Annotated in this window: 84 protein-coding genes, 1 tRNA gene, 1 rRNA gene, 1 other RNA gene and 2 pseudogenes; 15 read left to right on the top strand and 74 right to left on the bottom strand. The window is 41.2% G+C overall.

The window, feature by feature from the left end; genetic code table 11:
- Positions 1-250: 250 nt before the first annotated feature.
- The 3 genes from hpf to QM830_RS10095 form a co-directional block, all read right to left on the bottom strand.
- Positions 251-793, bottom strand: coding sequence for a ribosome hibernation-promoting factor, HPF/YfiA family (hpf, locus tag QM830_RS10085; RefSeq protein WP_414326848.1), 543 nt, complete (start codon positions 791-793; stop codon positions 251-253).
- Positions 794-874: 81 nt separating this feature from the next.
- Complete coding sequence (locus QM830_RS10090; RefSeq protein ID WP_414326849.1) at positions 875-1,540, bottom strand: ComF family protein; 666 nt, start codon at positions 1,538-1,540, stop codon at positions 875-877.
- On the bottom strand, positions 1,537-2,835 hold the full coding sequence (locus QM830_RS10095; RefSeq protein ID WP_414326851.1) for a DEAD/DEAH box helicase: 1,299 nt from the start codon (positions 2,833-2,835) through the stop codon (positions 1,537-1,539). The genes QM830_RS10090 and QM830_RS10095 overlap by 4 nt, the downstream gene beginning before the upstream one ends.
- Before the next feature lie 55 nt (positions 2,836-2,890).
- Between QM830_RS10095 and QM830_RS10100 the strand changes: the two genes are divergently transcribed.
- A complete protein-coding gene (locus QM830_RS10100; RefSeq protein ID WP_414326853.1) occupies positions 2,891-3,535 on the top strand; it encodes a YigZ family protein in 645 nt (214 codons plus the stop codon).
- Positions 3,536-3,670: 135 nt separating this feature from the next.
- Entirely contained in the window at positions 3,671-4,594 is a 924-nt protein-coding gene (gene cysK, locus QM830_RS10105; RefSeq protein WP_009732346.1) for a cysteine synthase A, read from the top strand.
- A gap of 49 nt (positions 4,595-4,643) precedes the next feature.
- On the opposite strand, the gene QM830_RS10110 is transcribed toward cysK, so the two are convergent.
- The 14 genes from QM830_RS10110 to QM830_RS10175 form a co-directional block, all read right to left on the bottom strand.
- Positions 4,644-5,009, bottom strand: a complete 366-nt coding sequence (locus QM830_RS10110) for a S1 RNA-binding domain-containing protein (RefSeq protein ID WP_414326855.1) — start codon at positions 5,007-5,009, stop codon at positions 4,644-4,646.
- A gap of 1 nt (position 5,010) precedes the next feature.
- On the bottom strand, positions 5,011-6,411 hold the full coding sequence (locus QM830_RS10115; protein WP_414326857.1) for a bifunctional Cof-type HAD-IIB family hydrolase/peptidylprolyl isomerase: 1,401 nt from the start codon (positions 6,409-6,411) through the stop codon (positions 5,011-5,013).
- A gap of 44 nt (positions 6,412-6,455) precedes the next feature.
- Entirely contained in the window at positions 6,456-7,088 is a 633-nt protein-coding gene (locus QM830_RS10120; protein WP_009732343.1) for a response regulator transcription factor, read from the bottom strand.
- On the bottom strand, positions 7,085-8,101 hold the full coding sequence (locus tag QM830_RS10125) for a sensor histidine kinase (protein ID WP_414326859.1): 1,017 nt from the start codon (positions 8,099-8,101) through the stop codon (positions 7,085-7,087). Before QM830_RS10125 ends, QM830_RS10120 begins: the two co-directional genes overlap by 4 nt.
- Positions 8,098-8,793: a cell wall-active antibiotics response protein LiaF gene (gene liaF / locus QM830_RS10130; RefSeq protein WP_009732341.1), complete on the bottom strand. Its 696-nt coding sequence runs from the start codon at positions 8,791-8,793 to the stop codon at positions 8,098-8,100. The genes QM830_RS10125 and liaF overlap by 4 nt, the downstream gene beginning before the upstream one ends.
- A gap of 164 nt (positions 8,794-8,957) precedes the next feature.
- Positions 8,958-10,757 carry a CAP domain-containing protein gene (locus tag QM830_RS10135; protein ID WP_414326861.1) on the bottom strand — a complete coding sequence of 600 codons (1,800 nt, stop codon included), beginning with the start codon at positions 10,755-10,757 and terminating at the stop codon, positions 8,958-8,960.
- A gap of 492 nt (positions 10,758-11,249) precedes the next feature.
- A complete protein-coding gene (pknB, locus tag QM830_RS10140) occupies positions 11,250-13,121 on the bottom strand; it encodes a Stk1 family PASTA domain-containing Ser/Thr kinase (RefSeq protein ID WP_414326863.1) in 1,872 nt (623 codons plus the stop codon).
- The gene (locus QM830_RS10145; RefSeq protein WP_414326865.1) at positions 13,118-13,858 is read right to left on the bottom strand and encodes a Stp1/IreP family PP2C-type Ser/Thr phosphatase; all 741 of its coding nucleotides are present in this window, start codon (positions 13,856-13,858) and stop codon (positions 13,118-13,120) included. The genes pknB and QM830_RS10145 overlap by 4 nt, the downstream gene beginning before the upstream one ends.
- Before the next feature lie 21 nt (positions 13,859-13,879).
- Complete coding sequence (gene rsmB, locus QM830_RS10150; protein WP_414326867.1) at positions 13,880-15,193, bottom strand: 16S rRNA (cytosine(967)-C(5))-methyltransferase RsmB; 1,314 nt, start codon at positions 15,191-15,193, stop codon at positions 13,880-13,882.
- The gene (gene fmt, locus QM830_RS10155; RefSeq protein ID WP_414326868.1) at positions 15,183-16,118 is read right to left on the bottom strand and encodes a methionyl-tRNA formyltransferase; all 936 of its coding nucleotides are present in this window, start codon (positions 16,116-16,118) and stop codon (positions 15,183-15,185) included. Before fmt ends, rsmB begins: the two co-directional genes overlap by 11 nt.
- Before the next feature lie 11 nt (positions 16,119-16,129).
- Positions 16,130-18,514 carry a primosomal protein N' gene (locus QM830_RS10160; protein ID WP_414326870.1) on the bottom strand — a complete coding sequence of 795 codons (2,385 nt, stop codon included), beginning with the start codon at positions 18,512-18,514 and terminating at the stop codon, positions 16,130-16,132.
- Positions 18,515-18,602: 88 nt separating this feature from the next.
- Complete coding sequence (rpoZ, locus tag QM830_RS10165; RefSeq protein ID WP_003010339.1) at positions 18,603-18,917, bottom strand: DNA-directed RNA polymerase subunit omega; 315 nt, start codon at positions 18,915-18,917, stop codon at positions 18,603-18,605.
- Between the two features lie 25 nt (positions 18,918-18,942).
- Positions 18,943-19,575, bottom strand: coding sequence for a guanylate kinase (gmk, locus tag QM830_RS10170; protein WP_003003905.1), 633 nt, complete (start codon positions 19,573-19,575; stop codon positions 18,943-18,945).
- Between the two features lie 107 nt (positions 19,576-19,682).
- The gene (locus QM830_RS10175) at positions 19,683-21,290 is read right to left on the bottom strand and encodes a ribonuclease Y (RefSeq protein WP_414326873.1); all 1,608 of its coding nucleotides are present in this window, start codon (positions 21,288-21,290) and stop codon (positions 19,683-19,685) included.
- A gap of 235 nt (positions 21,291-21,525) precedes the next feature.
- On the opposite strand from QM830_RS10175, the gene QM830_RS10180 reads away from it, so the two are divergent.
- Positions 21,526-22,008, top strand: coding sequence for an S-ribosylhomocysteine lyase (locus QM830_RS10180; RefSeq protein ID WP_414326875.1), 483 nt, complete (start codon positions 21,526-21,528; stop codon positions 22,006-22,008).
- 69 nt (positions 22,009-22,077) lie between these two features.
- Here the strand turns inward: QM830_RS10180 and QM830_RS10185 are convergent, their stop codons facing one another.
- The 5 genes from QM830_RS10185 to QM830_RS10205 form a co-directional block, all read right to left on the bottom strand.
- Positions 22,078-23,508, bottom strand: a complete 1,431-nt coding sequence (locus tag QM830_RS10185; RefSeq protein ID WP_414326877.1) for a cell division site-positioning protein MapZ family protein — start codon at positions 23,506-23,508, stop codon at positions 22,078-22,080.
- 11 nt (positions 23,509-23,519) lie between these two features.
- Positions 23,520-24,677 (bottom strand): THUMP domain-containing class I SAM-dependent RNA methyltransferase, encoded by a 1,158-nt coding sequence (locus QM830_RS10190; RefSeq protein ID WP_414326878.1) that lies wholly within the window; start codon positions 24,675-24,677, stop codon positions 23,520-23,522.
- 66 nt (positions 24,678-24,743) lie between these two features.
- An RNA gene (gene rnpB / locus QM830_RS10195) (RNase P RNA component class B) lies at positions 24,744-25,109 on the bottom strand.
- A gap of 16 nt (positions 25,110-25,125) precedes the next feature.
- Positions 25,126-25,467 (bottom strand): cell division regulator GpsB, encoded by a 342-nt coding sequence (gene gpsB, locus QM830_RS10200; protein ID WP_414326880.1) that lies wholly within the window; start codon positions 25,465-25,467, stop codon positions 25,126-25,128.
- Positions 25,468-25,536: 69 nt separating this feature from the next.
- Positions 25,537-26,064, bottom strand: a complete 528-nt coding sequence (locus QM830_RS10205; protein ID WP_414326882.1) for a DUF1273 domain-containing protein — start codon at positions 26,062-26,064, stop codon at positions 25,537-25,539.
- Positions 26,065-26,128: 64 nt separating this feature from the next.
- Here QM830_RS10205 and recU point away from each other — a divergent pair, with 64 nt between their 5' ends.
- Positions 26,129-26,722 carry a Holliday junction resolvase RecU gene (recU, locus tag QM830_RS10210; protein WP_414326883.1) on the top strand — a complete coding sequence of 198 codons (594 nt, stop codon included), beginning with the start codon at positions 26,129-26,131 and terminating at the stop codon, positions 26,720-26,722.
- Positions 26,723-28,834, top strand: a complete 2,112-nt coding sequence (pbp1a, locus tag QM830_RS10215; RefSeq protein WP_414326885.1) for a penicillin-binding protein PBP1A — start codon at positions 26,723-26,725, stop codon at positions 28,832-28,834.
- 136 nt (positions 28,835-28,970) lie between these two features.
- Here the strand turns inward: pbp1a and pepC are convergent, their stop codons facing one another.
- The 33 genes and pseudogenes from pepC to QM830_RS10380 form a co-directional block, all read right to left on the bottom strand.
- Positions 28,971-30,305 (bottom strand): aminopeptidase C, encoded by a 1,335-nt coding sequence (gene pepC / locus QM830_RS10220; RefSeq protein WP_414326886.1) that lies wholly within the window; start codon positions 30,303-30,305, stop codon positions 28,971-28,973.
- Positions 30,306-30,373: 68 nt separating this feature from the next.
- Entirely contained in the window at positions 30,374-30,925 is a 552-nt protein-coding gene (locus tag QM830_RS10225; protein ID WP_414326888.1) for a GNAT family N-acetyltransferase, read from the bottom strand.
- 56 nt (positions 30,926-30,981) lie between these two features.
- Positions 30,982-31,806 carry an ammonia-dependent NAD(+) synthetase gene (gene nadE, locus QM830_RS10230; RefSeq protein ID WP_129270655.1) on the bottom strand — a complete coding sequence of 275 codons (825 nt, stop codon included), beginning with the start codon at positions 31,804-31,806 and terminating at the stop codon, positions 30,982-30,984.
- Positions 31,803-33,260 (bottom strand): nicotinate phosphoribosyltransferase, encoded by a 1,458-nt coding sequence (locus tag QM830_RS10235; protein WP_414326890.1) that lies wholly within the window; start codon positions 33,258-33,260, stop codon positions 31,803-31,805. Before QM830_RS10235 ends, nadE begins: the two co-directional genes overlap by 4 nt.
- A gap of 139 nt (positions 33,261-33,399) precedes the next feature.
- Positions 33,400-34,311, bottom strand: a complete 912-nt coding sequence (gene trxB, locus QM830_RS10240; protein ID WP_049473361.1) for a thioredoxin-disulfide reductase — start codon at positions 34,309-34,311, stop codon at positions 33,400-33,402.
- 58 nt (positions 34,312-34,369) lie between these two features.
- Positions 34,370-34,597, bottom strand: coding sequence for a DUF4059 family protein (locus QM830_RS10245; RefSeq protein ID WP_003003995.1), 228 nt, complete (start codon positions 34,595-34,597; stop codon positions 34,370-34,372).
- An 81-nt stretch (positions 34,598-34,678) separates the two neighbouring features.
- On the bottom strand, positions 34,679-35,422 hold the full coding sequence (locus QM830_RS10250) for an amino acid ABC transporter ATP-binding protein (RefSeq protein ID WP_003003991.1): 744 nt from the start codon (positions 35,420-35,422) through the stop codon (positions 34,679-34,681).
- Positions 35,422-36,222, bottom strand: a complete 801-nt coding sequence (locus QM830_RS10255) for an amino acid ABC transporter permease (protein ID WP_342984095.1) — start codon at positions 36,220-36,222, stop codon at positions 35,422-35,424. The genes QM830_RS10250 and QM830_RS10255 overlap by 1 nt, the downstream gene beginning before the upstream one ends.
- A gap of 195 nt (positions 36,223-36,417) precedes the next feature.
- Positions 36,418-37,761, bottom strand: coding sequence for a DEAD/DEAH box helicase (locus tag QM830_RS10260; RefSeq protein ID WP_414326893.1), 1,344 nt, complete (start codon positions 37,759-37,761; stop codon positions 36,418-36,420).
- Positions 37,762-37,896: 135 nt separating this feature from the next.
- Complete coding sequence (gene mraY / locus QM830_RS10265; RefSeq protein ID WP_414326895.1) at positions 37,897-38,889, bottom strand: phospho-N-acetylmuramoyl-pentapeptide-transferase; 993 nt, start codon at positions 38,887-38,889, stop codon at positions 37,897-37,899.
- Position 38,890: 1 nt separating this feature from the next.
- Entirely contained in the window at positions 38,891-41,173 is a 2,283-nt protein-coding gene (pbp2X, locus tag QM830_RS10270) for a penicillin-binding protein PBP2X (protein ID WP_414326897.1), read from the bottom strand.
- Complete coding sequence (gene ftsL, locus QM830_RS10275) at positions 41,166-41,501, bottom strand: cell division protein FtsL (RefSeq protein WP_003010374.1); 336 nt, start codon at positions 41,499-41,501, stop codon at positions 41,166-41,168. Before ftsL ends, pbp2X begins: the two co-directional genes overlap by 8 nt.
- Positions 41,502-41,512: 11 nt before the next feature.
- Positions 41,513-42,463 (bottom strand): 16S rRNA (cytosine(1402)-N(4))-methyltransferase RsmH, encoded by a 951-nt coding sequence (rsmH, locus tag QM830_RS10280; protein ID WP_414326899.1) that lies wholly within the window; start codon positions 42,461-42,463, stop codon positions 41,513-41,515.
- A gap of 441 nt (positions 42,464-42,904) precedes the next feature.
- Positions 42,905-44,287 carry an amino acid permease gene (locus QM830_RS10285; protein WP_414326900.1) on the bottom strand — a complete coding sequence of 461 codons (1,383 nt, stop codon included), beginning with the start codon at positions 44,285-44,287 and terminating at the stop codon, positions 42,905-42,907.
- A gap of 162 nt (positions 44,288-44,449) precedes the next feature.
- Positions 44,450-44,707, bottom strand: a complete 258-nt coding sequence (locus QM830_RS10290) for a DUF896 family protein (protein WP_009732316.1) — start codon at positions 44,705-44,707, stop codon at positions 44,450-44,452.
- Between the two features lie 33 nt (positions 44,708-44,740).
- Positions 44,741-46,777, bottom strand: a complete 2,037-nt coding sequence (gene glyS, locus QM830_RS10295) for a glycine--tRNA ligase subunit beta (protein ID WP_414326902.1) — start codon at positions 46,775-46,777, stop codon at positions 44,741-44,743.
- A 209-nt stretch (positions 46,778-46,986) separates the two neighbouring features.
- The gene (glyQ, locus tag QM830_RS10300; protein WP_414326904.1) at positions 46,987-47,904 is read right to left on the bottom strand and encodes a glycine--tRNA ligase subunit alpha; all 918 of its coding nucleotides are present in this window, start codon (positions 47,902-47,904) and stop codon (positions 46,987-46,989) included.
- A gap of 507 nt (positions 47,905-48,411) precedes the next feature.
- Complete coding sequence (locus tag QM830_RS10305) at positions 48,412-52,830, bottom strand: S8 family serine peptidase (RefSeq protein WP_414326906.1); 4,419 nt, start codon at positions 52,828-52,830, stop codon at positions 48,412-48,414.
- 264 nt (positions 52,831-53,094) lie between these two features.
- On the bottom strand, positions 53,095-53,937 hold the full coding sequence (locus QM830_RS10310) for an aldo/keto reductase (protein WP_414326908.1): 843 nt from the start codon (positions 53,935-53,937) through the stop codon (positions 53,095-53,097).
- Positions 53,934-54,152, bottom strand: a complete 219-nt coding sequence (locus tag QM830_RS10315) for a hypothetical protein (protein ID WP_049515157.1) — start codon at positions 54,150-54,152, stop codon at positions 53,934-53,936. The genes QM830_RS10310 and QM830_RS10315 overlap by 4 nt, the downstream gene beginning before the upstream one ends.
- 131 nt (positions 54,153-54,283) lie before the next feature.
- Complete coding sequence (nagA, locus tag QM830_RS10320) at positions 54,284-55,441, bottom strand: N-acetylglucosamine-6-phosphate deacetylase (protein ID WP_042760248.1); 1,158 nt, start codon at positions 55,439-55,441, stop codon at positions 54,284-54,286.
- A gap of 153 nt (positions 55,442-55,594) precedes the next feature.
- Positions 55,595-57,226 (bottom strand): Na/Pi cotransporter family protein, encoded by a 1,632-nt coding sequence (locus QM830_RS10325; protein ID WP_021154523.1) that lies wholly within the window; start codon positions 57,224-57,226, stop codon positions 55,595-55,597.
- Positions 57,227-57,674: 448 nt separating this feature from the next.
- Positions 57,675-58,025, bottom strand: coding sequence for a 30S ribosome-binding factor RbfA (gene rbfA / locus QM830_RS10330; protein ID WP_003003976.1), 351 nt, complete (start codon positions 58,023-58,025; stop codon positions 57,675-57,677).
- Between the two features lie 75 nt (positions 58,026-58,100).
- Positions 58,101-60,110, bottom strand: a pseudogene (gene infB / locus QM830_RS10335) (translation initiation factor IF-2); the annotation flags it as partial.
- Positions 60,111-60,209: 99 nt separating this feature from the next.
- Positions 60,210-60,833, bottom strand: a pseudogene (locus QM830_RS10340) (translation initiation factor IF-2 N-terminal domain-containing protein); the annotation flags it as partial.
- 16 nt (positions 60,834-60,849) lie between these two features.
- Entirely contained in the window at positions 60,850-61,149 is a 300-nt protein-coding gene (locus QM830_RS10345; RefSeq protein ID WP_414326911.1) for a YlxQ-related RNA-binding protein, read from the bottom strand.
- Entirely contained in the window at positions 61,142-61,438 is a 297-nt protein-coding gene (gene rnpM / locus QM830_RS10350) for an RNase P modulator RnpM (RefSeq protein ID WP_009732306.1), read from the bottom strand. The genes QM830_RS10345 and rnpM overlap by 8 nt, the downstream gene beginning before the upstream one ends.
- Positions 61,439-61,452: 14 nt before the next feature.
- On the bottom strand, positions 61,453-62,595 hold the full coding sequence (nusA, locus tag QM830_RS10355; RefSeq protein WP_009732305.1) for a transcription termination factor NusA: 1,143 nt from the start codon (positions 62,593-62,595) through the stop codon (positions 61,453-61,455).
- A 44-nt stretch (positions 62,596-62,639) separates the two neighbouring features.
- Positions 62,640-63,119 (bottom strand): ribosome maturation factor RimP, encoded by a 480-nt coding sequence (gene rimP / locus QM830_RS10360; protein ID WP_414326913.1) that lies wholly within the window; start codon positions 63,117-63,119, stop codon positions 62,640-62,642.
- Between the two features lie 97 nt (positions 63,120-63,216).
- Entirely contained in the window at positions 63,217-63,852 is a 636-nt protein-coding gene (gene trmB / locus QM830_RS10365) for a tRNA (guanosine(46)-N7)-methyltransferase TrmB (RefSeq protein WP_414326914.1), read from the bottom strand.
- The gene (gene ccrZ, locus QM830_RS10370) at positions 63,849-64,643 is read right to left on the bottom strand and encodes a cell cycle regulator CcrZ (protein ID WP_023920250.1); all 795 of its coding nucleotides are present in this window, start codon (positions 64,641-64,643) and stop codon (positions 63,849-63,851) included. Before ccrZ ends, trmB begins: the two co-directional genes overlap by 4 nt.
- A gap of 40 nt (positions 64,644-64,683) precedes the next feature.
- The gene (locus QM830_RS10375) at positions 64,684-65,739 is read right to left on the bottom strand and encodes an ABC transporter permease (protein WP_414326916.1); all 1,056 of its coding nucleotides are present in this window, start codon (positions 65,737-65,739) and stop codon (positions 64,684-64,686) included.
- A complete protein-coding gene (locus QM830_RS10380; protein WP_009732300.1) occupies positions 65,736-66,467 on the bottom strand; it encodes an ABC transporter ATP-binding protein in 732 nt (243 codons plus the stop codon). The genes QM830_RS10375 and QM830_RS10380 overlap by 4 nt, the downstream gene beginning before the upstream one ends.
- A gap of 67 nt (positions 66,468-66,534) precedes the next feature.
- Here QM830_RS10380 and QM830_RS10385 point away from each other — a divergent pair, with 67 nt between their 5' ends.
- Positions 66,535-66,948: an HIT family protein gene (locus tag QM830_RS10385; protein ID WP_009732299.1), complete on the top strand. Its 414-nt coding sequence runs from the start codon at positions 66,535-66,537 to the stop codon at positions 66,946-66,948.
- A gap of 13 nt (positions 66,949-66,961) precedes the next feature.
- A complete protein-coding gene (locus tag QM830_RS10390; RefSeq protein WP_414326919.1) occupies positions 66,962-67,252 on the top strand; it encodes a hypothetical protein in 291 nt (96 codons plus the stop codon).
- A 21-nt stretch (positions 67,253-67,273) separates the two neighbouring features.
- On the opposite strand, the gene brpA is transcribed toward QM830_RS10390, so the two are convergent.
- The 4 genes from brpA to QM830_RS10410 form a co-directional block, all read right to left on the bottom strand.
- Positions 67,274-68,467 carry a biofilm formation/cell division transcriptional regulator BrpA gene (gene brpA / locus QM830_RS10395; RefSeq protein WP_414326921.1) on the bottom strand — a complete coding sequence of 398 codons (1,194 nt, stop codon included), beginning with the start codon at positions 68,465-68,467 and terminating at the stop codon, positions 67,274-67,276.
- A 13-nt stretch (positions 68,468-68,480) separates the two neighbouring features.
- Entirely contained in the window at positions 68,481-69,011 is a 531-nt protein-coding gene (locus QM830_RS10400; protein WP_414326923.1) for an N-acetyltransferase family protein, read from the bottom strand.
- The gene (tsaE, locus tag QM830_RS10405; protein WP_414326925.1) at positions 69,004-69,459 is read right to left on the bottom strand and encodes a tRNA (adenosine(37)-N6)-threonylcarbamoyltransferase complex ATPase subunit type 1 TsaE; all 456 of its coding nucleotides are present in this window, start codon (positions 69,457-69,459) and stop codon (positions 69,004-69,006) included. The genes QM830_RS10400 and tsaE overlap by 8 nt, the downstream gene beginning before the upstream one ends.
- A 167-nt stretch (positions 69,460-69,626) precedes the next feature.
- Positions 69,627-71,048, bottom strand: coding sequence for an NCS2 family permease (locus QM830_RS10410; RefSeq protein WP_009732294.1), 1,422 nt, complete (start codon positions 71,046-71,048; stop codon positions 69,627-69,629).
- 175 nt (positions 71,049-71,223) lie between these two features.
- Here QM830_RS10410 and QM830_RS10415 point away from each other — a divergent pair, with 175 nt between their 5' ends.
- The 7 genes from QM830_RS10415 to serS all read left to right on the top strand — a co-directional run bounded on the left by QM830_RS10415 (position 71,224) and on the right by serS (position 78,299).
- Positions 71,224-72,036 (top strand): Cof-type HAD-IIB family hydrolase, encoded by an 813-nt coding sequence (locus tag QM830_RS10415; RefSeq protein ID WP_049471729.1) that lies wholly within the window; start codon positions 71,224-71,226, stop codon positions 72,034-72,036.
- A 190-nt stretch (positions 72,037-72,226) separates the two neighbouring features.
- On the top strand, positions 72,227-73,249 hold the full coding sequence (adhP, locus tag QM830_RS10420) for an alcohol dehydrogenase AdhP (RefSeq protein ID WP_003003874.1): 1,023 nt from the start codon (positions 72,227-72,229) through the stop codon (positions 73,247-73,249).
- Between the two features lie 355 nt (positions 73,250-73,604).
- Positions 73,605-74,594, top strand: a complete 990-nt coding sequence (locus QM830_RS10425) for a PTS sugar transporter subunit IIB (protein ID WP_414326927.1) — start codon at positions 73,605-73,607, stop codon at positions 74,592-74,594.
- A gap of 27 nt (positions 74,595-74,621) precedes the next feature.
- Entirely contained in the window at positions 74,622-75,425 is an 804-nt protein-coding gene (locus tag QM830_RS10430; protein ID WP_048789380.1) for a PTS mannose/fructose/sorbose transporter subunit IIC, read from the top strand.
- Between the two features lie 18 nt (positions 75,426-75,443).
- Positions 75,444-76,355, top strand: coding sequence for a PTS system mannose/fructose/sorbose family transporter subunit IID (locus QM830_RS10435; RefSeq protein WP_003010435.1), 912 nt, complete (start codon positions 75,444-75,446; stop codon positions 76,353-76,355).
- Between the two features lie 80 nt (positions 76,356-76,435).
- Positions 76,436-76,804 (top strand): DUF956 family protein, encoded by a 369-nt coding sequence (locus QM830_RS10440; protein ID WP_023920226.1) that lies wholly within the window; start codon positions 76,436-76,438, stop codon positions 76,802-76,804.
- Positions 76,805-77,021: 217 nt separating this feature from the next.
- A complete protein-coding gene (gene serS / locus QM830_RS10445; protein WP_414326929.1) occupies positions 77,022-78,299 on the top strand; it encodes a serine--tRNA ligase in 1,278 nt (425 codons plus the stop codon).
- Between the two features lie 43 nt (positions 78,300-78,342).
- On the opposite strand, the gene QM830_RS10450 is transcribed toward serS, so the two are convergent.
- The 13 genes from QM830_RS10450 to QM830_RS10510 all read right to left on the bottom strand — a co-directional run bounded on the left by QM830_RS10450 (position 78,343) and on the right by QM830_RS10510 (position 88,964).
- Positions 78,343-79,113 (bottom strand): acetyl-CoA carboxylase carboxyl transferase subunit alpha, encoded by a 771-nt coding sequence (locus QM830_RS10450; RefSeq protein ID WP_414326931.1) that lies wholly within the window; start codon positions 79,111-79,113, stop codon positions 78,343-78,345.
- On the bottom strand, positions 79,106-79,972 hold the full coding sequence (gene accD, locus QM830_RS10455) for an acetyl-CoA carboxylase, carboxyltransferase subunit beta (RefSeq protein WP_414326932.1): 867 nt from the start codon (positions 79,970-79,972) through the stop codon (positions 79,106-79,108). The genes QM830_RS10450 and accD overlap by 8 nt, the downstream gene beginning before the upstream one ends.
- A 103-nt stretch (positions 79,973-80,075) precedes the next feature.
- A complete protein-coding gene (locus QM830_RS10460; protein ID WP_414326934.1) occupies positions 80,076-81,440 on the bottom strand; it encodes an acetyl-CoA carboxylase biotin carboxylase subunit in 1,365 nt (454 codons plus the stop codon).
- A 13-nt stretch (positions 81,441-81,453) separates the two neighbouring features.
- Positions 81,454-81,879: a 3-hydroxyacyl-ACP dehydratase FabZ gene (fabZ, locus tag QM830_RS10465; RefSeq protein ID WP_414326935.1), complete on the bottom strand. Its 426-nt coding sequence runs from the start codon at positions 81,877-81,879 to the stop codon at positions 81,454-81,456.
- Entirely contained in the window at positions 81,876-82,367 is a 492-nt protein-coding gene (accB, locus tag QM830_RS10470; protein WP_414326937.1) for an acetyl-CoA carboxylase biotin carboxyl carrier protein, read from the bottom strand. The genes fabZ and accB overlap by 4 nt, the downstream gene beginning before the upstream one ends.
- A gap of 3 nt (positions 82,368-82,370) precedes the next feature.
- The gene (fabF, locus tag QM830_RS10475; RefSeq protein ID WP_414326938.1) at positions 82,371-83,603 is read right to left on the bottom strand and encodes a beta-ketoacyl-ACP synthase II; all 1,233 of its coding nucleotides are present in this window, start codon (positions 83,601-83,603) and stop codon (positions 82,371-82,373) included.
- Between the two features lie 18 nt (positions 83,604-83,621).
- The gene (gene fabG, locus QM830_RS10480) at positions 83,622-84,356 is read right to left on the bottom strand and encodes a 3-oxoacyl-[acyl-carrier-protein] reductase (RefSeq protein WP_414326940.1); all 735 of its coding nucleotides are present in this window, start codon (positions 84,354-84,356) and stop codon (positions 83,622-83,624) included.
- 12 nt (positions 84,357-84,368) lie between these two features.
- Positions 84,369-85,289 carry an ACP S-malonyltransferase gene (gene fabD / locus QM830_RS10485; RefSeq protein WP_414326942.1) on the bottom strand — a complete coding sequence of 307 codons (921 nt, stop codon included), beginning with the start codon at positions 85,287-85,289 and terminating at the stop codon, positions 84,369-84,371.
- Between the two features lie 24 nt (positions 85,290-85,313).
- The gene (fabK, locus tag QM830_RS10490) at positions 85,314-86,279 is read right to left on the bottom strand and encodes an enoyl-[acyl-carrier-protein] reductase FabK (RefSeq protein WP_006596907.1); all 966 of its coding nucleotides are present in this window, start codon (positions 86,277-86,279) and stop codon (positions 85,314-85,316) included.
- 110 nt (positions 86,280-86,389) lie between these two features.
- Positions 86,390-86,614, bottom strand: a complete 225-nt coding sequence (locus tag QM830_RS10495; RefSeq protein ID WP_003003892.1) for an acyl carrier protein — start codon at positions 86,612-86,614, stop codon at positions 86,390-86,392.
- A 56-nt stretch (positions 86,615-86,670) separates the two neighbouring features.
- A complete protein-coding gene (locus QM830_RS10500; protein WP_414326945.1) occupies positions 86,671-87,645 on the bottom strand; it encodes a beta-ketoacyl-ACP synthase III in 975 nt (324 codons plus the stop codon).
- Positions 87,645-88,079, bottom strand: coding sequence for a MarR family winged helix-turn-helix transcriptional regulator (locus tag QM830_RS10505; protein ID WP_009732277.1), 435 nt, complete (start codon positions 88,077-88,079; stop codon positions 87,645-87,647). Before QM830_RS10505 ends, QM830_RS10500 begins: the two co-directional genes overlap by 1 nt.
- Before the next feature lie 96 nt (positions 88,080-88,175).
- Positions 88,176-88,964, bottom strand: coding sequence for an enoyl-CoA hydratase (locus tag QM830_RS10510; protein WP_414326946.1), 789 nt, complete (start codon positions 88,962-88,964; stop codon positions 88,176-88,178).
- 243 nt (positions 88,965-89,207) lie between these two features.
- On the opposite strand from QM830_RS10510, the gene QM830_RS10515 reads away from it, so the two are divergent.
- Positions 89,208-90,563 carry an aspartate kinase gene (locus QM830_RS10515; protein WP_414326948.1) on the top strand — a complete coding sequence of 452 codons (1,356 nt, stop codon included), beginning with the start codon at positions 89,208-89,210 and terminating at the stop codon, positions 90,561-90,563.
- Between the two features lie 421 nt (positions 90,564-90,984).
- Here the strand turns inward: QM830_RS10515 and QM830_RS10520 are convergent.
- Positions 90,985-91,058: transfer RNA gene (locus QM830_RS10520), tRNA-Asn, on the bottom strand.
- A 5-nt stretch (positions 91,059-91,063) separates the two neighbouring features.
- Positions 91,064-91,179, bottom strand: a 5S ribosomal RNA gene (rrf, locus tag QM830_RS10525).
- Positions 91,180-91,190: the final 11 nt, after the last annotated feature.

The following is a 91,190-nucleotide window of genomic DNA, read 5'->3' on the forward strand; positions in this document are numbered from 1 at the left end:
ACTATAACTTCCGTTATAGCGCCCTGCACATTGGTTCGTCTTGTTCAGTTTTCAAAGGTCTTTGTCGCTCTCTCGCGACAACTATATTAGTATATCACGTACACTTTTAATTGTCAATAACTTTTTTGAAAAAATTTTATTTTTTTGAAAAAAGTTTTTCTTTCTACTTGCTAAAGCATTTGATAGAAAGAAAACCGGAGCTAATTAGCTCCGGTTTTCTTTCTATATTATAATCTATTTTTAGGATTAATTACTCTTTAACTTCCAATAAACCGATGTCTCCATCTTCTCTACGATAAATAACATTGGTTGTATTGTCTTCTGCATCTCGATAAATAAAGAAATCATGAGATAGCAGTTCCATTTGAAGGATCGCTTCTTCTATATCCATTGGTTCCAGATCAATTGTTTTTGAACGAACAACTTTTTCTGTTGTTGCCGCTTCTTCTACAACTGCATCTGTGAAGAGTTTCCCTGCACCAGATTTAACACGATTTTTCTTTTCAATTTTTGTTTTGTTCTTACGAATTTGACGTTCAATCTTATCTACAACGAGATCAATTGAACCATACATATCTTGAGACACATCTTCCGCACGGAGAGTAATTGATCCAAGTGGAATTGTTACTTCTACTTTTGCGGTCTTTTCACGGTAAACTTTTAAGTTTACTCGAGCGTCTAGCTCTTGGTCTGCCTGAAAATATTTTTCAATCTTTTCGAGTTTAGAAACGACATAGTCGCGGATGGCTTCTGTTACTTCTAGGTTTTCACCACGGATACTATATTTAATCATATAAGTACCTACTTTCTAAACATTATGTTTTTATTTATATGTATATTATAACGCTTTCATAAACATTTTGCAAATCTTTTTTTACCTTGCAATTGAAAATGTTTTTATTTCTTTCACTCCTTTTTCAAGCAATAGGCGTTTCATTAATTCGATAGTTTTGCCAGTAGTATAGATATCATCAAATATAAGATATCTTTCTTCTGTCGACACATCTTCTCTTAACTGAAAATGCTGTGAAGTTTGTAATCTTTCTACTCTTCTCTTTTTTGATTGAGCTAGGCTATCCTCTTTTTTGAATAGATTCTTGTACTTTATATCTGCATAGTCTAGTATAGTTGAAACTTGATTGAAGCCCCTCTCCTCTTTCTTTTCATGGCTAATAGGAGTTGTTAGGATGGTATAGCTTTTATACTTTTTCATAGCTTTTTTAATATCATTTGCAAATATGGTCCCTAACAAGCGATCTCCTTCAAACTTATATCGTTTAAAATATTCCTTCATCGCTTCGTTGTATCTATACAAAGCTTCATGTTGAACTTTATTTCCTTTTTTACTCCAGTATTTACAATCTTTACATTCCTTCTCTTCCTTATCTTTAAAACATTTAGGACAGTGGACGTCACTGATTGCTTCAAATTGTTCTTTGCATTCTTTACAAATCCATTCTTCCTTTGTTTTCAATAAGATAAGTTCTCTAAAATCTTCACTTCTTTTAAACTCTTTATCACAAAGTAAACATGATTTCAAAAGCCGGCCTCCTGATTCATCCCTTTTATCTCCTTTATTGCTTTCTTCATTTCTTTTGTTGTGCCATCTGATAGAAAAAGTAATTGTCCTGTTGGTCTTTCCTTGCTTCGACCAACCCTTCCTGAGATTTGTACAAGTGCACTTTTAGTAAACAAGCGATGATTACTTTCTAAAACGAAGACATCTACAAACGGAAAAGTAACCCCCCTTTCTAGAATAGTCGTCGAGACGAGAATGGTCACTTCTTTTTTTCTAAACTCTTCCACAATTTGCAAACGATCCCTTGTCTGAGAGGATACGAAACCTACTTTTTCTTCAGGGAAGTATTTTTTTACATTCTCTGTAAATTGCTGGCCTAATTCAATTTCAGATACAAAGATTAACAGAGGGTAATGTGTCTGTCTTTGTTTCTTGATTAGTTTCAATAATTCGTTAGGTATTCTTCCTTTTTCTATTTTTTCTCTAATTTTTGATACCCATTTTATTTCAGGTACCACTAAGGGGTTACCATGGAATCTTCTTGGAAGGCTATAACGAATAATTTCTTTTTTCTTGACTTTTTTATCCAATTCATCTGTAGAGGTTGCAGTTAAAAAAAGAGTATTTCCGTTTTTCTTTACTGCATTCTGTACTGCTTTATATAATATAGGATTGTCTACATAAGGAAATGCATCTACCTCATCTATGATAAGGAGATCGAAGGCCTGATAGAACTTTAACAATTGGTGGGTTGTCGAGATTACCAAGGGAGTTCTAAAATAGGGGTCTGATTCCCCGTGAAGCAACGATATCGGGCAGGAAAAATCTTCTTTCATCCTTCCGTATAATTCAATACAGACATCAATTCTTGGAGTTGCAATACAGACTGCTTGTCCTTTTTGGATTGCTCTTGCCACAACCTGGTACATCATTTCCGTTTTTCCAGCCCCTGTCACAGCATGTACCAAGGCATGTTTTCCTGCTTTAACTGCTTGGATAAGTCCTTCAGATACCTCTTGTTGATAGGAAGTCAAGGTTCCTTTCCAGTTTAGCACCTCTTGACCTTCAAAGTCTCGCTGTGCAATAGCATAAAGTTTTTGATCACTCCGGATCCTTCCCAATTGGATACAGGCTCTACAATACAGCACCTCCTCACTCAACTTCCAAAGTTTTTGATCAATCAAACTGCCACATCGAAAACATTGGTACCTTCCATTCTGTTTTTCTATAGCTGGAAGTTCTTGAGCAATTTCTTTTAGATCATTTGTCATTTGACTCTCCGTTAAGAGTCTTCCATAAGAATCTTCTATCTTCATACTTATTAATTCGCAAAAGTTGGAGAAAATCATTCTTTTTTTGTAAAATAAGAATATGGAATATGTTACATTTAAAGAGAACGGCACTGTTCAAGAAGAAATCAAAAAATCAAAATTCATTTGTCATGTCAAGCGAGTCTCCTCTGAAGAGGAAGCTAGAGATTTTATCAATGCCATCAAAAAGGAACACTATAAGGCTACACATAACTGCTCTGCTTTCATCATTGGGGAACAAAGTGACATCAAACGGACCAGTGACGATGGAGAGCCTAGCGGAACAGCTGGGGTACCGATGTTAGGAGTTTTGGAGAATCATCACATCACTAATAGTTGCGTCGTGGTTACCCGCTATTTCGGAGGTATTAAATTAGGTGCTGGCGGTCTGATTCGTGCTTATGCTGGAAGTGTGGCACAAGCAGTTCGAGAAATTGGACTGGTAGAAATCAAAGAGCAAGTGGTTCTTGGGATCACACTTTCTTATTCCCAATACCAAGAATTTGCTAATTTCTTAAAAGACCATCAATTGGCAGAACAAGATCCGATGTTCACAGATCAGGTGATGACAACTATTTTTGTAGACAAAGAAGACACACCTTCTATCACAGCAGCTTTAGTCGAATTTTATAATGGAAAAGTCATTATTGAGGATCAAGGAATTCGTGAGGTTGAAGTACCCCTTCTTTCCCTTGAAAATGAATAAATTATTTGGAATATACAAGACCTATTGGCAACGATAGGTTTTTTTTATCACACCCATAAAATTTCTATATTTTACATTCTTTCCACAAGGGACTATACTGGTTAGTATCAAGAAAACCTAGAACTGAGGTAAATTATGGCTATTTATGAAAACATTACAGAATTGATTGGACACACACCGATTGTCAAATTGAACCGACTTGTTCCTGAAGGAGCTGCAGATGTCTATGTCAAATTAGAAGCTTTCAATCCTGGATCATCTGTCAAGGACCGGATTGCTTTGAGCATGATTGAAAAAGCTGAAGCGGATGGCTTGATCAAACCAGGTGATACGATTGTCGAAGCAACTAGTGGGAATACAGGGATTGGTCTGTCATGGGTTGGTGCAGCTAAAGGCTATAATGTCGTGATTGTCATGCCTGAAACGATGAGTGTGGAACGTCGTAAAATTATCCAAGCCTACGGGGCTGAACTCGTTTTGACTCCTGGAAGTGAAGGAATGAAAGGTGCAATCGCTAAAGCTGAAGCAATCGCTGCAGAACGAAATGGCTTCCTTCCTCTTCAATTTGAAAACCCTGCTAACCCAGAAGTCCATGAAAGAACAACTGGACAAGAAATCGTTGATGCCTTTGGAAAAGATGGCCTCGATGCTTTTGTGGCAGGTGTAGGTACTGGTGGAACAGTTTCTGGTATTTCACATACCTTGAAAAAGAACAACCCAAATGTGAAAGTCTTTGCCGTTGAAGCCAATGAATCTGCAGTTCTTTCTGGTGAAAAACCTGGACCTCACAAAATCCAAGGTATTTCAGCTGGATTTGTTCCGAATACCTTAGATACCAACGCCTATGATGGGGTCCGTCGTGTTACCTCAGAAGAAGCTTTCGAACTTGCACGCGCTATCGGTGGAGCTGAAGGATTCTTAGTCGGTATTTCAAGTGCCGCAGCTATCTTTGCTGCTATTGAAGTAGCCAAAGAACTAGGCAGCGGTAAAAAAGTTCTTGCTCTTGCACCAGATAATGGGGAACGCTACCTTTCTACTACACTTTACGAATTTGAATAATATTCTGTACCAAAAAACTTCGCTAGGTTCTATTCACCTAGCGAAGTTTTTATTTTTTCTCTTGTTTGCTAAAGAATACTTTTCCTTCTTTGACCCAAGACGGCATCTGTTGGGCCAAGGGAGCAAAACCACTCTTGTGACGGTCATTAGAAAAGCGATGATGTCGAATGATTCGTTGCGGGGCCTCTTCAAGCGTTCTCAAAGAGAGGCTAGCTTTGTTGGTATATTCATCAACATCGATGACTTGAACAAAGACCTTCTCCCCAATCGACAGAATATCCTGAATATTACTTACATAACCACTTCTAATCTCTGAGATATGAATCAAGCCCGTCACACCCGACTCTAGTTCGACAAAGGCGCCGTAAGGTTGAATTCCTGTGATGGTTCCTTCTAACTTATCTCCAATTTTCATATTAGTCCTCAATTTCGATGGTTTGAATCACGACATCTTCTACCGGCTTATCCATCATACCTGTTTCAACAACCGCGATCTCATCTAATACAGCAAACGAAGCTTCATCCATCAATTGACCAAATACCGTATGGCGTTGATCTAGGTGAGGAGTCCCTCCTTCTGTCGTATAGATTTCGGCAATTTTTTCAGGCCAGCCACCGCGGACCAATTCCTTTTTCGAGTATGGGAGATGTTGATTTTGTACAATAAAGAATTGGCTGCCATTCGTGTTTGGTCCAGCATTGGCCATCGAAAGAGCTCCACGAATATTGTACAATTCTTTTGAAAATTCATCTTCGAAGCTGTCACCATAAATGGACTCACCACCCATACCAGTACCTGTTGGATCTCCCCCTTGGATCATGAAATCTTTAATAATCCGATGGAAAATGACACCATCATAATAGCCAGACTTAGCAAGAGCTACAAAGTTTGCAACTGTTTTTGGCGCTTGATCTGAAAACAATTGAATTTTCATCTCACCGTGATTGGTTTTGATCACAGCGACAGGACCTTCAACCGCACCAAGTTCCAACTGTGGTAACGTCAATTCTTTTTCAACCATATTTAATTCCTCTAAGGCATAGAAAATGCCATCTTCTTCCAAATTCTTAGTGATATAATCAGCTTTTTCTTGTAACTCTGGGGCAGATTTTCCCATTGCGATACTAATCCCAGCATACTCAAACAGTTCGAGATCATTTAATCCATCCCCAAATACTAAAACATTCTCTGGCTTCAAGCCCAATTGATTGACAAGCTGAGAAACTCCGGAAGCTTTTGAAGCTTCAAAGCGAACAACATCTGACGAATGGGGATGCCAGGATACTAGGCGTAAGTCCTCTTGCAAGAAATCCGGTAACTCTAACTCACTATCATGTTCATCAAAGGTCCACATTTGGAAAATGGGTTCTTTCAAATGCAGATCTGGATCTACTGGTAGGTTGGGATAAATAATGTCAATAGCATCACTGATCAAGGGTGTCCGATTGGACAGAGCCGCTTGATGACTAGCCACTAACCCATAATCAATCTCGGATTCTTTGGCCCAATCCACAAAAGAAGAAACGATTGCTTCATGAATTGGTGATTGGTAAATGACAGTTCCTTTTGCATCTTCTATATAGGCACCGTTTAAGGTTACTAGAAAATCAGGTTTTAAATCCATAATTTCAGGAACAACCCCAAAAACCCCTCTGCCGGTTGCAATCCCTGTTCGAATTCCTTTTTCTTTCAACTGATGAAAGACATCTTTGACAGATTCTGGGATCAATCCCGTTTCTTTTGCACGTAACGTATCATCAATATCAAAAAAGACGATTTTTACTTTTTTTGCTTTATAACGTAATTTTGCGTCCACTTGTCTCCCCCTATTTTCCTTGCTCTATTATAGCATGTTTCAACTTAAAAATCTTCCTGATTCACCAGATGGTGACGGAAAGCATAAACGACTGCTTGTGTCCGATCACTAACTTCTAGTTTCGATAAAATATTGGAAACGTGGGTTTTCACTGTTTTCAGAGAAATAAAGAGTTCATCTGCTATGCGTTGATTTTCATATCCTTTCGTCAATAAAGCCAGAATATCCCGTTCTCTAGCTGTTAGGTCATCATGCAATTCAGCATGGTTCTTGCGTGACTCAACTTTTTGACTGACTTCAGTCTCAATCGCAAATTCTCCTTTTGCAACCTTCCGGACAGCCTGTAAGATCTCCGTTGCTGACGAGGTCTTTAAAATATAACCTTTGGCACCGGCATCTAGTACAGGGTAAATTTTCTCATTATCCAAATAAGAGGTCAAAATAACAATCTTGGCTTTGGGCCATTCTTTTAAGATGGCTAGTGTTGCATCAATGCCGTTTAGTTCTGGCATCACAATGTCCATGATAATGACATCTGGTCGTTCTTGCAGGGCTAACTCAACTCCCTCTTGTCCATTTTGCGCCTCTAATACTTGGTCAATATCGGTCTGCATGGACAAAAAGCTCTTTAAACCAAGTCGAACCATTTCATGGTCATCTACTAATAATACTTTCATACAGTTTCCTTTTCATTTTTATCTTTTATAAGAAGGGGAACACGGATATCCACTGCCACTCCTTTTTGAGGACTCGTTCGGATTTTAATTGTTCCCGCCATATCTTCCACGCGCTCTTGAATATTTTTCAACCCATAACTCAATCGTTCCAATTTTTCCTGTTCAAAACCAATGCCATCATCTACCATCCGTAAATGAAGTTGTTTTCCTTCCTGGTACAAAAAGACATCCATTTGATGAGCTCTAGCGTGTTTCAGTGTATTACTAACAATTTCTTGCACAATCCGAAAGAGATGTTCTTCCATATCTTTTGGCAGAGCTAGTTCATTGTATTTGAAGTCAACTTTTAAATTACTCTTTTCTTTCAGTTCTCTAAAAATCATCTTCATTCCGTCTACCAGGCTTTTCCCTTCCAATTCTGTGGGACGAAGATGCAAAAGCAAGACACGCAAATCATTTTGGGCTGTTCCCAAAATATCCGATACCCCATTTAATTGCTGCTGAATCTGTTTTTTCTCTATCTCAAGGGCCTGTGCTGCCACTCCAGATAAAATCATATTGGCTGCAAATAGTTCCTGACTAACCGTATCATGGAGATCACGCGCTATCCGCTTGCGCTCTGTTTCTATGATTTCTTCTTCATTTCGCATGACACGATTTTCACTTCTCTGTAAATTTTCTTCTAGTCGATGCAATTTGCTATCCAACAAATCCAGCTGTTGGTTCAGTTCTTTAGGAGCAATTTCTTTTTGCTGGGAACCATTCATAATAGCTTCCACCTTTTGTTGTACCGCATGAACTGTCACAAATTGCGTGATCTTTATAATCAAGAGAACTAAAGCCGTTAATGCTAACGTCAAGCTAAAAACTAAAAATAGGAATGATTGAAGCAAGGATAGATTCGATACAAGTTTGCTCCACTGAAAACCAACAAAATGAAAAATGGTATGACAAATGACTGCGACTACCATTAGGGAATAGAAGTACAGTAGGATATAATCTAGCTTCTTCATGGGCGCACCACCTCTACATCCCCAACAATACCAACTATCACAATTTTTATAGAGCGATGGGACCTCCGATAATTTACTGTTTCAATATCTAACGTTTCATTCCTCATTTTTCGGACAGGTAAGTCTAAAAATTTTAGATCTCCATATAGGGTGTTAATTTGTAAATGCAACTCCAAATCAATCGGTAAGATGATTTTTGTATTTCCAAAACCTTTGCGAATAATGATAACATTGTCCCAATCGCAAATCGCAACCTCTTCCAAATGAAGGGTGTCATTTCCGAAAACACGGAGCATACTCAGATCTCGATAACCTCGACTTTGCTTTGAAAAATGATGCAAATCACCTATCCATCGTGTTTTTTCCTGACGAATTTCTATATCCTCTTCGACATCGAGCACAACTGCTTCATTTTCCTTATACATATAAGGGTAGGCGATCAATAAACCATAAATAACCGCAAATAAAATGGCCGCAATCACAAAAGGATTCAGCATCACGATAAAAAATAGGAGCACACTCAGTGAGATTAATAGAAAATTTGCTTTTTGTTTGCCAAAATAGTAATACAGAAGGAGCAAAAAGAGCACCATCAAAACAATGAATCTGGAGAAATCGACTGATAAAATGGTAATGGCTGCTAGCGTTAATAAAATGGCTTCAACGAAAATAAAAATTTGTATTTTCCACATAGTCTACCTCATCTTTTCCTATTTTATCAAATTTTTCCTTATTTGACTTCCGTCTGTGGTTGGATAATACGAAGAGCAAAAAAACACCCAAAAGATAAAATCCTTTGGGTGTCCTCTATATCGGAAATAGTATCTATTCATCCGATAGCGATTGTCTAGAGGCATTATTTATAATTGTAAGCCCAGTAATAGTAACCATCTCCATTTACAACTGCTGCCACCGCACCTTCAGTTACATTTGGATCTAGTAACAATTCACGCAAGCCACTGTTGAACCATTTCGTTGCCACAGTTGCTGGATCTTCTTCACGACGAGCTACGAAACCTGTGCTATCATATTGGCGTGAAATTTGGTTAGCTTTTGGCAAAGCGAGTGAGTTGTAGACATCATCAGACCAAGTCAATTCTTTCAAACCTTGAGCTTTTCTTAGTTCATTGATTTTAGCAAAAGCTTCTTTAGCTTTTTCTAAGTAGACATAGTTTGTGTCGTCTGTTGCTTCTACACGATAAACGAATTTCACATAACCGAATTCAACATCCTTGTATTCTTTTTCGTCAACACCACTCTTCAAGTTAGCAATTAAAACATAGTCTTTCGCCCATGGGTTTTCTTTTGATTGCTCAAAGAGTTCCGGATCTTCGATTTCCCATTCTACTTTAGCATCCCATCCAGCATTATCAATAAATTTAGGATTCATTTTCTTCATGACATAGTCCTTAAATTCATCCACGTTCTTGAATGGGAGAGCTTGGCCAGCTTTAGCAGTTTCTACAAGATTTGTAGAGTAGAGCTTGACGCTTGAGTCACGATCGCTATAAGCATACTCATCATCTTTAGCATCTTCATGGAATTTTGGATCAATGACAGGGTCATTAGGATCTGTCATCCCTTGAAGTTTCCATTTACCATCAATCCACTTCCAGTATGCGGAATATCCTGTAGCTTCAGTATCGGATGGAACATAGTAGTAATGAGTAGTCCCATCAAAGTAATAGTTCTTATCGCTACGCAAAGCGGCTGATCCTGGCTTACCAGGTGGGTAGACCAACTTAGGTACTCGTCCGTTTGGTGCCCAAGGGAGGTGTTCTAATCCTTCAGCTGGGATTTCAACATATGATGGAATTTGGTTTTCACTTGGCTGGTCAGTTGTTACCAAACCGTCATTGCCAGGTACTTCTGGTTGAACCGGCACTTCTGGTTTCGGCTCAGCTGGATTCTCTGGAGTTGGAGTGAATGGATCAAACTCACCATCTGCACCTACGAATGGCGGATTCTCAGGGAAGACCAAGTTACCTGTATCTTCAGGTGTAGCTGGTTCGGATGGTTCCACCGGTTGATCTGGTTTATCAGATGGGTTTGGCTCCTCTGGTGTTGGAGTTGGATTTGGGGTCGGTGTTGGAGTAGGTGTCGGAGTATCCGGCGTTACAGGATTTTCTGTTTCGCTAGAATTCTTCACAAAAACCCACTTACCATTTTGATAGTAATAGTAATCCCCATTCTCTAATAAATAGTAATGGTAACCATTCTCATAAAGGTAATGAGGATCGTTGGCTAGGTTATTTCTAGAGTTGTTACGATTGGTCAAAGGCTGCCACTGGCCATTACGGTAGATCCGGTAAGTGCCGTCACTCATTCGATAATAATGATTACCATTCCAGTAAATGTAGTTTTCATCATTTTCTAAAGAATAACTATTTGAGTACCCATAATAACTATTCCAGTTAGGATAACCATAGTTATAGCCATAATAATAGTTCCAATTCGGATACCCATAACTGTAGGTCCATGAATTATATCCGTTATAACCATTCCAGTTATTATAAGCATAGTTATAATAGTTTGCACCATAAGAGTAGCTATTCCATCCTCTGTTTTCTGCTGCTACTTTTGTTGCTATAAAAGCCGGGACAATCATTGCTGTTGCTAAAATTGCTCGACTAACCACTCTATATTTTCTGTCCATTTAAATAATCTCCATTTGGAAAGTATAGGTGAAAGATACATCAACTATGTGCACATATTTCAAAAGTCATTCCACCTATCCTCATCTTGGTTCACGACATTTATCTCCACTAGTTGTTAAGGCCTTTTCAAATAGTGGAAAAAAATCTCTTTGTTAGCCAGTTCCCTATCAAAATAGGTCTGAACGACATTTTTACTCTTTGATCACCTTTCAGGCAGATTATCGCATGAGCCTATAGCGAAAGCAAATAATTTGATAATCAATCTATTTCCAACCTCAAATTAACTTATGTTTAATTGACCATTTTATTTTTCCAAAGCTGAAACTCCTTGATTGTTAAGGGATTCACATGCCTTCTACAAAAACTCCAAAATATCGTTTCTTCCAGCACTCTTAAAGTTTTTCCCTCAATAGGGAAATTTAAAAATCACGACATAGAAACAAAAAAACAGAAAAAGACTCAGAAATATATCTGAGTCTGAAATTCATTTTTTAATCTGTATCTGTTGAACTACTACTGCTAGAGGTTTCTGTATCCGATCGTTCCGTAGAAGAAGAACTAGATGTTTCTGAACTTGATGAGGCTTTTGTACTCGAAGAAGCTGTCACTTTAGGCTCATATACCGTCAAGACAATTCGTGTCCGGTTAATATCCACCGTACTGGAAACTTCTGGAGTTTGACTGACAATTTGACCTGCAGAAACCAATACCCCGTCAGGGAGGTGTTCTGTTTTCCTTAATTCGATATTGGCTTCTTTAATACCATAGATTTCAACCAGATTGCTTCGGGCAAAGTCATATGTTGATCCAATATAACTTGGCATCTCAATAGAAGTCGTTTCCTTGGCTACTTTTAAAACAATCTTAGTCTTTGAATTAAGAGAATATTGTTCTCCGGCTGCTGGCGTTTGCTCTAAAACTGTCCCTGGAGCATATTCGAAGGTCTCAACTTCCTCAATCGTAATCATCTTGCTAGATACTTTATAAGTATTTTTTAGATCCTCTTCTGCTGTCGCCCGCGTTTCTCCCACGTAATTTGGCATTTCAAAGCTGCTCGGTCCTTTTGAAACAATCAAGTCAATGCGACTTTGTTCTTTCTTTTGAGCTCCTGCATTTGGATTGGTTCGAATGACATAGCCTTCCGCAACCGAATCACTGTACTCTTCTTTTTCTTCACCAACTTGAAGGTCTTGTCCCTCAATAACTGCTCTTGCTTCAGCAATAGTCTTGCCAGAAACATCCGGAACTGTTTTATTGGCTGGGCTCATATACAACAAGAAGGTAAAGGCTGCAAGGACTAGAGCAATGGCAACAAATAAAACCTTGTAGCGTGCTCGTAAGCGTCTTCTTGGTTTTTTACTTGGCGCTATTGGCTGCTGGTCAGATAATGGTCGATTCGGATCAACCGAACTAATTTCACTGCGCACTTCAGAGATTGGAACAGGAGCCGTCTTTGGAGTTGGAGTCACTTTCGGCAAGGTTTTTGTATCAGCTTTCGCTTGGTCTTCAAAAACCAGTTTTTTCTCATTTCTTCTCTCATAGGACAAGCAACTTGAAAGATCCACATACATCTCTGCCACTGACTTATAGCGATCCGTCAGTTTTTTAGCTGTCGCTTTGATCACTACATTTTCTAGAGCTTGTGGAACATTCTTATTTTCCTCACGAATAGAAGGGAGAGGCTTTTGAAAATGCTGCAGTGCAATCGTAACCGCACTATCTCCATCATAAGGAATGTGTCCCGTCAACATCTCATAGAAAATGATCCCCATCGCATAGATATCACTTTGCACCGTAGCTTTTGATCCACGCGCCTGCTCAGGAGACAAATAATGAACCGACCCTAACATCGAGTTGGTCTGGGTCAAACTTGTCTCTGCGAAGGCCACTGCAATCCCAAAGTCTGAAACTTTCGCTGTTCCATCTGGTGTCAAGAGGACATTCTGTGGTTTTAAATCTCTATGGATAATGCCACACGTATGGGCAAGACGCATAGCGAGAAGAATCTCCCCCATCAAACGAACAGCTTCTTCATTTGATAAAGGTGCATTTTCTTTGATATAGCGTTTCAAGTCTAAACCTGCAACATATTCCATTGCGAGGTATTGCTGCCCTTCTTCTTCGCCAATGTCTGTAATCCGAACGATATTTGGATGGTCCAGCTCTGCCATCGCTTTTGCTTCACGCTGGAAACGTGCAACTGCAATGGGATCCGTCTGGTAATTCGTACGCAGTACCTTGACTGCAACTTCTTCACCATCTAAAATCAAATCACGAGCAAGATAAACATCTGCCATCCCACCGCGTCCAATTTGTTGGATGATTTTATATCGTCCGGCAAAAATTTTGCCGATTTGAATCATGCTGCGTCCTCCTCAGTGAAGTGGAGCAGTACAACGGTGATATTATCCAAACCTCCAGCATTATTGGCAAAACGAATCAAGGTTTGAGCTTTTTCTTCTAGCGAAACATCACTCAAGACAATGTCTCTGATCTCATCAGGGCCGATCATATTGGTTAAACCATCACTATTGATCAAAATATAATCATCTGCTTCAACAGTTACCAAACCATAATCCGGCTCTAGCTCGTCTTTTTGACCAATAGATTGGGTGATGATGTTACGCTGAGGATGATGGGCTGCTTCTTCTTCTGTAATTTGACCAGCTCGTAAAAGGGCATTTACAAGAGAATGATCACTAGTCAACTGCTGGTATTCGCCCTGACGAATGAGACTAATCCGCGAATCTCCAACATGGGCAAAAATCACTTGTCCTTCTACAAAAGCCAAGGCTTCCAGTGTTGTTCCCATTCCTTTATGTTCATCATCTTGACCTGCTAAATGAATCCGACGGTTCACAACTTCTAAATGTTCTGCAAACCATTCCCGAACTTGATTCACTGTCTCGATTTCAGAAGAAACCCAGGCCGCACCTAGGTCTGTGACTGCCATTTCACTAGCAATATTTCCGGCACGGTGTCCCCCCATACCATCAGCAAGAAAAATCATGGATTTTCCTGCTTTGTTTCTATATTGATTTGCATAGTCTTGGTTATTTGTCCGTCTTTGACCTACATCGGTTAAGATCGTCATATCCATACTGTCAGTTTCCTCCTGATATTATGATATTCTCTTAAAACGACTGATAAAGAAGCCGTCGCTTCCATATAATTCAGGTGTAATAAGGATACAATCATTCTTGAGAATATCTTTTCTTTCGTGCTCCAATGGAACTTGTTTGAAATTTGGATGGTGTTTCAAAAATTGGTCCACCACTTCAAAATTTTCTTTTCCCATAATTGTACACGTACTGTACACTATTATACCACCTTTACGCACACTTTGACAAACACTATCCAGAATTGCCAATTGAATAGCTTGTAAAGATGCAAAATCTGCACTCTCTTTATTGTACTTGATATCGGGCTTCCTCCGTATCAAACCTATCCCTGAACAAGGGGCATCCACCAATATTTTATCGAATGCATCAGAGCCAAATGCTTCAAAGACTTTGGTCGCATCTAACTTCTTTGTCAAAATTTTGTCTGCAACATGGAGACGATTAGCATTTTCTTGAATCAATTTTAGTTTGTGATCATAGAGATCCAAGGCCGTGACTTTTCCAGTTGTGAGATAAGAAGCAAGGTGAGTCGTCTTCCCTCCCGGTGCTGCACAAGCATCTAGAACCCACTCATCTCCTTGTAAATCCAAAGCTGGAGCGACCAATTGGCTGGATTCATCCTGAATGGTGATGCGCCCTTCTCTAAATAAAGAGTGCCCTGCAAAATGCCCCTGATTTTTCACGAGCGCTGAAGTTGCTATGAGGGATTCATTTGCTTCCAGCATCTGGGCTAGTTGTTCTTTCTCACTCAAATCGATGACACGAATGCTGGATTTATTACGCTGGTATAAACTTTCAAAAATAGCCAGAGCTCGCTCTTCACCGTATTCTTCGATCAATGCTTTGACCAACCAGACGGGTAGGGAGTACTGCACCGAATAACACTTATTCTTTCGCTTAATGGTTTCAGTATCTGGTAGGCCCTCGCGGATCAGCTTTCTGAGAATTGCATTGACAAACTTTTCGCTACCCTCTTTACGACGTTTTGCGATCCGTACTGCTTCATTGACAACAGCATGGTCGGGAATACGGTCCAAATAGGCAAGTTGATAGAGACTCATCATCAAAAGATAATAAAGCCACTGATCCAACTTTGTTCGATCCTCGATCACGTGGGCAAGATACCATTCGAGCGTTATTTTCCTTGCTACGGTACCGTATACAACCTCCGTCACAAAGCTTTTATCCTTATCTGAAAACAGAGATTGTTCTAGCGCTTGATTCAGGGCAATGTTGGAATAAGCTCCGTGTTCAAAGATCTCTTCTAAAACACGAACAATCTGTTCACGCGCATTCATTTGTTTAATTTCCAAAGCGATCACCTACTTGTAATTGACGACCGGCACCGTTTAAAAAGTCTGTAATAGACATTTTAGGTTTTCCTGCGGGCTGCACGACTTTGAGGGATAGAGCATCTTCTCCTGTAGCGACTACCAACTCTTTTTTGCTCAAACCAATCACTTCTCCTGGATTTCCATTTCCTTCACATAACTCTACTTCATAGATTTTGAAGCGTTGAGCATTTAATAACGTATGAGCGACTGGCCAAGGATTCATCCCTCGAATCTGATTGAAGACTTGGCGATTTGTTTTGTTCCAATCTAACACTTCTTCTTCTGGCAAAATATTCGGTGAAAATGTGACCAAACTAGGATCTTGTGGGCTTGGCTGGATCTCCCCTACTAGGTAAGCTGGTAAAGTATCTAGGAGTAGATCCCGCCCAAGAACAGCTAATTTTTCAAACAAGGTTCCCACATTATCCTCATCTAAAATAGGGAGCGAACGAGCAGCAATCATATCTCCAGCATCCATCTCTTTTACCATTTCCATAATCGTAACACCAGCTTCTTCGTCACCATTGATAAGTGCATAATGAATAGGTGCTCCTCCTCGATATTTAGGCAACAAAGACGCGTGGACATTCACCGCAAATTGGAAGTTCTCCAACAATTTTGTTGGTAAGAATTGTCCAAAAGCGGCTGTCACAATACCATCCGCATTCAAGGACAGAAGAGTCTCCATTTCTGGACTTCCTGATAATTTCTCCGGCTGAAGAACCGGTAGTTGATGTTCCAAAGCTACCTGCTTCACCGGGGTCATTCGAATCTCTTTTTTGCGACCTACTTTGCGGTCTGGTTGGGTTACCACTGCTAGAATTTCATAGCGCGAATCTGCTAACAATCCCTTTAAAACCGTCGCTGAAAAATCAGGCGTTCCCATAAATATTAATTTTGTCATTTCTTTCTTCCTTACATAAAACTTTGAGGTTCATTATCAATACTGACACGGAGATCTTGGTTGCCTCTTTCTTGTGTAAATTCTAAGATTTGATTCAAGACCTGTGTCATGCCTTCTTCGAAACGATACTTCACAATAATTTGATAATGATACAAATTATGTGTACGTGCAATTGGTTTAGGTGTTGGTCCTAAGATTTGGACCTGATCAGATAAGCCAGATCGGAGAATTTCCATGACTTGATGTGACTTCTCCATCACAATTTCCTCACTCTTATGTGATAGGGTTAACCCAACTGTGAAGTAATAAGGCGTATAGCCCAGCTGCCGGCGAATCTGCATTTCATAGGCAAAAAAGCCTTCATAATCTTGGTCTTTGGCAAATCGAATCGCATAATGATTGGGGTTATAGCTCTGAATAATGACTTCTCCCTCTTTCTCCGCTCGCCCAGCCCTTCCAGCCACCTGAGTCAAGAGTTGAAAGGTTCTCTCTGAAGATCGATAATCCGGTAAATTTAAAGAAGTATCCGCATTCAAGACACCCACTAATGTCACATTGGGAAAATCCAGGCCCTTGGCAATCATTTGCGTTCCCAACAAAATATCTGCTTCTCCATTTCCAAATGCTTCCAATATGGAGGCATGACTCCCTTTTTTTCGGGTGGTGTCGACATCCATACGTAATATTTTAGCTTCAGGAAAAATCTCTTGCAACTCATCAAAAGCTTTTTGTGTACCTGTCCCATAATAACGAATGGAAGGACTTTGGCAATTTGGACAGTGCCGAGGAATTGACTTGCTATAGCCACAGTAATGACAGTTCATGGTTTTGGTATCCATGTGAAGAGTCAGAGAAATATCACAATTAGGACAAGTATCCACTGTCCCACACTCGCGACACATGACAAAGCTGGAATAGCCTCGACGGTTCAACATCAAGACCACTTGCTCTTTTTTTTGCAAGCGATCAGAAATAGCTTTCACTAAGACAGGAGTGAAGTTACCAGCTTCATTTTGACCAATATAATCACGGAAATCAACAACTTTAACTTCTGGAATTTTGGCTGCCGGATTGGCCCTCTGGGTTAGACGAAGTAATTCATAAACCCCTTTTGTGGCACGAGCCCGCGATTCCAAACTTGGGGTGGCCGATCCAAGAAGTAAGACCGCTTGATTGTACTCAGCTCTTAGAACTGCGACTTCCCTTGCGTGATAGCGTGGATTACTATCTTGTTTATAGGAAGCTTCATGCTCCTCATCAATGATGATGGCTCCTATGTTTTTTAAAGGGGCAAAGATTGCCGAGCGTGCTCCCACCACAACCTTGGCCTCCCCGCGCTCTACCTTTCGCCATTGGTCGTACTTTTCACCATTTGATAAGCCCGAGTGCAAAATCGCCACTTCTTGACCAAAACGCGAGATAAAACGATCCGTCATCTGCGGGGTGAGAGAAATCTCAGGAACCAACATTATAGCTGTCTTACCCTTATTTAGAACTTCCTGAATAATCTGTAGATAGACCTCTGTTTTCCCGCTTCCGGTCACTCCCTCTAATAAAAAGGGCTTCGATTTTTTCCCAATTTTAGAAACGACTGTCTCTACAGCCTTCGATTGCTCTGGATTTAAGACTAAGGCTTGGGTTTGTTCTTTTCCTTCATAGTAAGCAGCTGCCCGATTGACTTCTCGTTCTATAATATCTAAAACACCCTGATCAATAAAATAAGCCACCACTTCCCGTGTAAAGTCTTGATACAATCCTGCTAAAGGATACTCATCTTTCTCTAATAGTAAGCGTTCTTTCAATGCGAGCTTTTTTTTAGCTCTCGCAGTCGGTTGAACTTCTCTTAATCGTTCCTGGTTAACTCGATACCATTTTTCTGTTTTGATCTGTTTCTTATCTTTTGCCTGGTATTCCAGTACCAAATCTCCTTTTCTAACCAACCGCATCACTTGGGCTTGGTCAGCTGCATCGAGAGAAGAGAAAGCGACTTCTGTTCTACCACCAAAAAGTTTCGCTTTGAAAGTTGGATCCAAAGACGGTTGAGGATACAAAATCTTATCATAACTCGAATTGAGAAGAGAAGGAAGCATGGTTTTTAAAATGGTGATCTTATAGGAAAAAACACTTTTTCGTAATTGATCTGCCAACCAGAACTGCTCCTGGTTTAAGACAGGTGTGTAGTCCAAGACCTCCACAATCGCCTTCAATTCTTCACTTGTGTCTGTCTCTTCTGAAACTCCGACCACAATTCCTTGAATGAGGCGATTCCCTTTACCAAAGGGGACATGAACTCGCATACCCGCCTCTAGCATATCCTCAAATTCTGATGGAATCTGATAAGAGTAGGGTTTATCTGTCTGCATCAATGGGACATCTACGATGACTTTTGCTATCACTTTCTCACCTCCAGCCTCTATCCTATGTGCCTTACTTTATCACGGCACCCTTTAAATAGCAAAAAATAAGATTGAGAAGCTCCCAACCTTAAATTTTTTCACCATCTTCTTTTTCTTTGGCAATTTGTTCCTTAATTTTACGCTCTTCTTCTTCTTTGCGAATTCGCTCTGCTTCAATGCGTCGACGAAGCGCTTCGCGTTTTGCTTCTGGATCCGGATGAACAACCACGTTACCAGACTCGATTTCTTCGAGCGCTTGTAATGTTGACTTGACTGATTGGAACTCTTGGGTTGGAACCGCACCACTTTCCAATTCATGGGCGCGTTTGGCCTCAAGAATAACCAATGAATATTTGGATGGTACTTTGTCAAGCAACGTATCAATAGAAGGTTTTAACATCATATTTCTATACCTAATTTCTAATTTTTTATCTCTTCACAATAGTTTGTGTTTTGGGCAACATATCCAGATAATGACCAATGACACGGTCCACACGGAAATGCTCTGCTTCGATTACACGTTTAACTCGCTCAGCCGCAAGAGGAACTTCGTCATTGACAATAGCGTAATCATATTCACGCATCATGGCAATCTCTTCTTTTGCTTTCTCGATCCGTTGCGCAATGACTTCTGCACTATCCGTACCACGTCCCACCAATCGATCTTGCAATTCATCTAAATCAGGAGGTGTTAAGAAGATAAAAACTGCATCCGGTACTTTCTTCTTTACTTGGAGAGCCCCTTGAACTTCAATCTCAAGGAATACATCGATTCCCTTATCCAGAGTTTCATTGACATAGGTGAGCGGAGTCCCATAGTAATTCCCAACGTACTCGGCATACTCAAGCATTTGCCCTTGACGGATCAAATCTTCGAATTCTTCACGTGTACGGAAAAAATAGTCAACACCATCCACTTCACCTGGACGTTGCGCACGCGTTGTCATCGATACAGAGTATTGAAACTGATTATCCGAGTTTTCAAAAATCTCTCTTCTGACCGTCCCTTTTCCTACGCCTGATGGGCCAGAAAATACGATTAATAAACCACGATCCGCCATGATATCTCCTTCAATGTCTTTCTATCTAGTGTAACAAAAAATGGGCTAATTTTCAACTGATTTTTCCTTCAAAAAAAGCTCGAGATGCTAGATCTCAAGCTTTTCTTTTATTTTGCGTAATCAACTGCACGCAACTCTCGAATAACCGTAACTTTAATATTTCCAGGATATTCAAGATTGGATTCGATCTTCTCACGAATGTCATGAGCCAAGATGGTGACTTTATCATCCTTGATTGCCTCAGGGCTAACCATAATACGGATTTCACGACCTGCTTGAAGGGCGAAACTTGTCTTAACTCCTTCAAAACTATTTGCAATTTCTTCTAGATCTTGCAAACGTTTAATGTAGCTTTCAAGTGACTCACTTCGTGCACCTGGGCGAGCTGCACTCAAGGCATCCGCTGCGGCGACAATGACTGCGATGACACTTTCTGGTTCCACATCACCATGGTGACTGGCAATCGTATTGACAACCACCGGATGTTCCTTGTACTTACGTGCCAATTCTGTCCCAATTTCAACGTGACTTCCTTCCACCTCACGGTCAATCGCTTTTCCGATATCGTGCAAGAAACCAGCCCGTCGTGCCAAAGTAGCATTTTCGCCCAACTCGCTTGCAATAATACCAGAAAGCTTGGCAACTTCAATGGAGTGACGCAAGACGTTTTGACCATAAGACGTACGGAATTGCAAGCGTCCCATGATTTTCATCAAATCTGGATGAAGGTTTGGCGCACCGATTTCATAGGCAGCGGCCTCACCGTATTCACGAATACGATTGTCAATTTCCTGACGGTTCTTCTCAACCAGCTCTTCAATGCGGGCTGGATGGATGCGACCATCTTTTAGGAGGCTCTCCATTGTCATACGGGCAATTTCACGACGAATCGGATCAAACCCTGACAAGGTCACCACCTCTGGCGTATCATCGATAATCACATCGACACCTGTCAAGCTCTCAAAGGTACGAATATTGCGCCCTTCACGACCGATGATGCGCCCTTTCATACTATCATCTGGCAAATGAACCGTTGAGTTTGTTTGCTCAGCAACAAAATCACCAGCCATTCGCTGCATGGCTTGCACGAGAATGTCTTTTGCAATTTTATCAGAACGTTCTTTCACTTCCAATTCTGCTTCACGAATCCGCGATGCAATTTCTTTTGAAAGTTGCTCTTCCGTCTGATTCAAAATAATGTCACGCGCTTCTCCTTGACTTAGAGCAGCGACACGTTCCAGTTCTTCTACCTTCTTGTGTTCAAGCTCTTCCAGCTGTTGTTCACGCGTATCAATGTGTTTAGTTCTATCTGTAAGACTTTGCTCTTTTTGTTCAAGAGACTGTTCTTTGCTCGTTAAAATGTCATCTTTTCGATCAAGATTGCTAGCACGTTCTGCCAAACGGCTTTCTAGTTGCTTCAATTCTTGTCGTTCTGACTTAAACTCAGCATCGACTTCTTCACGATATTTTCTGGCTTCTTCCTTTGCCTCCAAAAGTGCTTCTTTTTTAAGTGAACTTGACTCATGCTTAGCTTCTTTTAATATTAACTCAGCTTCGCGTTCTGCTTGTCCACGTAAATTCGTTGCTTCTTGTTCAGCATTTAAAAGGGTGAGTTCCGCAGCTTCTCTTGAAGCTTTCATCTTTAGAGCAGTTCCCACATATCCAATGACTAAACCAATGACCGCGGCAAAAACACCTGTAATTACAAAATTCATGCTTTTACCCCAAATCTATTTAATTAGTTGAATTAAAAATTCCTTTACATTTTATCATAAATTACTCAAATTAACAATCTAAAAAAACAGGAAAAACCTAATATATTTTTGCCAACTCCTTCCTCGTTTGGCCCTCTCTTTCTTACAGAACTACTTCCAAAGATTCATCTATGTCCACTTTTGTTGATTCTGCTTTTTTATGCTATAATCAAGAAAAACAAAGAAGGATTGAAGTATGACAAAAGAAGTAATTGTTGAAAGTTTTGAATTGGATCACACAGCTGTGAAGGCCCCCTATGTGCGCTTGATTGGAGAGGAAACAGGCCCTAAAGGGGACGTCATCTCCAACTTTGATATTCGCTTGGTGCAGCCAAATGAAAATGCCATCCCAACTGGAGGACTCCACACCATCGAGCACCTTCTTGCTATGCTTATTCGCAAACGCATTGACGGGATGATCGATTGTTCCCCATTTGGATGTCGCACCGGTTTTCATATGATCATGTGGGGCCAGCATTCAAGTACGGAAATTGCTAAAGTGATTAAAGAATCTTTAGAAGAAATTGCATCTGTCAGCACTTGGGGGGATGTCCCAGGCACAACCATTGAGTCTTGTGGAAATTACAAGGATCACAGTCTCTTCTCAGCCAAAGAATGGTGTCGCCTGATTCTAGATCAAGGAATTTCGGACGATCCGTTTGAACGTCATCTTGTTTAATACTAAAAGGATGAACCGATTGGTTCATCCTTTATTTTTTATAAACTTCTTCAGAAAACAACTCTGTCATTAATAATCCAAAGCGTCTGAATGTCCTTTCCCGTTCCCAACGAAATAACCTGTCTTGGCATTAATACTAAAGAGATAAGTTCCGTCTGGTTTGAAGAGGTTGTAATAACCGTTTCCATTTATGATATTTACACGCTCTAGGATGTATTGATTTCCAGTAATGTGTCCACGTTGACGAGCAATGTTCAATACTTTTTCAAGAATACCATCACCAAATATCCAAGCCGGGTTATTCACATCATTGATAGCAGCTTGGTTGTATGGCACACGGCTCAGATTTCGCTGTAGTGGGACCCCATCACTAGATAGACCATATCCTGAATAGCCTGGACTTGCAACTCCTGCAACACCTGTAGAAGAGCCTGCTGCTGGGGTAGTCGGAGCAGTTGGAGCTACTGGTTGAGCAGGGGCTACAACTGTGTTAGTGGTATCTGTACCACCAGTTCCTGTCACAGGTGCCGGCGTCGCAACTTGTTGGGAACGCCCTTGGGCAACCGCATCATTCAGCAAGCTATCCAGTTTCTCATTGCCAGTCTTTGTTTCAGCAAAAGTAGCATCACTTTTTGCTTTGGCAGTTGCATCAAGAACCCCATCTTTAATCACTGGTGAACTAAATTGTGAATTGACCTTTTGAATGGCAGAAACTTGCTTCACTAGGTCTTCATATTTCGTTTTAGAGGCTTCGTAATCGCTACTTCCTTCTAGTTTGTCCAACAATTTCTTGAGATTTTCCAAGTCTCCAAATTTATCATTTTTCAGAGCACTTTTTGATTCGTCTACGAAAAAGGCATCGTAGGCTTTGGTGAACTCTTCTAATTTTTGGGCTTGTGTTTGCGTCTCACTGCTACTTGATTTTGAACTTGAGGAGGATTTACTAGAAGAAGATGATACGACCGTTGTACCACCAGATGTTCCACGACTATGCATCCAGTTATAGGTCACAAAAACAGCCGATCCTACAATCGCAAGACCTAAGGCAGAATAGAGAACTGTTTTGATTCGTTTACCAGCATTGGATGGAGTTTCCTCAGGAAGGTCCTCCGATTCTACGATCGATTCGGTTGGGGTTGGACCAAATTTAATCTTAGCTGGTAATTCCGTTGAGATGGCATCCTTTCCAGTATTCTGCTCCAAGACCGTTTCCTTTACTTCCGGAGCTTCTACTGATTCTACAGATGCTCCAGCAGTCGCCAATTCTTCTGCCTTAGCCAACTCTTCCTTAGCTAAGATCTTTGTATCGTATTTTTCCGCTTCAATTTCTGCTCGGTGTTGCTTGATGTATTTGTCTAAGACATTGTCACCTTCAGTTACACCTGCCTCAATCTCCTCGGCTTTTCGATTGGCCTGTCCGATCGTCATCTCCTTGGCATCTTCAAAATCCAAAATGGATTCCGTTTCTTGCTCCAATGGTTTCTTGTCTTTCTCTGTCATAAAAATCCTTTCTATTTAGTAATCTGCCGTTTTACACGTTCCCCAAAATATTGATAGAGATCAACTTTTAGGGTCCCATTATAAAGTTTTCGTTTTTTATCTGCTTTACTGCCGTACTTAGATTCAAAACCTTCATCACTGGTTAGAATAAACTTGCTCCAGGTTTTGAGAGGAGCAAACACTTGACCCATTTCCGCATACAACTTAGTCACACCTTCATCATCTGATAAGCGCTCCCCATATGGAGGGTTGGAAATAATGACCCCATTGATCTTATCCGAACGAAGATCTTGAACCCGCATTTGTTTAAAGGTGATATCCTTGCTAACGCCTGCTTTTTGAGCATTTTCTTTGGCAATTTCAACCATCCGCGCATCGATATCTGTTCCCATGATATCCAAAACTAGGTCTCGATTGATTTTTTTACTAGCTTCTGTACGAACTTCTTGAATCAGACGATCGTCGACCCAATTCCATTCTTCAAAAGAGAAGGAACGCCTTAAACCAGGCGCCATATTGCGTGCCATCATCGCAGCCTCAATACAAAAAGTTCCAGAACCACATGTTGGATCAATCAAAGGTTTATCTGGGTACCAGTTCGATAACTGAAGGATTGCTGCAGCCATATTTTCCTTGATGGGTGCTCCACCTTTTTCAGTCCGATAGCCACGCTTGAAAAGGCTACTGCCAGTAGTATCGATTAACACGGTAGCTTGATCTTTGAGGATCGCTACTTCAATCTTGAACTCTGTCCCATTTTCCATCAAGGGAACCCCTTCTGGTCGAGCATAGTGTTTTTGTAACTTTTTAACAACTGCTTTTTTCGAAATTGCCTGAACGCTGGGTTCATTATGCAACTTTGATTTAACACATTTAGCCTTTGATATAGGGAAGCGAGCGCCTAATGGCAAATAATTTTCCCAATCCAAAGCAAAGACACCTTGAAAAAGTTCCTCAAAGGTTTTGGCAGGAAAACTTCCAACAACTATTTTTACTCTATCAGCCGCACGGAGCCAAAGATTGGTTTCGATGATCGCACGAACATCTCCCTGAAAACGAACCCGTCCATTTTCAACCTGACAATCAAAACCAAGATTTCGAAGTTCTCGACCAACAACTGCCTCTAGGCCAGCAGCAGCTGTTGCAATCAATTCAAATTGTTTTTTCATCTTATTCCTATCATTTTAAAAAAGGAGGTTGAGATCTCTCTCCACCTCACCAACCTATATGCAATTTTCTATAAGCCATGTTTTGTTCCAGAAATGACTAGGTACCATTTCCTTCGATAATCATCTGTCTACTGTTTCCAGTCAGAATACTATGTTCGTTTCCACGTATTCCATGCCCCGACCAAAGTTTGGGTTGCTAGCTTGAGGGGTTTACCGCGTTCCACTTTTTAGGTTTCCCTAAAAACTACGTCACTGTGGCACTTTCAGAGTTACTAGAGCCTATCCGAAGACTTAGCTCCTTCACTCGCCGTAACTTGACTTTCAAGTCCCTAGGCTTATGGATTCACCTAGCACAAACACTACAGGCATCACAGCCTGTGCTAGCATGGACTTTCCTCATGAGAGTATCCTCTCACGCGATTATCCAAAAATTGCACGATCGTTAAAATTAGTAGTCTCGATCTACGATTTGTTTCCCAAACACTTCTTTTTCCAAACGATTGAGTCGTTTGAGAATGTCAAAGTTCGTCGCTGTTGTCACTTGTGGGAATTCTTGCGTAGCGGTACTAACAATCGAAGATGCTTGCGGAGTTTCCTGTGCTTTTTTAGCGAGTTCTTCACGGAGGCGGGCGTTTTCTTCACGCAACTCCTTTACCAAAGCAGCATAGGTTTCATAGTCTTTTATAACATCATCTAAAAATTCGTTTACCTCAACCTTACTAAATCCACGAACTTCTTTTTTAAAATCTTGATCAAAAATATCTTTCGCAGTAAATATAATACTTGCCATTACTCTCTCCAATCTAGTTCATCACCTCAATTATATAAAAAAATGGTGAGAAAAAGCAAGGTATAACACTTAGTTTTCGTAAAAATTTTCGGCAAGATCATTTAAGTCATCAAAATTTAATTTTTTGACATAAAAGGCCTCTTTTTCGAGCATCATTCTGTAAAGATGTTTTAAATTGGTTTCGTTTTCTGGATCGTAAAAAATATAAGCCCCATCTACATTTTCTAACAAGAACTGATTGTATTCCCTTAATTGACTGGGATTGGTATAGTGAGGATAGGCATATTTTACAAAATCCACCTGTTTGAAGCGCGCCAACATTTCCTGATTGGCTTCATTCCAATTTTCGCCGACGTTCTCAAATAAAAAGATCGTCGCCATTTGAAAATCGTAATCCTTTTTTAACTCAAAGGCAACTTCTAATACCCAAGCCTCAAATCCCAAATTTCCTAAAAAAACTAGCCAGTTGACACCTTCTTCAAATAAACGCCGAAGATCTCTTTCAATAGCTTTTTTAATAATCGTTAAACGGGGATCTTTGTTGGAAAAGACTCCCAGATCAAAGCTCTTATAGCCTGCAACAAGTATGGTATTCATTTTTTCCTCATTATTCTAATTTATGATATAATAGAGTGATGTAATTGTACCAATAAGGAGAACTATGGTCAACTATCCACATAAAGTAGCTAAAAAAACCTTGGTCTCTACTCAAAGAAAAGATCCAGTCGATTTTGCCAATCGAGGGATGTCATTTGAAAAAATGATCAACGAAAGTAATCAATACTATCTTTCACGAGGGCTAGCGGTCATTCATAAGAAACCGACCCCCATTCAAATCGTGAAAGTAGATTATCCACATCGTAGTCGCGCAAAGATTGTTGAAGCCTATTTTAGACAAGCCTCAACGACGGACTATTCTGGAGTATACAAGGGGCGCTATATCGATTTTGAAGCGAAGGAAACGCAGCAAAAGCAGTCTATGCCGATGAAAAATTTTCATCAACATCAGATCGATCATATGGAAGCGGTTGTCCAACAAGGTGGTATCTGTTTCGTTCTCTTGCATTTTGCAAAGTTGAGTGAAACCTACTTGCTTCCTGCTCCTGCATTAATACACTATTACAACATCGATCATGGTAGTAAATCCATGCCCCTCTCCTACATTCAGGAGCACGGCTTTTTAGTGGATAAGAATCGACTTCCAAGCGTTCCTTATCTTGATATTATCGAACAGAAACTTCTAGGCGGTATTTAAATGAATAAACAAACAGTCATTCAATGGTTGAAATATGTTGCTATCGCAGCCATTTCATTTTTCTTACTTTTATTTGTCCTTGGTGGACTAATCTTTGGTTATTATGCCATGAAAGCACCAACCTTGTCTGAGAAAGATTTGGTTGCCACAACATCTAGTAAGATTTATGACAATCAAAATAACTTGATTGCAGATTTGGGTGCTGAGAAACGAATCAACGTCTCAACAGACCAAATCCCTACCGATTTGGTTAACGCTATCGTGGCGATTGAGGACCACCGATTCTTCAATCACCGTGGAGTCGATATCATTCGGATTGGTGGCTCCTTCCTTCACAACTTACGAGGAGGAAGCCAAGGGGGATCAACCTTGACGCAGCAATTGATCAAATTAACCTATTTCTCAACTTCCGCTTCCGATCGTACCCTATCACGTAAGATTCAAGAAGCTTGGTTAGCAACCCAGTTGGAAAAGAAAGCAACCAAACAAGAAATCTTGACCTATTACGTTAATAAAGTATTTATGGCGAATGGGAACTACGGAATGCAGACAGCTGCCAAAAGTTATTATGGAAAAGACCTAAAAGATCTATCGCTCCCTCAAGTAGCGCTTCTAGCAGGGATGCCGCAAGCGCCTAACCAATACGATCCTTATTCTCATCCCGAAGCGGCACTACAACGCCGAAACTTAGTCTTAAAAGAAATGCTCGATATGAAGACCATTTCCAATAAACAATACGAAGCGGCAGTGAATACACCTGTTACAGACGGTCTTCAAAGTCTCAGCTCTTCAAGCAGTTATCCAGCTTATATGGATAATTACCTAAAAGAAGTGATCGAGCAGGTCGAAGAAGAAACTGGCTACAATGTATTGACGACAGGGATGGATGTCTATACAAACGTTGATACAGAAGCCCAAAAGAAACTATGGGATATCTACAATACAGATGAATATGTCAATTACCCTGATGATGAAATGCAAGTAGCTTCTACCGTTATTGATGTCAATACTGGTAAAGTCATTGCTCAGCTGGGTTCTCGTCACCAATCTAGCAATGTTTCCTTTGGTACCAACCAAGCGGTTGAAACGAACCGTGACTGGGGTTCAACAATGAAACCAATCACAGATTACGCACCAGCTCTTGAGTATGAGGAATATACCTCTACGGCAGCTACCATTACAGATGCTCCATATAACTTCCCTCATTCTTCAACACCTGTCTACAACTGGGACCGTTCTTACTATGGTAGCATTACCATGACCTACGCAATTCAACAATCTCGTAACGTCCCTGCGGTGAAGGCCCTGGAAAAAGTTGGTCTTAAACAAGCTAAGAAATTCCTCAATGGACTAGGAATCGATTACCCAGAGATGGTTTACGCCAATGCCATCTCAAGTAACACTAGCGATTCTAGCAATAAATACGGAGCTAGCAGTGAAAAAATGGCTGCTGCCTATGCTGCTTTTGCCAATGGCGGTACCTATTACAAACCATCATACGTCAGTCGGGTCGTCTTTAGCGATGGCACAACCAAGGAATTTGAGTCCGAGGGAACCCGTGCAATGAAAGCAACAACAGCCTACATGATGACAGATATGATGAAGACAGTTCTCTTGTCTGGAACCGGTACAAATGCTGCCATTTCGGGAATCTACCAAGCTGGTAAGACAGGTACATCAAACTATGCTGATAACGAAATCGGTAAATTGACAAAAAATGCTTATTCAAATATCATAGCTCCAGATGAATTGTTTGTTGGTTATACTCCTGAATATGCTATGGCTGTCTGGACAGGTTATTCCAATCGCTTTACACCAGTATTGGATAATGGAATACAGGTCGCAACGGATGTCTACCGTCAAATGATGCTCTATCTTGCTAATAATAATAACTCTGGTCATACGGATTGGACGCAACCAAGTGGTCTTTATCGCAATGGATCTTACCTCTACCTAAATAATGGTAAGAACAACTATAATTACTACTATGAACCAAGTTATTCCACTGAGCAGTATACCTATGAAGAACCTGCATCAAGTTCCTCTAGTGAAGAAAATTCATCTAAACCATCTGAATCTTCTTCGCAAGACGCTAACAATCATAACGAATAATACAGTTAAGAGGCCGGGCTTTCCCCGGTCTTTTTCAATATTCATCAGGTAAGCAGCTCTTCTTTATTTTGGCTTTTTCCAACTCCCTTTTTATAGACAAGTAAAGAAAAAGAGCCTTACGACTCTTTTTCTTTGATTATTTTGCCAAAGCCCCCATTGGATCCCAAGGAGCTAGGACAATCGGTTCTGCCTCATAAGCAGCCAATTCTTCCGCCGTCAATAGTTCCTTACGAACAACGATTTGGTAAGTGTATTCGTCCATCCAGGCATCGGAAGCTACAAAGTATCCATCTGTTCCGACTTTGTCTCCCCAAGAATTCTCAACCTTCCATTTGAGAGGGCGTCCAGCTTCGTCCAGGTCCACACCAGTCAAGACCATAGCATGGGTCATGAGACTTTCTGCATAATCCAAACGCCCTGCCTTATCTTGAGTCAGCTGGATATCCATTCCCGCTTCAAAGTCATAGACATCTGTTGCCAGGATTCCAGCTTTGCGGTTGCTGACTTGGCCGACATCCGATCCAAACCAAACAGTTTCCCCAGCTTTCATTTGGGCAATGGCCAATTCTTTCAAGCGCTCCATCGGAACGTTGAGGTAGCGGACTTCACGGCTACCGACCACATTCCCCAGCATCTCTACTGTGTAAGACTGGCCATAAGGCTTGTCTGCCGTAGGCGCATTGATAACAGAAACGTAGTCCTCCAACTGAAGATCCACATATTTTTTGTAAAAGCTTTGAGGCGTCAAGCCAGTCTCTGTATGATAGTTGTTGTTCTTATCGCGATAAGAGAAACTAAATGTACGAGGGGGCAAGCCCAGTGACATAGCCAAGAAATTAAAGATTTCTTGGAGGAGCTCTTCTTTCTTGCTTTGAACCGTTGCTAGATCTTCTCCAGTCGCAAGCAATTCGCGCAGAATCTGAGCATCTTGGCGCAACAACTTATTTAAGTAGCTATTGAGCTCTCGGCTATTGCTAGATGAGATGGATTCTGGATAGATAGACTTGGGTACGACCCCATATTTTTCAAAGAGGGAAACGACCATATCCCATTGACCACCATCTTGTTGAGGGGTTTGAAGGAGGAAGGCCACCTTGCGGCTGGTCACATCCTGGTCCGCTGTCGCAATGATTTGTTCCAAGAACCAGTTGGATTTTTCGTACTTGTCCCAGAAGAAGGTATGAGCTTGAGACAACTCAAAATCCTCTAATTGGAAGCTGGCAATCATTTTATGACGGAAGGTATTCAGAGCCGCAAACATCCAGCAACGACCAGAGGCTTTCTGGTCTGTCACCTTGTCCTTGGTCAAATCAAGAGAAAAGACGGGTGTATTTTCAACAGCACTTTTGCGTGTCTCTAAAGTTGCATGAATCCCATTGTGGGTGATGGCATTTTCGAGAGCCACAAATTTCACATTTGCTTGGTAATTCGCATAGAGTTGATCTGTAAATTCTTGTGTTAATTCTGACATAAGATTCTCCTTTGTAAAGCTACTTACCATTATAGACCATTGTCTAAAATCTTCAAGTAAAAATTGTTTTAAAGGTCAGAAGAATGGATCGTGTAGATGATTTGATCTCCGACATAGCCTTTTCTGGCAACAGCATTTGGGAGAGTAGCTAGATATTGCATCCCAGCTTTTTCCATAACCCTTCCCGAAGCAGGGTTCAAACTGACATACTTGGCCTGAATTTCCTTGAATCCCACCTCTACCAACAAAAAGTGTAAAACAGTCTGGAGGGCTTCTGTCATCAGACCTTGACCCCAGAAGTTCTTCCCTAGAATATAGCCGACTTCACACAGTTCTTTTTGTGGATTCTGAGAAACGACACTGATATCACCTATCACTTGTGTGGGATCATCTTTCTTGCAAATCGCCCATTTGTTGGCGTTTTCTCCTTGGTAATGAAGGAGCCACCTTTCGATCGAAGCCCGAGTTACTTGAGGATTTGGATGCGGATCCCAAGTCACATATTTAAGATTATCTGTATCAGACGCCCAATTTTCAAACATTGCCTTTGCATCCTCTACAACAAAGCGTCTTAATAATAAACGCTTGGTCTCCAATTCAATAGAACCTAATTTCCTCATCCTCTTTCCTCCTTTCCTGTTTTAAAAAAGTCGGCTCAACCGACTTTTCTTTCCTATCAACGCCAAAAGGTGTCAAATACCGTAATCGGTAGATGACGTTTGTGTTGGCCTTTGTGCCACCAGTTTTCAATGGTTGCTTGGGCTTCCGGGCTAACTGATTTCCCTTCTAGGTAGTCATCAATTTCTGCATAGGTCACCCCAAGAGCTACTTCGTCAGCGATACCTGGCTTCTCCTCTTCCAAATCCGCAATCGGTACCTTCTCATACAAGGCTGGATCAGCTCCCAGTGCCTGAAGCAACTGCTTGCCTTGGCGCTTGTTAAGGCGGTAGAGAGGCAGAATATCGGCTCCGCCATCTCCAAACTTGGTAAAGAATCCAGTGATGTTTTCGGCTGCATGGTCTGTCCCAATGACGGCTCCACTATAGGCACCTGCCAAGGCATACTGAGCAATCATCCGGCTCCGTGCCTTGATATTGCCCTTATTAAAGTCTGAGACATCCGTTCCTGTCGCTTCGACAGCACGCTCCATGGCATCGACCGATTCCTTGATGTTCACGACCAGGCTGACGTCTGGCTGGATGAAGGCCAAGGCCTTTTGGGCATCTGCTTCATCCGCTTGGACACCGTAGGGCAAGCGGACTGCAACAAACTGATAACTGGCATCTCCAGTCTCTGCCCGCATTTCCTCCATGGCTAATTGAGCCAGGCGACCCGCTAGGGTCGAGTCCTGACCTCCTGAAATTCCTAAGACAAAGGTCTTTAGAAAAGGATGTTTTTGCAGGTAATCCTTCAAAAAATCAATCGACCGGCGAATCTCTTCTTGAGGATCAATGACTGGTTTGACCCCTAATTGGGCAATAATGTCTTCTTGTAGGCTCATTCTTCTTCACCTCCCAAGGCTTTCTGACGCATCTGATCAATGAGGTCCATCTTATCTTGCCAAACATCCTTGGCCAAGTCCACTGGATAATGTTGTGGATTGAGGACACGTTTGTACTCATCCCAGAGCTTGTCAAATTCCTTCCGAGCATAGGCTTGGATATCCATCAAAGCTGGCAATTCGTAGACTTGTTCCCCATCTTTGAAAATATCGACCAAGAGCGGGATGGCGTCAAAATCACGAACCGTCTTCTTGATATAGGTATAGGTCGGATGGAACATTTTGATTTCTGTCAGTTCATTGACATCCACTCCATCGTAAGTAATGTAATCCCCTTCAGATTTGCCTTTTTCCCGACTGGTAATACGCCAAACTTGCTTCTTCCCTGGGGTTGAAACTTTTTCAGCATTGTTAGACAGCTTGATGGTATTTCGCATTTGACCATTTTCGTCTTCGATAGCAACAATCTTATAGACTGCTCCGAGGGCTGGTTGATCATAGGCCGTAATCAACTTGGTTCCGACACCCCAAACATCAATTTTAGCCTTTTGCATCTTCAAGTTGAGGATGGTGTTCTCATCCAAATCATTTGAAGCATAGATCTTCGCTTCTGTGAAACCAGCTTCATCCAACTGCTGGCGAACCTTTTTCGAGATGTAGGCAATATCTCCTGAGTCAATCCGGACACCTAGGAAATTAATGCGATCGCCCATCTCACGCGCTACCTGAATCGCAGCTGGAACTCCGATGCGTAACGTATCATAGGTATCCACTAGGAAGACACAGTTGCGATGGGTCTCAGCATAGGCCTTGAAGGCTTTATAATCATCGCCATAGACCTGCACCAAGGCATGGGCATGTGTCCCAAGGACAGGGATGTCAAAGAGTTTTCCTGCACGTACGTTACTGGTCCCGCTAGCGCCTCCAATAACGGCTGCACGGGTTCCCCAAATAGCCGCATCCATTTCGTGCGCTCTACGAGTTCCGAACTCCATCAAAGGTTCGTCTTCGATCACAGCCTTGATCCGAGCGGCTTTTGTAGCAATCAAGGTTTGGAAATTGACAATATTTAAGAGGGCTGTTTCCACCAATTGACACTGAGCCAGAGGACCTTCGACCTGGACAATTGGTTCATTGGCAAAAACTAAGTCACCTTCTTGAGCCGAGCGTACTGTCAGTTCCAATTTAAGATCACGGAGATATTCCAAGAAGGCTCCATGATAACCAAGTGACTCTAAATAGGCAATATCGCTCTCAGAAAAACTCAAGTTTTCCAAATATTTCACAATTCGCTCTAAGCCAGCAAATACAGCATAGCCGTTTTTAAAAGGCTGTTGACGAAAATACACTTCAAATACAGCATGTTTATTGTGGATACCTTGATCAAAATAGACCTGCATCATGTTGATTTGGTATAAATCAGTATGCAACGTTAAACTGTCATCTGGATACATATGAATACCTCTTTTTTTAGATTTGTTCTATGAATTCCTACCATAAAATTAGTACCATTATAGCACATTTCAGCCCCATTGAATACTGAAAGGAAAGCACAAAAAAAATCTGAGACACAAACCTCAGATTTTTAAAAGATTAAAAGTTTTCTGTGATATATTTATAAACTTCTTGGCCAGCAATCGCACCGTCTCCGACGGCTGTCGTCACTTGACGTAGGTCTTTTTGACGAACATCACCAACCGCAAAAATACCTGGGACTGTGGTTCTCATATGATCATCCGTCACCACCCAGCCATTTTCATCTAAAATACCAAGTTCCGTCGCAAAATCACTGACAGGATCTAAACCGACATAGATAAAGACACCACCAAAGGCCTGCTCTCTAACCTCTCCTGTCTTCACATCTTTTAAAAGGACAGACGTTACTTTTGGTTCCCCCTTAATTTCTTCAACAACCGTATTCCAAGCAAAGTGAATTTTATCATTGGCAAAGGCACGGTCTTGAAGAACTTTTTGGGCACGCAACTGATCACGACGATGGGCAATGGTCACTGTTTTTGCAAACTGAGTCAAAAAGACAGCTTCTTCTACCGCAGAATCGCCACCACCAACGACCAAGAGATCCTCGTCTCTAAAGAAAGCACCATCACAAACAGCACAGTAGGAAACCCCTCTACTATTCAGCTCCTCTTCGCCAGGGACATTCAATGGACGGTGGTTAGACCCTGTTGCAATCACCACGGTTTTAGCTTCAAATTCCCCATCATCTGTGACAATCTTTTTGGTTGCTCCGAGGTCTTCGATGCGCTCTACCTGACCAAACAAATGTTCCACACCAAGATTTTCTAAAGGCTCAAACATTTTTTCAGCCAAGTCTGGGCCACTAATATTCGCATAGCCAGGATAGTTTTCAATGTCAGACGTATTGTTCATTTGACCGCCTGGAATTCCTCTCTCAATCAATGCGACCTTTAAATTGCTTCGTGCTGCATAAAGGGCAGCAGTCATCCCTGCAGGACCTGCTCCAATAATCACTGTATCAAACATACTCAACCTCTTTCTGTTTTGTTGTAACCATTATAATTCTAACACGGTCTTTTTGCAATTATCGTGCTTGAAAGATAAACAAAATCCCTATGACCGCAAAGGTTAAAATAGGAATCGTCATGATATCAATTAAGAGGATATCATACAAATGGGCTTGTCGTTGCTTGGCTGTTTTATCTTTCTTCTTAAGAGCACGGTAGCCAATCCAAATACAAGAAGCGATCCCAACTAAAATCGTTGTCGTCACTAAACTTTGTAAATATAAGGACAATAATTTATTTAACATCACGACTCCAAATATTTTTACATTTTCAGAAAACAAACCCAGCTAGCATCGCCAGCTGAGTCTTACCTCTCCTCTATTATATCAAACATAGGTCCGTTTGTAACTAGCAAAGAATTCTTTTGTCCGTTCTTCTTTTGGATGTTGCATGATTTCCTCTGGTGTTCCAGATTCAATAATCCGTCCTTTATCCAAAAATAGGACCTTATCTGCTACTTGCGCTACAAAAGACATATCATGGCTGACCAGTACCATGGTTTGTCCTGATTTTGCTGCATTGGCAATGGATTTTTCAACTTCTCCAACCAATTCTGGATCCAAGGCCGAAGTCGGTTCATCCAGCAAAAGAACCTCTGGTTTCATGGCCAAGGCACGGGCCAAAGCCACCCGTTGTTTTTGTCCACCTGAGAGGTGACGAGGATAGTGATTTTCACGATCCGATAAGCCGACTTTTGCCAGTTCTTCTCGAGCAATTTTCGTTGCTTCTTGGTCGGATAAGCCCTTCACAACAATGAGCCCTTCTTTCACATTTTCAAGAGCTGTTTTTCTACCAAACAAATTAAACTGTTGGAACACCATGGCCAATTTTCTTCTTAAGGTCAAGATTTGATCTTGGGTAATGTGCTCAAAATCAACCTCGAAATCATCAATCTTAATTCTACCACTGTCTGGAGCTTCCAAATAGTTTAAACTGCGTAAGAAGGTTGATTTACCAGCTCCCGAAGACCCGATTAAGGCCACGACTTCCCCTTTTTGAATTTCCAAACTTAGATTATTTAAAACCTTTTGACCTGAAAATGTCTTTGATAATTCTGAAATATAAATCATTAGATCCGGACCTCCTGATCTGGTAAATCAATTGCTACGGGAGTCTCAATATCCAGTCGACGTTCAATGTGACGGCCTAGTATTTCAATGAGAATGTTCACAATCCAGTAAACAATCGATACCGTGATAAAGCGTTCAAAGTACTTCAAATCGCTCCCCCCAATAATCCGTGCTTGGGCAAAAATTTCAACTACACTGGCACTAAAGGCTAGCGAGGTCCCCTTGGTCAAGCCAATGAGAGAGTTGATTAAAGTAGGAGTTGCAACGACTGCTGCATTGGGAATAATAATCCGGCGATAAACTTGACGGTTGGTCATCCCAAGACTACGCGCTGCCTCAATTTCACCAGGATCCACTGCTAAAATGGCTGCCCGTATGGTCTCACTCGCATAAGCCGCCTCATTAAAGGCAAGAGCCACAATTGCAAATAACTCAGCTGGAATGGCATTAATATTAAAAGCTGTTCCATAAGACTGATTGATCGCTTTTAAAATAAGAGGAATCCCATAATAGGTCAACATCAACTGAACCAACAATGGAGTCCCCCGTAAAAAACTGACAAAAACAGCTTGAATCGGGTAAAGAATTCGTACACGATTAATTTTTACCAGAGCAAAAATCATGGCAAAAATAATCCCAAAAAATGCACCTCCTAGGGCTAATAAAATCGTCACAGGCAATTTCCCAATGACTGCCGGAAATGCATCCAATACGGCTCTCAAACTAAACAGCTTGCTATCTGGAACGTGTTTTAAAAAGTCAGCATACCAGTTGGCAGTTAAAAGATTAGTTGTAAACATTTTTGTTACTTCCTTTCTCGAACATAAACATTCTATCACATTCACTATCGGAATTCCAAAAATTGCTACAGAAATAGAAAAATGATAGACTACTCAAATTTAGTCTATCATAATTTTAGACAAGTTCCTAATAGTTTTTCTTTATGGAGTTCATAAAGAAAATCTATGTTTTCTTCTGAACATTTGAAACAATGGTTAGAAAGTTTGACGTTTGGCCTTTCGTTCCGCCCGACCACGCGCACGGTTTTCAGCTCGTTTAGCTTTTCTCCGCTTTTCATCAACTGCCCATTTGATTTTTTTCTTGTAGCCTGGTTTGATTTTTTTCTTTTTCTTCTTCACCAGACCAATCATTTCAATGTCAAGTTTCTCTTGCTTTTTCTCACGATTGGCCCGTCTGTCCCGATCATAAGTATCTTCAATAACCCCATTTTTCAACACTTTCGGTACGAAACGAATCCCCATTTTTTCTAGTTCACGGATATCTGAATCATCACTCGGTTGATAAAGAGTAATAGCGACACCTGGTAGACCATTGCGCCCTGTCCGGCCAACACGGTGAACGAAGAAGGAGAGATCTTGTGGAATAGCATCGTTAATGACGTGACTCACCCCTTCGATATCAATTCCACGAGCTGCTAAATCTGTGGCCACAATATACTCAAAATCAAGATTTTTAACCTGATTCATGATGCGTTTCCGTTCACGTGGTGGGATATCTCCGTGAATCTTCGCCACTTTTAGGCCCTGAGCCACTAAATAGGCATGAAGATCATCTGCTCTCGTTTTTGTATTGACGAAAATCATGGCCAAATAAGGTTGCAAGGTCTTGGTCAATTGGAAAATTTGCTCATTTTTATCCCGACCCTTGGTCGAAACCAGCCAATTATCGATGGTATCTGAAATCACCGTCTTGGTCTTAATTTGCTCCATGACTGGGTTTGAGAGATATTTTTTCAAGAAAGGCTGTAATTTTTGTGGAATGGTGGCTGAAAAAACTAAAAATTGTAGTTGTTGCGGAAGTCTTGAAGCAATCTTATCTACGGTAGACAAAAATCCCATATCCAGTGTCATATCCGCCTCATCTACCACAAAGGTATGGGCCTTATGGATAGCCAGATCTCCAGATGCAACCAGATCATAGATCCGCCCTGGAGTTCCAATCACGATATGCGGTTGTTTGACCTGCAATTTTTCAATCTGACGACTTTTATCCGTTCCTCCAACATAATTGGCAATCCGAATTTCTTTTTCAGAATGACTAGCGATTTGACGAGCAGCTTGGTAAATTTGCGTTGCTAACTCCCGACTAGGAGCCGTAATCACCGCTTCAACCTGATCGTTGTCTTCATTTAACGTTTGAAAAATCGGCAAGAGGAAAGTATGGGTTTTTCCAGATCCTGTCTTAGATTCTCCAACCAAATCATTCCCAGCTAAGACAATCGGAATTAGTTTTTCCTGTACTTCGGTTGCTTCTCTAAAATTGATTTCTTTCAGTGCCTCTTGAATATAAGGCTTAAAATTAAACTCTGTAAATTTCATTTTCTCAGTTCCTTTCATGATCTCTATTATTATATCAGAAAAGCTGACTTCGTGCCTCTCTTATGAGTCATTTTTCCTAACCAACAAAGTCTCTCTGAGTCAGCAAAAAACGATAGGCAAGCCCACCGTCTTTTTTTATAAGTAGAGAAGAACAAGAGTGATGACACTTGTTACCAAGGCAATGGACCACATAAAGGCATCCACTTTCCATTCTGACCAGTTTTGGCCATTTCCAGAAAGTCCACCCAGTTCTAAATGATGGTGGAAAGGAGTCATTCTGAAAATCCGTCGCCCTTCCCCGTAGCGTTTCTTGGTCCATTTGAAATAGGTCACTTGTAGCATCACTGAACCTGTTTCAATGACATAGACAAGACCAATCAGGAGCAGGGTCCACTCTACATGCAGAGCCATTGACAAAGCTGCAAGCATCCCTCCAAGAGCAAGACTACCGACATCTCCCATAAAGATTTTAGCTGGCTTGTGGTTGAAGACAAAGAATCCAAGCAAGGCCCCAATCATACTTAAGGTGACAAAGAGAATATCCCATTTTCCTTGCATATAGGCAATAAAGGAATAGGCACTCAGGCTAATGGCAACGGAAATGCTGGCTAATCCATCAATCCCATCTGTCAAATTGACAGCATTTGAAAAACCAACCAACCAAAACAAAGCAAAGAGAATGTAGAAATGGCCCAAGTAAAGATCGTAACCAAAGACATTCAAAAGGCTTCCTGTACCGTGGCGTTCAGAAAAAATATAGAAGATGATTCCACCAACGAGTTGAAGAGCTAATTTTTGCTTTGGATTGAGCCCTTCATTAATCTTACGAAAAACTTTTAAAAAGTCATCCAAAAATCCAACAATTCCATATAGAATCAAGATAAATAGAGTAAGTTGAACAGGTCGCGTGAAATTTCCAGTCAATACGGTAACGACAAAACTGACTAGAACTGCTGTAATGAGAAACACCACTCCACCCATTGTCGGAGTGCCAGCTTTCGCTTTGTGTTGTTTCACATCTTCATGCATTTGTTGCCCAGAAATATGAGCACGATGGTAAAATCGAATAAAGGCTGGAATAGCAGCCACTGTTAATAGAAACGATACAAGGATCGTAGCAATATACATCTTAGTCTCCTAATGTTAACGTAATCTTTTTGGTTTTATTGAGTGAGGTGTTCATTTTGACACTTTGTTTGGTTACTTTCTTTCCACTACCTTTATAGGTAATTTCAATTCCAGTCCATTCTCCAAAGATGTCTGCATTTTTCTTAGTCCAACCATACATATCTGGAACAACATCAAAGTCTTCTGTCAATAACAATACTTGTTGATTGGCTTTGACTTTAGAGCCCACATCCACAGACATCTTGCGGATATTTTTACCGGTCCCTAGTACAATTGGTTGCACCAAATTGCGACGCAATTCCTCTGAATAAGCACCTGGGCTTAGATTTTGCTTCAGATTCAACTCTTTAGAGAGAGTTTCCACTGAAGGGATTTTGTAAGTCGTTTCTTTAGTCACATCATCCAAAGTTGGTGCCTCTGATGTTAAGTGCAATTCGTCTTTTAAAGCAACTGCATCTTCCAAAATAGGATTGACCAGCTCTTCCCAGCTAGTGGCTGAAAATTTCACTTCTGGTTGTTGGACCGTTACATACATGATGAATTCAGGGTCTTCTGCAGGTGTCATCGCTACAACCGAGTTGATATAATCATTTTCTCCTTGCAAGTATCCTTGATCTGTCGCAATTTGGGCAGTCCCTGATTTCACTGCAACGTTTTGACCGGGTACCTGAATGATAGGTCCATCACTGTACAAAGTCCCATACTCTGGATCTGTTCCGACCGTAATCATATAATTTCGAGTCTGTTGCGCAGCTGATCCTGAAACTGGTTTTCCAACAACTTCTTTTTTTGATTTGCGGGCTGTGTCTGATTTTTTATCGTAAATGGCACTAATAAACTTCGGCTCCAACATTTGCCCATCATTGGCGATAGCACTAAAGGCCCGTAACATTTGAGTTTGACTGACGGAAATCCCCTGACCAAAAGAAGACATGGCTTGAGTGACATAGTTATCACCCGGCAAGCTTCCAAAACTCTCATCGCCCATACCAAAACGAGTAGGGAGTCCGAACTTAAAGAGTGTGAGGTAATTCATCCAGACATTATTGCCCATCTTCTGTTCAAGCTTGGTCATCCCAATGTTACTTGAATAAGCAAAGCTCTGCGCGATATTCATATAGCGACCTTCAGACAGTCCCATATTGACATCCCAGTCACGGATGGTCGCATCTTTTACTTGTAGTTCGTTACTGTAGTATACTTCATTATAGGCTGGGAAGGTTCCATGATCAATCGCCGAAGCTAATAACATGACCTTCATCGTTGAACCCGGTTCATATTGATCTTGATAAAGGATGGTATTCCAGGTTTTCAAGTTTTTCAGATCCAGTCCTTGTTTGGTATCCGCATTATAGGATGGACGTTGCGTTGTCGCTAGGATCTCTCCTGTTTTTGCACTCACAAGAGTCGCACTAACATACTTTCCTTTTACCTTTTCTTGGAAAACATCCATACGTGTCTCGAGGTAGGTCTGCAATTCTGCTGAGATGGTCGTATAAACATCTTTTCCATCTTCTGTTTTGACAGAAACCTTATCTGAACCAGGAACGATATTCCCGTTTCGGTCTTTGTCATAGGTGATGACTCCATTTTGACCAGCGAGAATACGATCGAGGGATTTCTCCATTCCTGATTGCCCCTTCAAGGTTTTATTTCCCTCTTTATCTTCTTGAAGAGAGGCCTGACCTATAAATTGAGAGGCAAAAACTCCATTTTTATAGCTCCGATTTGGACTAGTTGTAAAGGAAACCCCTTTAATCTTCGCCGCTTCCATAGCCTCACGGATAGCCGTCATATTACTATAAGTAATGCCGTTTCCGTTCGATCCAAAAGAAACTTGTTTCAATTTCTTTTGCGACAACTGTTGAATGACGTAATCTTCATCCATCCCTAAGTACTGCTTAAAGATTTCTGCTACTTTTTTAAATTGGCTCTCTTCTACATAGAGGATTTTTCCGGTTGCTGATTTGTACTTTTTATCAATAACGGCATAAACGTTATAGGTCGTAGCATCTTCAGCAATTACTGCTCCATTTCGGTCATAGATCGTTCCACGTTTTGCAGGAACAATAACCGTCTGCTCATGGACTTTTTTTGCTTGATCCGATAAGGTCACACCGAATTTTTTGTCAGTCCCAATAATCATTGCAAAATTAATCAGAAAGAGAAAAAAGAGGAAAATCGCCAGTACACTGAGATTTTTTCCAACTTGTTTTCGATTCTGATCCGGCAAGCGACGTTTCTTTATCGAATACCCGATTAAAAATTTTTTAAATTTATTCATCACTACTTGCACTCACTGTTTTTCGATTTTCTTTTTGCAGCTTCATTCCTTGGGAGCTAGCCAACTGTGATAAGCGGTCATAACGTGTTAATTCATTGACCTCTTGACGAACATCTGCCAATTCCGTCTTTTTGGCTTCTAGTTCCGTATTCAAATCAGTCAACTCACTCTGTACTTGTAAAATTCGTGTCTGCATAAAGACGATACTAATGGCTAAAATCACAGCTGTTAAGACAATCGACCCATAAAAAGCCTTTTCTACTCTAGAGAAGCGGCGAAAGTGGTCTTGCAATACCTGTGTTCTTGTTCTCTCATCTCTTGCTGCCATATCAATTCCTCTTACTTGTGTATTTTTCGAGCAACCCGTAATTTTGCTGAATGAGATCGATTATTTTCCTCAAGCTCTTCTTCACTTGGCAAAATAGGTTTCCGGTTGACTAACTCCATCTTTGGTTTCAAATCATCTGGAATAAAGGGAAGCCCCTTTGGAACCTCAACCGTCGAAGCTTCTTTAAACAATTGTTTGGTCAATCGATCCTCTAACGAATGAAAGGTAATCACAGAAATACGACCATCGAGGGCCAACAAATCCATGGCTTGCTGAATCGATTCATCCGCCGCTCCCAGTTCGTCATTGACTTCGATACGAATGGCTTGGAAGATCTGTTTAGCAGGATGACCCTTTTTCTTGAGCTCCTTAGCTGGTTTAGCAGATTTAATAATCTCTGCTAATTCAGTCGTCGTTTCAATCGGTTTAATTGCTCGTGCTTGCTCAATTTTCCGCGCAATTTGCTTGGAAAATTTGTCCTCTCCATATTTGAAAAAGATGCGTACGAGATCATGGTAATCGTAGCTATTGACGACCTCATAGGCTGTTAAGGAAGCTTCTTGATTCATCCGCATGTCCAACGGCGCATCTTTCTTGTAAGAAAATCCACGTTCCCGTTCATCTAACTGAGGGCTGGAAACCCCTAAATCATAACAAATTCCATCAATTTCAGTCACACCTAATTCATTCAAGCGCTCTTGCAAATGACGGAAATTATCCTTGATAAAAGTCACCATACCTTTTTCAATGAAAGGTGCCAAACGAATTTTGGCATTTTCAAGCGCATGCTGATCTTGATCAAAGGCATACAGGTGGCCTGATTCACCTAATTTTGTTAACAAATATTCGCTATGGCCAGCTCCACCTAAAGTGGCATCCACATAGATTCCATCTGGCTTTACATCCAGCATATCAATCGTTTCATGGAGCAAGACCGTTACATGATGAAATTCTTTACTCATATCTTAACCATTTTACCATAAATAGGAGCAAGATGCACTCCTGAAGAAAATTACACGAACGAATCCATTCTGATCTTTTGCTATGATATAAAAGATCCTTGAGAATCTTGATTCTACTTGTTTCCGCTACAATTTATGATACAATATTCATATGAAATTAAGTAAACAGACTCTCATCCCATTTTTATTGGTCGATATTATCGCCCTCTACTTTTTCCTAACTACCATTGAAGCTTGGATTTTTTGGCTGGCTACACTAATCCTAGTCGCCTCACTTTGGTGGCTCAAAAAAACAGTTCAAAGACAAAAAACAGAGAGGGAAAAGACATAATTTTTCCCTCTCTGTTTTTCTTATCTTCACTCCAAGAAATTTATTAAAAGAAGGGAAAATAAGAAGGCTTTAAAACAATACAAAACTCACCCAAGGGTAAGTTTTGCTGCTTATTTATTGTGTTTCCAATTACTATAAATTCCAAAGAGAATAATCCAGATAGTTGCTCCAATCGCACCAATATAGGTTGATTTCTGTAAGAAGAGACAAACGAATACAAAGAGGAAGAAAACAATTGTTAATGGATTCAGTACTTTGTAGGCCGGCATGACAAATCCGTCCGGCATAAACTCTTTCGATTTACGGTACTTAAGATGGGCTAACATTGTCAAAATATAAATAGCAATGTAAACCCCTGAAGAAGAGGCCGTAATCAAGGCAAAGGCATCTGAAACACCTGGCAAGATATTGATAAAGGCTGAAACAGCAACTACAATCGCAGAGAAAATAATCGCACGACTTGGAATCCCCATTCGAGACAAGCTATTCAGCTTCAAACGATTCATCACCTTACTGTTTGGCGTTTCTTTTGCAATCTGGTACAAGTGACGCCCTGTTGAATAGAGGGTGGAGTTCAAGGAAGATGCAGCAGCTGTCAGTACAACAAAATTAATCAATCCTGCTGCCCACTTGATTCCTACCATTTGAAAGACCGTCACAAATGGTGATTTATTGACGGGAAGCTGTTGCCAAGGGAAAATTGCCATAATTGCCAACAATGCTCCTACATAAAAAATCACAATTCGGATTGGAATTTCTTTAATGGCTTTCGGTAAGACCTGGCGGGGATTGGCTGTCTCTGATGTGGTAATTCCAACAAACTCAATCGCTTGATAAGCAAAGAAGACCATTTGGAAGGCCATTACGAACTTGACCCAACCATTTGGAAACATTTGAAAACCATTACTAATGTTACTTAAGCTAGCCTGTCCAGCTGGTGTTTCAAAATTCGTCGTCACCATAAAGATCCCTGTTGCGATCAAGGCCAAAATAGTGACAATCTTGATCATGCCAAACCAGAATTCAACCTCTCCAAAGACCTTCACAGCAATCAAATTCACACAGCTTAAAAGCGCTAAAAAGATAATTTGTATCTGCCAGGCTGACCAATTAGGGAACCAGAGCTGGACATAGTTGGAAACGGCTGTAATTTCTGCCATCCCAAGGAATACCAAGGAAACCCAATAGGACCATCCTGAAAAGTAGCCCCAACCCTTTCCTAAGTACTTGGTAATAAAGTTGATAAAGGTATGTTGATCTGGGTCCATATAAAGCATCTCTCCAATAGCCCTCATCATCAAGTACATGAAAACTCCTGTCAGCATATAGACTAAAATAATAGATGGACCTGTTAAAGAAAGGGAACGACCGGCTCCAAGAAAGAGTCCTGTCCCGATGGTTCCTGCAATAGCGATCAGCTGAACATGCCGATTTTGCAGACCACGAACCATCCCATTTTCGGTTTCTTCACCAGTATGATGTTTTTTTGACATATGATTACTCCAATTCTTTTTCTGTATACTTTCAGAAAAGTATAATCAAATTTTCACATAGTATACTATATCACGTTTTTAAAAACTGGTCAATCTAGCACAGAATACTCTGAATTTCATATATAGAAAAGCCTACTGGAGTCTCTTCCAGCAGGCTTTTGATTATGATTCAGGATCATCAAGGCTACGGCCATGCAAGCCTTTTTCTCGTTGGACTTGACGAAGTTTTTCAGGCGTCACATCGTTACCTTCTTCGTCAACCACTTTAATTCCTTCGATGTGGTGACGAACTGAGCGACGATAACCCTCAATATATTCCTCACGAAGTTTTGCTTGTTCCACTGCTTCTTCTGGTGTCAAACCTTCTGTTTTTTTCTTTTTTGCCAGCTCATTGATCCGAGCAATTTTTTCAGGTGTCATTATCAGACCTACTTTCTACCTGTCAACAGGTACTTATTTTGTATTCAATTGATTAAAGGCTGCAACAGCATTAGCTTTAGACACAAGGCCTGCAAGCAGGGCCAAACGGTTATTTTTGACAGCTTCATCTTCAGCCATCACCATGGTATTGTCAAAGAAGGCATCGATGACTGGGCTAAGAGCAAAGAGCTGTGCCAATTTATCACTAGCTGAACCAGTCAATTCTAATTCTTCAATCGCCTTAGCAAGGGCCTTTTCTTGATCATTTTCAAAGAGACTAGCATCGACTGTTACTGAAGCATCTGCTTTTTCTGCCAAGTTGAAGGCACGTGAGAGTGACTCAACAGCTGCCTTGTAACCATCCGTCTTAGCAGCTTCTGAAAGAGCTTCAGCTGCTTCCAGCATATCTGCTACGACAAAGTTTGAACCAGCAAGAACGGCTTCTTTGATATCTTTTGGTGTACGTCCCATCATCTTGTCCACACGCGCCTTGATGAAGTTGAGCACTTCTGCTTGATTGTCATAAGAAAGGCTAGCAAATGAAAGAGCGTAAAGGCTGTCGATTAACTCATCCATCGGGATGTACCAACCAAAGGCATCCAAGATCCGAACAATCCCTTGCGTTGCACGGCGAAGCGCATAAGGATCATTGGAACCAGACGGAATCAAACCGACTGAGAAGAAGGAAAGAAGGGTATCCAATTTATCTGCAAGCGCAAGGATAGCACCAACCTTAGTCTCTGGAAGGGCTCCATCTGCTGCATCAGGAAGGTAGTGCTCACGGATAGCTGTCGCAACCGCAGCATCCTCACCAGCAAGGAGGGCGTATTTTTCACCCATGATTCCTTGCAATTCATCGAACTCTCCGACCATACCCGTCAAGAGGTCAAATTTGTAGATTTCAGCTGCGCGAGCTACTGCTGCTCTTTCTTCGGCAGTTAAACCAGCTTGCTCAGCCAAGGAAGCTGCAATGACACCAGCACGGGCCATGTGTTCAGAGAGTGAACCAATCTTTTCATGGAAGGTCACGTGTGCCAATTTTGCAACCAGGTCTTCAATCTTAAGTTTTTGGTCTTCACGCCAGAAGAATTCACCATCTTCGAGACGTGCCACCAATACCTTCTCATTTCCTCGAACGACATTTTCCAAGTGCTCAGCGTTCCCATTCCGGACAGAAATGAAGTTTGGTTTCAGCTGACCATCAAGGTCACGTACGACAAAGTAACGTTGGTGCGTTTCCATTGAGGTCACCAAAACTTCTTCTGGAACGTCCAAATATTTGGTGTCAAAACTTCCCATAAAGGCAGTTGGGTATTCCACCAAGTTCAAGACTTCGTTTAGAAGTCCTTCTTCGATTTGGACTTGAACACCTTGTTCTGCTTCGATAGTCTTGATTTGCTCACGAATCATGTTTTCACGCTCTTTGCTATCTGCAATCACATAAACCGTACGAAGGTCTTCTTCATAAGAATCCGCATTGGTGATTTCCACTTCGTGTCCGAGGAAACGGTGTCCACGGCTCACACGACCTGATTGAATATCCAAGAAGTCTAGTTTAAGCGCTTCATCTCCCAAAAGGACGATTAAGGTGTGAACAGGGCGAATGTATTCAAAGCTGTTGTTAGCCCAGTGCATGCTGACAGGGAAAGTCAATGAAGCAAGCACTTCTGGGATGCCAGCCAAAACTTCTTTGGCAGGTTTTCCAGCTTCGTGTTTCGTCACGTAAACGTACTCTTCCCCTTTGACTTCACGGAATTCGATATCGTCAACGGTCAAGCCCTTCCCACGAACAAATCCTTGGGCTGCTTTTGAGAAGTTTCCATCTGCGTCCAAGGCGATCTTCTTAGATGGTCCTTTAAAATCTTCAGTCAAATCTGTTTGTTGATCAGCCAAGCCAAGTACACGGACGGCCAAACGACGGGGAGTTGAGAAGGTTTGAATGCTTTCGTATGAAAGACGGTTGTCATCCAAGAAGGCTGCCATTTTCTCACCGAGTTGTTTTTCACTTGGTGTGACAACGTAGGCTGGCAACTCTTCAAGTCCAAGTTCTACTAGTAAGTTTTTTGTCATGTTTTTTCTCCGAAAAATATCTTTTTTTCCAGTTTGCCTTATGTGATTGGCACGCAAGCAACCGACTGCGTCGTTTCATTGCTAAAATTGGAGCCTAAGGTCTCCAATTTTGCCTGGTATCGTTAGTTTCTCTAACGATACCTCTATCACTGCGGCAACTGGTTCTGTAGGATTCCTCTATTAATCAAATCCTTTTTAATATACTCTTTTTATTCTTCCTCTTCTGCTAGGAGTTTTGCGCGTGTGGCTTCGTCGAGAAGTGGGTAACCAAGTTTTTTACGTTCTGCTACGAATGTTTTAGCTACAACACGGGCCAAGTTACGGATGCGGGCAATGTAACCGGCACGTTCTGTAACGGATACCGCTCCACGAGCATCAAGCAAGTTGAAGGTATGTGAACATTTCAAAACGTAGTCATAGGCTGGGTGTACAAGACCCAATTCCAAAGCACGTCCAGCTTCTTTTTCAAACTTTTCAAAGTTTTCAAGAAGCATATCTTGGTCAGAAACTTCAAAGCTGTATTTTGAATGCTCATATTCTGGTTGAAGGAAGATTTCTCCGTATTTAACACCTGGAGCCCACTCAATATCGTAAACGGAGTCTACTTCTTGGATATAAGAAGCTAAGCGTTCCAATCCGTAGGTAACCTCAGCGGTAACAGGACCAGTTGCCAAACCACCGACTTGTTGGAAGTAGGTGAATTGCGTGATTTCCATACCATCAAGCCACACTTCCCATCCAAGACCTGCTGAACCAGTTGATGGGTTTTCCCAGTTATCTTCAACGAAGCGGATATCGTGTTCCAATGGATTGATCCCCAATTTTTCCAATGACTCAATGTAAAGCTCCTGGATGTTTGATGGTGATGGTTTCATAACCACTTGGAATTGGTGGTGTTGGTAAAGACGGTTTGGGTTTTCCCCGTAACGACCGTCCGCTGGACGACGTGATGGCTCTACATAAGCCGCATTCCATGGCTCAGGACCAATGGCACGAAGGAAGGTATATGGGCTCATGGTTCCCGCACCCTTCTCATTATCATAAGCCTGCATGAGCATACACCCCTGGTCATTCCAGTATTGTTGCAAAGTCAAAATAATTTCTTGGAAGGTTAATTTTTTAGACATCTTCTTCTCCTTTTTATAAATTCTTGCGACACGAGTCTGCCTCGTCGATCATACGAGGCAAGACGAGTTAGTACTGCGTCTAGCTCAGGCAGCCTAGTGCTGAGCGTGGGGCAGTCCGACTGAAAGGAGGTCTCTGCCACTGACGCAGTGGAAAGTCAATTTTTTAGACATGTTTTACTCCTTTTTCTATATGATTGAGCCCGACTCAGGATACAAAAAGAACCGTGTCTTTGCTCCTAAGTCTATGACCTAGGGGCGTCAGAAACGCGGTTCCACCCTAATTTATTACTTCATTTTATGTTACTGTACTCAGCTTTTTACTGAGAGAAAGCGCCGATGCCCACTTTGTTCTACTTGGCTTTCACTACCCCAAGCTCGCTAGAAAAACGCCATAAGCCCTTCTTTCTTGACTAGTATTATAGCAGATTTCTACATCCTTGTAAATAAAAATCCGTATGAATCAATTGTTCCATACGGATTTTAGGCTAACAAACAATCTTATTTGGATTAAGGACGTCTTGCAGCTTTTGGTTTTTTACCATGAAGTTTTTTCTTGGCATTTTTCAAAGCTGTCAAAGCATCTTTTACATCTTGCTGACTTGCTCCTGGGTTTGAAAGGATGGTTTGTGCATCCTTGAAGGCAACTAAGTAAGCTTCTTTTTCTTCATTTCCAGCATAGATGAATTTAGCATTCTTTTCTTGGAACTTCAATTCTTCCTTGATGTATTTTTCAAGGCTTGAAAAATCAGTTGCTTTCCCATTTAATTTTCCTTCCGCACGGCTCAACTCAGCAAGCGCTTGATTGATTTGTTCTTGTTTCACAGTTTGATCTACTGCAAGTAAAGCCACTGTTTGGAAGGCACGATCGTAGTCCCGACGTACTTTTTCTTTGGCATTGGCATACCGTCCAGTTTTAGTTGTAGCATCGTAAGCCTGCATCGCTTCTTTCAAAGCTGCAACATTTGAGTCTTTGCCATCCAAAGCTTGACTGGCAGCTTTAAGACCAGCCACTACCTGGTTGACTTGCTCTTGACTGACCTTATTGGTCAAGGCTGCTTGAGCAGCTTGCAAGGCTTGATCATAGGCTTCTTTCTTATCGGCACTCGCATTGAAGTAGTGAGCTGTCTTGATAACATCCGCTTGGTTGTTTAAGGCAGCTAAGAGATCTACTTTTGAGATCACTCCAAGACGGTAAACATTGTTTCGACCTGCAACAACTGTAATCACCGGCGCTTCCTCAGCCAATTCATAACCTGTCGGAAGGGTTGCAACTAAAGTATATTGACCGGTTGCTACTGATTTACCAAAGCCATTCTTACCATACTTTTCAGCAGGCAATACAAAATTTTCGCCCTCTGCACCTTTCAATACGAGCGTAGCAGCTTTTGAAACTGGTTGATCAAAGCGAATGCTGACTGGTGCGTATTCCAAGGTGTTGGCAAGGAATGCGATCGTTTGGAAACTATTCTCTTCTGTCAAATCGAACTCTTGCGTCAAGCTGCTGACAAATTTCACTTCAGTACGATCATAGGTAAAGATTTCTGCAATATAATGGCCAAAGTTCAAGAAGTTGATATCTTTTGTTTTATCAACTGATACATATTGACCATTGCTGTCCTTAATACGATAGACGTACATGGTGTCCAAATCTTTGTTGGTCTTAGCATCACGCACTGCAATTTGAACCCGACCACTATTTTGATCCCGTACCAAATCAGCTAATGAAATGTAATCCACGTTGCCTGCAAAATCTTCTACATAATAGTAGATATTCTTCTTCTCGATGTTTTCAGGAAGATCGAAGCTACCATCTTCATTGGCCTTAATGACATGATAATTTTCTAGAGCACGCGTACCATTCTTATCTTCATTGGTTTGGACCATCGTTCCTTGATCATCAAATGGTGTGACATAAACTAGTTTTTCTGTCAAGATACCGCCTTCACCAACATCTTTGGATTTACGTGCTACAAACTGTTGTGCTCCGTCTTTAAAGCGAATATATCCAGATGTAATCACTGGTTTTTGAGTATCGACCCGAACCTTGAAGGTCGTTGATTGCTCTTCAGCTCCTGGAACCATTGGGGTATAACGGATGACATAATCATATAAACCGTCTGCTACCGCATTTCCATTGGCATCGCTACCAGACCAAGCAGTATTATCTAATGTGTAGCTGCGTGGGTTCTTTTGGTCACCGTTGAAGAAGTTCTTACGATGGTCAGATGGTGTTCCTTCCCAAATTGGATGTTGATGTTCCGTATCACTTGCTGCGTAGACACTTGCACGAAGGTTTTCAATATTTCGAAGAGCAACTGTCTTGTATTCGACGAAATCTTTATTTCCATCTTCATTTGGTGAAATGGCAATGCGAACATTTCCGTTTTCATCTAGTTGAAGGGTGTGAGTTCCTTCTGCATTTTCGTCAATACCAAGGACTGTCATCCGACGACCATCTCGTTTTCCTTGAGTGAGAAGGAAGTCATTTTGCTGAGTGACGAGCGCAGAAACATTGGCACTCGATGAGATATTTAAATCTTTTGGAATATGGTAGTAGAATCCATCTTTTCCTTCGCGAACCAAATCATAGACCGGCTTTTCAACTGCGGGAAGATTTTGGAATTCTCCCTTGAAGCCCATAAATGGTATGCTGACCACATCTCCATCATCTGCTGGATCAACAAAGCGAACAAACCCTTCAAGGAAATAGCCGTTTGGCATTTCTTTGCTCAATTCTTCTGTGAATTTACTTGTGTCGACTTTCACCGTAACTGTTTCAGAACTATGTGCTTTCACAGTCACTTCTGGCCAAGCAGTTTCTGTTAATTTACGTGGGCGAAGAGTAAATTTACCATCTTTCACTTCATCTGTGTCTGTATTGACCAGCATCTTCAAGGTACGATCAGTATCTGAAATATTGTGAACTGTAACATCAAATGTAAAGCTATCTCCAACATTTCCAAGAGTGACACTTGGGTAATTGTTTTCACCAGTGACATACAAGTCTGTTGATACGGAAGCTGCCGTATCGACCACCCCTGCTCCCTGTTGACGAGGAGAAGTATAAGCACCCGTTTCTTTATTAACATGTGGTTTAGCCGTAGACATGATCAAGGCTTTCACTGTTTCAGAAACTTGTTCTGGAGTTAATTCTGGGTGATGCTTCACAAGGTATTCTTTGACCAAGGCGGCGACACCTGCCACGTGAGGAGAAGCCATACTTGTACCACTCAAATCTCCGTAGGTATTGTCATTCAAAGAAGAGAAGATATTGCCCCCAGGTGCTGTTACATCTGGTTTCAACTGACCGTCTGTTGTGACTCCCCAGCTTGAGAAATCTGACAATTGATCCGCCTCTGGAGATGGGCGATTGGCCATGGTATTGTTGAAGACAATTTTGTAGGATCCTGCTTTAAGAGCTTCCCCATAACGTTTTGAAATGAAGACCGATGGGATTTTTTTTGCATCCCCATCGATAGACATACCAAGATTAGAACCATCCACATTATTGTAGACCAAAGCTCCTGCAGCACCATGATGGAATGCATTGGCAATTTTTTCTGAGAATGGAATTTCCCCACGTTGGATAAGGGCTAATTTACCAGTAAGGTCTAGATCTTTGAAATCATCCTCTTTCCCAAGTCCAACAGATACATATTCATACTCTTTGCCTTTTTCAAAGTCAGCATCTGCAGCAGATTTACTGTAATCAAACTTTCCATTATCTGCTTCCGCATGACCTTCCAAGCCTTTAACTTCAAAAACTTCTGTTGTAATGATTTTGTTATTGATGGAGGCAACAGAGATAGAGTCCTCTACTGTTGAAGGATTTCCAACCAAGCCATAGTCCGGATTTTCAGCTGCTGGTCTTGAATAACCGTTCCCAAAAGTATTGCTATTTCCGGCGGAGATTAAGACAGATACACCTTTGGCACGCGCCCGTTTGATGGCATCAACAATATCTGAATCAGCATTGACCGTAGAACCAGTAGACGAGCCAAGACTCATATTGATGGTATCTGCACCGAGAGCCACCGCATCATCAATTGCTTTTACATAAAGTGCAGAACCAGTTGTTTTTTGCCGATCTGAAAAGACACGCATGAACATGACTTGTGCTTCTGGTGCTACACCATAGATTTTTTTACCATTTCCTGCTTCTTTTTCAGGATTCCCCGCTGCAATCCCGGTAACATGCATCCCGTGAGAATCTCTTTCAGCTTCTTTTATATTATCGGTACCATCAAAGTAATCATAGGCATAGACGACTTTATCATTGTACCATTTCCCATAATCAATTCCTGCTGCTTTCTTGGCTGCTTCCAATTCTTCTTGATTTTTGAACTTGGCTTTTGAAGAATCGGTAATACGAAGAACCTCATGGTTGACATCCAAACCAGAATCAATCACGGCAACTACCATTCCTTCACCTTTATAACCTTGGTTCCAGGTTTGTGGAACAGTAATAATCTCGTTGCTTTCAATACTTTGAGGTTTTTCAGCTCCATTACGGCGCTCACTTGTTTCAGAGCTTGTCGGAGTAGCCACTGCTGTAGCTTTTTCTACCGGTTTAACTGTCTCTTCCGTATTTGTTTGTGGAGCAGCTGTTCCCTCTTTAGGAGCCTCTATTTTTTCAAGAACAGTAGCCTCTTTGCTAATAGCTTCTTTTTCCGTAATAGCAGTTTCTTTAGAAACCTCTACTTTTTCACTAGTGACTGTATTCGCAGTTTCTGCAACTTGTAACTCTTGTTTTTCAGCTGGTGGCTGTTGAATAGGTGCTACAAGTTGTGTTTCAGTCCTCGTTTGGCCCGTTGCTTGTTCATCTGCACTCGCTTGTGCAGTTCCAAATACCAAAACAGCCCCTAATAAAACTGAGGCTACACCAAATTTGTATTTTCTTAATGAAAAACGCTCTTGTTTATTCATAGAAACTCCCCTTTTATTTTAATAGTAACTATTATAGCGCAAAATTGTCTGAAAATTCGATCAAACCTGAATTGTAACACAAATGTAACATTTACGAACGTTACTAATTATTAATTTATTTTCGTTCGATAAAAGGAAGATATGTGTAGAAATTTATTATAGAACGTCTGTTTTTGTTAGTGTTTTAAAACTATTTAATGGTTAAAAATATTTAAAAACCGAGAACAAAGGTGTCCTCGGTTTTTAATAAGTAGAACTTTTCTCTTAAAATTCTTTACTATCTGGATCTGGTGCACCTGATTCAACCGGAAGATGGCGAAGGAGTTCCACATCATCTGCCGTCAATTCAAAATCAAAGCAATTTAGATTACTTGCAATCCGCTCAGGCGTAACCGATTTGGGCAATGGAAGGAAGCCTTCTTGCAAACTCCATGCCAGGGCTAGTTGAGCGACAGTCTTTCCATATTTGGCAGCCATTTCTTTTACTTGTTCATTTTGGAACAATTCTCCTTGGCCAAAAGGTCCCCAAGCTTCTAGTAAAATACCATGCTTGCGACTTGCTGCAATGGCTTCGCTTTGGTAAACCCCAGGGGCTAAACGAATTTGGTTCACAGCCGGTATGACGTGAGCTGTTTCAAGGAGGGCTTCCAAATGATGAGGCAGAAAATTGCTAATACCAATAGCCCGAACCTTGCCAGCAGCTAGCATATCTTCCATGGCTCGCCAAATCTCAGCGTTTCGCACTTTCCAAGCATCATTTTCTCGAAGGGGCTTTGGATTTGGCCAATGAATCAAATAAAGATCGACATAGTCCAAGCCCAGTTTTTCAAGAGACGCTTCCAAAGCAGCTTGAGCATCTTCATAGGTGTGATTCGTATTCCAAAGTTTGGTGGTAATAAACAAGTCTTCGCGCTTAAGACCACTATCCTTAATGGCACGACCAACGCTCTCTTCATTTTGATAAATCGCAGCTGTGTCAATATGGCGATAACCTGCTTTTAAAGCAGCTAAAACAGCTTGATAAGCTTCTTCTCCATCCGCTGCTTTCCAGGTTCCAAATCCCAATACAGGAATCTCCACTCCATTATTTAAACGATAATGATTCATTTTTTCTTTCCTTTCTTCGATTTCGGTTTCTTAGGCCCTCGAAGCTTGAGCTCTGGCTTAAAAATATTTTTCTTGGTTGGCTCCATCTTCTTGCTATAAAAACTATAAACTAAAAATGCCCCACCAACGATCACAATAAAGATATTTTTTCTTACAATACCATAGAGCAAGAAAAAAATTCCCATCAATAAAAAACGTATATCAATTGCCTTCATAAGCTACCTCACATTTCAATTCCCATTATAGCATGAAAAGACAGCATTCACAAAATTGCACTACCATTGGTAAACAAAAACCTCTCTAGGTATAACCTAGAGAGGAAGTATTCTATCTTCGATTCTTGAATCTAATTGGTAGCTTGGTAACGTTTGACACCATCGAGATAGGTCGCAACCAGATCCAAATTTTGGTCAAGTACGATGAAGTCCGCATCATATCCTTCACGGATTTGACCACAAACATCATCAATATGGACTGATTTTGCAGGATTAAGACTGGCCATCATCACTGCTTCGTGAGGGTTAGCAATCCCCCACTCTACAACATTTTTTAATCCATCTTTCAATTTTAAGATTGAGCCAGCTAGATTACCAGTTGATTTCAAGCGAGCAGTCCCTTCAGCGACCACAACCGGGAATTCCCCAAGCATATAGTCCCCGTCTTCTAAGCCCCCAGCTGTCATACAGTCAGTAATCAAGGCAACATTTTCTTTCCCTTTTTGTTTCATCAGGATATCACACGCTAGCGGATCAACGTGATGGCCATCACAGATCAACTCTGCTGTAGTATGAGGCAACTCATACATAGCACCAACCATACCGAGTTCACGGTGTGTCAAACCACGCATACCATTGTAGGCATGAACCCAGACACTCGCACCTGCATCAACCGCTTTTTTAGCTTCTTCAAAAGTAGCATTGGAGTGGCCAAGGGCGACTGTCACCCCTTCTCCTGTAATGGTCCGAACAAATTCTTCTACCCCTTCACGCTCGGGGGCAAGGGCAATCTTATTCAACAGACCATTGGCAGCTTTTTGCCAAGCCCGGAATTCTTCCATACTTGGATCCTTCATATAAGATGGATTTTGAGCTCCCTTGTATTTTTCTGTGAAATAAGGTCCTTCAAAATAAATCCCGCGAATCTTAGCTCCTGTTGCTTCTTTGTATCGTGCACCGATATTTTCAGTTACTGCCAAAAGTTGTTCGTAAGAGGAAGTCAGGGTCGTAGGCAAAAAGCTCGTAACCCCTGTACTCAAGAGACCTTCACTCATGGTATGGAGAGTGCCTTCGATATTGTTATCCATCACATCTACCCCACCAAAACCGTGAATATGGGTATCCACCAGGCCAGGCGCAATGCTGTAACCAGAATAATCCAATACATCCGCACCTTCTGGTAAGCTTTCCACATGTTTTCCAAACTTGCCATCAACAAGCTCCAAATAGCCTCCACGGCGAACCCCATGTGGGTAATAAAATTGATCTGCTTTAATATATGTAGACATAAAATCGTCCTTTCCATTGTAGGAACTGTGTTCCATTTATATTCATACATATTATAACGCTTTCACTTCCATTTGTAAATGGTCTAGACCTATTTTTGAATAGATTCCAACAAAAAACAGAGTAAGCTTCCTACTTACTCTGTTTGACGTTCCTTAAATTTGCTCGATTTGTACTTTCTCAGCGAGATTCATGGCATGGTCTGCAACACGTGTATAGTGAGAAATGATATCAATAAAGTTCACTCCGGCTTGAGGTGTACATTCACCGTGGTTCAAACGACGAATATGGGTTTTCCGAAGTCTTTTCTCCAACTTTTCAATTGCCTCGTGACGTGCTACCAATTGGTTTGCAAGACTCACATCATTGTTCTCAACAGCTTTTAAGGCATCCTCTACAAATTGATGGGTTTGGTTGTAAATATCTTCCAATTCAGCCAAGGCCGCTTCTGAAAAGACGACTTTCTTACGAATTAAATAATCGGTCAGATTGATCAAGGCTTCCGCGTGATCTCCAATCCGCTCCAAATCCCGTGAGGAATCTAAGATATTGGTGAGAACTTCACTTTCTCTCGGACTCAAGGCTTCACTCGACAAACGAATCAAGTAGCGAGTCAAATCATCATCAATGGTATTAATGGCTTCTTCTGTCTTATGTCCCTTTTCAGCTGTTTTTTCATTTTGATGAACAATATAATCATAAGAGAGATTAAAAGCTTTGTCAGCATATCCACCTAAATGAAGCAACTCTTTTTTTGCATTTCCTAGAGCAATCGAAGGCGCTTGAGTGATCAAGTTTTCATCCAAGTAGAGCGGTTCATATTTGACAACCTCATCCTCACCAGGAATCAGTTTGGTTACAAAGTATGCCAAAGCTCCAATGAATGGGAATTGAATGATAGTGTTGGTCACGTTGAAAGCTCCGTGAGAAAAAGCAATGGTCATTTCTGGTGACAAGTGCAAGAGCCCTTGGAAGTATTCAATCATGGCTGTAAAAGGTGTTAACAAGATCAAACAAAGGATTGTACCGATCAAGTTAAAGAGCACGTGGGTTGCTGCAACACGCTTAGCAGAAACATTGGCTCCCATCGCTGCAATAATAACTGTCAAGGTTGTTCCGATGTTGTCCCCAAAAAGGATAGGTAAAGAACCGCGAAGATCTAGGAAACCACCTGAATACAAACCTTGTAGAATCCCAATGGTGGCTGACGAAGCTTGAATCAAAACGGTGATGATGGCTCCTGCTAAAACACCCAGAATTGGATTTTTCCCAAGGGTGATCATGTACTGACTAAATTCTGGCAATTCTTTCAAAGGACTCATTCCCGCACTAATCAGGTTTAAAGCGTAGAAAATTCCTCCAACCCCAAAGAGAATCCGACCAATATTATTGGCCATTCGATTCTTAGTAAAGAAAAGTAAGACCGTTCCAAGAAACATAATCGGAAGGGCATAAGTCCCCAGTTTAAATCCAATAATGAACGAGGTGACCGTGGTCCCAATATTAGCCCCCATGATGATCCCAATGGCTTGACGCAGGGTCAAGAGACCCGCACTGACCAGACCAACTGTAATCACCGTTACCCCAGTACTAGACTGAATAAGGGCTGTCACAACAATCCCTACTAAGACTCCAAGAAAGGGATTGCTAGTATATTTATCAATATAGTAGCGAAGACGGTCCCCTGCGGCTTGTTGCAGTCCTTCTCCCATGGTTTTAATACTATAGAGAAAGAGACCCAACCCTCCCAAAAAGTTAAACAAAATTTCCTGCCAGTTAATGGACATGATCATTCCTCCAAATATGAGATCAGAAATAAAACTCCTCTCCTATTGTAAAGGATAATTTCCAATCACACAAGAGATTTCTGTAAATTTCTATTATTTTTTGAAACCGTTTTTTTCTTTCTGTTTTATTTTCCTCATTTAAGAGCCAAAAAAGAGGTTGGAAATTTCCAACCCGAGACTGTAGACAAACTATTCTTTTTTATAAATCTAATAAATTCTATAAAAAGAAATGTTACTCGTTAGAGTGATTCAATCATCTACTGAAACTTTTCGTCGTGAGAAAAGTACCTGAAACTTAATAGTTTCAGGTACTCGGAATTATTGAGACCTTAGGCTCAATAATTAGTCATGGAACTTCGAAGAAGTTCGCTGACGTCCATACTCACCTAAGGAAAGTTTCTAAGAAGACTTTGTCTTTCAATCTGGGCGTGGAAAATTTCCAACCTCTCTAGTCTTTGTTCAAATTGCGCAACATCTCATCGATCTTATTTCCGTATTCGATGGATTCGTCTTTCACAAAAGTAAGATCTGGAATCTTGTACAATTTCAGATTCCGACCTAATTCACGCTTGATGGTTCCTGTTGCTTTTTCAAGGCCTGTCTGAGCCTTTTGATTGTCTGAAGCCAAATCACTCATAATTGAATAATACACTTTGGCCATAGACAAATCACCTAGCATTTGAACATCCGTAATGGTGACACCTTGAACACGCGGGTCACGGACTTTCTTTTGTAAAATTTCGTTGACTTCCCGCTTGATTTCCATCCCTACTCGGTCTGTCCGAAAATGACTTGCCATAGGAACTCCTTTCTTTTACTAGGTTTAAAAACTAGGAAGTCCGAGAGAAAGTCCTCATTCTTCCTAGTTGTAAGATTATTTCTTAATTTCTTCCATGATGTAAGCTTCGATAGTATCGTCAGTTTTGATATCATTGTAGCCTTCGATCATCAATCCACCTTCGCGACCGTTTGTCACTTCTTTGACATCATCTTTATAATGTTTCAAGCTAGCAAGAGCTCCATCATAAATCACGACACCGTCACGAATGACACGAACTTTGGAATCACGAGTGACCTTACCACTGAGGACCATAAATCCACCGATGGTACCCACTTTAGAGACTTTAAAGGTTTCACGAATGACTGCTTCCCCGATGACTTTCTCTTCGAACTCAGGATCCAACATTCCCTTCATGGCATCTTCCATTTCTTCAATCACTTTGTAGATGATTGAGTGAAGACGGATTTCCACCTCATCAGCTTCCGCTTGTTGACGCGCTTGAGGGGTTGGGCGGACGTTAAATCCAATGATGAAGGCATTTGAAGCTTCTGCAAGGGTGACGTCTGATTCGTTGATGGCACCAACTGCTGAGTGAACGATAGTAATCTTCACACCTTCCACTTCAATCTTTTGAAGAGAAGCAGCAAGAGCTTCAACTGAACCTTGTACATCGGCCTTGATGATAACATTAACAGATTTCACTTCCCCAGCCTTCAAGGTATCAAAGAGGTTTTCAAGGCTGACACGGTTAGTTGCTTGACGTTGTTTCATCAATGCACGTTTGGCACGTTCTTCACCCGCTGCACGCGCAGATTTTTCATCTTCATAAACCGCAAAGTGGTCACCCGCCATTGGTGCTTCGTTCAAACCAGTGATAGAAACTGGAGTAGATGGTCCAGCTACTTTCACACGACGGCCAAGGTCATTGGTCATGGCACGGACACGTCCGAAAGTATTACCAACAACGATTGGGTCTTGAACATTCAAGGTACCTTGCTGAACCAGAAGGGTTGCAACCGCACCTTTACCTTTATCCAAACGCGCTTCGATAACCGTACCGATGGCACGAACTGTTGGATCTGCCTTGAGTTCTTGGATTTCAGCTACAAGAAGGACCGTTTCCAAGAGTTCATCGATATTTTGGTTGAATTTAGCTGAGATTTCTACAAACTCAGAATCACCACCCCAGGCAGTTGACATGACTCCATGCTCTGCCAATTCACCGATCACACGTTCTGGGTTGGCACCTGGTTTATCAATCTTGTTAATAGCCACAATGATTGGAACATTAGCCGCTTTTGAGTGGTTGATGGCTTCGATAGTCTGAGGCATCACCCCGTCATCTGCTGCTACGACCAAGATGGTGATATCCGTAACAGATGCACCACGCGCCCGCATAGAAGTAAAGGCCGCGTGACCTGGTGTATCCAAGAAGGTAATTTTCTTGCCATTTTCCACGATTTGGTAAGCACCGATATGCTGGGTGATTCCTCCCGCTTCACCTGTTGCTACACGTGAATTACGAAGGGTATCCAAAAGGGTTGTCTTCCCGTGGTCAACGTGTCCCATGATGGTGACAACTGGTGGACGCTCCACTAGCTCATCTTCGTTCAGATAACCATCTTCGACGAAGAAACGTTCGATATCCGCATTGTCCACTTCAACCTTTTTCTTGGCTTCAATTCCATAATCTACCAAAAGGAGTTCAATGGTATCGCCATCCAAGGATTGGTTTTGCGTCGCCATCACTCCCATCATGAAGAGTTTCTTAACGATTTCAGCCGGTTCACGTTTAATGCGTTTTGCGATTTCCGCAACCGTCATTCCATCCGTATACTCAAATTCACTAGGTAATTCATGGAATTTACGCTCTGTTACTGGTTTTGGAGCCTCATTACGGTTGTTCTTCCCTTTTTTATTTTTCTTATTGTTATTCCAGTTACTATTTTTTTGATTTCTCACTTGATTTTGACTACTTCGATTCCTTTGTTGTTTTCTTGGACCATCTTCTTCACGATCAAAATCATCGCGTTTCTTATCTGGTCGCGCTTGTTTCTTACGGCGTGTATCGACTTGAGCCGGAGCAGCTGCAACAGCTGGTTTTGCAAGATTTTCAACGGTTTTCTCTTGTACAGGAGCTTTCACTTCTGGTACTTCTACTCGCTTCCGGCGCTGTTGACGTTCTTGTTCTGCTTTAGCAGCTTGTTGTTTATACCGATCTTCACTTCCACGTGCATACTCTGCATTTTGTTCTGCTTTTAATGCTGCTGCACGAGCTTTGAAATCAATTTTCGGAGCGCCATTTACAGGATTTGGACGTCCTTGACCGTTTCCAGCTTGGTCACGGCGACGATCATTCCCTTGGTTCCGGCGGTCATTTCCTTGATTTTTTCGCTCATTACGATTTTGAAAACGATCCCCATCCCGACGGTCGTTTTGTTGTTTCTTAGGTCGATTTCCTTGTTGTTGACGACGTTCCGCCTGCTCTTTTGCACGGGCTTCGCGTTCCGCTTTAAAGTTACGACTTTTTGGTTTCGCAACTGGGTTTGGTGTTTCTAATTTTGTCTCAGTTTTTTCTTGGTTTTTGACCGGTACTGCTTCTTTTTTTTCTACGACAGCCGTTGCCTTGGCAGCCACCTCTGCTACTTTCTTTTCGACTGTTTCTTTTTTTGCTGCAAAGCTCTTGATTAACTTTTCAGCAGCATCCGTATCGACACTAGATGCATGACTCTTAACGTCAAAACCTAACTCTTTCGCACGAGTGACGACTTCTTTACTTTCCTTGCCCAATTCTTTGGCAATTTCGTATAATCTTTTCTTAGACAATTGCTGTCCTCCTCTTCTATTCCATAAGAGACCTCATTTTCTTTGAAAATCCAGCATCTACAACTGCGACGACCTTCCGGGCACGTCCAATTGCAGTGCTTAATTCTAGTGTTGAAAACACGGTAGATACTTGAACCTCATAATAGTGACCCTTATCCGTCACTTTCTTTGTCAGATTGCTAGCAGCATCATTTGCAAGGAAAACTAATTTTACTTTGCCTTCCTGGATCGCTTTAATCACGAGTTCTTCTCCAGAAATAAGCTTTCCTGCTCTTTGCGCTAGGCCCAACAGATTGCTCAACTTTTGCTTATTCAAGGCCTAACTCTCTTCTCTTCACCTTATGATCTACGTAAGCGATCAATTCATCATAGAAAGCTTCTTCCACTTCCATATTAAAGCTACGATTAAAAGCTTTCTTTTTCTTAGCAAGGGCCGCTTCTTCATTATCTAATTTAATATAAGCGCCTCGACCATTGGCTTTGCCAGTCGGATCGATAAAGACATGCCCCTCTTTGTTTTTAACAATTCGGAGCAAATCACGCTTATCAATAATTTCATTTGAAACGACCGATTTTCTTAAAGGGATTTTTCTTGTTTTTACCATGTTCCCTCCCTCTCTTAATCGACTTGCTCTTGACTACTTTCTACTTGGTCTTCAAAAGTTTCTTGAGCTGCTTCCATTTCTTCAAACTCACTAGCAGATTTGATATCGATACGGTAACCGGTCAAATGAGCTGCTAAACGAACGTTTTGCCCACGACGACCAATGGCAAGAGACAACTTGTTATCTGGAACCACAACGAGAGCATGTTTGCTGTCTTCATCATCAAAGATAACTTGGTCCACTTCTGCAGGAGCAATCGCATTGTAGATAAATTCAGCTGGATCTGGAACCCACTCAATCACATCGATGTTTTCTTCTGTAGGAACCATACGGTCCAATTTTTGATCATAGCGTGCTGGATGGAACTTGCTGGTAATCTTTTTAATGTTCGATCCACCACGACCAACGATGGTCCCAATCGCGTCTACGTTTGGATTATGGCTACGAACCGCAACTTTTGTACGATCTCCAGCTTCGCGCGCGACACTCATAATCTCAACAGTACCATCATAAACTTCAGGAATTTCTTGTTCCATCAAACGTTTGATCATTTCTGGATGGCTCCGGCTAACAAAGACATTCACCCCACGAGGATTGTCTTCTACTTTGTAGACGAATACTTCGATGCGATCATGAGATTGGAAGACTTCCCCTGGAATTTGGTCCTGTTTAGACAATTGAGCTTCGATCGAACCAAGATTGACATAGATAAAGCGATTGTCAAAGCGCTCTACCGTTCCACTCATAATTTCATTTTCATGCTCTTTATAAGTGTTATAGGTGATGGTGCGTGTTTGCTTGCGCATTTTTTCCATGATGGTTTGTTTGGCTGATTGAGCTGCTACTCGACCAAATTCAGCTGGTGCTTCTTCAAACTTGATCTTATCTCCCAACTCATAAGCAGAGCTAATGGCCAAGGCATCCTTCAAGCTGATTTCTAAGCGGCTATCAAAGACTTCATCCACTACTTCACGAACGGTATAAACACGGAAATCTCCAGTTTTTTCATTGAATTCAATCGCTGCACTTTCTGCTTGTCCATAACGACGGCGATAAGCTGAACGTAATGATTCTGTGACCGCTTCGATGATATCTTCTTTTTTGATCCCTTTGTCTTCTTCCAAAATGCGGAAGGCTTCTAGCATTTCTTTACTCATGTTTTTCTTGCCTCTTCTATAAAGGCATCCTTTCTTTCATTCTGTTACAATTTTACAGCCAACCTTGCTTTGGATACAAGGTTATAAGGAATATCCACTGTTTTTTTCCGTGTTTTATCCATATACTCAATGGTCAAAACATCCTCTTCAAAACCTACCAAGTTCCCCTCAAAGACCTTTTGCTTTTCAATAGCCTTATACAAGCTGATATTGATATACTTACCAAGAGCTCCCTCAAGGGATTCCTTGGTTTTCAAAGGTCTCTCCAAGCCAGGACTGGTAACTTCTAAAAAGTACTGTTCTGGAAATGGGTCTGGTTTGATTTGATCCAGTAACGGACTAATGATTTCTGTCAAATCCGCTGTGTCATTCAGTGTGATTCCTTCTGGTTTGTCTACGAAAATGCTTAAGACGTAGTCACCACCCATTTTGCCATATTCAACATCGACCAATTCAAATGGTTCCTTGATAGCTGGCTGAATCACTTCTGTTACTAAGTCAACAATCGTTGCGATGGTTGCCACCTCCTCATAGATAAGAGGCGAAGATATTTCCCCGCCTCTCCTTTTCTATTCATTTAAAGTATTATAACACGATTCCCCAATGATTGCAAGGAATATGCTAAAACTGTGCTTCCACACGGTAAATGACCTGTCCTTTGCTGGAGAACTTCTTCTCGTATTCGGTCATCACATTCCCCTCAAAATCGCTAGCATGAAGGTCTAACCAGACTCCCTTCAAAGTCATCCCATATTGCGAGAAGCTTACCAAACTGTATTCAAACAAACCTCGGTTGTCTGTTTTAAAGTGAATCTCTCCGTGTTTCGGAAGAATTTGCTTAAAGGTATCAAGGAAGCTCTTGTATGTCAAGCGACGCTTCTCATGACGTTTCTTTGGCCATGGATCTGAAAAATTCAGATAGAGCTGATCAATTTCTCCGTCTTCAAAATAGTTAGTCAAGCTATCCCCATCTACCCAAAGTAATTTAATATTGGGAACATCAGCTTCCAGAACTTTATCTAAAGCATAGCTCAAAACTGATTTTTGGATATCGATCCCAATGTAGTTGATCTCTGGATTAGCCTTGGCCATCCCAGTGATAAAAGCACCTTTTCCACTTCCTACCTCAATATGGATCGGATGATCATTCCCGAAAATCTTATGCCACTTTCCCTTAGCATCTTCTGGATTTAAGATCACATATTGTGGATTGGCTTCCAGTAGTTCTGTTGCTCCTTTACGATTTCTAACTCTCATATTTCCTTTCCATATTTCAACCGGAAATTGCGCAGAGCATAGATCTCGCGATTGACATTTTCTAGATCATTGTTTTCATAGTATTTAGCAATTTGCCACAAAAAAGAATATTGACCAAACCAATAGAGTTTGTCAAAGACCTTTTGGTTATACTTGTAACCATAATAACCTAACCAATCACGCCAATTAGAATCTGGAATATAGTGACTCAAGATATGCGCCACATCCAACATCCTGTCAGTTAAACGAACGGAATCCCAATCGACTAGATAAATCAAGCCGCTCTCTGTCTCAATCCAGTTACTATGACGGACATCCCCATGGACGATCGTCGCATAATCCTCCCGAAAGGCTGGCACTGTCTTACGTAAATTCTTTACGACTGATTGGATGTAGTGGTTCTGACGTAGGGCAATTGGCAACCGGTTACTCCAAGAATTGAGCAACTCTAAAGGAGATTCCACCGGATACCCAAGTTTCTTTAATTGAGTCATCAAAGGTCTAGAACGGTGCAATCTCGTTAAAATATTGACCACTTGTTTTTTTGACATTCCATTTGGCGTGAGAATCTCCCCATTCAACCATTCTTGGGCACTCATCACATTTCCATCTGGCAAACGTCGACTCCATAGCAATTGAGGAGCAATCTGTTCTTTTGCTAGACCCGCAAGGATTGGGGTCGTATTCATTTTTACAAAAACGCGCCCACCATCTGGGTAGGTCCCCATGTAGGCCTTCCCACTCTTCCCAGGAATTGGGGTGAGGCTTAGCTCTTTTTCATTCGAGTCCATCTTTTCCTCCGTAAAAAGTTTCCAATCTATTTTACTAATTTTAACGACTTTCGTCAACCAAGCGCGCCATCTTAAATGGAAGGTAGATCAGGGTTAATGCAAGTGTATAAGCTAATAAGCCCAGCAACAAGACTTTATCTGACATAAAGACCAACCCAATCACCCCTTCTATCACTGTTACAATCCCCATTAACAAGCGAATTGTTTTGTTCAATCCTGCCTTTTTACTTCCTTTTTTCATTGGAAAAAGAAGGGTCAAGGGTTGGTAATCAAAAGCACTATAAAGGCCCAACAATTGAAAAATGATCAAGTAATTGAGCAAGGCTACAAGAGCGATCACCACTAGAGGTTGAGGAATAAAGACCATAGCAAGAATCGACAGAAGCAAAAGTCGTAGTGTCATGGAGAAAAGATCACCGTTACGTAGGAAGGAGCGCATATACAAGTGAAGCCAAGTATTCCCATGTGTTTTAGGAAGTAGGGCCAAGAAGCGATCCAAGTAGGCTCTTCTTTTGACACTATTCGTGATCCCTTTCACCGTTGTAAACAGGGCAAAAAAGCGAAGAATCATTTGTTTCCTTGCATTCTCACGAGCAATGGTCCAGATCCAATTTAGATTGCCATCCTGATAGAAACGTTTAGCTTTCCAGCTAAAGACAAGCCCTTTAGCTACCCCTAAAATAAAAACGTAAGCCACTATTCCCAGTGCATTCATCCCCGTTGCAAGAAAAAGGGGGATGAATAATATGAGGACAAAGCTTTGAATCAAAAGCCACAATACAAAAGACTTCTTAACCTGCCCCTTGATATGATTTTTTATTTCCTCTTCTTTCACTATAAGAAATAACGCATCTGGCTTCTCTAGGTAGGTCGCAATAGAGCCAATCGGTACCAAGAAGAGCAAACCAAGCAAGAGACTCCAGCGGATCAGGCTCGGATCTTTGGGTAGTTCTTGCAAGAATTTGCTGTATTGAACTGCTAAAAATCCTATAAAAATGAGCATAAAGAGGACGAAATGATCATTGAGAACATAGCGACTGTATTTTACACATTGAGTTCGAAACGTTTGTTGCCGTTTTTTCATCAACTCTTTCATGCTGTTTCCTCTTCTGTCAAGGTCATGTAGATATCATTTAGACTTGCTTTCTCATCCCCAAAAGTTGAACGCAGCTCATCTAAGGTCCCTTGTGCTCGGACCTGACCCTTATGGAGGATCACAAACCCATCACACATCTTTTCAGCCGAATCCAGAACGTGGGTACTCATCAAAATTGATTTTCCTTTTGCCTTTTCATCTGCCAATAATTGAATCAAATCTGCAATTGCAACAGGATCCAATCCCAAAAAGGGTTCATCGACAATATAAAGACTTGGATCCACTGCATAGGCGCAAATAATCATGACCTTCTGCTTCATCCCCTTTGAAAAATGGGTCGGGAACCAATCTAATTTTTCAGCCAAACGAAATCGTTCCAACAAAGGCTGGACGCGCACCATGACTTGATCTATGTCTAAATCATAGGCGAGGCTTACGGTTTCGATATGCTCCCTCAGGGTTAATTCCTCATAAAGACTTGGTGTTTCTGGAATATAACCGATTTTCTTCCGATATTCAGTCGGAGCTTCTGGCAGACTAAGGCCATCAATCCGCACTTCCCCAGCATATGGATGCAGGAGACCAATAATTTCATTAATCGTGGTTGACTTTCCAGCTCCATTTAGCCCAATTAAACCAATCAGTTGCCCATCAGGAACCGAAAAGCTCACCTCTTTCAGGACAGGGATGTTGACATAGCCCCCTGTCAACTTATTGATTTCTAACATATTTTCTCCGATTTCTGGTATAATGTTCTTATATTATAACAAAATTTAGTCTAAATGAGGTGTATTTATGGTTGACGATTGTATTTTTTGTAAGATTATAGCTGGCGACATTCCTTCATCCAAAGTTTATGAAGATGAGGAGATCCTCGCATTTTTAGACATCTCTCAAGTTACTCCTGGTCATACTTTAGTGGTTCCAAAGAAACACGCTCGCAACCTACTAGAGATGGACGAAACCGCCACAGCTCAACTATTTGCACGTGTCTCTAAAGTTGCTAAAAAAGTAGAAGCCGCTACTCAAGCCAAGGGAATGAATATCATCAGTAACATGGAAGAAGTTTCTGGACAGACTGTATTTCACACCCATATCCATATCATCCCCCGCTATTCTGACCAAGATGAGCTTGCTATCTCATTTACCGAGCATGAGCCGAATTTTGACCAGCTGGCCACGCTCGCAGATAAAATCCAAAACAGCTAAATAAGGAGGCCATATGAAACTCAAAAATCTCTTTTGGTTTGCAACAGGAGCCAGCATTAGCTTCCACCTGGTAAAAAATCGTCAAACAATCAAAACAGAAGTGACTGAATCTCACCAATTGGTCAAGGGGATGCAAGAAAACTTAGCAAAAATCCAACGCAACCTGGAAATTATCCAAGACCAAAAATCCATTCTTCAAGAATTAGTGACAGACTTCCAATATAAGACCAGGCTCTTTAGCCAGCAAGCAAGTGCTTCCCTACAGGAAATTCAGGACACATGGAATCCAAACAAAAACGATTGAGAAAACTCAATCGTTTTTGTCTTATTCTGATGGTAACGCAGGTGTAAGGGCGCTAGACTCTGTGGCCGCAGGGGCAACGGGCGTTACCGGTGGAACAGAACTTTGGGGCGTCACCACTCCTGTATCCTGACTCGATGGTAGAACTGGTAGTTGATTAAACTCTTGGTAAACAGGAGCTTCCTCAGAAGCTGCTGGGTTTTCATTTTGAGAAGAAGAAGAATTCTTTAAATCTTCGTCTCCATCCATTAGATATGCATTGGTTTTCAGTGTCTTAATCTCTTTCTTTCCCAAGGCTTTGCGGATAATATTTTGAATTTTCAAGAGATGTTTAGAGGTTACAATCTGATAACTTCCACCATCTGCCAAGGTCGCATCTTCTCCTTTTAATTGGTACTGATGAATGTTCGAAAGCGCATCTCGGTAACCCAATAATTGAAGCAAACTATTGCTATCGAGAGCAATATTCGTTTGCATATTGTCACTAACAGAATCAATGATTCCTTTATAGTGGCTCAAACTATTGAGACTTAAGACTTTCTCGACGATCTTTTTGATCACTTCTCGTTGGCGTTTTTGACGTCCATAGTCCCCATCTGGGTCCTGGTAGCGCATCCGTGAATAAACGAGCGCTTGATCTCCATTAATCTCCTGCTGTCCTGGTGCAATCTTTGCTGTATATTCAGGCTCATTTTCTTCGATGGAAATATCAAAATCAAATGGATTGTTAACCGTAATGCCACCAACCTTATCCACTAATTGAACCAGTCCCTTCATATTGATCATGACATAACGATCAATATGAATATCCAAGAGATCCTGAATCGTCTTAATAGCTAACTTAGCTCCACCTTGAGCATAGGCTGAATTCAATTTCGCTTGGACAGTTTCACCATCAGAAGTAATATTGGTCAGAATATCTCTTTCCAAGCTGGTCATGGTCGTTTCCTTTGTTTGAGGATTGACGGTTACCAAAATCATGGTATCACTATTTCCAGCCCAAGGATCTTCCCGAGAACCGCTTCCTGTATCAACCCCCATCAAAAGGATGGTCATCGGCTTATTTTCCGCAATGACATTGGTCTCATTTCCAAAGCTCTTATAAGTCTTACTGAGGGTTCCTGTCGTCTGATTGAGAATAGTCAAACCATAGGCTCCAATTCCAATCACCGTTACCGCCAATAAACTCAAAAACATTAAAATAATTTTTTTTACCATATAGAATCTCTCTTTAATCTATCAGTTTTCCCATGAGGTAAACCTCTAAAAATTCTCCTTCAGCTGAACATGCTCCGCGAGCTTGGCAACCTTCTATCTCAAATCCTAGCTTTTTATACAGATGAACCGCTCGTTCGTTGCGGACTTGCACATTTAGGACTAATTTTCGAAGAATGCCAGTCGAGTGAGCCCACTCGATTCCTTCTTCTAACAAGATCTGTCCAAGCCCCTGATTCCAATAAGCTCTCTGAATCACAATAAAGACATCACCAATATGCTGAACAGACCGTTGGGGAGCAGCTGTGATATTTAACAATCCGGCTAGTGTTTGGTCTACAAATAATAAGAGACAAATCCGGTTAACCGCCGTCTCTTGTAGCAGCAGAAATTGTGCCATATCAGTTGGGGACATGCCAATACCAGCTTCATCCAAGGTCATATAATCGGACTCTTTACCAACTTGATTTAAGAAATCAACAAGGAGAGTCGCGTCTGTCGTTTCAGCTTGTCGAATCTCTAATGGAACTTCTTTCTCCTTAGGCATCTGTATCTCCCGCTTGCTCAAAGGATGCTACCAAAGCCTCTGCGCGCGCTCCATGAGCTTCGAATTCCAACTCTCGCCCATCTTCCAATTTTCGGATAAAAATTTTCAAATAAGCATCCGAAAGACTGGGTTCAATCAGCTCTCCCCATTCAATAATGGTAGCACCCTCTCCAAACAGAAAATCATCTAAGTCAATGGAATCTGGATCATTCCCAATTCGGTAAACATCTAAATGATAGAGAGGCAGACGTCCTTCATATTCCCGAACGATGGTATAGGTAGGACTTTTAATCATCTGATCAATCCCTAAACCTTTTGCAATTCCCTTGGTAAAGGTAGTTTTCCCAGCCCCCAAATCACCCGATAGGATGATCACATCCTGTTTTTCTAACAGTTTTCCCAACTGTTCTCCTAGAGCGATCAGCTCTGTTTCATTGTGACTAATCATTTTTCTATTATACCAAACTTTTTAAAATTCTGCTCTTTCTTTTAGAAATTGTCCGCCTAAGAATTCCTTTTGAAAGAGAAGGATTAGGATTCCTTCTAGACTACTGGCCAACAAAAAAAAGAATGAGAGCAGTGAATTGCACTCATTCCTTTTTGTTTCCCCCTTGATTAATGCAAGGCCATACTAATATAGTTCAAAATAAAGAGAACATCCAAGATCCAAATCATGCTGTGCACTTCTTTGGCTTGTCCTTTAACCACTTTCACCAAGCTATAGGTGATAAATCCAGCAGCGATCCCTTGAGTAATCGAGTAGCTGAAGCCCATAAAGATAGAAGTGAAGAAGGCAGGAACGGCCTCTGACATATCTTCCCAATGGATATTTTTCAAACCACTCAACATCATGATTCCCACAACAATCAAAATTGGTGCTGTAGCTGCTGTCGGTACAATCGCTAGCAATGGACTAAAGAGACTTGAAATAGCAAAACAGATCGCTACAACCAAGGCTGTCAGACCAGTTCGTCCACCCGCTCCAATACCGGCTGCAGATTCAACATAGGTCGTTACATTAGATGTCCCTGCAATGGCTCCGACTGAAGTCGCTACGAGGTCAGAATAGAGAGCTTTATCCAATTTCGCTGATTGATGATTTTCACCATTTGTTGCAACAATCCCTACTTTTTCACCAGTACCGATCAAGGTCCCGATGGTATCAAAAATATCGGTCAAGGAGAAGGCTAAGATTGCCATTAAGGTTTCAGGCAAACGAGACGTATTGGAAATCAACGAACCCAATCCTTTCGATCCTAAAGCTTGACCAAAGATCGTGCCTAAATCATTAAAGGCAGCTCCTAGATGGTTACTTGCAAAGTCGATTTTGCTGATATCAACAACATGGATTAGAATTCCAAGAACCGTCGTCACTAAGATGGAAAGGATAATCCCTCCCTTAATCCCTTTGACAACAAAGAAAATGGTAATCGCAAGACCAACAAGGGCCAAGAGGACGACTGGATTGTTAAAATCAACCAAACCAGGAACAGCAGATGCATTGGCTGAGATCGTTGCATTAGCCTTATCTGCTCCTTCTCCGACCACTGTATAGGTATGAGGGTCAATCGTAAATTTCAAAAATCCTGCATTCTTGATCCCAACATAGGCCAAGAAAATCCCAATCCCCGCTGAAATAGCAGAGCGTAGGGCTGTCGGAATCGATTCGATGATCATCTTCCGAACATTTGTCAATGTGATGATCAATGAAATCACACCACAAATGAAGACCATTCCCAAAGCTTCCTGCCATGAGTAGCCCATACCAAATACAACGGTAAAGGTAAAGAAGGCATTCAAGCCCATTCCTGGTGCTTGTGCATACGGTAAGTTGGCATAAAAAGCCATCATCAAGGTTCCGACCACAGATCCAATAATCGTTGCAAGGAAGACCCCTTGAGCTGGCATACCTGTTTGTGACAACATTTGCGGATTTACGAAGAGGATATAACTCATCGCAAAAAAGGTTGTCAGACCAGCAAGAACCTCTGTCCGAACAGTGGTTCCATGTTCTGAAAGTTTAAAAAACTTATCCATTTCAGAATAAACTCCTTTTTCATCATTCTCGCTCCCAATCAATTTGCGAACGTTATATCTATTCTACCAAAAGATCTTTCGCCTTTCAAGAAATCCCGCTTCTCTTCTCGATTTTTGAGCGCTTTTCCGATTTTTCTGATATAATGGTCTCATTCTTCTCGAAAGGAACTGAAATATGCATAAAAAAATGATCGCTCTCGATCTAGACGGAACCCTCTTAAATTCCGAAAGCAAATTGAGCGACTTTACTATTGATACGATAAAAAAAATTAGTGCTCTTGGCCATAAAGTCATTATTACAACAGGCCGCCCCTACCGTATGGCACATACCTATTACAAACAACTAGAGCTAGATACTCCGATGATCAATTTTAACGGCTCCCTTACGCATCTACCTGAGAAAAAATGGGCAGATGAACAATGTTTGACTTTAGATAAAAAATACCTGTTAGATATGGTCGCTAACCGAGACACTATCCAAGCGGACTTTATAGCAGGCGAATACCGCAATAAATTCTTTATTACCGATCCAAATGAGCACGTTGCAGATCCTAAATTATTCGGGATTGAATCTTTCCAACCAGAAAATCAATTCAATCCCGAGCGGGTAACGAGCGACCCAAACTGTATTCTCTTTCAAACGAAAGCGGAAGACAAATATGCTCTGGCAGATGAAATGAATCGTCATTATGACTACAATCTGTCTATCAATACTTGGGGTGGTCCCTTAAATATTCTGGAATGCAATCCCAAAAATGTGACCAAAGCATCTGCTCTGACCTACCTTCTAGATAAACTCAATATGGATCAGAAGGATTTGATTGCCTTTGGAGACGAGCACAACGATACCGACATGCTAGCTCTCGCTGGTCATGGATACGCCATGAAAAATGCTAGCTCCGTCCTTCTCCCTTACGCGGATTCCGTCACAGATTTCACAAATAACGAAGATGGTGTCGCGCGCCAACTCATTCAATTATTCTTATAAAACTAACAGACATGAGTTATCCCCTCATGTCTTTTTCTGCGCCAAATCCTTAATCGGTTAATCAATACCGCCCTTTTTTTCCATTTTTTTCATTGCCTCGTTATCTAGTTTGTGATATTATTAACATAGTTATTAAAGAAGCGCTTTCAAAAATTCTAAACCGCTTCTCGTTCACTTAAGGAGGAACAAAATGAAAGCTGTTGTTGTAAATCCAGAAGGTACTGGTGTTGAAATCGTTGCAAACAAAGACATGCGTCCACTTGAAACAGGGGAAGCACTTGTTCAAATCGAATACTGTGGTGTCTGCCACACTGACTTGCACGTTGCTCACGGGGACTTCGGTAAAGTTCCAGGCCGTGTTCTTGGACACGAAGGAATCGGTATTGTTAAAGAAGTTGCTCCAGATGTCAAGAGCCTAAAAGTTGGGGATCGTGTCAGTGTCGCATGGTTCTTCGAAGGATGTGGAACTTGTGAATACTGTACAACTGGTCGTGAAACTCTTTGCCGTACTGTAAAAAATGCTGGTTACTCTGTTGATGGAGGAATGGCTGAACAATGTATCGTTACTGCAGATTACGCAGTGAAAGTACCTGAAGGATTAGATCCAGCCCAAGCTTCTTCTATTACGTGTGCAGGTGTTACAACTTACAAAGCCATCAAAGAAGCCAAAGCTGAACCAGGACAATGGATCGTTATCTATGGAGCTGGTGGACTTGGAAACTTGGCTGTTCAATATGCTAAGAAAGTCTTCAACGCACATGTCATCGCTGTCGATATCAACAATGATAAACTAGAATTGGCGAAAGAAGTTGGTGCAGACTTTGTCATCAACGGTCGCGAAGTTGAAGATGTCCCAGGATTGATTAAAGAAAAAACAAATGGTGGAGCTCACTCTGCTGTCGTAACAGCTGTTTCTAAAGTAGCTTTCAACCAAGCAGTAGATTCTGTTCGTGCAGGCGGCCGCGTGGTTGCAGTTGGTCTTCCTTCTGAAATGATGGACCTCAGCATTGTGAAAACTGTATTAGATGGTATCCAAGTCATTGGTTCTCTTGTAGGAACTCGTAAAGACTTGGAAGAAGCCTTCCAATTTGGTGCAGAAGGCTTGGTAGTCCCTGTCGTTCAAAAACGTCCAGTAGAAGATGCTGTCAAAGTCTTTGACGAAATGGAAGCTGGAACCATTCAAGGACGTATGGTACTTGACTTTACCAACTAACTAACTGAACCTACCAGACTAGCTCAACTGGGCTGGTCTTTTTTGTGTGCTCTCAACCGATCCATCTCCCGGGTTGTTATATCTTTATTTTAATTTTTTGATTTATTTTTGTTTTTTCACAATCTTGTAAGCTAACTTTGCTTACAAACTATAGCATCTATGGCGCTGTTTTTACGGAATCACTTAGTGACAAAGCCTATAGGAATATATGTTGCATAGAGATAAATTAATATAACAACGATGCTCTGTTACCGACAGAAAAATTGACTTAAATGTGAAAACGGTTTATAATGAAGAAGCTTAAAGTTTTCTTAAACTGAAAGTCAAACAAATTTTATAAGGAGGAATGTCAATAATGAGTATTGGTATCATTATTGCTAGCCACGGTGAATTTGCAGCTGGAATCCACCAATCCGGCTCGATGATCTTTGGGGATCAAGAGAAAGTTCAAGTGGTTACGTTCATGCCAAGTGAAGGCCCGGATGATCTCTATGCTAAATTCAATGCAGCTGTTGCCGCATTTGATGCAGAAGATGAAGTCTTGGTTTTGGCTGACCTTTGGAGTGGTTCTCCATTTAACCAAGCAAGTCGCGTCATGGGAGAAAATCCAGATCGTAAATTTGCGATCATCACAGGATTAAACCTTCCGATGTTGATTCAAGCTTATACAGAACGTTTGATGGATGCAAATGCCGGCGTTGATCAAGTCGCTGCAAACATCATCAAGGAAGCAAAAGACGGTGTCAAAGCCCTTCCAGAAGAATTGAACCCTGTTGAAGAAGTTAGTACAGCCGCTGCTGCTCCTGTAGCCCAAGCTGCTATTCCAGAAGGAACGGTTATCGGAGATGGAAAATTGAAAATCAATCTTGCTCGTCTTGACACACGTCTTCTTCATGGACAAGTCGCAACTGCTTGGACTCCTGATTCAAAAGCGGATCGAATTATCGTAGCTTCTGACTCAGTTGCCAAAGATGAACTCCGTAAGGAATTGATCAAACAAGCGGCACCAAATGGTGTGAAGGCAAACGTTGTCCCAATTCAAAAATTGATCGATGTTGCAAAAGATCCACGCTTTGGTGAAACACATGCTTTGATCTTATTTGAAACCCCTCAAGATGCTCTTCGCGCTATCGAGGGTGGTGTTCCGATTAAAACCTTGAACGTTGGTTCAATGGCCCACTCAACTGGTAAAACCATGGTCAACAATGTCTTGTCAATGGATAAAGATGACGTGGCTACATTTGAAAAAATGCGTGATCTTGGAGTGGAATTTGATGTCCGTAAGGTGCCAAATGACTCTAAGAAAGATTTGTTTGACTTAATTAACAAAGCTAACGTTCAATAATCGATTACTTACGAAAGGATTTTAAACATGTCTATTATTTCTATGGTATTAGTGGTCGTTGTTGCCTTCTTAGCAGGTCTTGAAGGTATCCTTGACCAATTCCAATTCCACCAACCCCTTGTTGCTTGTACCTTAATCGGTTTGGTAACAGGTAATTTGACTGCTGGCATTATGCTTGGTGGTTCACTTCAATTTATTGCACTTGGCTGGGCAAACATTGGTGCCGCAGTTGCACCCGATGCTGCCCTTGCATCTGTCGCTGCTGCCATCATCATGGTACTTGGGGGAGACTTCAGTACAAAAGGAATCGCTGTCGCTCAAGGTGTCGCTATTCCACTTGCAGTTGCTGGTCTTTTCTTGACCATGATCGTCCGTACCCTTTCCGTTGGTTTGGTTCACACTGCCGACGCTGCTGCTAGAAAAGGGGATATCAAAGGTGTAGAACGCGCTCACTTTGTGGCCCTTCTTCTTCAAGGTCTTCGTATCGCCATTCCTGCAGCCCTCTTGTTGATGATTCCTGCTGAAACTGTCAAAACTGCTCTTGAACAAATGCCAAAATGGCTCTCTGATGGAATGCAAATCGGTGGTGGTATGGTTGTAGCCGTTGGTTATGCCATGGTTATCAACATGATGGCGAGCCGTGAAGTATGGCCATTCTTTGCCATCGGTTTTGCTCTTGCAGCCGTTAGCCAATTAACTTTGATCGCTCTTGGAGCAATTGGTGTTGCCCTTGCCTTGATCTACCTTACTCTTTCTAAGAAAGGTGGCAATGGAGGTGGCGGTGCCGCTACTTCTAACGATCCAATTGGCGACATTCTCGAAGACTATTAAGAAAGGTGTGACACTATCATGACTGAAAAATTACAATTATCTAAATCAGATCGTCAAAAAGTTTGGTGGCGTTCAACCTTCTTGCAAGGTTCTTGGAACTATGAACGGATGCAAAACTTGGGTTGGGCATACTCATTGATCCCAGCTATCAAAAAACTCTACACAAAGAAAGAAGACCAAGCGGCTGCTCTTGAGCGTCACATGGAATTCTTTAACACTCACCCATACGTTGCCGCTCCTATCATCGGGGTAACGCTTGCTCTTGAAGAAGAAAGAGCAAACGGTGCCGCTATTGACGATGCTGCCATCCAAGGGGTTAAAATTGGTATGATGGGTCCTTTGGCGGGTATCGGAGATCCAGTCTTCTGGTTCACTGTACGTCCTATCCTTGGTGCCCTTGGTGCATCACTTGCTGCGTCTGGTAACATCCTTGGCCCACTCATCTTCTTTATCGCATGGAATGCGATTCGTATGGCCTTCTTGTGGTACACGCAAGAACTTGGTTACAAAGCAGGTTCTGAAATTACCAAAGATATGTCTGGTGGGATCTTGCAAGACATCACTAAAGGAGCTTCTATCCTCGGAATGTTCATTCTTGCTGTCTTGGTAGAACGTTGGGTATCTATTAAATTCATCTTTAATGTTTCTTCTGTCAAATTAGACGACAAAGCTTATATCCACTGGGATAAACTTCCTGAAGGATACAAGGGTATCCAAGAAGCCTTCGCTCAAGTTGGTTCAGGCCTATCTCAAACACCTGAAAAAGTTACAACTTTCCAACAAAACTTGGATTCATTGATTCCTGGTTTGATGGGATTGCTTCTTACTTTTGCTTGTATGTGGTTGTTGAAGAAAAAAGTATCTCCAATCACTATCATCATCGCTCTCTTTGTAATCGGTGTATTAGCACACGTTGCTGGCTTGATGTAAGCAAAGATCAACTAAAAAGAAGGTTTCGGCCTTCTTTTTATTATGATATAATGGAGTGAACAGCAATACAGGAGGATCTCATGGCTCAATCATTGAATAAAACCGTTGAATTCCATACTACAGGGGTTTCTTACCTTGGAGTGGGGGGAAAGGTTGGAAAAATCCTAGTCGGGAATGCCGCTTTTGAATTTTATGCGGATGCAAATGTAGAAGACTACATCCAAATTCCCTGGCAAGAAATCGAGCGAATCGGAGCCAATGTATCCGGACGTAAAATTAGCCGCCATTTTGAAATCTATACCAGAGAATCAAAATTTCTCTTTGCTTCAAAAGACTCTGGAAAAATTTTAAAGATTGCTCGGGAACATCTAGGAAATGATAAAATTGTCAAACTTCCTACGTTGATCCAAATCATCACGGCTAAAATTAAAAATCTATTTGCAAAATAGGATCTTTTCTTGTATAATAGACGCAAACGGATAAGTAAGTTAAGAGGTTCTTTCAGAAAGTCTGCGGTTGCTGCGAGCAGATAGAAATCTTAATTGAAATTCTACCGTTTCTTTAAAATACAATATCGAATCAAGTGCACACCTGTGAAGTTGGATGGAACCGTGGCTCTGCCACTCCAACACTCTAACAGGTGTGTTTTTTGTTAAAGGAGAAGCTATGTTAGATATTAAACGGATTCGTACAGACTTTGATGCGGTTGCTAAAAAATTGGCAACACGTGGCGTAGATGCAGCTATTTTGAATGAAATGAAAGAAATCGATGCCAAACGTCGAGATATCTTAGTCAAAGTAGAAAATCTCAAAGCAGAGCGTAACACTGTATCTGCTGAAATCGCACAAGCTAAACGCAACAAAGAAAATGCAGATGATAAGATTGCTGCCATGCAAACCCTCTCTGCTGAAGTCAAAGCATTGGATACAGAATTGGCTGAAATCGATGCCAAATTAACTGAATTCACTACTACCCTTCCAAATATCCCTGCTGATAGTGTCCCTGTTGGAGCAGATGAGGATGACAACGTTGAAGTTCGCCGTTGGGGAACTCCTCGCGAGTTTGACTTCGAACCAAAAGCTCACTGGGATTTAGGTGAAGACCTTGATATCCTTGACTGGGAACGCGGCGGTAAAGTAACAGGCGCTCGCTTCCTTTTCTATAAAGGTCTGGGAGCTCGCTTGGAACGTGCTATCTACAACTTTATGCTAGATGAGCATGGTAAGGAAGGCTACACCGAAGTTATCCCTCCTTACATGGTTAACCACGATTCTATGTTTGGTACTGGTCAATATCCAAAATTCAAGGAAGATACTTTTGAACTCAGCGATACCAACTTTGTCTTGATTCCAACCGCTGAAGTGCCTTTAACTAACTACTACCGTGATGAAATCATCGATGGCAAGGATCTCCCAATCTACTTTACTGCCATGAGCCCATCTTTCCGTTCAGAAGCTGGTTCTGCTGGTCGCGATACTCGTGGCTTGATCCGTTTGCACCAATTCCATAAGGTTGAAATGGTTAAATTTGCTAAACCTGAAGAGTCCTATGAAGAATTGGAGAAAATGACAGCCAACGCTGAAAACATTCTTCAAAAACTGAACTTGCCATACCGTGTCGTGGCTCTTTCTACAGGAGACATGGGCTTCTCAGCTGCTAAGACTTATGACTTGGAAGTCTGGATCCCAGCGCAAAATACTTACCGTGAAATTTCAAGCTGCTCAAACACAGAAGATTTCCAAGCTCGGCGTGCTCAAATCCGCTATCGTGATGAAGCCGATGGCAAGGTGAAACTCCTTCACACTTTGAACGGTTCTGGATTGGCTGTTGGACGTACCGTTGCTGCTATTCTTGAAAACTATCAAAACGAAGATGGTTCTGTAACCATCCCAGAAGTCCTTCGCCCATACATGGGGGGCGCTGAAGTTATCGCACCAAAATAAAACTCAAAAAACTGAGTCTTGCAAGTTGCAAGCTCAGTTTTTTTTAATATTTACGGAAACGTTGGTAGCGTTGCTCTAGAAGGTCTTCTAGTGGCAAGGATTGTAGAGTGGCGAGCTCTTCCAGTAATTCCTTCTTCACTTGAGCTAGTAGTTCTCCATTTGAAAAACCATGCTCTGGAATCACTTTATCGACAATATTCATATTTAATAACTCGTGAGAAGTAATCTTCATCAACTCAGCGGCTTCCATGGCACGGCTTCCATCTTTCCATAGAATAGAAGCAAAGCCTTCTGGACTCAAGACGGCATAGATGGAGTTTTCCAGCATCCAGACCTTGTCTGCCACAGCTAAAGCAAGGGCCCCACCAGAGCCACCTTCTCCAATAATAATGGCGATAATCGGAACTTTTAAGTCACTCATTTCCATGAGGTTACGAGCAATAGCCTCACCCTGTCCCCGTTCCTCAGCGCCAACACCCGGATAAGCACCTGCGGTATTGATGAAGGTTACAACTGGCCGACCAAATTTTTCTGCTTGTTTCATTAGACGCAAGGCTTTTCGATAGCCTTCTGGATGGGGTTGCCCAAAATTACGTTTTAGGTTATCCTGAAGATTTTTCCCTTTTTGAATTCCAACAACTGTAACTGTTTGATTCCCTAAGCGTCCAATCCCACCAATAACTGCACCATCATCACGGAAATTCCGATCTCCATGTAATTCAATAAAATCATCAAAGATCCCTTGAGCAAAATCTAGCGCAGTTAATCTTCCTTGATCACGTGCTTCTTTAATAATCTGTGTTATTTTACTCATGTTTACCTCCATGAAGGGCCAATAATTGTCCAACTGTTGCTCGGATTTGGCTTCTCTCCACAATCAAATCTACAAATCCATGTTCTTCTAGAAATTCTGCTTTTTGGAAATCATCTGGTAATTGTTCCCGTACAGTAGACTCGATCACGCGCCGACCGGCAAATCCTACCAGAGCTTGACTCTCTGCCATGATGATATCTCCTTCCATGGCAAATGACGCCGTTACCCCTCCTGTTGTTGGGTCTGTTAGAACTGTCAGATAAAACAATCCTGCTTTAGAATGTCTTTGAACAGCTGCAGAGACTTTTGCCATTTGCATCAAACTGACGATTCCTTCTTGCATCCGTGCTCCACCTGACGCGGTAAAGAGAACGACCGGCAAATGTTCTTTTGTCGCTAGTTCAAACAGTCGAGTAATTTTTTCACCTACTACAGAACCCATTGAAGCCATGATAAAATTAGAATCCATGATCCCAAGAGCAACTTTTTGCCCTTTAATCAATGCAGTTCCTGTCAGTACAGCTTCATCCAATCCTGTCATTTCCCTTACAGCAGCCAATTTCTTCTGGTAATTTGGGAAATTCAAGGGATCTGTCGTTTCAATCCCTGTAAACATTTCTTCAAAACTAGCCGGATCCACTGTAAGAGCTAAGCGTTCTTTAGCAGAAATACGGAAGGTATAGCTACAATTCGGGCAAACCCGTTCGCTTCCTAAATCTTTTTGGTAAATGGTATGTTTACAACCTGGGCACTGCGAAAATAGTTCATCCGGAACTTCAGGTTTTGGTTGAGGTTCCTTCCAGGACGACCTATTCGGATTGATCCGAATATATTTGTCTTTTTTAGAAAATAATGCCATTACTTACTCCTTAAAATATGCTACAACATCTTTAGCATTACTATAAAAGCCTGAATCTGTGAGGATGATGTTCATACTTCCCTCACAAGTCCAGGCTTTTTCATCATTCCTTATTATAATTTGGAAGGAATTGTTCCATCAAAAATGCAGTGTCATAATCACCAGCAATCACATGCGAATCTGAAATTAAATCCAACTGGAAATGACTATTGGTAGTGACACCATCAATTTCTAACTCATAAAGAGCTCGCTGCATCTTCATCAGTGCATCAAAACGATTTTCACCATGAACAATGATCTTAGCAATCATACTATCGTAGTATGGAGGAATTGTATAACCAGGGTAAACGGCAGAATCCACACGTAGACCAACCCCACCACTAGGAAGATAGAGATTGGTAATCTTCCCTGGACTTGGTGCAAAGTTAAAGGAAGGGTTTTCTGCATTGATCCGGCATTCCATTGCATGGCCTTTGATAACAATATCCTCTTGAGTGACAGATAATTCCTGGCCTGCTGCAATTTTGATCTGTTCCTTAACGATGTCAACTCCAGTTACAAATTCCGTTACAGGATGCTCTACTTGAACACGAGTGTTCATTTCCATAAAGTAGAACTCACCCTTGCCTTCATCATACAAGAATTCGATGGTCCCAGCATTCTCATATCCAACTGACTCAGCTGCCCGAACAGCAGCAGAACCAATGCGATTGCGAAGAGTTTTTCCAATGGCAATCGAAGGAGATTCTTCTAGAACTTTTTGATTATTCCGTTGAAGAGAACAATCCCGTTCACCTAAATGAATCACATGTCCATGCTGATCCGCTAAAATCTGTACTTCAATGTGACGTGCAGGATAAATCACCCGCTCCATATACATGGCACCATTCCCAAAAGCAGCTTGTGCTTCTGAGGAAGCAGATTCAAAAGCAGCAACGAGATCTTCTGGTTTTTCAACCTTCCGAATTCCCTTACCGCCTCCTCCTGCTGATGCTTTCAACATGACAGGATAGCCGATTCTATCAGCAATCTCGAGAGCTTCTTCTGAAGTATAGACTTCCCCATCAGATCCAGGAATGACAGGAACTCCTGCCTTGATCATCTGTTTACGAGCATTAATCTTATCCCCCATCATATCCATAACTTTAGCAGATGGACCGATAAATTTAATGCCAACTTCTTCACACATAGTCGCAAACTTTGAGTTTTCGCTCAAAAATCCAAAACCAGGATGGATAGCTTCTGCACCTGTTAAAACAGCTGCAGATAAAACCGCACTCATATTCAAATAAGATTCTGTTGATTTGGCAGGTCCAATACAAACTGCTTCATCAGCTAGTAAGGTATGCAAGGCTTCTTTATCAGCAGTAGAATACACCGCAACCGTCTCGATGCCAAGTTCACGAGCTGCACGAATAATGCGAACTGCAATCTCACCACGATTGGCGATTAAGATCTTACGAAACATAGATAGGCCTTTCTTAATTTCCAATTGCAAAAGTAAGTGTTCCTGAAGCTGCAAGCTTACCGTCTACCTCTGCTTTCGCTTCAACAACAGCAATTGTTCCACGACGTTTGACAAAAGTAGCTGTCATCACCAGTTGATCTCCTGGAACGACTTGTTTTTTAAACTTCACCTTGTCCATCCCTGCATAAAAGACTAATCTCCCTTTATTTTCAGGTTTTGACAACTCTAGTACACCTGCTGTTTGTGCCAAAGCTTCCATGATGAGAACACCTGGCATAACAGGATACTGTGGAAAATGTCCATTAAAAAATGGTTCATTAATTGTCACGTTTTTAATGGCAACAATCGTATCTTCGCTTGTTTCTAAAACGCGATCCACCAAAAGCATTGGGTAACGATGCGGCAAAGCCTCACGAATAGCATTAATATCAATTGTCATTTGATTCGAACCAATCCTTTTCCAAATTCAACCATTTCTTCGTTGTTCACCAAAATTTCAGTGACAACACCATCTTTAGGTGCTGGGACTTCATTCATCACTTTCATGGCTTCAATGATCAAGAGTGTTTGACCTTTGGTCACCTTGTCTCCAACAGAAACAAAAGCTGGTTTATCTGGAGCTGGTGACAAGTAAGCGACACCAACCAATGGACTTTCAACCACATCACCTTCTGCCTCTTGAGCTGGAGTAACAACTGGCTCAGCCGTTACAGCTGGAGTTGCTGGTGCTTCCACAACAGGAGCTACTACCGGCGTTTGAGGTGTTGCTGGCACTACTTCAACCGTAGGAGCTACCGGTGTAGCCGCAACTGAACTCGTTTGGTTTTTACTCAAATTCAATTCTTCGCCGTTATTTTTATATGAGAATTCACGCAAAGTTGAGGCATCAAACTGAGCCAACAAATCTTTAATTTCAGAAATATTCATGAATTATCCCTCCCAGCGTTTAAAGGCCAGGACAGCATTGTGCCCACCAAATCCGAAGGTATTTGAGATAGCGTACTGAATATCCGCATCTTGGCCTTCACCATATACAACGTTTGCTTCAATATAATCTGATAACTCTTGTGTCCCAGCAGTTTTTGGAACATATTGATGGCGAATTGCTTCGATCGTCGCAATGGCTTCAACTGCACCAGCTGCTCCCAAGAGGTGGCCTGTAAATGATTTTGTAGAAGATACTGGAACTTCTGTACCAAATACAGAAACGATTGCACCACTTTCTCCTTTTTCATTTGCTGGAGTAGAAGTACCATGGGCGTTGACATAATTGACCTGAGCTGGTTCAATTTCTGCCTCATCCAAAGCCAACTTCATTGCTTTGATAGCTCCTTGGCCTTCTGGATGTGGAGAAGTCATATGGTAGGCATCACAGGTATTTCCGTAGCCCACCACTTCAGCAAGAATGGTTGCACCACGTTTTTCAGCGTGTTCCAAACTTTCAAGTACCAACATTCCTGATCCTTCTCCCATTACAAATCCATTCCGATCTTTATCAAATGGAATAGAAGCACGAGTTGGATCTTCTGTTGTTGAAAGAGCTGTCAAGGCTTGGAAACCGGCGATTGCAAATGGGGTAATAGAAGCTTCTGAACCACCTACCAACATCAAATCTTGGAAACCAAACTTAATTGCACGGAAAGCATCCCCAATCGCATCATTCGAAGAGGCACAAGCCGTATTGATGGATTTACAAATTCCATTAGCTCCAAAACGCATAGCAACATTACCAGATGCCATATTTGGCAGAGCTTTTGGAAGGGTCATTGGTTTGACACGTTTTGGTCCTTTTTCATGCAAGCGAATCACTTGGTCTTCGATTTCTTTGATTCCACCGATACCAGAAGCAACAATGACACCAAAACGATCTTTATCAATAGCTTCTACATCTAAACCTGCATGATTCACAGCTTCTTGAGCAGCATACAAGGCATATAATGAGTAGTTGTCAAAGCGGTTTGTATCTTTTTTGATAAAGTACTTATCAAATGGGAAATCTTGAATTTCAGCTGCATTATGAACAGCAAAGTCACTGTGGTCAAATTTTGTAATCGGACCAATTCCAATTTTTCCTTCTTTTAAGCTATTCCAAAATTCTTCTGGAGTGTTTCCGATTGGAGATGTCAAGCCATAGCCTGTTACAACAACACGATTTAATTTCATTTCAAAACCTACCTCTTCTTACTGCATAGTTAAGCCACCATCAATTGCGATGACTTGTCCTGTTAGATATTCTTGAGTTGCAAGAAAGACTGCAACATCTGCCACTTCTTCTGTATTTCCAAAGCGTTTCATCGGAATTTGAGCGAGAGACACTTCTTTAATTTTTTCCGGAAGACCTTCTGTCATATCAGACTCAATGAAGCCCGGCGCAATGACATTGACTCGGACATTTCTACCAGCTACTTCACGCGCTACCGATTTAGAAAAACCAATCAAACCAGCTTTTGAGGCTGCATAGTTAGCTTGTCCAACATTTCCTGTCAGACCGACAACACTCGACATGTTAATGATAGCACCTTCACGCGCCTTGGTCATCGGCTTTAAGACTGATTGTGTCATATTAAAAGCACCAGTCAAATTCACCTTCAAGACTTGCTCAAAATCTTCTTCCGTCAATTTTAACATGAGCTTATCATTGGTAATCCCAGCATTATTCACAAGAACATCTACTGATCCAAGGACTTCAATCGCTTCTGCTACCATTCGCTTCGCTTCCGCGGCTTTAGATACATCCCCAGTAACGCCAACTACCTTCACACCGTATGAGGCGAATTCATCTACTAAGCCTGCTGGAAGTTCTCCGCGACTATTTAAGACAATGTTAGCACCTTTTGAAGCAAATTTATGCGCAATAGCCAATCCAATGCCTCGACTTGAGCCAGTAACAAATACATTTTTATTCTTCAGTTCCATAGTCACCTCATCTTATTCGTTCAGTAGGGCATCAAGGCTGGCTTGATCCTCAACATTTTTCGTTGGAAGAGTTTTATCAATTTTTTTCAAGAAACCAGTCAAGACCTTACCTGGACCAATTTCAATCACTTCATCTACTCCAAACTCTTGAATCGTTGCAATCGAATCATAGAAACGAACGGGCTCCATCACCTGGCGAGCCAATAATGTTTTGATTTCGTCTGATTTCATGATCTTCGCTTCTGTATTCCCAACCAAAGGCAAGCTAAAGTCCTTAAAAGTGACTTTTCCAAGTTCAGTCGCTAGTTTTTCACTAGCAGAAGCCAATAAGGCCGTATGGAAGGGACCAGAGACATTCAGAGGAATCAACCGTTTTGCCCCTGCTTCTTTTAAGAGTTCAACAGCATAGTCCACAGCTTCAACCTCTCCACCAATCACAATTTGGCCAGGAGTGTTGTAGTTAGCTGGTGTTACGACTCCCTTTTCAGAAGCCTGTTGACAAATTTCTTCAATCAAGGCAGGATCAGTATTCATGACAGCAACCATCTTCCCGCTTCCAGCAGGTGCCGCAGTTTCCATAAATTCACCACGCTTAGCTACCAAAGAGACCGCTTCTTCAAAAGAAAGAGCGCCTGCAGCAACTAGAGCAGAATATTCTCCTAGAGAAAGACCGGCAACAATATCCGGTGTAATGCCCTTTTCTACTAATAGACGATAAATAGCTACTGAAGTTGTCAAAATAGCCGGCTGGGTAAAGCGTGTTTGATTGAGCTTTTCTTCATCCGAATCAATCAATTCACGTAAATCATAACCCAAAATCTGACTTGCAGTATCAAATGTCTCCTTAACAATCGGATAAGTTGCATACAAGTCACTAGCCATCCCCAATTTTTGGGCACCTTGACCAGCAAATAAGAAAGCACGTTTTGTCACTGTTCTCTTCCTTTCCTTTACTTGTTAGAATTTGACATCTGCCCAGCGAGCTGCTTCTTTCTGAATGACTTTAGCAGCTCCAAAATAGATATCTTCCAAGATTTCAGCACAGGTTTCTTCTTTACTTACGAGACCTGCAATTTGTCCTGCCATCACAGATCCGTTATCAACGTCTCCGTCGACAACAGCATTGCGAAGAGCACCTGCTCCTAATTCTTCAATTTCTTCTTGGGTCTTCTTACCTGCCAAGAAATCTTTTTCAGCTTGATTATAGGCAGAAGCTAATTTATTCTTAATCGCACGAACTGGATGGCCAACAACTGACGCAGACACTACTGTATCAATATCTTTAGCTTTCAAGATTTTATTCTTAAAGTTTTGGTGAGCATTTGATTCTTTAGCAACGACAAATCGTGTTCCCACTTGAACAGCAGCTGCTCCAAGCATGAAGACTGCAGCCGCTCCAGCACCATCTGCCACACCACCAGCACCAATAACAGGAATAGAGACAGCTTCGACAACTTGACGAACCAGGGTCATGGTAGTCAATTTACCAATATGCCCTCCTGCTTCCATTCCTTCAGCAATCACAGCATCCGCACCTAGTTTTTCCATCCGTTTTGCTAAAGCTACTGAAGGTACAACTGGAATAACGGTAATGCCAGCTTCGTGGAAACGATCCATGTATTTCCCAGGATTCCCTGCACCAGTGGTAACAACTTTAACCCCTTCTTCGATAACCAAATCAACGATATCATCTGCAAAAGGAGAGAGGAGCATGATATTCACTCCAAAAGGTTTGTCAGTAATGGATTTGACACGATCAATATTCGCTTTGACAACTTCTTTAGGTGCATTTCCTCCACCGATGATCCCAAGACCACCCGCATTGGATACAGCTCCCGCTAGATCACCATCAGCGACCCAAGCCATACCACCTTGGAAAATTGGATATTTAATGTTTAATAATTCTGTAATTCGTGTTTGCATAATACCTTCCTCGTTTTCGCTTAAGTAATAGTTTGAAAACGTTTCTTTGCTTTGAGCGTCAAACTATTACCTAAACAAGAGAGAATATCTTTCGATACTCTCATCCATTATTATTTAGTTTTTTCTTCTACGTAAGCTACAAGGTCACCTACAGTAGACAAGCCTTCTTCAGTTTCAATTTGAATGTCGAATGCATCTTCAATTTCTGAAATCACTTGGAACAAGTCCAATGAATCAGCTTCAAGATCTTCAAAAGTAGACTCAAGTGTTACTTCTGATGGTTCTTTACCAAGTTCTTCAACGATAATTTCTTGTACTTTTTCAAATACTGCCATGATTGGCCTCCTTAAAAATAATAAAAAATTTTTAAAATGTGTTTCCACATGTTTAACTAGATTGTAACAAGAAGTGTGCCCCATGTCAAACCTCCACCGAATCCTGTTAGAAGAATTTTTTGACTTCCATCCAATCTGATTCGATGATTCTCAACACACTCCGATAATAGAATGGGGATACTAGCAGCGCTAGTGTTTCCATATTCCATCATATTTGCTGGGATCTTTTCTCTAGAGACTCCCAGTTTTTTTGACATCTTATCTAACATTCGGTCATTCGCCTGATGTAAAAGAAAATAGTCAATCTCTTCTGCTTCCAATGATGCATCTATTATAAGCTTTTGGATACTTTTCGTGACATCACGAATAGCAAAATCAAAAACAGAACGTCCATCCATCGTGAGATATCTTCGATCGGTAACTTCCTCTGAATAAGGAGAAGATAGACCCAAATAGCAAGATTCAAGACTAGAACCTCGGCTTCCATCGGTAAAAAGATTCTCAGCTAAGAAGGATTTTTGATCGCTCGCTTCAAGCAAGACACCACCAGCTCCATCCCCAAAGAGGACTGACGTAGACCGGTCTGACCAGTCCAAGACTTTTGAAAGTGTCTCACTACCGATCACAATCCCTCGCCGGTACATCCCTGAAGAAATGTATTTTTCAGCAGTGGCTAATGCAAATACAAATCCGCTACAGGCTGCAGTCAGATCAAAAGCAAAAGCCTTATAAGCTCCAATATTAGCTTGTACCCGGGCTGCTGTCGATGGCATTAAGCTGTCTGGAGTAATTGTAGCGACAACGATAAAATCAATTTCTTCAGCGTCTAAGTTTGCTTTTGCTAATAATCTTTGTGCTACCACTGTCGCCAGATCGCTCGTCGTCTCATCTCTTGAAATGTGACGGCGTAAGATCCCTGTGCGACTACTGATCCATTCATCACTTGTGTCCATGATCTTAGCCAAATCGTCATTTGATACGACTTGGTCAGGTACATAATGAGCAACTTGACTAATTTTAGCAAAGACCATTATTTAATTTCCTCCAAGAAGCGATACAGATTTTGCAATCCTTTTTGCATCACTTTCTTCTCTTCGGGGCTCATATCTCCAATAATTTGGTTGACCATCCGTTTATGGAATTGTTGATGAAGTCGATAAAGTAGACGACCATTCTTTGTTAAACTCAAGTGTACAACCCGGCGATCAACTTCAGATCTTCTTCTTTCGATATACCCTTTGCGCTCAAGATTATTCAAACTTGTCGTGACAGTCCCCAAAGTCACCATCAACTCCCGTGAAATATCACTCGGGGTTGCATTCGGTGTCGAACCAATCACGTCGATCGTATGCATTTCTTTAATAGAAACATCTTTAAATCGACTTGCTCTTAGGCTCGTCTCCTCGATAACCAAAACATTATTAAAGATGGATGTTAAATAGTCATTAACTAATTGGTAATTCAAAACTCCACCTCCTAATTTTACTTTGATAGTCAAATTTTATCAAAAATGAAAATAATTTGCAAGCTTTTTTTCATAAAACATAGAAAAAATACAAATTTATTTTCCTTTAAATTGTGGCCGACGTTTTTCAGAGTAGGCAATAACCCCCTCCTTAAAGTCTTCCGTAAAGGCTAATTTCTTTTGCAAATCCAATTCAAGATCCGCATATTGATCCCAGTCTTTTAGGAAAGCATTCCAAACCATCTCTTTCATCGCGGCATAAGAATTTGAAGATCCTCTTCTTAATTTTTTAAGCAATTGATCTACCGTTTTCTCAAGTTTTTCAGATTCACAGAGGCGGTAAGCTAGTCCATATTCCAATGCTTTTTCTGCAGTCAAGGCTTCCCCCGTCATTACTAAATGAGTAGCTCGTGACATGCCAATAGCTTTTCCTAATAAGAACAAACCACCCGCATCCGGTGCCAAACCAACTCCAACAAAAGCCTGAATGAATTTTGTCCGCTCACTAATAATACAAAAATCAACAGCTACTGCAATGTTTGCTGCTGCTCCTGCGACAGCTCCATCTGCCACCATGATAACTGGCTTAGGCAATTGTTTAATTTTCTTTGAAATAGTATTAACCAATTCAGCTATTAAGACAAGAGACTCGATGTCATCCGCATCGACTGCTCGTTTCATTTCGCTCAAATCTCCACCAACTGAAAAGATTTTTCCTTCAGCTGACAAAATAATGAACTTCACTTCTTCATTGTTCTCAGCATCTTCCAAGGCCTTTAAAATTTCCTGACACATTGGAGTGTTAAAACCATTGGATACGTTCGGGCGATTTAAAGAAATAGTTGCTAAGTCATTTTCAACAGAATACAAAATTGTTTCAAACATTACAGACTCCTTTAATTTTCAGATTAAATATTTTGATATTGAAACTTTTTTAGTATAATACATCATACCACAAAAAATAGAATTAGTAAAATATATCTATAAGATGTAACAAAATTGTAAAATTTGAATATTTTAAACTAACTCGCTCTGAGAATTCAATTATTTTTTGACCTGTCAGGAAATACATTGTATCAATAACTGAACTTTGGTATAATGTATTAATGAAACTATTAAGGAGAAAACATGAAAGTTACTAAATTCGGTGGAAGTTCTCTAGCATCTGCTACTCAATTAAAAAAAGTACTTGATATCATTAAAGATGACCCAGAAAGAAGATTTGTTGTTGTATCGGCTCCTGGTAAACGTAATCCGGAAGATACAAAAGTAACGGATGCCCTCATTCGATATTATAAAGAGTTCACTTCGGATAAGGATGTTACCCAAACCCAGAAATGGATTATTGAACGTTATCGTGATATTACTGAGGAGTTGGGACTAAAGGAAACGATCATTCAAGAGATCGCTGAAGATATCTACGATTTAACTAATTTACCTAAAAAAGGAAATCCATTTACATACGATACTTTTCTAGCGGCTGGAGAAAATAATAATGCTAAACTCATTGCAGCCTATTTCAATCAAAATGAGCTAGAAGCTAGATATATTCATCCAAAAGAAGCGGGACTTATCGTAACTGCAGAGCCTTCTAACGCTCGAATTTTACCATCTAGTTACGATAAAATAGAAGAATTAAAGGATTCAAGTGAAGTCGTTGTAATTCCTGGATTCTTTGGTGTTACCCAGAATGGAGATATTTGTACATTTTCTCGTGGGGGTTCAGATATTACTGGGTCCATCATTGCTGCTGGCGTCAAAGCTGACTTATATGAAAACTTTACAGACGTAAATGGAATCTTTGCAGCTCATCCTGGCATTATTAAACACCCACATTCCATCCCTGAAATAACCTACAAAGAAATGCGTGAGTTGGCTTATGCAGGATTTTCAGTCTTACACGATGAAGCACTCGTTCCTGCGTACAGAGGAAAAATTCCATTAGTTATTAAAAATACAAATAATCCAGACCATCCTGGAACACGTATTGTTTTAGAACATTCAAATGATCATGTGACTGTAGTAGGGATTGCTGGCGATTCAGGATTTGTTAGTATAAACACCACCAAATATCTGATGAACCGGGAAGTTGGATTCGGTCGCAAATTCCTTCAAATTCTTGAAGACCTCAATATCAGTTGGGAACACATGCCAACAGGTATCGATGACTTGTCCATTATTTTACGATCACGTGAATTAACCCCAATCAAAGAACAGGAAATCTTAAAACAACTAACACAAAAATTAGAAGTTGACACCGCTGAAATCGAACATGACCTTTCAATCATTATGATTGTTGGTGAAAACATGAAAAGTCAAGTTGGAGTTACTGCTACCGCAGCAAAAGCACTTTCAGAAAATGAAATTAATATCCAAATGATCTCTCAAGGTTCAAGTGAAGTATCCATCATGTTTGTTGTCAGTAAAGACCAAGAAGAAAAAGCCATTAAAGCTTTATATAATGCCTTCTTCTCAAATAACTAAAAAGCAAAAAGCTCCGTTTGATAAACGTGGCTTTTTTTTCTTAAAAACTTATATTGATAAATTAAGTTAGATTTTTCATGTATCTCAGAAAAACTTGGTATGGTGTTTAATAAATAAAAAACTTCCTAAGAATTCTATTTCTTTTATCAGGTATAGCTGATAAATCATTTTGAGAAATATTCGTAAAATCCATTTGTTTTAATAGTCTATAATGTTCATTGAGACCTCGTTGACCAGGATATCCTGGATCTGCAAAGAAAATATCAATGTCATGTGCATTAGAAATAGATTTCCAATTAGAAATTTTTTTCAGACAAATGTGGTTTTTATCTGAGCCTAAAATAGATGACTTTTTCTGTCTACCTTAATTTAACAAATTGGAAAAATAAAAAAAGATCAATAACTTGATCTCATTTTTTTACTCCGCCAGTAGGACTCGAACCTACGACATCATGATTAACAGTCATGCGCTACTACCAACTGAGCTATGGCGGAATCAAGCTAAGCGACTACCTTATCTCACAGGGGGCAACCCCCAACTACTTCCGGCGTTCTAGGGCTTAACTGCTGTGTTCGGCATGGGTACAGGTGTATCTCCTAGGCTATCGTCACTTAACTCTGAATGCT

Origin of the sequence: Streptococcus sp. OMI750, assembly GCF_047463895.1 — a bacterium.
Classification (GTDB): domain Bacteria; phylum Bacillota; class Bacilli; order Lactobacillales; family Streptococcaceae; genus Streptococcus.

Coding starts and splice junctions, on each gene's coding strand:
- hpf (WP_414326848.1), bottom strand. CDS start 793: ATGATTAAATATAGTATCCGTGGTGAAAACCTAGAAGTAACAGAAGCC.
- QM830_RS10095 (WP_414326851.1), bottom strand. CDS start 2,835: ATGAAGATAGAAGATTCTTATGGAAGACTCTTAACGGAGAGTCAAATG.
- QM830_RS10100 (WP_414326853.1), top strand. CDS start 2,891: ATGGAATATGTTACATTTAAAGAGAACGGCACTGTTCAAGAAGAAATC.
- cysK (WP_009732346.1), top strand. CDS start 3,671: ATGGCTATTTATGAAAACATTACAGAATTGATTGGACACACACCGATT.
- QM830_RS10110 (WP_414326855.1), bottom strand. CDS start 5,009: ATGAAAATTGGAGATAAGTTAGAAGGAACCATCACAGGAATTCAACCT.
- QM830_RS10120 (WP_009732343.1), bottom strand. CDS start 7,088: ATGAAAGTATTATTAGTAGATGACCATGAAATGGTTCGACTTGGTTTA.
- QM830_RS10125 (WP_414326859.1), bottom strand. CDS start 8,101: ATGAAGAAGCTAGATTATATCCTACTGTACTTCTATTCCCTAATGGTA.
- liaF (WP_009732341.1), bottom strand. CDS start 8,793: ATGTGGAAAATACAAATTTTTATTTTCGTTGAAGCCATTTTATTAACG.
- QM830_RS10135 (WP_414326861.1), bottom strand. CDS start 10,757: ATGGACAGAAAATATAGAGTGGTTAGTCGAGCAATTTTAGCAACAGCA.
- pknB (WP_414326863.1), bottom strand. CDS start 13,121: ATGATTCAAATCGGCAAAATTTTTGCCGGACGATATAAAATCATCCAA.
- QM830_RS10145 (WP_414326865.1), bottom strand. CDS start 13,858: ATGGATATGACGATCTTAACCGATGTAGGTCAAAGACGGACAAATAAC.
- fmt (WP_414326868.1), bottom strand. CDS start 16,118: ATGACAAAATTAATATTTATGGGAACGCCTGATTTTTCAGCGACGGTT.
- rpoZ (WP_003010339.1), bottom strand. CDS start 18,917: ATGATGTTAAAACCTTCTATTGATACGTTGCTTGACAAAGTACCATCC.
- gmk (WP_003003905.1), bottom strand. CDS start 19,575: ATGGCGGATCGTGGTTTATTAATCGTATTTTCTGGCCCATCAGGCGTA.
- QM830_RS10175 (WP_414326873.1), bottom strand. CDS start 21,290: ATGAATTTTGTAATTACAGGTGTTTTTGCCGCGGTCATTGGTTTAGTC.
- QM830_RS10180 (WP_414326875.1), top strand. CDS start 21,526: ATGACAAAAGAAGTAATTGTTGAAAGTTTTGAATTGGATCACACAGCT.
- QM830_RS10185 (WP_414326877.1), bottom strand. CDS start 23,508: ATGACAGAGAAAGACAAGAAACCATTGGAGCAAGAAACGGAATCCATT.
- QM830_RS10190 (WP_414326878.1), bottom strand. CDS start 24,677: ATGAAAAAACAATTTGAATTGATTGCAACAGCTGCTGCTGGCCTAGAG.
- gpsB (WP_414326880.1), bottom strand. CDS start 25,467: ATGGCAAGTATTATATTTACTGCGAAAGATATTTTTGATCAAGATTTT.
- QM830_RS10205 (WP_414326882.1), bottom strand. CDS start 26,064: ATGAATACCATACTTGTTGCAGGCTATAAGAGCTTTGATCTGGGAGTC.
- recU (WP_414326883.1), top strand. CDS start 26,129: ATGGTCAACTATCCACATAAAGTAGCTAAAAAAACCTTGGTCTCTACT.
- pbp1a (WP_414326885.1), top strand. CDS start 26,723: ATGAATAAACAAACAGTCATTCAATGGTTGAAATATGTTGCTATCGCA.
- pepC (WP_414326886.1), bottom strand. CDS start 30,305: ATGTCAGAATTAACACAAGAATTTACAGATCAACTCTATGCGAATTAC.
- QM830_RS10225 (WP_414326888.1), bottom strand. CDS start 30,925: ATGAGGAAATTAGGTTCTATTGAATTGGAGACCAAGCGTTTATTATTA.
- nadE (WP_129270655.1), bottom strand. CDS start 31,806: ATGAGCCTACAAGAAGACATTATTGCCCAATTAGGGGTCAAACCAGTC.
- QM830_RS10235 (WP_414326890.1), bottom strand. CDS start 33,260: ATGTATCCAGATGACAGTTTAACGTTGCATACTGATTTATACCAAATC.
- trxB (WP_049473361.1), bottom strand. CDS start 34,311: ATGTTTGATACAGTGATTATTGGAGCAGGTCCTGCAGGGATGACTGCT.
- QM830_RS10245 (WP_003003995.1), bottom strand. CDS start 34,597: ATGTTAAATAAATTATTGTCCTTATATTTACAAAGTTTAGTGACGACA.
- QM830_RS10250 (WP_003003991.1), bottom strand. CDS start 35,422: ATGATTTATATTTCAGAATTATCAAAGACATTTTCAGGTCAAAAGGTT.
- QM830_RS10255 (WP_342984095.1), bottom strand. CDS start 36,222: ATGTTTACAACTAATCTTTTAACTGCCAACTGGTATGCTGACTTTTTA.
- QM830_RS10260 (WP_414326893.1), bottom strand. CDS start 37,761: ATGAAATTTACAGAGTTTAATTTTAAGCCTTATATTCAAGAGGCACTG.
- mraY (WP_414326895.1), bottom strand. CDS start 38,889: ATGTATATTGCTACGATCCTTGTATCGTTTCTATTAACAGTGGCTGCT.
- pbp2X (WP_414326897.1), bottom strand. CDS start 41,173: ATGAATAAATTTAAAAAATTTTTAATCGGGTATTCGATAAAGAAACGT.
- ftsL (WP_003010374.1), bottom strand. CDS start 41,501: ATGGCAGCAAGAGATGAGAGAACAAGAACACAGGTATTGCAAGACCAC.
- rsmH (WP_414326899.1), bottom strand. CDS start 42,463: ATGAGTAAAGAATTTCATCATGTAACGGTCTTGCTCCATGAAACGATT.
- QM830_RS10285 (WP_414326900.1), bottom strand. CDS start 44,287: ATGTCAAAAAAACATCATACTGGTGAAGAAACCGAAAATGGGATGGTT.
- QM830_RS10290 (WP_009732316.1), bottom strand. CDS start 44,707: ATGACACCTGAAAAAATTGCTCGGATCAATGAGCTGGCAAAAAAGAAA.
- glyS (WP_414326902.1), bottom strand. CDS start 46,777: ATGACAAAAAACTTACTAGTAGAACTTGGACTTGAAGAGTTGCCAGCC.
- glyQ (WP_414326904.1), bottom strand. CDS start 47,904: ATGTCTAAAAAATTAACCTTCCAAGAAATTATTTTGACTTTGCAACAA.
- QM830_RS10305 (WP_414326906.1), bottom strand. CDS start 52,830: ATGAATAAACAAGAGCGTTTTTCATTAAGAAAATACAAATTTGGTGTA.
- QM830_RS10310 (WP_414326908.1), bottom strand. CDS start 53,937: ATGAATCATTATCGTTTAAATAATGGAGTGGAGATTCCTGTATTGGGA.
- QM830_RS10315 (WP_049515157.1), bottom strand. CDS start 54,152: ATGAAGGCAATTGATATACGTTTTTTATTGATGGGAATTTTTTTCTTG.
- nagA (WP_042760248.1), bottom strand. CDS start 55,441: ATGTCTACATATATTAAAGCAGATCAATTTTATTACCCACATGGGGTT.
- QM830_RS10325 (WP_021154523.1), bottom strand. CDS start 57,226: ATGTCCATTAACTGGCAGGAAATTTTGTTTAACTTTTTGGGAGGGTTG.
- rbfA (WP_003003976.1), bottom strand. CDS start 58,025: ATGGCAAGTCATTTTCGGACAGACCGAGTAGGGATGGAAATCAAGCGG.
- rnpM (WP_009732306.1), bottom strand. CDS start 61,438: ATGGTAAAAACAAGAAAAATCCCTTTAAGAAAATCGGTCGTTTCAAAT.
- nusA (WP_009732305.1), bottom strand. CDS start 62,595: ATGAGTAAAGAAATGCTAGAAGCCTTCCGCATTTTGGAAGAAGACAAA.
- trmB (WP_414326914.1), bottom strand. CDS start 63,852: ATGAGAGTTAGAAATCGTAAAGGAGCAACAGAACTACTGGAAGCCAAT.
- ccrZ (WP_023920250.1), bottom strand. CDS start 64,643: ATGGACTCGAATGAAAAAGAGCTAAGCCTCACCCCAATTCCTGGGAAG.
- QM830_RS10375 (WP_414326916.1), bottom strand. CDS start 65,739: ATGAAAGAGTTGATGAAAAAACGGCAACAAACGTTTCGAACTCAATGT.
- QM830_RS10380 (WP_009732300.1), bottom strand. CDS start 66,467: ATGTTAGAAATCAATAAGTTGACAGGGGGCTATGTCAACATCCCTGTC.
- QM830_RS10385 (WP_009732299.1), top strand. CDS start 66,535: ATGGTTGACGATTGTATTTTTTGTAAGATTATAGCTGGCGACATTCCT.
- QM830_RS10390 (WP_414326919.1), top strand. CDS start 66,962: ATGAAACTCAAAAATCTCTTTTGGTTTGCAACAGGAGCCAGCATTAGC.
- brpA (WP_414326921.1), bottom strand. CDS start 68,467: ATGGTAAAAAAAATTATTTTAATGTTTTTGAGTTTATTGGCGGTAACG.
- QM830_RS10400 (WP_414326923.1), bottom strand. CDS start 69,011: ATGCCTAAGGAGAAAGAAGTTCCATTAGAGATTCGACAAGCTGAAACG.
- tsaE (WP_414326925.1), bottom strand. CDS start 69,459: ATGATTAGTCACAATGAAACAGAGCTGATCGCTCTAGGAGAACAGTTG.
- QM830_RS10410 (WP_009732294.1), bottom strand. CDS start 71,048: ATGGATAAGTTTTTTAAACTTTCAGAACATGGAACCACTGTTCGGACA.
- QM830_RS10415 (WP_049471729.1), top strand. CDS start 71,224: ATGCATAAAAAAATGATCGCTCTCGATCTAGACGGAACCCTCTTAAAT.
- adhP (WP_003003874.1), top strand. CDS start 72,227: ATGAAAGCTGTTGTTGTAAATCCAGAAGGTACTGGTGTTGAAATCGTT.
- QM830_RS10425 (WP_414326927.1), top strand. CDS start 73,605: ATGAGTATTGGTATCATTATTGCTAGCCACGGTGAATTTGCAGCTGGA.
- QM830_RS10430 (WP_048789380.1), top strand. CDS start 74,622: ATGTCTATTATTTCTATGGTATTAGTGGTCGTTGTTGCCTTCTTAGCA.
- QM830_RS10435 (WP_003010435.1), top strand. CDS start 75,444: ATGACTGAAAAATTACAATTATCTAAATCAGATCGTCAAAAAGTTTGG.
- QM830_RS10440 (WP_023920226.1), top strand. CDS start 76,436: ATGGCTCAATCATTGAATAAAACCGTTGAATTCCATACTACAGGGGTT.
- serS (WP_414326929.1), top strand. CDS start 77,022: ATGTTAGATATTAAACGGATTCGTACAGACTTTGATGCGGTTGCTAAA.
- QM830_RS10450 (WP_414326931.1), bottom strand. CDS start 79,113: ATGAGTAAAATAACACAGATTATTAAAGAAGCACGTGATCAAGGAAGA.
- accD (WP_414326932.1), bottom strand. CDS start 79,972: ATGGCATTATTTTCTAAAAAAGACAAATATATTCGGATCAATCCGAAT.
- QM830_RS10460 (WP_414326934.1), bottom strand. CDS start 81,440: ATGTTTCGTAAGATCTTAATCGCCAATCGTGGTGAGATTGCAGTTCGC.
- fabZ (WP_414326935.1), bottom strand. CDS start 81,879: ATGACAATTGATATTAATGCTATTCGTGAGGCTTTGCCGCATCGTTAC.
- accB (WP_414326937.1), bottom strand. CDS start 82,367: ATGAATATTTCTGAAATTAAAGATTTGTTGGCTCAGTTTGATGCCTCA.
- fabF (WP_414326938.1), bottom strand. CDS start 83,603: ATGAAATTAAATCGTGTTGTTGTAACAGGCTATGGCTTGACATCTCCA.
- fabG (WP_414326940.1), bottom strand. CDS start 84,356: ATGGAACTGAAGAATAAAAATGTATTTGTTACTGGCTCAAGTCGAGGC.
- fabK (WP_006596907.1), bottom strand. CDS start 86,279: ATGCAAACACGAATTACAGAATTATTAAACATTAAATATCCAATTTTC.
- QM830_RS10495 (WP_003003892.1), bottom strand. CDS start 86,614: ATGGCAGTATTTGAAAAAGTACAAGAAATTATCGTTGAAGAACTTGGT.
- QM830_RS10500 (WP_414326945.1), bottom strand. CDS start 87,645: ATGGTCTTTGCTAAAATTAGTCAAGTTGCTCATTATGTACCTGACCAA.
- QM830_RS10510 (WP_414326946.1), bottom strand. CDS start 88,964: ATGTTTGAAACAATTTTGTATTCTGTTGAAAATGACTTAGCAACTATT.
- QM830_RS10515 (WP_414326948.1), top strand. CDS start 89,208: ATGAAAGTTACTAAATTCGGTGGAAGTTCTCTAGCATCTGCTACTCAA.